This is a genomic window from Pedobacter paludis (genome assembly GCF_003173575.1).
Classification (GTDB): Bacteria; Bacteroidota; Bacteroidia; order Sphingobacteriales; family Sphingobacteriaceae; genus Pedobacter; species Pedobacter paludis.
Genome location: NZ_QGNY01000011.1, coordinates 1 through 81,369, shown reverse-complemented (window position 1 = coordinate 81,369; position 81,369 = coordinate 1). Strand labels below are relative to the sequence as shown.

Annotated in this window: 76 protein-coding genes, 1 pseudogene and 1 riboswitch; of the genes and pseudogenes, 45 read left to right on the top strand and 32 right to left on the bottom strand. The window is 43.2% G+C overall.

The window, feature by feature from the left end:
- Window positions 1-1,231: 1,231 nt before the first annotated feature.
- The gene (locus DF947_RS21630; protein WP_109932833.1) at window positions 1,232-2,128 is read right to left on the bottom strand and encodes a helix-turn-helix domain-containing protein; all 897 of its coding nucleotides are present in this window, start codon (window positions 2,126-2,128) and stop codon (window positions 1,232-1,234) included.
- Between the two features lie 159 nt (window positions 2,129-2,287).
- On the opposite strand from DF947_RS21630, the gene DF947_RS21625 reads away from it, so the two are divergent.
- The 8 genes from DF947_RS21625 to DF947_RS21590 all read left to right on the top strand — a co-directional run bounded on the left by DF947_RS21625 (window position 2,288) and on the right by DF947_RS21590 (window position 8,622).
- The gene (locus DF947_RS21625; RefSeq protein ID WP_109932823.1) at window positions 2,288-3,046 is read left to right on the top strand and encodes an SDR family NAD(P)-dependent oxidoreductase; all 759 of its coding nucleotides are present in this window, start codon (window positions 2,288-2,290) and stop codon (window positions 3,044-3,046) included.
- A gap of 130 nt (window positions 3,047-3,176) precedes the next feature.
- On the top strand, window positions 3,177-3,650 hold the full coding sequence (locus DF947_RS21620; protein ID WP_109932820.1) for a (R)-mandelonitrile lyase: 474 nt from the start codon (window positions 3,177-3,179) through the stop codon (window positions 3,648-3,650).
- A 5-nt stretch (window positions 3,651-3,655) separates the two neighbouring features.
- Window positions 3,656-4,384 carry a carboxymuconolactone decarboxylase family protein gene (locus DF947_RS21615; RefSeq protein WP_205940833.1) on the top strand — a complete coding sequence of 243 codons (729 nt, stop codon included), beginning with the start codon at window positions 3,656-3,658 and terminating at the stop codon, window positions 4,382-4,384.
- 12 nt (window positions 4,385-4,396) lie between these two features.
- A complete protein-coding gene (locus DF947_RS21610; protein ID WP_205940832.1) occupies window positions 4,397-6,370 on the top strand; it encodes a pyrroloquinoline quinone-dependent dehydrogenase in 1,974 nt (657 codons plus the stop codon).
- Window positions 6,371-6,381: 11 nt separating this feature from the next.
- The gene (locus tag DF947_RS21605) at window positions 6,382-6,789 is read left to right on the top strand and encodes a putative quinol monooxygenase (protein WP_109932818.1); all 408 of its coding nucleotides are present in this window, start codon (window positions 6,382-6,384) and stop codon (window positions 6,787-6,789) included.
- The gene (locus DF947_RS21600) at window positions 6,786-7,958 is read left to right on the top strand and encodes an NAD(P)-dependent alcohol dehydrogenase (protein ID WP_109932816.1); all 1,173 of its coding nucleotides are present in this window, start codon (window positions 6,786-6,788) and stop codon (window positions 7,956-7,958) included. Before DF947_RS21605 ends, DF947_RS21600 begins: the two co-directional genes overlap by 4 nt.
- A 20-nt stretch (window positions 7,959-7,978) precedes the next feature.
- Complete coding sequence (locus DF947_RS21595) at window positions 7,979-8,389, top strand: cupin domain-containing protein (RefSeq protein ID WP_109932814.1); 411 nt, start codon at window positions 7,979-7,981, stop codon at window positions 8,387-8,389.
- 2 nt (window positions 8,390-8,391) lie between these two features.
- Complete coding sequence (locus DF947_RS21590; RefSeq protein WP_109932812.1) at window positions 8,392-8,622, top strand: tautomerase family protein; 231 nt, start codon at window positions 8,392-8,394, stop codon at window positions 8,620-8,622.
- Between the two features lie 929 nt (window positions 8,623-9,551).
- Here DF947_RS21590 and DF947_RS21575 read toward each other — a convergent pair.
- From DF947_RS21575 to nhaA, 7 genes and pseudogenes are all read right to left on the bottom strand, one after another.
- Window positions 9,552-9,854, bottom strand: coding sequence for an ArsR/SmtB family transcription factor (locus DF947_RS21575; RefSeq protein WP_088300346.1), 303 nt, complete (start codon window positions 9,852-9,854; stop codon window positions 9,552-9,554).
- A 10-nt stretch (window positions 9,855-9,864) separates the two neighbouring features.
- Complete coding sequence (locus DF947_RS21570) at window positions 9,865-10,602, bottom strand: metallophosphoesterase family protein (protein ID WP_088300345.1); 738 nt, start codon at window positions 10,600-10,602, stop codon at window positions 9,865-9,867.
- Between the two features lie 3 nt (window positions 10,603-10,605).
- Window positions 10,606-11,376, bottom strand: a complete 771-nt coding sequence (locus tag DF947_RS21565) for a metallophosphoesterase family protein (protein WP_088300344.1) — start codon at window positions 11,374-11,376, stop codon at window positions 10,606-10,608.
- A complete protein-coding gene (gene arsB, locus DF947_RS21560; protein ID WP_088300343.1) occupies window positions 11,376-12,461 on the bottom strand; it encodes an ACR3 family arsenite efflux transporter in 1,086 nt (361 codons plus the stop codon). Before arsB ends, DF947_RS21565 begins: the two co-directional genes overlap by 1 nt.
- A gap of 17 nt (window positions 12,462-12,478) precedes the next feature.
- The gene (locus DF947_RS21555) at window positions 12,479-12,949 is read right to left on the bottom strand and encodes a DUF6428 family protein (protein WP_088300342.1); all 471 of its coding nucleotides are present in this window, start codon (window positions 12,947-12,949) and stop codon (window positions 12,479-12,481) included.
- A gap of 58 nt (window positions 12,950-13,007) precedes the next feature.
- Window positions 13,008-13,337 carry an ArsR/SmtB family transcription factor gene (locus tag DF947_RS21550; RefSeq protein WP_088300341.1) on the bottom strand — a complete coding sequence of 110 codons (330 nt, stop codon included), beginning with the start codon at window positions 13,335-13,337 and terminating at the stop codon, window positions 13,008-13,010.
- 58 nt (window positions 13,338-13,395) lie between these two features.
- Window positions 13,396-14,569, bottom strand: a pseudogene (gene nhaA / locus DF947_RS21545) (Na+/H+ antiporter NhaA).
- A 270-nt stretch (window positions 14,570-14,839) separates the two neighbouring features.
- Here nhaA and DF947_RS21540 point away from each other — a divergent pair.
- The 4 genes from DF947_RS21540 to DF947_RS21525 all read left to right on the top strand — a co-directional run bounded on the left by DF947_RS21540 (window position 14,840) and on the right by DF947_RS21525 (window position 19,954).
- Complete coding sequence (locus DF947_RS21540; protein WP_088300340.1) at window positions 14,840-16,378, top strand: SulP family inorganic anion transporter; 1,539 nt, start codon at window positions 14,840-14,842, stop codon at window positions 16,376-16,378.
- 295 nt (window positions 16,379-16,673) lie between these two features.
- Window positions 16,674-17,870 carry a sulfite oxidase gene (locus DF947_RS21535; RefSeq protein ID WP_008245487.1) on the top strand — a complete coding sequence of 399 codons (1,197 nt, stop codon included), beginning with the start codon at window positions 16,674-16,676 and terminating at the stop codon, window positions 17,868-17,870.
- A gap of 92 nt (window positions 17,871-17,962) precedes the next feature.
- On the top strand, window positions 17,963-18,559 hold the full coding sequence (locus tag DF947_RS21530; protein WP_082489588.1) for a DUF305 domain-containing protein: 597 nt from the start codon (window positions 17,963-17,965) through the stop codon (window positions 18,557-18,559).
- A 3-nt stretch (window positions 18,560-18,562) separates the two neighbouring features.
- Window positions 18,563-19,954, top strand: a complete 1,392-nt coding sequence (locus DF947_RS21525) for a beta-propeller fold lactonase family protein (protein WP_056095402.1) — start codon at window positions 18,563-18,565, stop codon at window positions 19,952-19,954.
- A gap of 6 nt (window positions 19,955-19,960) precedes the next feature.
- Here the strand turns inward: DF947_RS21525 and DF947_RS21520 are convergent, their stop codons facing one another.
- The 5 genes from DF947_RS21520 to DF947_RS21500 form a co-directional block, all read right to left on the bottom strand.
- On the bottom strand, window positions 19,961-20,947 hold the full coding sequence (locus DF947_RS21520) for a YeiH family protein (protein ID WP_008245480.1): 987 nt from the start codon (window positions 20,945-20,947) through the stop codon (window positions 19,961-19,963).
- 117 nt (window positions 20,948-21,064) lie between these two features.
- The gene (locus DF947_RS21515) at window positions 21,065-21,814 is read right to left on the bottom strand and encodes a substrate-binding domain-containing protein (protein ID WP_008245473.1); all 750 of its coding nucleotides are present in this window, start codon (window positions 21,812-21,814) and stop codon (window positions 21,065-21,067) included.
- An 11-nt stretch (window positions 21,815-21,825) separates the two neighbouring features.
- Window positions 21,826-22,746 (bottom strand): molybdate ABC transporter substrate-binding protein, encoded by a 921-nt coding sequence (locus tag DF947_RS21510; RefSeq protein WP_056870676.1) that lies wholly within the window; start codon window positions 22,744-22,746, stop codon window positions 21,826-21,828.
- A gap of 19 nt (window positions 22,747-22,765) precedes the next feature.
- Complete coding sequence (locus DF947_RS21505) at window positions 22,766-23,221, bottom strand: DsrE family protein (RefSeq protein ID WP_008245470.1); 456 nt, start codon at window positions 23,219-23,221, stop codon at window positions 22,766-22,768.
- A gap of 19 nt (window positions 23,222-23,240) precedes the next feature.
- Window positions 23,241-24,326, bottom strand: a complete 1,086-nt coding sequence (locus DF947_RS21500; RefSeq protein WP_082491480.1) for a c-type cytochrome — start codon at window positions 24,324-24,326, stop codon at window positions 23,241-23,243.
- A gap of 144 nt (window positions 24,327-24,470) precedes the next feature.
- Here DF947_RS21500 and DF947_RS21495 point away from each other — a divergent pair, with 144 nt between their 5' ends.
- Genes DF947_RS21495 through DF947_RS21485 form a run of 3 tightly spaced genes read left to right on the top strand, consistent with a single transcriptional unit; the run spans window position 24,471 to window position 26,299 of the window.
- Window positions 24,471-25,370, top strand: coding sequence for a LysR family transcriptional regulator (locus tag DF947_RS21495; RefSeq protein ID WP_056095397.1), 900 nt, complete (start codon window positions 24,471-24,473; stop codon window positions 25,368-25,370).
- A complete protein-coding gene (locus DF947_RS21490; protein WP_056095394.1) occupies window positions 25,363-25,869 on the top strand; it encodes a hypothetical protein in 507 nt (168 codons plus the stop codon). The genes DF947_RS21495 and DF947_RS21490 overlap by 8 nt, the downstream gene beginning before the upstream one ends.
- A gap of 40 nt (window positions 25,870-25,909) precedes the next feature.
- Complete coding sequence (locus DF947_RS21485) at window positions 25,910-26,299, top strand: YidH family protein (RefSeq protein ID WP_008245456.1); 390 nt, start codon at window positions 25,910-25,912, stop codon at window positions 26,297-26,299.
- Between the two features lie 160 nt (window positions 26,300-26,459).
- Here the strand turns inward: DF947_RS21485 and DF947_RS21480 are convergent, their stop codons facing one another.
- Genes DF947_RS21480 through DF947_RS21465 form a run of 4 tightly spaced genes read right to left on the bottom strand, consistent with a single transcriptional unit; the run spans window position 26,460 to window position 30,082 of the window.
- On the bottom strand, window positions 26,460-27,752 hold the full coding sequence (locus DF947_RS21480) for a voltage-gated chloride channel family protein (RefSeq protein WP_008245455.1): 1,293 nt from the start codon (window positions 27,750-27,752) through the stop codon (window positions 26,460-26,462).
- An 18-nt stretch (window positions 27,753-27,770) separates the two neighbouring features.
- Window positions 27,771-29,051, bottom strand: a complete 1,281-nt coding sequence (eno, locus tag DF947_RS21475; RefSeq protein ID WP_008245454.1) for a phosphopyruvate hydratase — start codon at window positions 29,049-29,051, stop codon at window positions 27,771-27,773.
- A 58-nt stretch (window positions 29,052-29,109) separates the two neighbouring features.
- Window positions 29,110-29,523, bottom strand: coding sequence for an EamA family transporter (locus tag DF947_RS21470; RefSeq protein WP_008245453.1), 414 nt, complete (start codon window positions 29,521-29,523; stop codon window positions 29,110-29,112).
- A 4-nt stretch (window positions 29,524-29,527) separates the two neighbouring features.
- On the bottom strand, window positions 29,528-30,082 hold the full coding sequence (locus DF947_RS21465; RefSeq protein WP_124910972.1) for a phosphatase PAP2 family protein: 555 nt from the start codon (window positions 30,080-30,082) through the stop codon (window positions 29,528-29,530).
- Between the two features lie 42 nt (window positions 30,083-30,124).
- Window positions 30,125-30,193, bottom strand: a riboswitch (Fluoride riboswitch).
- A 329-nt stretch (window positions 30,194-30,522) separates the two neighbouring features.
- On the opposite strand from DF947_RS21465, the gene DF947_RS21460 reads away from it, so the two are divergent.
- From DF947_RS21460 to DF947_RS21425, 8 genes are all read left to right on the top strand, one after another.
- Window positions 30,523-30,759 carry a four-helix bundle copper-binding protein gene (locus DF947_RS21460; protein WP_231459955.1) on the top strand — a complete coding sequence of 79 codons (237 nt, stop codon included), beginning with the start codon at window positions 30,523-30,525 and terminating at the stop codon, window positions 30,757-30,759.
- Window positions 30,760-32,303: 1,544 nt separating this feature from the next.
- The gene (locus DF947_RS21455) at window positions 32,304-33,695 is read left to right on the top strand and encodes a TolC family protein (RefSeq protein WP_056095310.1); all 1,392 of its coding nucleotides are present in this window, start codon (window positions 32,304-32,306) and stop codon (window positions 33,693-33,695) included.
- A 7-nt stretch (window positions 33,696-33,702) separates the two neighbouring features.
- Window positions 33,703-36,924 (top strand): efflux RND transporter permease subunit, encoded by a 3,222-nt coding sequence (locus DF947_RS21450; RefSeq protein ID WP_056095306.1) that lies wholly within the window; start codon window positions 33,703-33,705, stop codon window positions 36,922-36,924.
- A 12-nt stretch (window positions 36,925-36,936) separates the two neighbouring features.
- The gene (locus DF947_RS21445; RefSeq protein ID WP_056095304.1) at window positions 36,937-38,016 is read left to right on the top strand and encodes an efflux RND transporter periplasmic adaptor subunit; all 1,080 of its coding nucleotides are present in this window, start codon (window positions 36,937-36,939) and stop codon (window positions 38,014-38,016) included.
- Window positions 38,017-38,084: 68 nt separating this feature from the next.
- Complete coding sequence (locus tag DF947_RS21440) at window positions 38,085-38,315, top strand: hypothetical protein (RefSeq protein WP_056095301.1); 231 nt, start codon at window positions 38,085-38,087, stop codon at window positions 38,313-38,315.
- On the top strand, window positions 38,312-38,878 hold the full coding sequence (locus tag DF947_RS21435) for a hypothetical protein (RefSeq protein ID WP_056095298.1): 567 nt from the start codon (window positions 38,312-38,314) through the stop codon (window positions 38,876-38,878). Before DF947_RS21440 ends, DF947_RS21435 begins: the two co-directional genes overlap by 4 nt.
- 31 nt (window positions 38,879-38,909) lie before the next feature.
- A complete protein-coding gene (locus DF947_RS21430) occupies window positions 38,910-39,092 on the top strand; it encodes a hypothetical protein (RefSeq protein WP_056095295.1) in 183 nt (60 codons plus the stop codon).
- 87 nt (window positions 39,093-39,179) lie between these two features.
- On the top strand, window positions 39,180-39,536 hold the full coding sequence (locus DF947_RS21425; protein WP_056095291.1) for a response regulator: 357 nt from the start codon (window positions 39,180-39,182) through the stop codon (window positions 39,534-39,536).
- Between the two features lie 73 nt (window positions 39,537-39,609).
- On the opposite strand, the gene DF947_RS21420 is transcribed toward DF947_RS21425, so the two are convergent.
- The 12 genes from DF947_RS21420 to DF947_RS21365 form a co-directional block, all read right to left on the bottom strand.
- Complete coding sequence (locus DF947_RS21420) at window positions 39,610-39,999, bottom strand: YidH family protein (RefSeq protein WP_056095288.1); 390 nt, start codon at window positions 39,997-39,999, stop codon at window positions 39,610-39,612.
- A gap of 340 nt (window positions 40,000-40,339) precedes the next feature.
- Window positions 40,340-40,795, bottom strand: coding sequence for a DsrE family protein (locus DF947_RS21415; RefSeq protein WP_056095285.1), 456 nt, complete (start codon window positions 40,793-40,795; stop codon window positions 40,340-40,342).
- 4 nt (window positions 40,796-40,799) lie between these two features.
- Window positions 40,800-41,879, bottom strand: coding sequence for a c-type cytochrome (locus DF947_RS21410; RefSeq protein ID WP_199562757.1), 1,080 nt, complete (start codon window positions 41,877-41,879; stop codon window positions 40,800-40,802).
- 12 nt (window positions 41,880-41,891) lie between these two features.
- Window positions 41,892-43,232, bottom strand: coding sequence for an MBL fold metallo-hydrolase (locus DF947_RS21405; protein WP_056095282.1), 1,341 nt, complete (start codon window positions 43,230-43,232; stop codon window positions 41,892-41,894).
- A 122-nt stretch (window positions 43,233-43,354) separates the two neighbouring features.
- Entirely contained in the window at window positions 43,355-43,636 is a 282-nt protein-coding gene (locus tag DF947_RS21400; protein WP_146202964.1) for a hypothetical protein, read from the bottom strand.
- A 110-nt stretch (window positions 43,637-43,746) separates the two neighbouring features.
- Window positions 43,747-44,160, bottom strand: a complete 414-nt coding sequence (locus tag DF947_RS21395; RefSeq protein ID WP_056095276.1) for a DUF6691 family protein — start codon at window positions 44,158-44,160, stop codon at window positions 43,747-43,749.
- 11 nt (window positions 44,161-44,171) lie between these two features.
- A complete protein-coding gene (locus DF947_RS21390; protein WP_056095272.1) occupies window positions 44,172-44,729 on the bottom strand; it encodes a YeeE/YedE family protein in 558 nt (185 codons plus the stop codon).
- A gap of 163 nt (window positions 44,730-44,892) precedes the next feature.
- The gene (locus tag DF947_RS21385; RefSeq protein WP_197413310.1) at window positions 44,893-45,231 is read right to left on the bottom strand and encodes a rhodanese-like domain-containing protein; all 339 of its coding nucleotides are present in this window, start codon (window positions 45,229-45,231) and stop codon (window positions 44,893-44,895) included.
- A gap of 16 nt (window positions 45,232-45,247) precedes the next feature.
- Window positions 45,248-45,868, bottom strand: coding sequence for a class I SAM-dependent methyltransferase (locus DF947_RS21380; RefSeq protein ID WP_056095270.1), 621 nt, complete (start codon window positions 45,866-45,868; stop codon window positions 45,248-45,250).
- A gap of 7 nt (window positions 45,869-45,875) precedes the next feature.
- Window positions 45,876-47,294: an MBL fold metallo-hydrolase gene (locus DF947_RS21375; RefSeq protein WP_056095268.1), complete on the bottom strand. Its 1,419-nt coding sequence runs from the start codon at window positions 47,292-47,294 to the stop codon at window positions 45,876-45,878.
- Between the two features lie 85 nt (window positions 47,295-47,379).
- Entirely contained in the window at window positions 47,380-48,177 is a 798-nt protein-coding gene (locus DF947_RS21370) for a sulfite exporter TauE/SafE family protein (protein ID WP_056095265.1), read from the bottom strand.
- A 124-nt stretch (window positions 48,178-48,301) separates the two neighbouring features.
- The gene (locus tag DF947_RS21365) at window positions 48,302-48,943 is read right to left on the bottom strand and encodes a Crp/Fnr family transcriptional regulator (protein ID WP_090985886.1); all 642 of its coding nucleotides are present in this window, start codon (window positions 48,941-48,943) and stop codon (window positions 48,302-48,304) included.
- 505 nt (window positions 48,944-49,448) lie between these two features.
- Here DF947_RS21365 and DF947_RS21360 point away from each other — a divergent pair.
- From DF947_RS21360 to DF947_RS21260, 21 genes are all read left to right on the top strand, one after another.
- Window positions 49,449-50,429 carry an efflux RND transporter periplasmic adaptor subunit gene (locus tag DF947_RS21360; protein WP_056095261.1) on the top strand — a complete coding sequence of 327 codons (981 nt, stop codon included), beginning with the start codon at window positions 49,449-49,451 and terminating at the stop codon, window positions 50,427-50,429.
- Window positions 50,422-51,636: an efflux RND transporter periplasmic adaptor subunit gene (locus DF947_RS21355; protein WP_056095258.1), complete on the top strand. Its 1,215-nt coding sequence runs from the start codon at window positions 50,422-50,424 to the stop codon at window positions 51,634-51,636. Before DF947_RS21360 ends, DF947_RS21355 begins: the two co-directional genes overlap by 8 nt.
- Before the next feature lie 285 nt (window positions 51,637-51,921).
- Entirely contained in the window at window positions 51,922-52,359 is a 438-nt protein-coding gene (locus DF947_RS21350; protein WP_056095255.1) for a hypothetical protein, read from the top strand.
- 108 nt (window positions 52,360-52,467) lie between these two features.
- Window positions 52,468-52,956 (top strand): DUF3347 domain-containing protein, encoded by a 489-nt coding sequence (locus tag DF947_RS21345; protein WP_056095252.1) that lies wholly within the window; start codon window positions 52,468-52,470, stop codon window positions 52,954-52,956.
- 117 nt (window positions 52,957-53,073) lie between these two features.
- Window positions 53,074-53,646, top strand: coding sequence for a DUF3347 domain-containing protein (locus tag DF947_RS21340; RefSeq protein ID WP_056095249.1), 573 nt, complete (start codon window positions 53,074-53,076; stop codon window positions 53,644-53,646).
- 7 nt (window positions 53,647-53,653) lie between these two features.
- Window positions 53,654-54,130: a heme-binding domain-containing protein gene (locus DF947_RS21335; protein ID WP_056095245.1), complete on the top strand. Its 477-nt coding sequence runs from the start codon at window positions 53,654-53,656 to the stop codon at window positions 54,128-54,130.
- 12 nt (window positions 54,131-54,142) lie between these two features.
- Window positions 54,143-56,926: a multicopper oxidase domain-containing protein gene (locus tag DF947_RS21330; RefSeq protein ID WP_082489585.1), complete on the top strand. Its 2,784-nt coding sequence runs from the start codon at window positions 54,143-54,145 to the stop codon at window positions 56,924-56,926.
- A 12-nt stretch (window positions 56,927-56,938) separates the two neighbouring features.
- Complete coding sequence (locus DF947_RS21325) at window positions 56,939-59,476, top strand: heavy metal translocating P-type ATPase (protein WP_090985884.1); 2,538 nt, start codon at window positions 56,939-56,941, stop codon at window positions 59,474-59,476.
- Entirely contained in the window at window positions 59,460-59,783 is a 324-nt protein-coding gene (locus tag DF947_RS21320) for a hypothetical protein (RefSeq protein ID WP_056095240.1), read from the top strand. Before DF947_RS21325 ends, DF947_RS21320 begins: the two co-directional genes overlap by 17 nt.
- A 716-nt stretch (window positions 59,784-60,499) precedes the next feature.
- A complete protein-coding gene (locus DF947_RS21310) occupies window positions 60,500-62,680 on the top strand; it encodes a TonB-dependent receptor (protein WP_056095233.1) in 2,181 nt (726 codons plus the stop codon).
- Window positions 62,681-63,099: 419 nt separating this feature from the next.
- On the top strand, window positions 63,100-63,420 hold the full coding sequence (locus tag DF947_RS21305) for a DUF6660 family protein (RefSeq protein WP_146202963.1): 321 nt from the start codon (window positions 63,100-63,102) through the stop codon (window positions 63,418-63,420).
- A gap of 104 nt (window positions 63,421-63,524) precedes the next feature.
- Window positions 63,525-67,907 (top strand): CusA/CzcA family heavy metal efflux RND transporter, encoded by a 4,383-nt coding sequence (locus DF947_RS21300; protein WP_109932806.1) that lies wholly within the window; start codon window positions 63,525-63,527, stop codon window positions 67,905-67,907.
- Between the two features lie 10 nt (window positions 67,908-67,917).
- Window positions 67,918-69,150: an efflux RND transporter periplasmic adaptor subunit gene (locus DF947_RS21295; RefSeq protein WP_056095224.1), complete on the top strand. Its 1,233-nt coding sequence runs from the start codon at window positions 67,918-67,920 to the stop codon at window positions 69,148-69,150.
- Between the two features lie 148 nt (window positions 69,151-69,298).
- Window positions 69,299-71,491, top strand: coding sequence for a heavy metal translocating P-type ATPase (locus DF947_RS21290; RefSeq protein ID WP_056095221.1), 2,193 nt, complete (start codon window positions 69,299-69,301; stop codon window positions 71,489-71,491).
- 3 nt (window positions 71,492-71,494) lie between these two features.
- Window positions 71,495-72,028, top strand: a complete 534-nt coding sequence (locus DF947_RS21285) for a divalent metal cation transporter (protein WP_197413309.1) — start codon at window positions 71,495-71,497, stop codon at window positions 72,026-72,028.
- The gene (locus tag DF947_RS21280; RefSeq protein WP_056095217.1) at window positions 72,018-72,761 is read left to right on the top strand and encodes a ZIP family metal transporter; all 744 of its coding nucleotides are present in this window, start codon (window positions 72,018-72,020) and stop codon (window positions 72,759-72,761) included. Before DF947_RS21285 ends, DF947_RS21280 begins: the two co-directional genes overlap by 11 nt.
- A 9-nt stretch (window positions 72,762-72,770) precedes the next feature.
- Window positions 72,771-73,457 carry a DUF1345 domain-containing protein gene (locus DF947_RS21275; RefSeq protein WP_056095215.1) on the top strand — a complete coding sequence of 229 codons (687 nt, stop codon included), beginning with the start codon at window positions 72,771-72,773 and terminating at the stop codon, window positions 73,455-73,457.
- Between the two features lie 22 nt (window positions 73,458-73,479).
- Window positions 73,480-73,656 carry a DUF2188 domain-containing protein gene (locus DF947_RS22390; protein ID WP_167398035.1) on the top strand — a complete coding sequence of 59 codons (177 nt, stop codon included), beginning with the start codon at window positions 73,480-73,482 and terminating at the stop codon, window positions 73,654-73,656.
- Between the two features lie 98 nt (window positions 73,657-73,754).
- Complete coding sequence (locus tag DF947_RS21270; RefSeq protein WP_146202962.1) at window positions 73,755-74,009, top strand: hypothetical protein; 255 nt, start codon at window positions 73,755-73,757, stop codon at window positions 74,007-74,009.
- Window positions 74,006-75,955 carry an LTA synthase family protein gene (locus DF947_RS21265; RefSeq protein ID WP_056095210.1) on the top strand — a complete coding sequence of 650 codons (1,950 nt, stop codon included), beginning with the start codon at window positions 74,006-74,008 and terminating at the stop codon, window positions 75,953-75,955. The genes DF947_RS21270 and DF947_RS21265 overlap by 4 nt, the downstream gene beginning before the upstream one ends.
- 7 nt (window positions 75,956-75,962) lie before the next feature.
- The gene (locus tag DF947_RS21260) at window positions 75,963-76,664 is read left to right on the top strand and encodes an HD domain-containing protein (RefSeq protein ID WP_146202961.1); all 702 of its coding nucleotides are present in this window, start codon (window positions 75,963-75,965) and stop codon (window positions 76,662-76,664) included.
- Between the two features lie 66 nt (window positions 76,665-76,730).
- Here DF947_RS21260 and DF947_RS21255 read toward each other — a convergent pair whose 3' ends face one another.
- Genes DF947_RS21255 through DF947_RS21245 form a run of 3 tightly spaced genes read right to left on the bottom strand, consistent with a single transcriptional unit; the run spans window position 76,731 to window position 79,605 of the window.
- Window positions 76,731-77,957 (bottom strand): hypothetical protein, encoded by a 1,227-nt coding sequence (locus DF947_RS21255; protein ID WP_056095202.1) that lies wholly within the window; start codon window positions 77,955-77,957, stop codon window positions 76,731-76,733.
- Window positions 77,954-78,400: a QcrA and Rieske domain-containing protein gene (locus DF947_RS21250; RefSeq protein ID WP_056095200.1), complete on the bottom strand. Its 447-nt coding sequence runs from the start codon at window positions 78,398-78,400 to the stop codon at window positions 77,954-77,956. Before DF947_RS21250 ends, DF947_RS21255 begins: the two co-directional genes overlap by 4 nt.
- 2 nt (window positions 78,401-78,402) lie before the next feature.
- Entirely contained in the window at window positions 78,403-79,605 is a 1,203-nt protein-coding gene (locus tag DF947_RS21245; protein WP_056095197.1) for a di-heme oxidoredictase family protein, read from the bottom strand.
- A 1,036-nt stretch (window positions 79,606-80,641) separates the two neighbouring features.
- Between DF947_RS21245 and DF947_RS21240 the strand changes: the two genes are divergently transcribed.
- The gene (locus DF947_RS21240) at window positions 80,642-81,052 is read left to right on the top strand and encodes a response regulator (RefSeq protein WP_056095195.1); all 411 of its coding nucleotides are present in this window, start codon (window positions 80,642-80,644) and stop codon (window positions 81,050-81,052) included.
- The last annotated feature ends 317 nt before the right edge of the window (window positions 81,053-81,369 follow it).

Here is an 81,369-nt window from a genome sequence, read left to right as displayed (position 1 = left end):
TGTAAAATTGGGGAGAGAAGATTATATTTGACCTCCTTTAAGCTACTTGAATCAAACCCCAGAGGCAAAAAGTCGGCTGCACACTTTGGAATAAAACCGAGTGGATACTATTGCTGAAATCCCCAATCAGAGCAGATTTGACGACATACGGTGCTTTTTCCCACACCATGAATGCCGCCAACAAAAACGATGTTATTAAACATATTGACTAATTTTTTTAAATATAAAATAATTAGTTAAGTTTTTGTTTGCGATCTTCTTTTGGTCTTAAGGACGACGATTGCTGTTTTGAACAAGCCACCTAAGTAATGCGTTAAACTTAATTCTATCCTATTAATTAAAAATTCATAGCCTTTCTATGCAAATGCTAAACATGGCCTTAGCTTTCTGTTAAAGATCCATTTGTTTGTCGCGAGCTATATTTTGTTTCCATGGAAGGGAACTTTTGAAGAAAGATTAACTGAGGGCTATTTTTCATATGGACGTTTGAGTTTAGGTTTATGCAATATATGAAATAGGGTGCAAATATCAAGCTGTATGACATAAGACGGTAGTTATACGTTAAGTAAAGTATGAGAAAGGCCAAAAGAATTTCCGAACGTCCTGTAAAGGGAAAATTTTCTAAGAGCGAGAAGGCGCTATTAAATTTAATTGTTGAGTCAATAGTTGAACTTGTAAACAATTCGAATAAAGAAAATTTGCTCCATACAGATAGCAGCCCCCAATAGATATAAAATGTTTTGCCCCTGGAGCGGAATCGAACACTGTTCTTTTTGTAACTATCTAATAAATAGATGTTTATAAACGCTTATTTTGACGTTGTTTTAGGCTTGTGGAATAAACAGCCGTTTTCGAACACCAATAAGCCCTTAATAATCAGTTTATTAAGGGCTTATTGTTCTCGTTCTGTAGAGTCAATCCGCGGAAGTTCGACCTTATTTGAGCACTGTGTAATTATTGTAAGTTTTTAGAATGTGTTGAAGAGTGAATTCGAAGACCAGTATAGGAAGAAAAAGTATTAGAATCTATGTTTACATTCTAATCTTAAAGAGCGTACAACATGCCGAACTTAAATACTGGAAATATTGACTATTCATAAATGTTACTGAGGTAATCTTCCTATTATGGATTAAAGCAACAACCTAAATTAGTAACACGAAAGTAAGACTCGCAAATGGAAATAAATTTCATGAAAGGGAATAACATTGGCCCATACTTTCCAATAATATCTTTAATTCATTGAGCGATACTCATTCGGAGCATACCCAACCGATTTTTTGAAAGCCCTTGTGAAATGCTGCGGATACTTAAAACCAAGCTCATAGGCAATTTCGCTGATCGACATATTACTGCCCATTATCCGTTCTTTGGCAATATCCATTACTTTTAGCTGTATATACTCCATCGCCGTTTTTCCGGTTTCTTTCTTCACCATGTCACCAAAATAGTTTGGAGAAAGATGCAATTGTTCAGCACACCAGGTTACCGCCGGAATACCTAATAATTGTGGCTTGTCAGACTGGAAATACCCCTTTAATAAACTTTCGAATTTTTCAATGTTGCTCTTGTTGGCCTCATTCCGCGTAATAAACTGGCGGTCGTAAAATCGGACGCAATAATTGAGAAAAAGCTCAATATTGGCCGCTATCAGCATTTTGCTGTGCTTATCGGTTCCCTGCTCAAGCTCATACCTGATCTTTTCAAAACAGTCGAGTACAATTTTTCTTTCTTTTTCAGAAAGATGCAGCGCTTCACGCGTCTCGTAAGAAAAAAAGTTATAGTTATCGATATGCTTGCCCAATGAGGTGCCGTGGATCAGGTCGGGATGAAAAAGCAGCGCATAGCCCGAGGGTTTGTAATCCTCATTGATGTCTACATTGATAATCTGCCCGGGGGCCACAAACACCAAGGTTCTGTCCTGATAGTCATAGGTATCACGGCCATATTTGATATCGCCGCATTGAACATCCTTCAGGTAAACGGCATAAAAGCCAAAGTTCATTTTCGATGCGTAAACCTCGGGAGCCGTACCGTGGAAATCGATAATGCTCACCTGTGGGTGCAGGTTTTGCTGATGATAAAACTTATCATGTTCACTTACGGTATCAATTCTCAATACTTTATCCATAACCTTTATTAAAATCTTCTCCAAATTTACCGCTATTCCCATTCAGAACCAATTTTCTATCCCAAACCTGTAAAAGTGGTAAGTAAACCTGTAACCATGGTAAGAAATTATTGGCCGGTTGGCTAGACCTTTGTATTGTCGAAAAGATAATATAAAGTTATGAATATAATGGAAGGAAAAGTAGCACTGGTTACAGGTGCTGCATCAGGATTAGGCCTTGCAACTGCATGGGAATTTGCAAAGGCAGGTGCATTGGTGGCCATGGCCGATTGGAACCTGGAAGAAGTTACCCTGGCTGCCGAGAAGCTGGCAGCAGAAGGATACAAAACATTACCGATTAAATGCGATGTATCTGACGATGCCCAGGTGCACGATATGGTGAAAAAAACTGTGGCACATTTCGGTAAGCTGGATTATGCCTATAACAATGCGGGTGTACAAAACCTGCTGGCCGAAGCTGCCGACCAAACCATAGAGGATTTTGAGCGTGTAAACAGCATTAACTACCGCGGTATATGGAGCTGCATGAAATACGAATTGCAATACATGAAACAACAGGGAAGCGGTGCAATCGTAAACTGTTCCTCTATAGGCGGAATCCGTGCAGGTGCCCAACGTGGTGTTTACCATGGTGCCAAACACGGTGTAATCGGAATTACCACCAGTGCCGCTGTTGAGTATGCCGGTCGCGGTATCCGAATCAATTGTGTGAGCCCCGGCTTATTTTATACCGGAATGGCAAAAGAAATGATCGCCGGTGGACAGAAGGAGGCGCTCGACGGGATGTTGACCATGGTGCCAATTGGCCGTATGGGCCGCCCTGAAGAAATTGCCGCTGCAGTGCTATTTCTATGCAGTGATGCTGCCAGCATGATTGTTGGCCATAACCTGGTTGTAGACGGCGGACTGACCATTTAACCCGACCTGATCAACTTCACTTAGGTTAAACATAATGTGATCCATGTAGTAATACCTTTTGCAGAGCGGACAAAGGCAATAGTAATACTCAGATTTAATACTCAGGAATTAAAACCAAAATGAATAAGCAATGAAGCTGAAAACCATATTATTTACTGCCCTTATAGCCATGGGGGTAACGAACTGCTGGGCACAGGAGCAGGGCAATGGCGATATTTTTCCGAAGGGAAAGTTAACGCAGGCAAACTTTACAGGAACCGTTTACGTGCAGCCCTTGTTGCCCCGTGATAGTATTTTCAACCTGGTAGCGGGAAGTGTTACATTTTCTCCCGGAGCACGCAGCTATTGGCACACCCATAATGCCGGGCAGATTTTAATGGTCATAAGCGGAACAGGCTATACGCAGCAAAAAGGAAAACCCATTCAGATTATCCATAAGGGGGAGGTTATTACCTGTCCGCCAAATGTAGAGCACTGGCATGGAGCATCACCCGGAAGCAGCATGACACATTTATCGTTAAACCCAAATGCCGATAAAGGTGTGGTAACCTGGTTAAGGCCGGTTACCGACGGGGAGTATAACGGAGAAATAGCAAAACAATAAAATTTATGGGCAAACGCGTTTTTTCAAATTTTTTAATGGTGCTGATCACCTGCTTTACGTTAGCTTCGGCTGCACAGCAAAAAAAGAACAACATGGAACAACTGGATAAAAAAGAACAACAAATTGTCGATATTTCGGCGCTGACAGCCATCGGGGATATACCTAAATTAAAGAAAAGTTTAAACCTGGGCCTTGATGCCGGACTAACGGTTAATGAAATTAAGGAAACACTGGTTCAGCTGTATGCTTACTGCGGGTTTCCCAGAAGCCTTAATGCCATTAACGCCTTCATAGCCGTTCTGGATGAGCGCAAGGCAAAGGGGATTAGTGATGTTGAGGGAAAAACCTCCGGGGATATGGCAATAGCAGACAAATATCAATCGGGCAAAAAAAATCTTCAAACCCTGACCGGGGTAGAAGAAAAGAAACTGAGCGGTGCCAATGCTTTTGCACCGGCCATTGATTCCTTCCTGAAAGAGCATCTTTTTGCCGATATCTTTAATCGCGATGTGCTGAGCTTCAAAACGCGTGAACTTATTACCATTTCTGCCCTGGCAGCAATGACGGGTGTGGCGCCCCAGCTCCAGGCGCATATCGGCATGGGCATGAATACCGGTATTAGTGAAACGGAACTTAAAAGCGCCTTTGAGCTGATCGATAAATCCATAAACACCACCCAGGGCAACCTCGCCAGAGAAACACTGCGCAAAGTATTGGCATCCAGAAAACCATAAAACTTACCAAATATGATGATCGGAAAAAAGAATATCTTTTGTAGCATCCTGGTAGTTTCGCTGTCAATCAGTTTTACCGGCAGTTTTGCCCAAACTACACAAGGTTCGGCAAATGAGTGGAAAAACTACGGCAGTGATAAGGGCAGTTCTCAATATTCATCCCTGAGCCAGATTGATTCGGCAAACTTTAAGGACCTGCATATTGCATGGACCTGGCGGTCGGTTGAGGAAGAAATAACCAAAGCGCACCCGGAAATTAAAAGCTGGGTTTGGGAATCTACCCCATTAATGATCGGGGGCGTTTTGTACATCAGTACCTCACTTTCGCAGGTTGCAGCCATTGATGCGGCGAGTGGAAAAACAAAATGGGTGTATGACCCCGAAACCTGGAAAAACGGAACGCCATCAAACAATGGATTTGTGCACCGGGGAGTAGCCTACTGGAAAGACGGACAGGATGAGCGCATCCTGCTCGGTACCGGCGATGGTTATTTAATCGCAGTAAATGCCAACACGGGCAAACCGGTAGATTCCTTTGGAAATGCCGGGCGTATCGATCTTACGCAGGGCCTCGGCAGAACCGTTAACCGGAAACTCTACGGCGTATCGTCGGCACCCATTATCTGCAGAGATGTTGTGGTGGTGGGTACCAAGGTACATGACGTGCCGGTGAGTGAAACGATGCCCCCCGGTGCCGTTCGTGGCTTCGATGTACGTACGGGAAAGCAGGTATGGAAGTTTAATGCCATTCCTCAAAAAGGTGAATTTGGAAACCATACCTGGGAAGCCGGTTCGTGGAAAACGGTTGGCAGCGCCAATGTATGGGCACCGGTAAGCGCCGACGAGGAGCTAGGATATGTGTACCTGCCCTTTAGTACCCCATCAAATGATAATTATGGTGGCGGAAGGTTAGGCTCGGGACTGTTCGGCGAAAGCCTCGTAGCCCTTGATGCCAGAACAGGAAAGCGTATCTGGCATTTTCAATTGGTGCACCACGGCCTTTGGGATTACGATCCGCCGGCTGCGCCAAACCTGATTGATATCAATGTAAACGGCAAGCCGGTTAAGGCGGTTGCCCAGGTGACCAAACAGGGGTTTGTATATGTATTTGACCGCGTTACAGGTAAGCCGGTTTGGGATATCGTGGAAAAGGCGGTACCGCAATCAACCGTTCCTGGCGAAAAGTCGTCGCATACACAGCCTTTTCCAACCCGGCCGGCTGCAATTGACCGCCAGGGAATCACGCCTGACGACGTAGTGGATTACACCCCGGCACTGCGAGACTCGGCAATGGCTGTTTTAAACAAGTTCAACCACGGCCCTTTGTTTACCCCGCCAACACTGGATAAACCTACCATACTGATGCCGGGTATTGCCGGAGGGGCGAGCTGGGCGGGCGCTGCATTTGATCCGGAAACGGGAATGTTTTACGTTCCTTCAAATACCATCCCTTATGCGGTAACACTGGAAAAATCGGCCATACCACACATCGGTTACGATGGAAAAACCGTAGCTGTAGAAACCATTGATGGTATTCCACTATGGAAACCGCCCTACGGAAGGTTGACCGCAATAGATATGCATACCGGAGATCATAAGTGGATGAAACCTATGGGCGATATGTCTACCACGGTTCCGGCACTTAAACCCTTTGCAAAATCGCCGCTTGGGCGCTCTACCAGAAGTCATATCCTGCTTACCAAAACCTTGCTTTTTGTTGCGCAGGAGGGAAGTACCCAAAGGGAGGAAATGGGTGGCGGAGAAGCCGGCGAAAAAGCCAGATCATCCGGGCCAAAATTTCAGGTCATCGACCCGGCTATTGTTGCTTATGATAAAGTTAGCGGAAAAATGGTCGGAAAGATTGACCTGCCAAGAAATGCAACTGCTGCCCCAATCACCTATATGCTGAATGGTAAACAATATATTGCTGTAGCAACCGGAGGTGCCAATCTTGCCCCCGAGCTTATTGTATTATGTCTAAATTAAATTAAACCACCATGAGAGCAAAACAGTTCCTTTTAATGCTAATAAGCTTAATTGCCATGAACATCACAAATGCAACCGCACAGGCCGATAGCAGGAAGTACCGCATAGCCAGAATAGCCATTTATCCGGAATACCTCAATGAATATAAGGCTGCACTGGCCGAACATGCAGCTGTTGCGGTAAAGGTAGAAGCCAGGGTGGTGGCACTGCAGGCGGTATATGATCAGGCCAATCCAACAGCTGTAACGGTTCTTGAAGTTTATGCGAATGAGGATGCCTATCAATTTCACTTAAAAACGCCCCACTTCCTAAAATATAAGAACGGAACGCTAAAGATGGTGAAGTCGCTTGAGCTAATCGAAGTATCGCCCATTGCTATAGAAATCAAACCTGAGCTTTTAAAAAAATCACAAAAATGAAAGACAGCAGATCAAGAAGAAAATTTATCCGCAGCACAGCTTTGGCCGCCGCGGGATTAATGCTCTCCAAACCGATAAGACTTTTTTCACAGCAAAACCATAACAAGATGAGTAAAAATATAAAAACAAAAGGCTATGCCGGCTTAGATAAGGCAGGGAAGTTACGGGTGTGGGATTTTGAACGTCGCGAGGTTGGTGACAACGACATTCTGATAGACATCAAATTTTCAGGCATTTGCCATTCAGATATCCACACCATTCGCGGGCACTGGGGAAACCAAGTTTATCCGCAGGTGCCGGGGCATGAAATTGCCGGGGTGGTTGCTGCGGTAGGTAAAAACGTAACCAAGTTTAAGGTTGGAGACCAGGCAGGCGTAGGCTGCATGGTAGATAGCTGCATGACTTGCACCAGTTGTAAAAACGGTGAGGAGCACCATTGCGAAACTACTGGCATGGTGGGTACTTATGGTGCACCCGACAAAACCTCACCGTCGGGCATTACACAGGGCGGATATTCAAACAATATTGTGGTAAAAGCGCATTTTGCCATTCATATACCTAAAAACATCAGCCTACAGCATGCAGCACCTTTACTGTGTGCAGGCATTACAACCTATTCGCCGCTAATGAAAGCTAACTTTAATAAAGGCGATAAAGTAGGTGTTGTCGGTATTGGGGGTTTGGGCCATCTGGCAATTAAGCTGGCCGTAAATAAGGGGGCAGAGGTATATGCTTTCACCACCAGTGAAAGCAAGCGTCAGGATATTCTGTCGTTCGGTGCAAAAGAAGTGATCGTAGTGAATTCATTGGATAAGCTAAAGCCATATGCAGGCAAGCTCGATTATATGATTTCAACAATACCTTACGCGTATGAACTTTCTGATTATGCGGTGTGTGTTAAGCCCAATGGTTTTTTTACCCAGGTTGGCCAGCCCATTAATGGTGAGTTTAAGATTGATAATGCTAAATTCTTTTTTAGCCGTGTAAATTTTAATGCCTCTCTGATAGGTGGTATTCCTGAAACTCAGGAAGTGATGAACCTTTGCGCAGAAAATAAGATTTATCCGGAGATTGAAATCATCAAGGCATCGGAGATCAATGATGCATGGGATAAGGTGGTGAACAAGGAAGCCAGATACCGTTACGTAATTGATGCGGCTACACTATAATAATTTTTAATTTTGATATAATGGAAGAGAAAGAACAAAAATACACAGCTCCGGAAGGATTCGGACCAGTGGCTGAACAATATTTTACAGGTACTGCCTGGCTAAAAATGCGTGTCGTAGCTGATGAAGTAACCAATTGTGGAATAGGGGAGGTGATTTTTGAGCCCGGTTGCAGAAATAATTGGCATACTCACCCGAGTAACCAGATACTTATCGTTACGCAAGGTATTGGCTACTACCAGGAAGAAGGTTCGCCAATAAAGGAAATTAAGGTAGGAGACGTGATTAATGTGTTGCCGGGCGTTAAACATTGGCACGGAGCAACGCCAAATAGCCGGTTTACCCATTATGCGGTTGGTATCAATACAGAAAAAGGAGTGGTTGATTGGCTCGAACCCGTAACAGATGAACAATATTTAAGCTTTAAATAATTATGCCACATATTCACGTTAAAATAGTCGGTAAAACCGATGAAGAGAAAAGAAACCTTAGTGAAGCAATCACGGAGGCTGTAAAAGTTTCGGTCGGAGCAGATGAGGCCAATATCACCATCAGCGTTGAAGATGTTGAGAAAGCAGACTGGGTCGAAAAAGTGAATAAGCCCGATATTATCGGGCATTGGGATCAGCTTTATAAAAAGCCGGGTTATGATCATTTGAAGTAGCAGAAAGGGATATTGCAGGATGATGAAACCTATTTTAGATGTTGCGTTACTAATGATGCCGATAATTTCCGGATGAATAAATCTGGATTTAGCAGAAATAATGATGTTACTATGGATGAAGTAAAATCTCTACCGTTATTTGCGCCTTTTTCGGATGCGCAAGCGATCAAGACTATCCAGACAGTCAAGAGGTTTCGCCTCTCTCAATTAAAGGCATGGATTAATAAATGATATCTCGATGTCAACTTATGTATGAGAAAAGCCAAAAGAGTTTCCGAACAACCTGTAAAGCAAAAATTTTTCAGGAGCAAGAAGGCGCTATTAAATTTAATTGTTCCGTCAATAGTTGAACTTGTAAACAATTCGAATGAAGAAAGTTTGCTCCATACAGATAGCAACGCCCAATAGATATAAAATGTTTTGCCCCTGGAGCGGAATCGAACACTGTTCTTTTTTGTAACTATCTAATAAATAGAGGTTTATAAACTCGTGTTTTGACGTTGTTTTAGGCTTGTGAAATAAACAGCCGTTTTCGAACACAAATAAGCCCTTAATAATCAAGTTATTAAGGGCTTGTTGCTCCTGTTCTGTAGAGTCAATCCGCGGAAGTTCGAACTTTTATGAGCATTGCGAAGCGATAGTTGATTTTGAGAATTTGTTAAACAATAAGGTGGAAAGGCAGTATCGTAAAAAGAAATTACTATAAGTTTTACCAAGGAATTTATCATTTTGAAATCTATTCCAATAGCCTCTTCAATGAATTGTTTCGCCCATTTTTGTATTATCAAGAAACGACCGTTTTTTGATAATTGGAAGAAGAGAAATAATGATCGCAATATTTCTCTTGCTCTGCCGTGTATTAGAACCCCTAGCTGAACTATCATAGATAGCTTAAACCTTGGTCTTGCAGCTTTGAATTGGTGCTTGCTCTAAAAAACTGTTAAATAGCAAATTAAATTGTTCAGAGAAATCCAAAAGGCGTACCAGTTAATGCAATAACGTGATCGTAAATTTGAGGTATTCCCTTTTATAAGTCCAGCAACTTCTAAGGCTTTAAGATGCTTTGCAACTGAAGATTCTTCAATTGGCAGATCGTTTATTACTCCTTCAGTACAACTTTCTTTCCTTGCAAGCCGGATCATTATAGCCATCCGGGCTGGGTGTGCCAAGACCCGCATGAACTTTGCAAGCTGCTTTTCTATTGGCGCATAGTCTCTGGTGTTGACCTCCATTTGGTTAGTGTTATTTGGCTAGTCGCAATGCATCTGCAAATTCACTTTGCAACAAACTATTTTCAATAGCTCTTGCTGAGGCTTCTACGTCATATTCAAACCTTATAAACTCTACCTGTATGCTGTTTTTATCTGATAGGGAGCTGTCTGCAGCAATGGTAAGTATCACATAGCAGCCCCTGGGATCTCCGTCTTTAGGCTTTCCTACCGACCCGAGGTTAACTACGTGCTTAAACTTATTATCATTATCCTCTAAAATACGATGGTAAGGCTTGTGAGAATGACCAACAAAGAGCATGTCTGCACCTGCTTCCTGCATCATATCTAAAACATACTTTTCATCCGTATCTATTAAAATATATTCATCTATACTTCTGGTGCTGCCGTGGGCAAAAACAAGATTGAGTGTTTCGGATTGTAGTTTGTATTCCAATTTAATGTGCGCAGGCAGTGTCTTCAGGTAATCTCTATTATCCTGGCTGATTAAATGATACGCATAATTCTTCCCTGGCTCCTGGAGACTATTCGGGGTTGTAATTAATTTTTCAACCTTCTGGTCATGATTACCTTTCAAAGTTCCGATTCCACGCTTACGGATCTCCTGGATAATTTCGTTTGGATAGATGTGGTATCCCACCAGATCACCGAGACAATAAACGGCATCGGGTTTTTGGTCATCCATATCGTCTAACATTGATTTAAATGCAGGTAGATTGGCATGAATATCTGAAAATAGTGCTATTCTCATACCTTATCCTCTACGCAACATGTCTGCATATTCATTCGGAAGAGGACTATCCTCTACGGCTTTAGCTGCCTTTTCTATATCATACTCAAAGCGAATAAATTCGACTTTAACACTGTCCTTATTGTTTACTGTACTATCAGGGTTGATGGTTAAAATAACATAACCACCCCTTGGGTCGCTGTCTTTTGGTTTACCTACTGAGCCAATATTAATGGCATGCCTGAAATGATCCGCACCTTCATTCCCTGAGTTTAAAATTCTATGATAAGGCTTGTGGGTATGGCCAAAACACATAATATCTGCATCTGCCTGTTCCATGATCCGAAGCATGCTTTTTTCATCACGGTCTTCAAAAAGGTATTCATTGACCTTACGGGGGCTACCATGTACAAACAGAATATTGCGTTTATCGTGGTTCAACTGGTATTCTAGTCTAATGTGAGCAGGAAGGGTTCTTAGATAAGCACGCTGTTCGTCCCTTACCACTTCGTTTGTGTAGGAGATAGAAACCTTACCTAATGCTTTTTCTTCTTCTGTTTTATAGGCACAACCGCAATCATCACTAGACCTGCCAATGCCCCAGTCATAATTTCCTGCGATAGTTGGTATGCCTCGTTTGCGAATTTCATCTATTACTTCGTTTGGCCAGATGTTATATCCAACTAAATCTCCAAGGCAATAAATTGCATCAGTGTTTCTGGTTTCAACGTGTTTAAAAAAGGCTTCCAGGGCAGGAAGATTAGCATGGATATCTGAAAAAAGTGCAATTCTCATTAATGTATGGTGTTTAATTTTTTTGACGGATAGTATTTCTTGCGGAAGTAAAAAGCAAGGTTGACCAGGGCAATCAGTGCCGGGACTTCAACCAAAGGGCCAATAACGCCCGCAAATGCTTGTCCCGAATTGATTCCAAAAACACCAATAGCAACTGCTATGGCCAGTTCGAAATTATTTCCTGTGGCCGTAAAAGCAATTGATGTACTTCTTGAATAGTCTGCACCGAAGTAACGGCCAGCAAAAAAGCTGATCACAAACATGATAGAAAAATAAATAACAAGGGGTATAGCAATTCTCACTACATCCATTGGAATTTGTACAATCAGTTCGCCCTTCAGGCTAAACATAATTACGATAGTAAAAAGTAGCGCTATCAAAGTAATTGGGGAAATCAGCGGGATAAACTTGTTTTGAAACCAGTCTTCACCTTTCAGTTTAATAAGGCCGTACCGACTGATTATACCCATTGCAAAGGGAAGCCCCAGGTAGATTCCTACGCTTTTAGCAATCTCGGAAATGGTGATGTTTACTTCAAGGCTCTCCAGACCAAAAAAAGGTGGCAAAACGGTAATAAAGATATAAGCAAACACACTGTAGAGCAATACCTGAAAAATGCTGTTCAGTGCAATCAAGCCTGCTGCATATTCCCTGTTACCCTCTGCAAGCTCGTTCCAGACCACCACCATAGCAATACACCTTGCCAGGCCAATAAGGATCAGCCCAACCATATATTCCGGATAATCTCTTAAAAAAGTGATTGCTAAAAAAAACATTAGAAGTGGACCAATTACCCAATTCAGAACCAGGGATACGCTTAAGACTTTAGTGTCTTTAAAAACTTCTCCCATCTTTTCATATTTCACCTTAGCAAGTGGCGGATACATCATTAAGATCAGTCCGATAGCTAATGGGATGTTTGTGGTTCCACTGGAAAACGAGTTTATAAATCCGGAGGAAGATGGTAGAAAATAGCCGGTAGCTACACCGATACCCATCGCTAGAAAAATCCATAGTGTAAGGTACCGGTCTAAAAAGCTTAATTTTCTTCTTTCGGCAGCAGGTGCACAGTTGTTTGCAGACATAGTTTATGATTGATTATTTAGCAGCAACCGCCACCTGGTGTACACGCTGATCCTGAAGCAGCAAGATTCTGAAATTGTACTTTTTGTTTTACTTCAGGAACACCACATAGTTCCGGAGCAAGGCACGCTGTTGTCTTAGCAATAAGCAGGAAGTTTTTACCATCGTAACCAAGGTCGTATTTACCAATAGTTTGAGCCTGGTATTCTACCTCAATTTCCAGATCTTCCATCGCCAATACTTCTTCAGAAAGAGATATGATGTTTAGCAACTTGCCTGCTTTCAAACGATGCTCAAAATCGTTGGCATCCCAAAGTTGGAAGTTGGCTACTTTTTCATGACGTACCGTACCGCCACAATCAATAAAATCTTTAGTAACAACACCAACTTCGGTCACATGGAAATGTTCAGGAACTGGTGTACCGTTTTCTAATTGAAAGTTTACGCTTTCAGCCTGCGCCAAGTGGGCTTTTATTTCTGATAGTTTCATAATTAAAGATTTAAGTATTTTTATATTGCAATTAAACGATTGATTTGATTAAAAAAAGCTAGCAGCAGCTAGCTTCTAGCTTATATGATCCAAGGAAGGCACCGATTTGGGCTTCCAGTAATTTCCATGTTTCAGGGTTTATGCAATAGCAAACGCTAACCCCTTCGATGGTACCCTGGATAATCCCGACAGACTTTAATTCCCTTAAATGCTGGGAGATTGTAGCTTGGGCAAGACCCAGCTCCTCTACAAGATCTCCACAAATACAAGTATTGAAAACTAGTATTCTTTGCAGAATAGCAATACGTGCAGGGTGAGCCATTGCTTTTAATAGCTGAGCAAGCTGGTTCTGCTCGGAGGTAAACATTTCGGTTTTTGTAAGTCCCATATAATATTGCAATATTACGATTTATTAATGAAACAACAAATTTATCAGAATATTAATTTTAATTCTTCTGATCTCTCTTTTTGCTGCTAAGGTTTAAAATCAAATAACCTAATAGTCCTGATATTACGGAGCCGACAAGAATTGAAAACTTTGCTTCCTGAACAAGCAGCGGGTCAGCGAAGGATAAGATTGATATAAATATGGACATGGTAAACCCGATACCTGCAAGTAGGCCAACACCAAGGATATGAACCCATTTTGCATTTTCAGGTAGCTCACTTAGCTTAAGCTTTACGCTGAGCCATGATATAAATAATATACCCAAAGATTTACCAATAACCAGACCTAGCACAATGCCCATTCCCAGACCTGTAAAAAGCCCTTCTACCATGCCGTTTTCAAAACGGATGTTGGTGTTGGCCAGTGCAAATATTGGAATGATCAGAAAATTAACGGGTTTAGTAAGTGCATGCTCTAGTTTTTCCAGTGGAGACTCTTTATGATCTGCTGTTGTGGGTAGTGTAAGCGCTATCAAAACTCCTGCAATAGTTGCATGAATGCCTGAGTGATGAACAAAGTACCAGATAAAAATACCTGGAATTAGGTAAAAGGCAAGGTTCTTTAACCCGAAGCGATTAAAGAGGAACAGTAGTATCAATATAGCCCCGGAATAAACCATATTCATATAGTGGAGATCCGAAGAGTAAAATACCGCGATTACTAATATTGCAAGCAGATCATCAACAATAGCCAGGGCAGCTAGAAAGATCTTTAGGGAAAGTGGAACCTTTACTCAGGAGCGATAGAATGGCTAGTGCAAAAGCAATGTCTGTAGCCATTGGTATACCCCATCCGCTAGCAGTTGGCGTATCACGGTTAAATATGGTATAGATTATTGCCGGCACAATGGCACCACCAATCGCACATATAATCGGAAGTATTGCCTTTTTAGGTGAGGAAAGTTCACCTTCCACAATTTCCCTTTTAATTTCAAGTCCCACCAAAAGAAAGAAAATGGCCATCAGGCCATCATTGATCCATAGCGCAACAGAATACTTTAAATGTAAACTGGTGGTTTCATATCCAATTTGATTCGCTAAAAAGTTATCAAAGCCTTCACCCAGTGGCGAGTTTGCTATTATTAAAGACAAAATTAAACAGGAAAATAAGATAATCCCACTTGATGTTGTAGAGTTGAAAAAGTCTTTAAAAACCTTTTTGTTGATCGACATTGGCATATTTTTCAAATATAACATTTTCATTTTTACGGTCTAAATCTGCCTCCTGTTAATTCAGACACCAGAGCAAAACCATAGGTAATGACAGATTTTAAAAATATTTTTCTATTTTTGCATCAATCGAAATGAGAAAAGTTAAACAAGTTTCATATAACCCTGTGACAAAGCCCTGAATTCTTTCAGTGACTCTTTTCTCCCTTAGCATAATCCCTTGCTAGGGCAATGCCCCTTATTTTATAATTTTTGACCTTTAATTTTATTGGTATGTTCTTACGTACACGTTTTTTTGACTTATCTCAAAAAGTCAACTACAAAACCGAAATTTTGGCTGGCATCACTGTGGCCATGACCATGATGCCTGAATCGCTCTCCTTCGCTATCCTTGCGGGTTTCCCCCCCTTGGTCGGTCTTTATGCAGCTTTTATTATGGGGCTTGTAACCTCAGTTCTGGGCGGTCGTCCAGGTCTGATCTCAGGCGGTGCAGGAGCAGTCGTAGTTGTGCTGATTGCTTTGATGCAGGCGCATGGAATTGAATATGTATTCGCCGCTGTAGCCCTCGCCGGCGCCTTTCAGATCCTGGTAGGTCTTTTCAAGCTTGGGAAATTTATCAGACTTGTTCCCCAACCGGTAATGTATGGCTTTGTTAATGGACTGGCAGTTATTATATTCATGGCCCAGATTGAACAGTTCAAAACCATCATCAATGGAAAAGAGGCCTGGTTGACCGGTAGCCCACTTTTAATCATGGCCGGGTTGGTTGCGCTTACCATTGCTATCGTACTATTCTTTCCAAAGATAACAAAGGCGGTACCACCATCCCTGGTTGCTATTATTGTTGTTTTTCTTGTCGTCCTCGGGTTCGGTATCGATACTAAAACAGTAAGCGATATTGCCTCTGTCAGCGGAGGGTTTCCACCATTTCACATTCCTCAGATTCCATTGACATTTGAAACCTTTCAAATTATATTGCCCTATGCCGCGATCATGGCAGGAGTTGGGCTTACCGAGGGGCTGTTAACACTTAACCTAGTAGACGAAATTACTGCAACCAGGGGGAATGGTAACCGTGAATCAATAGCTCAGGGTATTGCCAATATTCTGAATGGCTTTTTCTATGGTATGGGAGGATGTCCAATGATTGCTCAGACTTTGGTAAATCTTTCAGCAGGGGCGAGAGCCCGCCTGTCGGGCATAGTGGCAGCACTCACTATTTTGCTTATCATTCTGTTTGGCGCACCGATAATTGGTTTAGTTCCAATGGCTGCCCTTACAGGCGTGATGATCATGGTGGCCGTAGGAACCTTTGAGTGGATCAGTTTACGGATCATCAATAAAATGCCAAAACAAGATATATTTATTGGCATACTGGTGGCTGCGATCACCATTTGGCTTCATAACCTCGCCCTTGCAGTTTTAATTGGTGTAATTATATCGGCACTTGTTTTTGCCTGGGAGAGTGCAAAAAGGATTCGTGCAAGAAAATTCGTGGATGGAAGTGGCACCAAGCACTACGAAATTTATGGGCCATTGTTTTTTGGTTCAGTTACAGCGTTCACTGAAAAGTTCGATGTTAATGAAGACCCATCTGAAGTAATTGTTGATTTTAAGGACAGTCGAGTGTCGGATATGTCTGCTATTGAAGCATTAAACAAGTTAACAGAACGATACCATCTCGCGGGTAAAAAACTTCATTTAAAACATTTAAGCGAAGATTGTAGGCTACTACTTAAAAACGCTGAAAGTGTTATTGATGTTAATATATATGAAGATCCGACATATCGTGTCGCTATTGACAAATCTTAAGTATAAATTAGAAATTTGGATGGAGCTTTTTATATAGCTCCTCCAGTATTTCCGTTATCATTATTCCCTCGTTTTTTGAAAGATGACTGCTAGTCCTATCACTATTCCACCGTTTTTTGATAGAAATTGAGATGAGTATTTGATAAACAGTTATAGAACTATTGTGTCTTTTCTAGCAGGCCAGCGATGAAGTAAAGTCTACAGTTGTTTCCTTTCAACCATCAAGAAAAAGGAAGAATACAAGTTATCCTATGAGAGATTTTTGGCTATATTGTAATCACCTACATTTATTGAAATGAAAAACGACAAAACATCACAAAACTACACGTTAAACAGACGTAATTTTGTTACTGGAATTATCCCGGTGATAGCTGGCGCAACAATACCATCCTGGGCTTCGGCGAAGGAGATTCAACAAACCAGAGAAGACAATGACTTTCCAGGACTTATTACGCGAGAGAAAAAGCCATTAAATATGGAGTTTCCATTTCCTACGTTAAAAAACAGGATTACTCCAAATAACCAGTTCTTCATCAGGAGTCATTTTAATATTCCCAATATTGATGCTACAAATTGGGAATTAGAGATTGGCGGCAACACCAATCATGTCATAAAGATCAATCTGAGCGAACTTAAAAAGCTTCCTGCAAAAAAGGTAATGGCTACTATAGAATGTGCCGGAAACGGACGTGCTAACCTCGCCCCAAAAGTGAAGGGTTTAGGATGGGAACAAGGTGGGATCAGCAATGCTGAATGGACAGGAGTACCTTTATCCGTATTGTTAAAGAAGGCTGGCATAAAGGTGGGTACGGTAGACATTATTTTGGAAGGGAATGATGAGGGGATGATTACAGAAGAGCCGAAATCACCAGGAAAAATCAAATTCGCCCGAAGCATTCCGTTAAATATAGCAATGCAGGATCACATCATCATCGCCTATGAAATGAATGGAAAACCATTGAGTGCTGAACATGGTTTCCCGGCAAGGGCAATTATTCCAGGATGGTATGGTATGGCATCTGTGAAATGGCTGATGAAAATTACTGCATCTGAAAAGCCGTTTGATGGCTATTGGCAGACGATTGAATATGCTTACTGGAAGCGTGTTGAAGGACTACCTACCTTGACGCCCGTAACCACTACATTGGTTAAGTCTGAAATATCAAGGCCGGTATTGTTTGAAGCGGTGCCGGCTGGAAAACCTTATCAAGTAAGGGGTGCAGGATGGTCAGGTGATAGTAACCTATCGAAAGTAGAAATAAGCACGGATAAAGGAAATTCATGGCAACCAGCAAAATTAATTGGTCCTGCTATCCCTTTCGCCTGGCAGCTATTTGAATTTGAATGGGTGGTTCCTGCTAAGACTGGAAGATATAGTTTAATGGCTAGAGCGACAGATCAAAATGGCAAAACGCAACCCATGGAGCATGATTTAGACAGAAGAACTTACATGGTTAATTTTATCTCGCCAATTGATGTAGATGTAATATAGCTCAATAAGAACAAATTTCAGGATCTTGCGGTTATCGCATAAGGCTTGTTTGGCATAAACAGTTTATCACAATTAATATTCTACATCAAACCATGATCAGATTCACGTCTATACTTCTACTATTTGCTAGTTTCTCTGCACGAGCACAACATGAACACATGCAAATGGCAACTAAAAAAAATGTCTTCCTTGGGCAAATGGCTCATATGATGATGAAGATGGATGAAATATCAGCTACCACATCTGCAGACAGAGATTTCATACAAATGATGATCCCACATCACCAGGGTGCTATTGATATGGCAGAAGAAGAGATTAAGACCGGAAAAAATAAAGAAATGATTCAGCTAGCTAAAAGTATCAAAGCTGAGCAACAAACCCAGATTCAGCAAATGCGACTCCTGCTCAGCCATCCTGAAGGATTTATCGCTACAGGCAACCAACATCAAAACGCCAACCAGAAGATGATGAAAGTGATGATGGAACAAATGCCTGAAGAAAAACAATTGTCTGATACTGATCTGTCCTTTGCAAGGATAATGCTTCCTCACCATCAGGCTGCCATCGACATGGCTAAAGTTGAGTTGCGGTATGGAAAAAATAAAAATGTAAAAAGACTGGCCGAGAATATTATCTCAGATGAACAGATAGAAATCCAACAAATGAAGACATTTACAAACTCCCATTAACATATGAAAAAGATATCCTTGTTTACGCTATTAATATTCAGTTTTGCCCTACAATCAAAAGCACAATCAATCTATGCCCAAGACAGGGTTTATACAGGCAATCAGATATCTAATACGGTTTCTGTCTTAGATCCCTCAACACAAACGCTATTAGGAAATATTGTTCTTGGTAAACCCCAACCTGATATCTTAAGTCCTCTATATAAGGGACAGGCCCTGGTTCATGGCCTGGGTTATTCCCCTAAAAGGCAATTACTAGCAGCGGTTTCCATTGGATCAAATTCAGTAACCTTTATTTCAACAGCAAAAAATAAAGTTTTAAAAACTGTTTATATCGGACGTTCACCGCATGAGGCAACCTTTAACCCTTCAGGATCACAGGCATGGATATCGGTAAGAGGAGAATCGTATATCAGCGTAATTGATGCAAATAAACTGATTGAAATCAAGCAAATTCCAGTAGCCGACGGCCCGGGAATGGTTGCTTTTACTCCAGATGGAAAATGGGCTTATATTTGTTCCAGCTTTACTGCAGAAGTGGATGTAGTGAATGCAACTTCTTATGCTATTGTAAAGCGTATTCCAGTAGTTAGTCCATTTTCTCCAAATATATTCTGTAGTCCTGATGGGAAATGGATTGCATTGACACATAAGGATGTAGGGAAGATCACTGTCATCAGCACGGAGACAAATACGATACATACAGTACTAAATACAGGTCCAATTACCAACCATGTCACTTTTACTTTAGTTAATGATTCACCTGTGATGCTGGCAACCATTGGCGGAGAAAACAGCTTAAAAGTATTTAGTGTTTCACAAGATTTCAAGCTTACTGATAGCGTTGCGACAGGATCATTGCCACATGGCGTCTGGACTTCGGCAGATGGTAAATTTGCATATGTCGGATTAGAAAATGATGACCAGGTACAAGTGGTTGATCTGGTAAAAATGGCCGTTGTAAAAACCATTGCTATTGGACAATGTCCGCAAGCATTGTTGTACGCCGCTAATGCCAGCCCTGCAAATGCCTCAAAAGAAAATTTAACCCCGCTTAATCTTGCAGACAAAAGTCAGGTGATTAAATTGATGAATAAGGATAATTCAATGTCATCAGGCATGCTAAACGTAAGAAGCGTAGGCTTGACTGATCTTGTCCAACAGGACTTTAAAAAACTCGAGCCAAATACTTCGTATACTTTAGCGTTAACCAACTCCTCAAATGATACGTTTAACGCAGATTATGTCATCAATTCTTTTAAGACCGATGAAAAAGGAGCTTTTAGCGGTCAATCCTCGGGGATAATTAAGAGTGTAGGAACAGGTGGCGCCGATTATAAACATGTGGTTCTTATTGATGATCTTTCAAAAAAGCTGGTGATGATCAGTAACTAATGTATTTTAAACCAAAGATATAACTGCCCATAATGCAGCACTTGAAATTACTATCCATAAAATTACGCCTTGTAACAGTGGCATTATCCCCACTGCTTTCAAGATAGTAAATGAGAGTCCGCTTCCTATCAGGAACAAGGTTAAAGTTAAGCCTGCTTTTGCTAATGCTACAAAGTAGGGCGCAAAAGGCTTAATAAAAGGTAAGTAGGTGTTGGCGATCATTGCCAGGATAAATAGCCCTATAAAATAGGGTATACTAACTTTGCTATTGTTGCTTTTGAACAGGAAAGATGTACCAAACGCTACGGGAACAATCCATAGTGCTCTGGCTAACTTAACAGTTGTGGCTATCTGTAGTGCTTGTTCACCATATTTACTGGCTGCCCCAACAACAGAACTGGTATCGTGAATAGCAATGGCACACCACATACCAAATTGTGACTGTGACAAGTTAAGCGCATGTCCGATAGCGGGGAAAAGAAATAAGGCCACCGAGTTGAGTATAAAAACAGTACCCATTGCAACGGAGATCTGTTTTTCTTCTGCGTTCATTACAGGCGACAATGCAGCAATAGCACTTCCACCACAGATCGCCGTTCCAGCTGATATCAAAAAAGATGTTTTACGTTCTATTTTAAATACTTTTCCCAGGATAAAACCAATGATAAGCACTCCGAAAATAGAAACTACGGTAAACAGTACGCCTTCTTTTCCTGCTTTCATTGCACTGAATACATTCATTCCAAATCCTAGCCCGACAACAGAAATTTTTAGCAGCAGGTTTGTGGCCTTGTGATTTAAATGCAGATAGGGATGTTCCATTAGTTGCGCCAATACTAATCCTAGCAATAAGGCTAAAGGAGGCGACATAAATGGAAAGAGGCACAGCAAAACTGCCAGGATGAAGATAATTTTACGGGTGTTTAAATTTAAGTTTAGCAGGTTACCCGCCTTTATTTTAGAAGAATTTGAATTGTCTTTGATTTGTGTCATAATTTTGATTGTCTTTATTTTCTAATTCAAAGATCCATAACTAATAAACCCCGATCAAATCATTAAAACTTATCTTCCATAACTTCATGTTATAGAAGATAAGTTTTTAGACATTATTTATTCCCAACCCCATTTTTTGAAAATGAGATGTCCTTTATCGGATTGCATAAACTTGATAAAATCCTCAGTTTCCGACTTATGCGTACCAGTGCTACCCCTCACTACAGGTGTACCTCTATAGACTGTTTGTGTAACAGGAATCCTAACCATTGAGGTGAGGTCTGGTAAACGGTTATGCCAGGAGCCAAATGTTATCCAGGCATCATATTGAGGATCATTTTTCCATGCAGCAATACCCAATGCCGAATTTGCAAATGTACCTGCTATACGCTGCTGTATGTTTGCAATCAGATCTTGTCGACCTGCCAAATCTTCCCAAAGCCCCATTTGCCCAGCCCCATTCACATCAAGAATTTTCACACCTGGTTTACAGAGATCGCCCAGATTTTTGATGTTTTTAGGATTGCCGGGCCGTACCAGGATCGCTGCCGCACGTTTATATAACTCTGTCCGAGAGTTCGCCACTATCATGTTTGGGTGGTCAGACATGAATTTTGAAAGCATGTATTCTGCTCCTCCAAAGAACAGATCTGCATGTTTCATTGCATCCGGCATCCATTCATTATCTGGCCCGGCAGTGACTTTAATTACGATATCATGCTGCTTTCCAAAAACCTTCGCACATTCATTGATCGGTCCGAGCGGCCCACCGGGACCATAGACATATAAAGTATCGTTTGGGATTTGTGCATTCCCAATGGTCACTACAGCAACGACTGACAATATGGTTAAAAATATATTTTTCATTGTGTTTATGTTTAAGGTAAATCAAAACCAAACTTTTTGTAGATGGCAGCAGCCTGCGGACTGATCAAAAAATCCATAAAATCTTTTGCAGCGGCCGGATGTGGCGCATCTTTTAACTGTCCCGCTATATATTGCGCATGGATATTCTCTTTTTCAGGAATTTCAATGAGCTCAACAGGATGGCCAATCATTTTCTGATAGTAGGCCTCAGTATACCATACTGGAGCGGCGTCACTTTCGTTGTATAGGATCCTCATTGGTGATTGGCGATGATGGATCATGGTAAGATAAGTAGTCTTATCTTTAACTTTATCTTCCATGATGGTAGATTTTAATGTTTCCCCTCCAGCTTTCACATAGGCTTCTTCAATACGTTTACCGATCCCTTCATTCTCTGGATTGGGCATACTGATCCTCAGCTCTTTATTTGCTAAATCTTTGAGTGACTTCAATGCCTTCGGATTTCCCTTTTGGACCATGATTGCCAACCTGTTTCTAGCATATAAAGTCGTTTTGCTAAACCATTCAGGGGTCATGTCTATCCGGTTCTTACCAGCTGTATAAACATCCGGCTTTAAGGTAATTCTCATGTTGCCCACCACAATGCTACCGGTTTTTATTTGTTGGGCTAAAATGCCTGGGGGAAGCGTTTCGGCAAATACCCGCTGATAATGTGGATATGACTTTTTAAAGGCTGCAATTAATTCGTCAATGCACATAAACTGGTTACCGGCAAAGAAAACCACCAGTTGGGGATCATTAATGTCTCCAAAAAGATCAGGCACATTGTCTACTCCAGGTACTGTGAACTGAACTTTACTTTCAGGTGGAGTATTCCAGGGCGGATCAAAGCGATGATCCTGGGCCTTAACATTTCCACAAAGCAATAAAAATGCAACTGTGGCTAAAAAGGTGTGATTTATATATTTCATGATTTTCTAATTATTTGGTTTAAGGATGTACAACTGCCCATCCCTGATATTGACGGATGATGATTTCACCATTGCCGCTGGGTACATAACTGATAAAATCAAATAAGGTATTTTTTTCGATTTTCCTTTCTCTGACGGTATTTTCACATTGTGCAAGAATTACTCCTCTGGATTGCAGTTCTAACAATGTTTTTTCAAAAGATCCGTTCTTCTGGTAAACAGCTACGCCATCTCCAAAGGCAATAAGTTCTGCATTGATTTTCCCTTTTAACCTGGGATCGTCGAGTGCATTTTTTAGGTTTCGAAGTGTTCCTGCAATCTTTTTCTCATCACCGTTATTGATTACATACAGTGCCTTATAATTTTTCAGGGTGGCTTTTGCCCCTGTAAAATTAGCAGGTGTAGCTTGGGCAAAAGTGGCCGAGGTTGCTGCGATCAGCAAAAATAATGTACAGATTAAGGTTATTTTTTTCATGATTTTAGATTTTGATGATTTATTTAGTTGTTAGTTTTACTTGTTTTTCGGAGGTTACAATTGGTGCAAATGGACCATACTTATGTTGATTTTCAGAAAATTTGTCGGCATATGGTCCGTATGGCGCATCAAAAGGTTTTTTTAACAAATCAGGGTAATCTTTTCCCTGATCTTTATGTGGTCTTGGCTGTGAGTTCACAAAAGCAGCGAGATCCCAGGCCTCCTCATCACTTAACTGCGCATCTCCATATCTGGCACCATATGGCATATTGTTCTTTACGAACCCCGCAAAGTTACTGAGTCTATACATCCCTGCGCCATCATTGTAGCTGTGTTTGCCCCATAATGGCGGATAAACATAAGTTAGTTTGTCTTCATCGAGTATTCCCTCACCATTTGCACCATGACAACTTTGACATTTACTGGTATATAAAATCGCTCCATGTTTGACATTCGCTGCCCTATCCAGGAATTTTAATTTTTCGGTTCCCGTTCCAAACACTTTCTCCCCTTTTTTTACACCTGTTCCAAGCCATTTCATATAAGCCAGCATTGCCTGTATCTCTTTACTAGATTCGTCTGGTACTTTGCCTGCAAGACTTCGATTGAAGCACTCTGCAATACGTGCCGATGCAGGTTCAACCTTTCCTGATCTGCCACTCATTTTAGGAAAACTGGAAATAAAACCAGCATAATTATTTCCGAACAGTTTGGTTCCACCCTCGAGGTGACAATTCTGACAATTCATACCATTTGTAATACGGGCTATGGATCCATTTGGCCCAAAATATTTGCTCGTATGTGCTATTAATTCTTTGCCATACCTGATCATCTGGCCGTACTTGGTGTCCGCCGGAATCGTATTTTCATCAGGCGCTTTCCAGGCATCAGCAGGTACAACCTGGCTTTTGACGTTAACAGCAGCTATACCGGTTTCCACATCCTGTTTGGTTTTTGCTGTCACTACATCTGGCTGCCCATTAAAAAATAAAGTGCAGATGAAAATGGTTCCACAAGCAACAAATAGAAACGCAATGATAGCCGTTGTCCTGGCTGTATATATAAGTGCTTGTCTGATTTCTTTTTCTGTTGATTCCTTATTCATAACCAATATTTTTCTGTTACAAATGTGCATTTATTCTACTCATCAGAAAAAGCATAAAAAGTTATTGATGATAACGTAAGGTTATGATGTCAGTACCCGTTGAAACAAATTGTTTGTATCTTAGGTTATCTACTAAAACCGTGTATGATAGATTTCCGTTTGCAAGTATTTTATGCTGTCGCTAAAAGGCTGAATTTTACAAAGGCCTCGGCAGAGTTATTTATCAGTCAGCCTGCTGTAACCAAACACATTAAAGAATTAGAGCAGGAGTTCAAAATGTCATTATTTGAACGCAGTGGAAACAAAAAAATCAGCCTCACCCCAGCCGGCGAATTATTGTTGCATTACGCAGAACAGATTTTTGGAACTTACCGGGAACTGGAATATGATATGAATCTACTTACTAAACAGCATAAAGGAATATTGAGGATTGGTGCCAGCAGTACTGTGGCACAATATATCATTCCACCTGTATTGGCACAGTTTCACAATAAGTTTAAGGATATACAAATTCAACTGGTTACCGGAAACACAGAAGATGTAGAGCAGCGTTTGATTGCTAAGGAAATAGATTTTGGAATCATTGAAGGCATCTCCCGGAACCCACAGATTAAATACGAACAATATCTAAAAGACGAGCTGGTGCTGGTGTGTTCTGGTCACAATTATGCCATGAAAAAGGAAATGATCAAACCGAATGAGTTGAAGGATTATGATTTATTACTTCGTGAACCTGGTTCTGGTACACTAGATGTTATTGCATATGCTTTAAAAGCACACCAGATAAAGGTGGGGGACTTAAATATAGAAATGCAGTTAGGTAGTACCGAAAGCATTAAATCCTATTTGATTCACAGCAAATGCCTGGCTTTTTTATCTATCCACTCCATATTGAAAGAGCTCAAGAATAATGAATGCCGCATCATAGATATCAAGGATATGGTTATCGAAAGGCCGTTTCATTTCATTCAGCTTCATGGTCAGCAGGACGCTCTGGCGGAACTATTTATGCGCTTCGCTAAAAGCTACAACTATAATGTATAGTGTTACCGAAATTTCGAGGCAATATCAGCCAGCTAAAGTGCTGCTGCTCTTTGTTTCTGAAGCTCCTGGAGGTGACGATAAACATTTTTACCTGGGAAATACTAATCTGTTTCGAACAATTTATCTTGCATTTAGTGAGGTATTTGGCGATTTTAAATCTGTAGAAGATTTTTTGCAGTTCTTTAAAGGCACGGGATGCTTTTTGGAACATCTAACTTGTACACCTATTGATAAATCGTCAGTTAAAATCAGAAAAAACCAGAGGCAGGGGGGAATAGAGCAATTAGCTCATAAAATCAGAACATATCAACCCCGATTAATCATGATCCTAATGAAAAGCATTGAACAAGAGGTTAAAGAATCTATTGACCTATCAGGCTTATCGTTTATCGAAGAAATTGCAGTTACCTGCTATCCTGCCGGCACTGAATCAAACAGGCTTACTTGCATCCGGGATACCAGGGTTATCATCTCCAAACTGGCATCGATATTGACATAACATGCAAATATATTGCTGTAATATACCGATACAGAACAAGATGAAAATTCAAGATCAGGAAAACACCAAACAGCATGCAGGAGACCATTTGGCTAATGAAAGAACATTTTTGGCCTGGATCAGAACCAGTATTGGTATCATGGGATTTGGCTTCGTGGTGATGAAATTCTCGCTATTTATCAAGCAGATCAGTGCCGCACTGGGGAGTAAAGTGCCCCTGCACCAAACCGGAGATTCCCGCATTATCGGGATTTTTCTAGTTGCCCTGGGAGCAATTACTATCATTTGTTCTTACTTAAGATATAATTCAACGAAAGAACAACTGAATCAGGGGGTGTATTACCATTCAACACTTTTTGTTAAAGTTTTAACCGCTTTAGTTTTCATAGCCAGTATACTTTTACTGCTCTACCTTATTAAAACAACATAGGCAGTTAAATCATCTGTACTTGATGCTTTAGAAAAGAGAGGAAGGAAAGCGGTCGATATAGCGTTGTTTTTTGATATAAATTGCTGATTGCATTGGTCAAGGATCTTATAAAAATTTCACCTCTTTATGATAATCCACAGGAACAGGATAAGTCAATATTTTATGTTCCCGTAAATATTTTGGGTACCGCAATACGCTGTGAAGAATATATACCTGAATGGCCACTGAAAAAATAGGCTGTAAAACAGGCTACCGCAAAAAACATGGTGTATTCACTACCAAAAAGTTCTATACCCATAATCGTACAGGCAAGGGGTGTATTCGTTGCACCAGCAAAAACAGCAATAAATCCAAGGGCAGCAAACAAACTAACTGGAGCATTTAATAAGGTCGAAAGTGCATTGCCTAATGTTGCGCCAATATAAAACAAAGGCGTTACCTCACCACCTTTAAATCCAGTTCCTAATGTTAAAGTTGTGTAAATGGTCTTCCATAACCAGCTCCAAGTATCTGCTCCACCAGGCTGAAAAGCAGAGGGAATTGTAACGGCTCCTTGGTATTCGCTATCCACGCCCAAACTTAAGTAATCCGGTTTCCCGATGGCGTAAGTCAAGCCTATAATAATCAGACCACCGATAACAGGAATAAGCCACTGGATCTTACATACTTTAGAAAAAAAGGCCTTGATCTCATGCACCATTACAGCAAACAGGTAGCTGGCCAGACCAAACAATGTGGATGCTAGAATAACCTTACTAAGCAGGAGTAGGTTTACCGGCAGGTATTCAGATAGAAAGTAGGCACTTTTCTCTATGAGATCGATGTGATAAGCGGTATGATGGATGCCCCAGGCAGAGACAGTAAGATCACCAAGCACGCTGGCAATTAATGCGGGAAGTAAAGCCTTGTACTCTATTCTTCCAATGGCCAGAACTTCCATTGCAAATATGGCACCGGTGAGCGGTGTTCCGAACACCGCCCCAAACCCGGCTGCAATTCCCGCGGTAAGGAGCATCTTGGTGTCTACCTCATTTAGCTTAAACCAGCGGCTAAACATTCCTGCGATGCTTCCTCCGATTTGTACCGCGGTTCCCTCTCTTCCAGCCGATCCGCCAAACAAATGGGTAATCACTGTAGTTATTAAGATTACTGGCGCCATCTGCCTGGGCACTCCACCACCCGGCCTATGGATTTCATCCATGATCAGGTTATTTCCTTTTTCTGAGGACCTACCAACTGACTGATAAATCAGGTGGATCACAATACCTGCTAAAGGTAGCAGAAAAATGAGACAGGTATGCTGAAAGCGAAAGTGAATGGCCCAGCCTAGCAGCCAAAGGAACAAGGCAACCATACTTCCTATTGCAATGGCAACAGGAAGTATAAGCAGCGTCCATCGAACCGCATATTTAAAAACCGAAAGGTGTTCAAATAAAAATTTATTATGTTTCATTGTAGGTTAGCGGCTGATTTATAATTTTTTATAAAAAGTATTGATTCCTGCAAATGATGCCCTATCACCAAGTTCTTCTTCTATCCGAAGCAACTGGTTAAATTTAGATACCCTTTCAGAGCGGCAGCCACTTCCTGTTTTGATGTGCCCCGCACCGGTAGCGACAACCAGATCCGCAATTGTCGTGTCTTCAGTTTCACCACTGCGGTGAGAAATAAAGCAATTGTAACCGTTTTTTTGGGCTAGTTCTACGGCCTTTAGCGTTTCGGAAACTGTACCGATCTGGTTCAATTTAATCAGTACGCTGTTTGCAATGCCCTGGTCGATTCCCTGCTGGATAATACTCGGGTTGGTGCAGAATATATCATCTCCAACCAATTCCACTTTGTCTCCCAAAAGGCTGGTCAGCTTTTTCCATCCCTCCCAATCGTTTTCGCCCAACCCGTCTTCCAACAGGATAATTGGGTACTCTTTTAACCATCCTTCCCAAAAGCCAATCATTTCATCTGTTGTGATCCGTTCTTTAGAACTTTTATAAAATTCATATTTTCCATTATTCCACATTTCGCTGGTCGCTGGGTCAAGACAAAGGGAAATATCCTTGCCTGGAGCAAAACCGGCAATATGTATCGCTTCCATGATGATTTGGACGGCTTCCTCATTAGAACTCAGATTTGGCGCAAACCCACCTTCGTCACCAACTCCGGTATAATAGCCTTTCGCTTTTAGCAGACTTCTCAGGGAATGAAAAACAGCTTCGCCCATACGGATACTTTCCTTAAACGAGGGGGCGTTATGAGGGGCAATCATAAATTCCTGAAAATCGATGTTGTTATCAGAATGCCTTCCCCCATTAATGACATTCATGCACGGTACGGGCATTACGTAACCTTCCCTTTCCACTAGCTGCCTATACAAGGGAATCCCTTTTGCAACGGCCGAAGCCCGGGCGAAGGCGATTGAGGCCGCAAGCATCGCATTTGCGCCGAGCCTTGATTTATTCTCGGTTCCATCCAGACCAATTATATGATCATCGAAGGCCTGCTGACCCTCAAAGGATAAGCCGGTGACTGATTTGCCGACTTCGACGTTAATCCCTTTTACTGCTTTTTCCACGCCTTTACCATTATAGCGCTCTGGATCACCATCTCTAAGCTCTACGGCTTCTTTTTCACCCGTACTTGCCCCGGATGGAGAAATACCCCTTGCTGTTGTTCCGTTAAGAGTGACTTCTACTTCTACTGTCGGATTGCCCCTGGAATCCAAAATTTCACGGGCATGAATTTTAGTTAATTTCATAGTTTTTTGTTTTATATTGATTTTTAGTATTTCGGTTGCTTACAAATAATTGAGTTTCTCAAAAGATCAAAACCAGTGTTCCCCCAATGATCAGCAGGGCACCAAAGAATACTTTCAGGGTAAGAGCTTCTTTCAGGAACACCATTGCAAGTATAATAGTTAGGGCAACACTCAACTTATCAACAGGGGCGACCTGGGACACTTTCCCGATCTGCAAAGCCTTGTAGTAGAATATCCAGGACAAGCCGGTGGCAAGGCCAGATAAAAAAAGAAATAGCAGGTTATGCTTTGACAGTTCCGTAATTCCTTTAAGTTCGCCTCTGGCCATTACGATCCCCCAGGCTACAATCAGTATTACCACCGTTCGTATGGCAGTAGCCAAATCAGAATTGACATTGGTTACGCCGACTTTTGCAAAGATGGCCGTAAGGGAAGCAAAGAAAGCTGATAATAGCGCGTAGATCCACCACATAGTTTTATGTTAATTTTCCGTTATTGAATAATTCCAAAGTAAATGAGTACAAGAACCGTTGCTCCGGCAATGATCCGGTAAATGCCGAACCAGCGGAAAGAATGCTTTTGAAGATAGGTGATGAAAGAGCGGATGGCCATCCATACATCCCACCCGCACCTGCTTTACTTAAATGAATGATCGTAGTTAGATTCGGTTCATGGGAAGGGCGTAGACGCTTAACGGTGTTTTTAATCAGTCCTGAAGCAATCTGATCTGCACTAGCAACTAGTAGCGCAATGGTAATAAGAACCTGCCAAATTTTTTTGCAGAAATTCTGGAAGAGGCAATAAATAATGAAGGCATAAAAAGGAAGCCAAAAACGCTTATCACTGGCCCAGTACATGATCGTATCCCAGAATGCATTATGGTGCTGATTTATCCACAAGAACCATTCAGTTTCAACCGGCAGGACCATTGCTAACACTGATCTCACTTTGGCAGACAGACAAAGTAAGACAAGCGCAATTAAGATAGCTGCCAGCAATAAGAGTTGAGAATTTATTTTTAATTTTTTCACCTACAATACTTTGACCGGCAGATTTTATTACCTGCTGGAATTTCTATTGTAGGCGCCATCAGCTTTTGAAAAAAGCGGTTGAATCGGAAGGACACCATTTCCGTATTGCAAATATAATACTAATAAAATGATGTGCAAAATCTTAAAGTAGGTGTTGAGAATTTAATTTATCACTATTCCTCCTTATTTGAATACGAGAACCAGTTTCTTATTCTTCTACCGTTTAAACAAGCATCATATCACGGGATTAAAGCTTTTCTTAAACAAAATGAAACCGCCTGGAAATAACCATGTTATCTATATAGGAATTTTTTTTATAACCCTAAAAAATTAAAGTTATGGGATACCATGAATGGAAAAACTGTATTGATGCATGCTTAAAGTGTGCTTCAATTTGCAATCATTGTGCAAGTTCATGCACTCAGGAAGAAGACGTGAAAATGATGGCGCGGTGTATTGAGCTTGATATGCAATGTGCAGCCATCTGCTACTCTGCCGCTCAATTGATGAGTATGGGTAGCTCTTTTGCTCAAGACATTTGCCGTATTTGCGCAGATATTTGCCAGCAATGCGGAGATGAGTGTAGTAATCATCATACCCAGCATTGTCAGGAATGTGCAGATGCTTGTAAGGCTTGTGCGGAAGAATGCAGAAGAATGACAGGAGTAGCTGCTTAAGATGCCAATCACCGTGAGCATTAATTGATTAAGGGCAGCATTCTAGTTGCCCTTTCATTTTTATAAATAGGCAAATTTATTCCATTCATTTTATTTTCATTATTCCCTCATTATTTGATATTTACCAAGGTTTGAGGTTGTTCTTGGTATGTCCTTTCTCTAGCCTTAAAAAAATGGGTTTTTTAGGATATGATTCTCATAAACTCATTCCATTATTCAAATAAGAATTTCAGTTTTTGATGATGAGTACTTGATAATTCGAATTCTATGAAAATGAAGGCTAGATGCGAGTTGAGGAATGCATTAAATAATGCATGAACTTTCAATTCCCGCTTCATCAAATTATTTCAAAAAACAAAAAATACAAATTTCATTTCAATGGCGGTGTTAAATCAATCACGTTGTTAAACCGAGGGTATGTACCTTCTAAATTAAATGCAAGCTACATGGCATTTGCGCATAATTGTAAAAAAATTTAGACCAAACGGATTTCCCCCCGTTTATCCTATAATTGAATAATATTCAAGCTGATCGATGTTCGCAATTGAAACTAATCCACATGCTTATTTGGCTAATTAGATAGCAGTTTATGGAGTTCAACACTGATGTCTAGACAATTGGTGTTTTATAAATAGTTGCGGTATATCTTAATTTTAGGGAAAATTCTAAAAAGTTCGAACCGAAAAATTCAATTTAATCTATTGTAAGTGACTTATTTTCAAGTTCTTAATGTTTAAAAAATAAGAGGCATACTTTTTAGATGCCTCATATTGCCACTTAGTAGGGTCAACCCGCGGAAGTTCGACCCTTTTTGAGCATTGTGAAGCTGTGGTTAATTTTGATAAAGTTTTGAACAACAAGATGGAGGGACAGTATAGGAAAAAGAAATTATTCGATGACAATCGAAAGTAGGGTGAGAAATATCGTAACCTAATATTTGTTGATATTTTGTAACGGTTTTGTTGCGGTTTATCCTCTCATCTTTTTAGATTAATGCAGATTTTAGCGCCTATATATTTAGGTTGTTAAATTTGAAGGGTTTGAAAGTTAAGCAGGTACCAAATTGCTCTATAATTGGAGTCGTCTTGCTGTACCTGATTATCTCTTTGGGCAATATCTTTTTTTTATCCAACCTCTCCCTTTTAGAGTCCGCCCGGGGAATAAAATCAGCTGCGCAGTACAAAGGTAGCTTTTCTCCGCTTGGAAAGGATTCAAAAATTACCAGACAATTTAAGTGTATCCTTGATGAACGCAAGAAAACCGTGCTTCCTGTTTTGGAAGCTTTTCTTATCGGCGTCATCTTATTTTTGGGGCTTTCGCTTTTAGCCTCTAACCTAAACAGGTATTTTCTTGAGATCAGATACAGGATTGCCGGATCAGTCCCAATTTATATTTCCAACCAGGTCTTTCGGATCTGAGATTTATCTCAATTTTCTTTTATTGACAGGTCCTTCAAATGATGAAGTGACGACGGCCGGTTAATCACCGTGTTTCCTGTCCAAGACGTCCGTCAAATCTTTTTCCTTAAATTTTAATTTAAAGACATGATCCGTATTAAACAGATTTTCTGTTTGTTCCCACTTTTATATATGGGGCTGGAAAGCCATGCCCAAACCTCCCCAAAGCCCATCGGGATCGTTGATCTGATCGATCACGTGACCGCTTTTTCACCTTCACTGGCCGCTGATTCAGCAACAGTTGATATACGTGCCGCCCAGTTAAGAGAGACCGCGGCGAATGCCCTTCCAAATCTGAAGCTTAATTATCAGGCAGATCTGGGCTCAAACAATAACGTGGCAGGACCTTATATGGCCTTTGGTATAGTTCCCTCCAATTCCAGAGGTGTTAGGACTGAAAGCACTACCAAGGCTACACTTACTAATCTTGGTATTGTCTCCCTTGATTGGGAGGTCTATAATTTTGGTGCCTATAAAGCTCAGAATGCAGTCGCCAAATCAGAACTTGTCGTTGAACGATCCAAGTTTGCCCAGCGCCGATACCAGACAAGGGCCATCGCTATTGATGATTACCTGAGTCTACTAAAGCTTCAGGACATGCTATCCATTCAAGCAAGCAATATCAGTCGCAATGAGCAGATCAACCGTTCGATTTTATCCCTTGCCAGAAGCGGTGTGCGTCCGGGTGTGGATACCAGTATCGCAGGGGCCGAACTCTCCAAATCAAGATTGAACTATATTGAAATGGACAATACCTACAGACAGGTTCAGCTCGACATTGCAGCAATCAGCGGGCTAAATCCGGAAAGTATTGTCGCTGACAGTACGATCCTGGATCGGCTAAAATCGCTTGAGGTAAACCTATCGGTAAAGTTGACCGACAGTTCAAGCCATCCGCTGCTTGATTTCTACAAAAGCAATTATCTAAGCAGCGTTGAGAAGGAAAACCTGGTCAAAAAAGCCTATAATCCAAAGGTAAGCCTGCAAGCTGCTGCCTGGTCAAGGGGATCAAGCATTGATGCCAATGATAATTTCAACAGTCTCTCGAATGGCTTGGAATGGCAACGGGAAAATTACCTCGTGGGCGTAGGGATCAGTTATAACTTATTTGATCTGCGCAGGCGTCAGTTGAAGCTTAGGACCCAAAAGGCCAGTAGCAATTTTTACTTAAAGGAACTACAGCAGGAAAGGTTAATGTTATCAAATGCCGCCCTTCAAGCAGGACTTGAGATCAGTACCGCGCATAAAAGACTCGATGAAATACCAAACCAGCTAAAGGCAGCGGCCGCAGGGTATCGCCAGAAGCTCTCGCTTTATAAGAACGGGCTGACCGACATCATTGAGCTCAATGCAGCCCTGACCATCCTTTACCGTGCAGAAACCGATTTTGTCAACGCAAAATATCTGTACATCCGGGCGCTTTTTCAAAAGGCTATCGCCACCAACCAAGTAGATTCACTGTTAAACACATTAAAATAATAAAGATATGTCAATGGTTACCTCGGCCCTGAAAAAGCCGATTACAACAGTGGTGATCACCGCGAGTTTACTGCTCTTTGCAGTTCTCAGTGCGCTGAAGATCCCAATAGATATTTTCCCCCAGCTTAATTCGCCGACAATATATGTTATTGAATCCTACGGAGGTATGTCTCCACAACAGATGGAGGGCTTCTTCTCCACTCGTCTACAGGATCAGTTTCTTTATGTTAATGGCGTTAAGAATATTACCGCCAAAAACATTCAGGGTTTGACGATGCTAAAGCTGAGTTTTTATGAAAGCACCAATATGGCAGAGGCTTCTGCCCAAGTTGCCTTGCAGGTTAACCGGGCCATGAAGTTCTTCCCTCCAGGCGCTTTGCCTCCGCAGGTGGTCCGCTTTGATGCCTCTTCACTGCCAGTAGGCCAGCTTGTACTCTCGGCCAAATCCCGCAGTCTGAAAGAAATCTATGATATGGCGGCAACGCGTATCAGGCCCATGTTTTCCTCTGTCGCAGGGCTTTCAGCGCCACCGCCATTCGGTGCCAATTCCCGCTCGATTACCATTAGTGTAGATCCGAGCAAATTAAGGAGTTATAATCTGACTCCGGACGAGGTGGTAGGGGCTTTATCCAAGTTCAATGTCATGTCTCCTTCGGGAAATCTAAGGTTGGACAATACCATGATGGTGACCTCTATGAACTCCCTGGTTAAAACGGTCGATGAATTCAACAACATTCCAATAGCTACAAAAAACGGCGTTTCAATATTGGTAAGGGATGTGGCAAGGGTTGCCGATGCAGCGGATGTTACCGTGGATTATGCATTGATCAACGGGAAACGGTCTGTGTATATTCCTGTGGTCAAAACAGCAGACGCCTCGACTTGGTCAGTGGTAAAGTCCTTAAAGGCCAAAATCCCCGAAATGCAGAGCCTCTTGCCGGACGATGTCCACATCTCTTATGAATTTGACCAGTCTGTTGCCGTTATCAACTCGGTAAAAAGCCTGATCACTGAAGGTGGTCTTGGTGCACTATTAACGGGCCTAATGGTGTTGCTATTCCTGCGTGATCTGCGAAGCAGTCTTATCGTGGTGATCACCATTCCGGTATCGATTTTAATTGGGGTGCTTTTACTAGGCATGTTCGGTCAGACCATAAATATCATGACCTTGAGCGGTCTGGCACTTGCAATAGGGATCCTGGTCGATCAGGCAACGGTGACGATCGAAAATATCCATCAGCACCTGGAAATGGGCAAGCCCAAACGCGAAGCCATTTACGATGCCTGTGAAGAAATCGCATTCCCGCTGCTGCTCATCCTGCTGTGTATTCTGGCCGTATTTGCACCATCTTTTATGATGAACGGTATACCAAAGGCGATGTTTTTGCCACTATCCCTTTCGATTGGCTTCACCATGGTTGTCTCTTTCATCGTGGCCCAGACCTTAGTTCCCATTCTATCCAACTGGATGATAAACGAAGAACGTTACCAGCACTATGACCATGGTAAGATCCATGCTCATGCAGGAGAGGCCCTGGACGAGAGGCAAGGAGAGCAGGTAGAAAAGCATCTGCAAAATGAAAAGGATGAACCGGAAAAAAATGATTTCTTTGAAAGGGTGAAGGTGCGGTTTATGGCAATCATCCAGCGGTGGATGCCGATGAAAAAAGGTATTGTCGGGATTTATTTAGTTCTGGTCATTTCTCTTGCAGGACTGGGATTTGTTTTTATTGGAAAGGATATGATGCCAAAGCTCAACAACGGACAGTTCCAGATACGCATCAAAGCGCCGGACGGTACCAGATTAGAGCGCACCGAGGAGAAATTTAAGCAGGTACTTTCCATTATCAATCAGACAGTAGATAACCATATCGCAGTTAGTTCGGGATACGTTGGGCTTATTCCGAGTAGTTACGGAACAAGTAACTTATATATCTTCAATACCGGTACCCATGAGGCTGTGCTTCAGGTGAACCTTGATGAAGATTATAAGGTAAATATGGATGAGCTGAAAGATGCGCTGAGAAAGAACATCGCTTATAAACTTCCTGACCTACGTATCACCTTTGAGCCGATTGACATGACCGAAAAGATTATGAGCCAAGGCGCTGCAACTCCTATTGAGATCAGAGTAGCAGGAAAAGATATGGACCAGATCGAGTCTTACGCTAATAAGGTGCTCTCTAAACTTAAAAAAATAGATTACCTCCGTGATATCCAGATTGCTCAACCCCTGCACATTCCCGTGGTTTCTATTACCCTTGATAGATTAAAGGCGGCGCAGTTTGGGCTGAACGTGGTTGATATCGCAAGGTCAGTTACTGCAAGTACCTCATCCAGCCGATTTACTGAGAAGAACCAATGGCTCGATGAAAAAACCGCCTATACCTACCAGGTACAGGTACAGGTTCCAGAGTATGTCATGAATACAATGGATGAGCTCAAAGAAATTCCTTTGGTTAAAGGGCAGAGCAGTCCGGTACTGGGCGACATCGCTACTTTCAATACCAGTTACCTTCCAGGAGAATATGACCGCTCCGGGCCAAGACGCTTTCTGACCGTGAGCGCAAACATTTATAAAAAGGATCTTGGAACGGCAACTGCTGATGTAGAAAAGGCACTAAAGTCCGTAGGCACGCCTCCTAAGGGACTAACTGCTGAAGTGAAAGGTATGTCGAGCCTGTTGACTGAAACACTATCTTCTCTTCAGGGCGGACTTGCTTTTGCGATATTGGTGATCTTCCTGCTGCTTGCGGCCAATTACCAGTCTTTCAAGCTTTCGCTGACGGTTCTTTCGACCGTTCCTGCTGTAATCCTTGGGTCGCTTACCGCATTATTGCTTACAGGTTCTACGCTTAACCTGCAGAGCTACATGGGGATGATCATGTCCACCGGGGTGTCAGTGGCCAATGCGATACTTATCGTGACCAACGCCGAAAAACTCAGGCTGGATTACAAGGATTCTACCCGGGCGGCAGTGGTGAGTGCCGGGATTCGTTTAAGGCCGATCCTGATGACCAGTTTTGCGATGATAGCCGGGATGATCCCGATGGCCTCTGGGTTGGGCGAATCCGGTGAACAGACCGCGCCGCTCGGCAGGGCTGTTATTGGTGGGCTATTCTTTTCAACCCTTGCCGCGCTCTTCATCCTTCCGCAGGTTTTCGCTTGGGTACAGAAAAAAAGCAGCTTAAAAGAACCAAACCTAATGCCTAGAAAAACAAGAATTTAAAAGATAAACAACATGAAAACCAGATTCATTCCCATCATAATAATTATAAGTACTCTGGCCGCGTGTGGCGGAAACCAGAAGCCCGTGAACATCAGTCCCGAAAAAAACGGCAAGGAAGCCAAATATGAAACCACAAAGGTCGAAGAAGAGGCCCTTTCCAGTTTTACCCGCATTCCCGGGGTGCTCAAGCCTTTCAACCAGGTGAACATTTTTCCCAAGGCCAATGGTTTTGTGAAAGCAATACTGGTCGATTTGGGTTCTAAGGTGACCAAAGGCCAGCTGCTGATGACCCTGGAAGCACCGGAACTCGAATCACAATTGCAATCGGCAAATTCCCGTTACCTGCAGGCACGGGAGACCGCATCGGCGAGCAGTGAGAAATACAGACGTCTGAAAGAAGCAGCAAAAGAGGAAGGTTCGGTATCTCCGCTAGAACTTGATAATGCGCTTTCCAGGATGAAAGGAGATAAGGCCATAGCTGAGGCTGAGCGGTCAAATGTATCCTCCGTACGTACCATGCAGGACTACTTGAAAGTATATGCGCCTTTTGACGGGGTGATCGTTGACAGGAATGTATCACCGGGAGCACTGGTGTCGGCGGGCAAATCTTCGGACCTACCCATGCTGGTATTGCAGGACCTGACCCACATGAGGCTTGAAGTTTCTATACCTGAGGATTATGTAGACAAAGTGGACCTAAGCCAGATGGTCAAGTTCCGCTTCAATGCGCTGCCGGGGGAACAGCGCCAGGCCAAGATCAGCCGGTCTGCAAATTCACTGGGCAACATGCGCCAGGAAATCGTCGAGGTTGACGTGGCCAATAAAGATAACAGGTTGAAGGCCGGCATGTATGCCGAGGTTGAAATCCCGCTTAAATCCGGTGCGACTTCGCTTCTTGTGCCTAATTCTGCTATCGTGCGTTCTACAGAACGGAAGTACGTAGTGGAAATTGCAAATGGTAAAGCCAAGCTCGTTGACATTAAGGAAGGGATGAAGGGAACAGAGATGACCGAGATTTTTGGTTCCATCAAAGCCGGGACAGAGATTATTTCGCCCGCGAACGATGAGATCAAAAGCGGTCAGACGCTATAAAACATTGCCGGGCGGATATTAGCCGCCCGGCAAATCTTTTTATTAGTCAGATAAGAAAAAAGGAAAATATGAAAGATTTAGAATTTAACCATGAGTTTGAAATCGGGGGAAAACACATTTGCATAGATGTCCCAAAGAAAAGATGCAACCAGGTCTACATCGAGGGAGAGCTGGTTGGGACGGTTTGGGAATGTAAAAAACAAGGGGTAATATCCTTTGTATCAAGAGATTTTAAGCTTGCCCCTTACCTGGAAAGCATTGCGGCCGAGTTAAACATTTTTTACAGGACCTCCCTATGAGTGCCTATGCCGGATGGACATTTCAACCTTTTCTGATCTGTTTCCTGTTATTAATGACTGTAAAGGTAAAGGCGCAAGATCAAACTGCCGTCCCCAAGATATCGGTAGGCTTTGTCATGGGCTTTCCGACCGGTAAGACGGCTAAAACTTATGTCAACGGATATGGGGCATCAACAAAGGTGGAATTCAAGGTTTCGGAGCACCTCAACCTAACCGGATCTGCGGGCTATATGACTTTCCGCTACAGGGATGAGGTAAAAAAACGTCTCGATTATTTAGGAGAGCCAACAAGCATGAATGGTGTTGTTCCAATTAAAGTCGGAGCAAAATATTACTTTGAAGGTATCTATTACGCTGCCCTTGAGCTTGGTGCAGCAAATACTCTTGGAGACCGGCTGAATACCTCTTTTGCCTACGGACCGACTTTGGGTGCCAGCATTCCAATTTCGAAGCATTATAGTGCAGATCTCGGCCTTCGTTATGAGGGTTGGAAAAGCAGCGGAGGGCAGGTTTCCTTTTTTGGACTTCGTTTGGCTCTGGCAATTTCAGGAACTAAAAAATAATAGGCAAAATATTTAACCTAAAATTTAAATTATGACAGAGAAAAATATTTCACAACCATTTGAAACTTTTGACCATAATAAATCCTCAGCAAAGGGTGGAGATAACGCATATCACCCCGCAAACCAAGATAGAGAGGTTTTATTGCGTTACCTGCTGGAGCGGTTGAACCTGGAAACCGGCCATCTCAATGAGAAGCGAAAATTGAGGAAGTAGGGGCCTTTTTAGACCTTTAAAAAACATTCGTAGGAATGGCAAATCAGATTTATTATAACCAGGGGCAACCCACAATATGCATGACAAATGGAAAAGATGATATATCTTTTGGAAAATGATGAGGGTATAACCGAAGTATTACAGCTTCTTTTTAACAGTGAGGGGTACGGGGTTTCCGCGTTTTCTTCGGTAAGCTCGTTTATGGCAGGGCTAAGTGATCATGTTGCAGATCTTTTTCTGCTGGATGTTATGCTCCCCGATGGAAACGGCATTGAAGTCTGCAGTTACCTGAAGTCCTTAGAGAAAACCCGGAATGTTCCGATTATCATGATGAGTGCTCATGCGGACCGTTATGACATTAGAAGGGGCTGCGCTGCAGAGAATTTTATTAAAAAGCCTTTCGATATTCACGACCTGCTGCGTTTGGTAGCGAAACATATTTGACCGGTGATAAAGTACGGGTTCTCTCAAGTTTGGTATTCGTGCTCACAATCAGTGTTTCCATGTCAGAGATCCGCTAAGTCGTTCTTACAAGATATATCAACAAAAGCATGCTTGAAATGAAAATAACCACGGTAAGGACTTTGATGAGTGTAGAGGAATGGTAATAACTGCCTTGATTAATAAGTGTATGAGTTTTTTGATAGCGCATAAATGCCAGGATGATGGTCAGTGCGCCTACCCCGACAAGAAGTATTCCTATCCTCTGTGAGTTGCCGGTTTGGTGTACGACGGCTTTGGCCCCAAGAGCGAGAGTGATCTGCTTGATAAAAAGTGAAAACTTTACCACCACAAAACCAAAGCCCATAATTCCTATGCTAGTTCTTATCCAGGCAAGAAAAGTCCGTTCGTTGGCCAGATGGTCACCAGTGTTTGATTTAGGAATGGCTTGTTCTTCTTTTTCCATTATTGATAATATTGGTTGACGGATCACCGCATGCCTGATTAACAAAATTTTATCAATGCTGTTTGGGCGAGTACTGTTTTAATTATGTAGCTTTTCGATAAATTCCCTAGCATTTTTAAATGCGTTACTCCGCACAGCACATACGATGATAGACAATTTTGTCGAACCTTTTGAATTTTAGTGTTGCCGGCATAAGCCATTGATATTTAAACATGACAATAATTTTCGGCGTTTGCGGCCCCGGGTGAAATGGATCCGGCACAACTGATCCTAATCTTTGCATCGTATCGAAATACCAATTTGCACCTTTTAAAGATTCACTGCCGTTTTGGTTTTTACATTAGGGATGAACGATTACCCATCCTTCCGCCGAACGGATGATGATCTCTCCGTTGCCGCTTGGCACATAGCTGATGAAATCGAAGAGATCTGACTTATCGATTTTCCGCTCGCGAACGGTATTCTCGCACTGCGCAAGAATTACGCCCTTTGACTTTAGCAAATTAAGCTGCTCAAGGAACTTTCCATCCTTGCGATAAACCGCCACGCCATCCCCGAAGGCGATAAGCTCAACCTCCAGTTTTCCCTTCAATCTTGGATCCTCCAAAGCATTGTTGATGTTCCTGAGTGTTCCCGAAATATGTTTTTCCTCGGCACTGTTAAGTACATATAGCGCTTTATATGATTTCTTTTTTGCAACAGCACCCGTAAACGGTTTTTTTGTCTCCTGTGCAGATACATTGGTGGTGATGACCATCATGATGACAAGCTGGAGTAAGATCAGTAATTTTTTCATGTTTCTATTTTTTCTGTTTTATAGGTGCGTGCTGTTCAGCCATGTCAATAAAGGGACCATATTTATGCTGCTTTTCGCTAAAGTGATCTGCATATGGCCCGAAGGGATAATCTATTGGCTTTGTGTACAGGTTTTTATAGTCGTTTTTGGAATCCAGGTGCGGTCTGGGCTGCGCATTCACAAATGCAGCTACGTCCCAGGCTTCCGCATCCGTTAAGTTCGGATCTTTGTAGGTGGCGCCATAAGGCATGTTGTTTTTGACAAATCCTGCAAAATTTCCAAGCCTGAACATTCCTGCACCATCGTTATAGCTGTCCCTGCCCCAAAGGGGAGGGTACATATATCCTTTTCCATCAGGTGAGGCAACGCCTTTGCCCGTTTCTCCATGACAGCTGCTGCATTTGGAGGCATATACCATTTTCCCCTTCAGGGGATCTGCAGGCACATCCAGATATGGGATTTTTTTTACCGAATTATCCGCAATGGAATGTGCGGCATCCTGTTTTTTTCCAACCCATTTTAAATAGGCCAACATGGCGACCATTTCCCTGGAATTTCTTCCCGGAGCTTTGCCGTTCATGCTTCGCTCGAAGCACTCATTAATCCGTTCAAAGGCTTCTTCCTTTCTACCGCTTCTTGCGCTCATTTTTGGAAAACCTGCATAAAAGATGGAGAAATTATTCGCAAAGGGCCTGGTTCCTGCATCCAAGTGGCAGTTCTGACAATTCATACCATTAGTCAGCTTTCCTACGATACCCTGCGGCCCTAAATAGTATGCCGTACGGACAATCAAATCCCGGCCATACCTGATCAGATCCGCATCAGCTTTGCCCTGAAGCTGCATCGTATCAGGCGCCTTCCAATATTCGGGTTTAGCAACACGGCGCTCTAAAGGTTTTATTTGATTCTTTTGAATGGATGGATTAGGCTTATCCGCATAGAAACTTTTTGGAAGATGAAATCCGCTGAGTGCTAAAACAAGAGAAAACATGATCACAACGAATAGAAATGACGTCCATACGAGATATTTTCCAAACCGGGCAAATACCTGCAGTTTATCCTCGTTGTTTCTTTCTGTTTTCACACTTTTAAAATATTAATTCTGAAAATCCTTAATGGCCTCACCAATATCAAGCACCTTTTGCTTGCCATCAATAACGGATGCAATCAGTGAGCTTGCAGCCGCACTTCTGTATCCACCGGCGCAGTGTACTGCTACGGGTTGCTCCAGCGGAATTTCGTTTACCCTTTCCCTTAAATTTCCCAGTGGAATATTTATGCTGTTCTCAAAAATACTGTTTTCCATACGCTCTGTCTTGTTCCTCACATCCACAATGGTATATCCATTTTGGTTCTCTTTAAAATTTTGGATATCGATAATCTCATCCGGGACAGTTTCTACTGCGTTTATAAAACCGCCGGCAAGCTGCGTTTCATACCCGATGGATGCGGTCCTCGCGATAAGACTATGCAATGTAGCAAGATTTTCTGCCATAAGATAATAAGGCTCTTCAGGCTTCACAATGCTGCCCAGCCAGGTTTCAAATTTGTTTCCATCCATGATATTTACAGCGCCTTCTATATGTCCCTTCTTAAAAACATCTTCCCTTCGCGTATCGATAATTAGGGCATTTGGTTTTAAGTTTTCACCGGATTCCATGATCTGAACCGCACTTACCGAATCTTCAAACGGTGCTGCGCCTTTCTTGTTCAAGGCCACATCAAAAGGGAAGTAAAATGGAATGAATGGCTGGTTTTCATTTAATGCGCTCACAAAATCGGCCTCAGTCATTTCCTGCAGTGACCAGTTACTTCTTTTTTCAGCACCAATGGTACTGCTATTGGCCTCGCTCAACGCTTTTCCGCAGAGCGTACCTGCCCCGTGTGCCGGATACAGAATCACTTCATCTGAGAGTTTCATCAGTTTGTCCCTTAATGAATGGTACATTTGGGCGGCAAGGAAATTGCGTTCCGCCATTGAATCACCTCCGCTTTCCCTTAAATCCGGCCTTCCGCAGTCACCGATAAAAAGGGTATCTCCGGAAAATAGCGCTTTTTGTTTCCCATCGTGTTCGAGCAAAATACTGATACTATCCGGAGAGTGCCCCGGGGTGTTGATTGCCCTTAAGGTGATCTTTCCCAGGGTTATCGTCTGGTCTTCATCAAATGGGGAAAACAGGTAGGACGGCGTATTGAGTTTGCTGCAATATATTGTTGCGCCGGTCTTATGATGGATTTCAAGATGAGCACTCACAAAATCCGCATGCGGGTGCGTCTCGATAACACCAACTATTTTGGCCTGGTGTTTTTCGGCAAAATGGTAATATGCAGACGGATCCCTGGAGGGATCGATCAATATGATTTCATTCCGGCATTCGCTCAGTACCGCATAGCTGTAATGGGAGAGGTGCTTGTCTTCAAATTGTTCTATTTTCATGTGTTTTTATTTTTGATTAATGTGTTTAACGGTATGATTCCTGCCTTTGCCAGGTTTACATCAAATTTACCCTTTAGCGGTTCTTCGCACTGTAACTTTTGTCACAGCGCCCCAAAATCTTCTCAGCAGTTTCTGCCTGCACTTTCATCATATTTGATCGGAGAGAGGACATGGAGCAAAAGGGTTCTGGCATAGCGGTAGTTGAAGGTGAACAGTAGGATGACCGGCGAAATAGTGGTTGCGATGATTGCCCACTGCTCTTCTTCGCCAAAGATCATGAATGCCGGAATGCCCGCATTGACAAGTTCTGCGACAATGAAAACATAGCTCACATACATCGCTCCGATAAAGAAGCCCGGCTCTATCTCATAGTTCAGGTTGCAGCAGGCAAATTTTTTATTCATCTGATCATATTTCCAATGGAACATGGAATGGGTATATAATTTTCCCTTTCGGCACCTGGGACATCTATGGTCTATTATAGCCCTTAGTTTGCTCATCAGATTCTATTTTATTAATGAGGGAGCTTGCTTTTCATCGCTCCGTATAGATAGGTGCCCAGGAGCGCACCAAGGATGACCACCGCCATACCGGCATATCCGCTCCCAAGGTTGACGAACATGGGGCCGGGACAGGCGCCGGTGAGTGCCCAGCCCAGGCCGAAAATGGTGCCGCCTAGTAGGTATTTTATATAGGCCTTGTCCTTATCGTGGAAGACAATCGGATTTCCGGCCAGATCCTTGGCTTTGAATTTTTTGATCAGCCATACTGCAATTACGCCAAGTACAACGGCCGTACCAATAATTCCATACATATGGAAAGACTGGAAACGGAACATTTCCTGGATCCTGTACCAGGAAACAGCCTCAGACTTGGTCATGATGATTCCGAAAAGTGTTCCTGCAAGAATATATTTTATGAATTTCATTTTTTTTAGATTTAAAAGATAAAAGGCATGATGAGGAAAGTCATGATCAGGCCACCAACAAAGAAACCGATTACGGCTACTAGTGATGGTACTTGCAGATTCGAAAGCCCGGATATGGCGTGACCAGAAGTACAACCGCCTGCATAACGAGATCCAAAACCGACTAATAAACCACCGATGAGTAAAATAGCCAGCGTTTTTAAATCTTTCATTGCTTCCAGTGAAAACAGGCCGGTTGGATTTAACCCACCATCGAACTTAATGCCCAATTGATTTAAATCGGAGATTGTGGCGGATGATAATTTTACGGGAGATGGACTGCTAAGGTAATTTGTAGCAACAAATCCACCTATTACCGAGCCGATAAGGAACATGAGGTTCCAGGTCTGGTCTTTCCATTTAAAATCAAAAAATTTTACTTTCCTGCCTGCTCCGGCTATGCTGCACATCGTTCGCAGGTTTGATGAAAAGCCAAAGGACTTTCCGAAAAAAAGTAGGATGAGCATAATGAGTACGATCATGCTGCCCGAGAAATACCAAGGCCAGGGTTGTTTAATAAAATCAATCATGTTTTTTTAAATGAAATGTTAATATGGGTGTTTTTGTTGTTGTTAAAAGGTAATGCCTGTGGCGGTTTGAGCAAGTAAGTGCTGAATCATTTTAGCAAACTGCCATCCCGAAGAAATCCGGCCGGCAGCGTTGAATAGATCAATATTTCTTGAATATATTTCTTCATTTTGGCCAGGTACCGATACCTCCAACCAGGTTGAATGCTTCCACCCCAAGTTTTCTCATCTCCGATACCGCTGAGGAGGAACGCTTTCCACTTCTGCAATAGAGGAAATACCGCTTGGCCTTATCCAGCTTTGCAAGTTCTAAAGAAAAGGCAGAACCCAGGAAATCGATATATATGGCTGAAGGAAGCGCGCCTGGGGCATATTCAGGCTTTGTCCTTACATCTAAGAGGACTGCGTCACTGCTTTTTGTAAATTCGTTTTTGAAGTGGTAGCCATCGAGGTTGTACGCACCTTTTGAAAAAAAACTGCTGATCATTTGAAGTAGTTTATTCATTGTATTTATTCGTTTCTTATTGCTCTGTATTTTTTTTAAAGCTGCAGAACAGAAAATCCTGCGTGCTTTGCATTGGGGTAGTGTGCTCTTGCGGCCTGCACTCTATTTCGGTAAACCCTTCTCTAAATATCTCGCGCAGCGTTCTTTCACTGTATCTTGAAACGGGCAGGCCACTGCATTTTTCTGGTCCGGTGAGCGAAAAAGTCGCCATGACCAAGTATTCTCCGGTAAACTGACCTGCCGTGTTTGCATAACTATGGATTTCCTCTGATGAATGAAGGAAATGAAAAGTGGCCCGGTCATGCCAGACTGCATAACTTCTTTGCGGCACAAAATCCCTGATGTCTGTCTCGATCCAGTGTATCCTGCCAGACAGTTCTCCAAGCCTTGCCTTTGCCTTTTCCAATGCCCGGGAAGATATATCCACTACGGTAATATCGCTGTAGCCTTCCTGAAGCAAAAAATCCACAAGCAGACTGTCTCCCCCGCCAATATCGATTATCGGAGCAGATTTATCCAGATTGAACCCCGTTATCATCTCCATTGAAACTGTGGGGTAGACCTGCGTCCAGCTGACCTGGTCAGGACTTTTTTCTAAATACACCTTTTCCCAGTGCGATTTTTTCTCATTTTTCATATCCCTTTTATATTAAGGTACTTGGACATACAAATGCTGTAGTCGGAATACATCCGTTTTCCTGTATGGCCTTAAAACCACCAGCCACATCGATGAGGTTGTGGTACCCGCGTGAGCGCATGATGGAATTGAAAATAACAGAACGGTAACCACCTGCACAGTGAACAAAGTAGGTCTTGGTTTTATCGACGGTGCCGAGGTTTTCGTTGATATAATCCAGTGGAAGGTTGACAGCACCCTCGACATGCTCGCTTAAGTATTCCTTTGTTTTTCTGACGTCCAGAATATTTACCTCCGCTTTTTTGCCGATTTCGGCCAGCCGGGCTACACAAACCGATTTTATCTCGTCGGTTTCCTGACCAGCTTTTTTCCAGGCAACGACGCCGCCATCTAGGTAACCTACTGCACCATCAAATCCTACTCTTGATAAACGGGTGAGCACTTCTTCAATTCTACCCTCATCTGTAATAAGTAAAATAGGATGTTTAATGTCCGGGATTAAAGTTCCTACCCAGGGGGCGAAATTTCCATCGATGCCAATATTTACCGAGTTTGGGAGAAAGCCTTTTATAAAATCCTCTGGAGCTCTTGTGTCGAGAATTACCGCTCCTGTTTCATTTGCAACCCGCTCAAAAGCATCGGGGTTAAGGGCTTGCATGCCTCGTTCTATCACTTTGTTAAAACTATCATATCCATGGATGTTCATCATGACGTTTTCAGGAAAATATGCAGGAGGCGGTAAAAGACCATCAGTAACCTCTTTAATGAATTCGTCTTTGGACATGCCTGCCCTTAGCGCATAATTGGTCTTCTTTTGATTTCCCAAAAGATCGGTGGTCTCTTTGCTCATATTTTTTCCGCATGCGCTACCCGCACCATGTGCAGGATAAACCATAATATCATCGCTTAAAGGCATGATCTTATTGCGTAAAGAATCAAAGAGATAACCTGCTAGCATCTCACTTGTAAGCTCACTGACCGGTTTCTGTGCCAGATCGGGTCTTCCCACATCGCCTATAAAAAGCGTATCGCCGGAGAACAGTGCTATTTCCTTTCCTTGCTCATCGCTAACCAGGAAACAGGTGCTTTCCATGGTATGTCCTGGGGTGTGCAACACTTTAATCTTTGCCCCACCAAGTCGCAACACTTCTCCGTCTTTCGCACCGTAAAAATCAAAGTCGGGTTTTGCATTCGGCCCGTAAACGATTTCTGCGCCGCTTTCTTTAGCCAGATCAATGTGTCCGGATACAAAATCGGCATGGAAATGTGTTTCGAGCACGTATTTTATTTTTGCGTTGTTCTTCCGTGCACGTTCCATATACGGACTAACCTCTCGAAGCGGATCGATAATGGCCGCCTCTCCGTTGCTTTCTATATAATAGGCACCTTGTGCCAGACATCCGGTGTAAATTTGTTCTATAATCATGATGATTAAATTAGTATGTCAAAATTAATCCTTAACGATATGGTCGTTGGTGACTTTTGTCACACAAGGAGTTTGTTTCTGAAGGTTACTTAAATATTACCTCTTTTAGAATGATGTAGCAACCCATAACCAGTACAAACCACCCGAAACCTTTCTTCAGTTTTCCTCCATCTATTTTTTTGTTTATCATTCCACCTACCACGATACCGGCAATGGCAACGGTAGTAATTTTGGCGAGAAAGATCCAGTCGATATGGAAATGTCCAAGATCGCCGGTGAAACCGATGAGCGAATTAAGCGCTATGATGAAAAGTGAAGTACCTACGGCCTCTTTCATGGGTAAGCCCACTAAAATAACAAGTGTAGGAATAAGTAGAAAGCCACCACCAGCACCCAAAAAACCAGTAGCGAGGCCGATGGCAATGCCGTATAAAAACAGTTTACCGATGTGAAGTGGGGGTTTTTCTATTCGGGTGCTGCTTTCTGCTCTTGCACCTTTAATCATCGCTGTTGCAGCCGCTACCATCAAAACTGCAAAGAGTACCATCATGAGCATGTTTTCTGTTAACTCAAAATCGCCGATTTTTATTATTATCTTGGGTATAAGGGGGATAATGAATTTGCGGGTTAAGAATACAGTTGAGATGGATGCACTACCAAACAGCAAAGCTGTTTTAATATTCACCAGCCCACGCTTAAAATTCCCGACTGTACCTGCTAAACTTGTAGAGCCAACGATGAACAATGAATAAGAAGTAGCCAATAGCGGATTAACCCCAAATAGGTAAACCAGTACCGGCATGGTGAGGATAGAACCGCCACCGCCGATCAATCCAAGCGAAATTCCAATTAAGGCAGATGCAACGTATGCAATGATTTCCATTTCTGTTATTTTTTAACAAAAATCGAGTTATCATCTACCAATGTTGGTGACTTTTGTCACACTCATTATATTTTCAAGAAGTGATGCCTTTCGCAGTAAAAATAACTTTATTCTTTTTATGGGCTTAGGCTAAATATTCGATGTAATTACGGTACATCTTAATTTCTCCTGCCTGCTCCATTTTCTTAAGCAGCCTTGAAATTACTTCCCGGGAGGTGTTCAAATCAGATGCAATTTCACTGTGGGTAAGGTGCAGTTCTTTTGTGTTTAAATCTCCAGCTTGCTTTTTCAGGTAAAAGGCCAGCCGCTCATCCATTGCCTTAAAGGCGATATTATCGATGACAAAGAGGAGTTCTTCAAAGCGCATACGGTATGTTTCAATGACAAAGTAATACCATGTTCTGTAATCCCGCATCAGCTTATCCATCAGGGCAATCGGAATCATGAGTACCTTGGTCTGTTCAATGGCCTTTGCCATTACCTGACTGGTTTCCTGTTTGGTTGCGCATATCATGGAAAGTGCACACGCATTTCCTGGCTGGAGATAATACATAAAGAATTCCTGTCCATCTTCTCCCTCCCTGTAGAGCTTTACCATGCCTTCTACGATAAGCACCGTGGAGCGCATATTCTGCCCAGTTTGCATGAGCATATCACCTCCCTGAAAATCCCTAAGCGTCGCATTCTCGATAAGGATGGTCTTAAGGGCAGGTTCAAACTGGGGAAAAAGTCTTTCGATGTATTCCGCAATGGTCATATCTTTCATTTTAGCTGTTTTGGATTTTAAAGATAACTATACTGCAGGCCTGCGCCAAAATTCTTTAAAATATTGGAATACATTTTTTGGATATAGAATAAAGGGTATAATAAATTTACAAAGAAACTCTCTATGGTTCCCTAATTAAAACATGCAGCGCGTTTTTTCCAAAGTAAACCTAACACTTCGTCCAGGGATAAAGCTGACAAAAATCACATATTGTTTTTTATTTTTTATCCCTTGTTAATCTTTATGTTTTTTGATCGACCCGGAAAGAAATAGCCCGATCAGTGCGACTTTTTAAAGGTACCACCATAACTATGAATCGTAACAATGAGGTCATAATTAGCTTCTGAGGCGTGGCTTACTAGTCTTTGGGCATTTAATTTTATATATTGAATTAAAGTGGCTCAAACGCTTGCTGGCTTAAGACTTATTGTTATCCAAATAGGATCAGTGGGGATCTGCTTTTTAAAGGGTCCCCACTTTATGGACTACTTGGGGCAATTTCCTGATGGCGGCTAATATATTTTTTTACGTTGCGGTTTTTCAGTTTCTGCCTATGTTCCCAACCCTGACCCATCTTATTGAATACCTATTTGGAATATATATTCCGCTTCCCGTTCAGACTTTCGGTTTCTTTGTGGCCCTGGCATTTATTTCTGGTTACCTGCTGTTTTCTGCTGAGCTTAAAAGAAAGGAGGCTGCAGGACATATAGCACCTGTTGAGATTATTATACAGCCTAAGAAGGAGATTTTGTTATGGGAATGGATAACCAATGGATTTTTAGGTTTTCTTATCGGGTATAAACTGGTTTATGCTGCAGGGAACTATGCTGCTTTTGCTGCTGAACCCGGACAAATCATCCTCTCTCCAAGGGGAAGCTTACCGGGAGGGTTGCTGCTTTGCGCAATTCTTCTTTTTACCGTCTACCTTAAAAAACGCAGGCTTTCTCTGTCGGACCATAGGCCGGTTCATATTTTAAGGCACCCTTACCAGATTATGCCTGAGCTGATCACCTGGGCTGCCCTGTTCCAGGCCATTATCAAGATCGACAGAAATTCACTGGCCAGCTTAGAGTTAAATCAACCGGTTAAGATTACCCTGCCGGATCTGCCAGGTAAAACGTTATATGGGAAAGTAGATTTTATTGAACCTACCCTTCAGCAAGGTGACAAAACGGTTAGCGCAAGGGTTTATCTGGACAATATGGAACATCAGCTGAAGGTAAACAGTCTAATCAATGCCTCAATAGAGACGGGAAAATCCAAAGGGCTTTGGATACCGAGGTCTGCTCTGCAGGATCTTGGGCAGACAAAAATAATCTGGCTAAAAAAAGGCAGCTTATACTATGCACATAGTGTAAATATTGGGACTTTCAAAGGGAACGAAATACAGATAACAAGAGGCCTTTCCGCAACCGATACCCTGGCAGTAGATGCAGGGTATTTAACAGACAGTGAGAGTTTCATCAAAACAAAGGGTCATGAATAACATAAAAAGAATTAACCTGAAAAGGATCTGTGCCTTACTGATTATTGTGCTTTCAGTAAGTATATTTAACAGCTGCAAACAAAAAGCAGAGCCGGCGGCAAAAGCAAAAAGCAAATTTTACTATACCTGTTCCATGCATCCACAGATACATGAAGACCATCCCGGCAACTGTCCGATCTGTGGCATGAAACTGATCAAGGTCGAACTTACTGGATCAGGAAATTCTGCCACGGAAAAAATAACATTGACAGCAAGCCAGATTCAGTTGGCAGGCATAACAGTTGATACGGTAAGGGAAGAAAATACAGGGGGCGAAAAACTTCTGACCGGAACAGTTGCCACGGACGAAAGTAAGGCGGAAGAGATCAGTGCAAGAGTGGCCGGACGCATACAGCGTTTATTTGTTAGGTCCGTTGGAGAAAAAATAACAATAGGTCAGGCAGTGTATTCCATTTATAGCGAAGACCTGTTATCAGCCGAAAAAGAATACCTTTTGGCCAGGCAGCAGCAGAAGGTATTAAATAATCCTGACGTCGATTATGAGGCCATGATCAAGACAGTAGAGCACAAGTTATTGTTATGGGGCCTGAACTCCGCCCAGATCATAAATCTTTCTTCTTTGTCCAAAACTTCGGCCACTGTTACCATATACAGCAAGGTTAACGGAACGGTAAGCGACATAGCCATCCACGAGGGTGATTACGTAACTGAAGGGATGGCTATATTAAAAACGCAAGGGTTAGCCAATCTATGGATAGAGGCGCAGTTATATGCCGGCGAAAGCGGAAACTATAAGGAAAATGACATGGTGAATGTCTCTTTTCCAGATCTGAACGGACAGGTTGTTAAAGGCAAGGTGGAATTTGTAAATCCTGAACTATCAGATGAATCTAAGGTTGTGCTCATCCGGATCGCAGTTCCAAATACGCAGGGGCTGATCAGGCCGGGGATGTTGGCATACATTTCCATTGGTAATGGAAAACAGAATGCTGTTGCTGTGCCCACATCTTCAATACTAGCAGGAGGTAAAGGCAATAAGGTATGGATCAAAAATCGTGATGGAAGTTTTTCTGGAAGAAAGGTCAATACCGGAGCAGGGAACGGGGGCTATGTGCAGGTATTGTCTGGCATTTCACTAGGTGAAATAGTGGTCACCAGTAGAGCCTACCTCTTGGAGAGTGAATCGATATTCAAAAATGGAGGGTAAGGTTATGATTTGGTGCGTCATATCTTATGGATAAATACCCATGGTAAGTAAAATTTGGCATAGTATGTAGCTTGATTGCGCTAATACTGTCTGGACCTTGGTGAAAAGCAAATCCAGCATTTGACAGGTCGGAGTCTGCGAAACGAAATTACTTTTCGAGGGGCCGAAAAATATTGAAACAAGTTCAATGTCAGAAATTTGAGGTGATTTTCTAATATAATTATATAAAAGATATGGGAAATTATATAAATTTAATTTTGCATCTTTATATAGATTTGTAGTCTGATGAAAACCAAAGCCATCTTTCTTTTAGTGATTTTTCTGCTCAACACTGTTGTTGGCCTTGCCTGTGCAGTTGGAATGGAAAGAGATAATCATGGAGAAAGTGATGTACATGTTTCCTCTAAAAAGAATAATCACAAACATGATCATCAGCATAAAGGTGCACATGTGCATAAACACAGTGCTTCAAATGGACCGAATCTTTCAAAAGAAGATCCCTGTTGCAAGACTCTGGTCAACGACCTTGTGGTTCAGGGGAAGCTTGTTCCCCAAAGCGTTAAAAACCAGGTTATCCTACCTGTTCTATTGCTTCCAGATTATAATTACAACTTTTTAATTCCTTCTGTCAAACTGGCTCTCAAAAAGAGCGTTTACGCCGGACAGCGGGAGCGGCCACCCAACAGGGACATCCGGATTTCCATCAATAGCTTTCAGATATAAGATTTCACCAAGAATTACCAATAGAGCCCGTGTTACATTGACATGGTGCCTGGCTTTCGCGCGGCCAAAACTCCTGCGGAAAGAGTGTAAACATTTAATCTTAAAATCATGAAAAAAATATTTTTTCTGGTTGCCCTATTGGCAATCGTTTTCACTGGCCGCGTCCTTGCGCAAAATAGCCAGACACAGTCACTTTTAACTTCTTATTACGATATCAAAAATGCATTGATAAATGCAGATGCGACAGTCGCCGCCTCAAAAGCCACTGAGTTTTCCAGAGCGCTGGGCAGCATGGACATGAAGTCAATGCCAGAAGCCGATATGAATATATTTATAGGTTTACAGGATAAGCTTGCCTTTGATGCCAAGCACATATCGGAGAGTAAGGATATTGCCCATCAGAGAGAATATTTCGCAACTTTTTCTGCCAATCTTTTTAAACTGGCAAAAGCCGTTAAACTCACCAAAGCGCCTGTTTATTATACCTATTGTCCATTGAAAAAGAGCTATTGGCTTTCTGATAACGCTGGTATCAAAAACCCTTATTTCGGTAAGCAGATGCTGACCTGTGGTGCAGTAAAGGAGACTATCAAATAATTCATATTGTTATTGAGCGGACATTTAGCATTGTGATGTTTTGGTCCGTTCAATATAGCTGTATGCATATATTCTACATACAGCTCGAAATAATTTATTCAAGATATATCAAAAACAATGAAAACATTAATATATAGCCTTCTGGGCCCACTATTTTTCCTTGCCGCCTGTACAAATGGTAAAAATGAAAAGCAAGATTCCGCTGTTGCGGATTCCACGACCAAAAATGTTTCTAGGGAAACCAATAATGTAAAAAAATCCCAAACGGCTGCGCTTTTATCCGGCTATCTGAAACTGAAAAATGCCCTGACCACGGACGATGATAAACAAGCTGCCGCCGCAGGCAGTGAAATGGTCGCAGCGTTCGCCAGTTTTGATGAAAAATCATTGACTTCGGAGCAGGCCAGGGCATATAGCGATATTCGGGATGATGCCAAAGAGCACGCAGAGCATATCGGTTCCAATGCAGGCAATATTGCCCATCAACGTGAGCATTTCGATATGCTGAGCAAAGACATGTACGATATGATCAAGCTCCTTGGCACTGACAAGCCCCTGTATGTGGACCGTTGTCCCATGTACAACAATAACAAGGGTGCAATCTGGGTGAGTGAGATAAAGGAGATCAAAAACCCTTACCTTGGAAAAACGATGCCCACCTGTGGCACTGTCAAAGAAGAACTGAAATAGCACAAAAATGACGGGCATAAAAAAAACCTTTCTTGGGCTATTAGTTATCTTCATGCTTATGCAGATCTTACAGCCTGCACGCAATAAAAGCGCGCAGGCTATGCCTCAGGATATATCCACACTTGTTCCTATGCCTGATGATGTGCAGGGGATACTTAAAAAATCATGTTATGACTGTCACAGCAACAACACGGAATATCCATGGTATGCCTATGTTCAGCCGCTTCACTGGTACCTTAACAGTCACATACGATCGGGAAAAGAGGAGCTGAACTTTAATGAATTTGCCGGCTATACCTTGCGGAGGCGTCAGAACAAACTGCGGGCCATAGAAAATAGCTTAAAAGATGGTACAATGCCGCTTTCCTCTTATAGCCTGATCCACAGAAATGCAATATTAGATCCAAGGGAAAAGTCGATACTCATAAAGTGGGTACAGAATTCAAGGGATAGTTTGAACAGAAAGAATCTCACTGCTCTTTAAATTAACAAAGAAATGAAAAATATATTAACAGTCTTTTTATTGATAATTTATTCTGTGGTTTCCGCCCAGGATATGAAGGGAATGAAAACGGACAAGAACGGCAGTGCTGGTCAGTCCAGGGTAATCTATACCTGTGTGATGCACCCGGAAATACAATCGGAAAAACCCGGTAACTGTCCAAAGTGCGGAATGAAGCTTATCCTGCAGAAAGGTAAAGTGGATAAGGCAAAGACAGCTGATCCGGGCAAAAAGAAGCAAGGTACAAAAAAGGGAGCTATGGAAGGCATGAAAATGCTGGCAGAAAAATTGGAAAGTAAGCCAAAAGAGGAATCAGTAACCTATACCTGCCCAATGCACCCTGAGATCCATGACTCCAAACCTGGCAACTGTCCCAAATGCGGGATGAAGCTAATCAGGGAAAAGCCCAGGTCAGCGCCTGAACAGAATGGGGGAACAAAGGAAAGTTCCAAAAAGAGTGAGGATATGGGGGATATGGCGGGCATGGCAATGGATGATAACAGTTCTGACATGGAAAATATCAAAACTGCAAAGGCCAATTTGGGCCCGATTAAGACCGTTGCGAATAAATTTCCACCACGTACCGTGCGTTATGATCTTTACATAGCCGATACAACGGTAAATTATGGGAGAAAATCAAAGCGGGCAATTGCGGTAAACGGTCAGATCCCCATGCCCACACTGACCTTTACGCAGGGCGATACCGCCCTGATCTACGTGCACAATAATCTCGACGAGGAAACCGCGCTGCACTGGCACGGACTTTTTCTTCCGAACAAGATGGATGGTGTTCCTTTTCTGACCCAAATGCCGATCAAACCGCACACTACCTACATCTATAAGTTTCCCATCGTCCAACATGGAACGCACTGGTACCACAGCCACAGCGGCCTTCAGGAACAGATAGGTATGTATGGGGCATTTATCATGAACAAACGTACGGAGTGGGATATTCCAACCCTTCCAGTAGTCATTAGCGAATGGACAGATATGAAGCCCGAGGAGGTTCATAGAAGCCTGAAAAATGCCAACGACTGGTTTGCCATCAAAAAAGGGACTACCCAGAGTTATGCAGAAGCGATCAGGACCGGACATTTTAAAACAAAGGTAGCCAATGAATGGAAGCGCATGAATGCCATGGATGTGAGCGATGTTTATTATGAAGCCTTTCTCATCAATGGGAAAAATCAGAACGAACAGCCGCAGTTCAAGGCTGGGGACAAGGTAAGGCTGCGTATTGCAAACGGTGGAGCCTCAGATTATTTCTGGCTTAAATATGCAGGGGGCAAGATTACCGTTGTCGCTACCGATGGAAATGATGTGGAGCCTGTAGAGGTCGACAGGCTGATTATAGCGGTTTCCGAAACCTATGATGTAGTGGTCACGATTCCGGAAAATAAGAGCTATGAATTTTTGGTCACTCCTGAAGACCGTACGGGATCAGCATCACTATGGCTGGGCAAGGGAGAAAAGGTCCATGCAGAGAAAATGCCCAAACTGAAGTATTTTGCCGGAATGAAAATGATGAACGATATGATGGATATGAGCGGCAATATGGTACAGATGGAAGGCATGAAGATGCAGAACCAGATCATGGATATGAATACGGTGATGTACCCGGAGGTAACCGGTGAAGAAAATTCAAAAACAGAGAAAAAAATGAAGGGGATGCCTGGTATGCAGATGTCTGGTGACAAGAGCATGGCAGGGATGAATATGGAGGCAGAAACCGCCGATATCGTTACTCTGAACTATAATATGCTTCGAGATCCAAAGAAAACAACCCTGCCAAAAGGCCCATGGAAGGAACTTAAGTTTGACCTTACAGGAAATATGAACCGTTACGTCTGGACGCTGGATAACAAAACCGTTTCTGAAAGCGATAAGATACTGATAAAAAAGGGCGAAAATGTTAGGATAATCCTTTACAACAACAGTATGATGCGCCATCCTATGCACCTTCATGGCCATGACTTCAGGGTAATTAACCGGCAGGGAGAATATGCCCCGATGAAGAACATTATCGACATCATGCCCATGGAGCGGGATACCCTTGAATTTGCAGCAACAGAGCCAGGAGGCGACTGGTTCTTCCACTGCCATATTCTCTATCACATGATGAGCGGTATGGGAAGGGTATTCAGTTATGAGAATTCTCCGCCTAATCCCGAAATCCCGGACCCCAAGCTGGCACAGCGAAAACTTTTCAGTGATGACAGGGCATTTCATCCAATGGCACGCATCGGAATCGAAACCAATGGCAGCGACGGAGAGATTATGCTCGCCAATACCCGTTACCGCTTTACCACTGAATGGCGGATTGGGTTTGACAAGGAAATGGGCTATGAAAGTGAAAGTCATTTTGGAAGATATATCGGGAGAAACCAATGGCTATTGCCCTATATCGGATGGGATTTTAGAAAAAGAACGGTTGATCCCTTGGACAAGAATGTTTTCGGGCAATCACTTTCGCCGGGAAACAACCTTTTCGGGCAGGGAAATACCAAAAATTTCAGGCAGGTATTTCATTTGGGAGTTCAATATACCCTACCACTGCTGATCGTTGCAGATGCTTCCCTCGATCACAAGGGGAATGTCAGGTTTCAGCTGATGAGGGAAGATATCCCCGTTTCCAAAAGACTGCGCTTCCAGTTTATGGTCAATACCGATAAGGAATATATGGCCGGATTCAGGTACATCGTTACTAAGTATTTTGGGCTTTCAACACATTATGACAGTGATATGGGCTATGGCGCCGGATTGACATTAAGCTATTAACAAATCAAAAACATGGAACACACCTATAAAATAACCGGAATGAGCTGTCAGGGCTGCCGGAGCAAAGTCGAAAATGTGCTGAATGCGATTGATGGCGTTTCTGCACAGGTGACCCTTGAACCTGCTGAAGCCGTCATAACTATGCAAGAACATATCCCGACGGAAAAGCTGCAGGAGGCTCTTTCTGCCGCCGGACATTACGGTATTGAAATGGCAGTTCAGGGAAAACATGTTCTAAAATCTTCAGAACATCCTAATCATGATCATTCAACCCATGAGCAAAGTCCCAAGGTTGAAAATGATGATAAAAATGAAGCGGGAGGCCTGTTTTATTGTCCTATGCACTGTCAAGGTCAGAAGACTTATGATAAGCCAAGTCATTGCCCTGTATGCGGGATGGACCTGGTAAAACAGCCTGCCAAGAAACAGGCATCTCAATTTACCTGCCCCATGCATCCCGAGATTATCAGGGACAAACCAGGATCATGTCCGCTCTGCGGAATGGACCTGGTACCTACAGGGACAAACCTTGAAGAAGAAGATAAAACTTATGAAACCCTGCTCAAAAAGTTCAAGATTGCAGCAGGTTTTACCATACCCATTTTTGTTATTGCCATGACGGAAATGATTCCCAGCAATCCTTTGTTTGATCTAATGGAACTTAAATACTGGAACTGGGTTCAGTTTTTTCTTTCTATTCCGGTGGTCTTTTATGCAACCTGGATGTTCTTTCAGCGTGCATGGCAATCCATCATTACCTGGAAACTGAACATGTTTACACTGATTGGGATTGGTGCCGGGGTATCCTGGGGCTTCAGTATTGTCGCCCTTCTATTCCCCGGAGTTTTTCCTGATCAGTTTAAAACACATCACGGCACCGTTTTCGTTTATTTTGAGGCGGCAACCGTGATTCTTACGCTGGTACTGCTCGGTCAGCTTTTGGAAGCCCGGGCGCATGGCAAAACCAACAGCGCCATTAAGGAGCTGTTGAAGCTGGCACCTAATTCAGCAACAAAAGTGGTCGGGGATAAGGAAATATCAGTATCTATTGATGATATTCAGAAAGGAGATCTGCTGAGGGTAAAGCCTGGTGAAAAAATTCCGGTGGATGGTAGTATTAAGAACGGGGAAGCTGTAATTGATGAATCCATGATCACAGGAGAACCCCTTCCTGTTGAGAAAAAGATAGGGGATAAAATCAGTTCAGGAACCATCAATGGTAAAAAGACCTTTGTCATGCTTGCCGAAAAGGTAGGCTCAGAAACACTGCTTTCCCAGATCATCGAAATGGTCAATTCCGCCAGCCGCTCAAAAGCGCCCATCCAAAAGATGGCCGATAAAATTTCAGGTTATTTCGTGCCTGTTGTGGTATTGATTTCTATTGTAACGTTCGTGGTATGGGCAGTATACGGCCCCGATCCGGCCTATGTTTATGCTTTTGTAAATGCAATCGCGGTATTGATTATTGCATGCCCATGTGCGCTAGGCCTGGCTACCCCAATGTCGGTAATGGTGGGAGTAGGGAAGGGCGCTCAGTCTGGTATACTGATCAAAAATGCGGAATCTCTTGAGAAAATGAATGCTATTGATGTAGTGGTCATCGATAAAACTGGTACGGTTACAGAGGGAAAGCCCTCGGTTGAAAGTGTGGTTAGCGTAGATAAGGGCTTTACCGAAAAACAGATCCTGGAGAAAATTGTGGCTTTGAACAGCAGCAGCGAACATCCATTGGCACAGGCAACTTTGCGTTATGGGGAGGAAAACGAAATATCCGTTAAGGCTATATCCGACTTTGAGGCCGTTACCGGGAAGGGCGTAACAGGCAGTCTGAATGGGGAAAGACTGGCTTTGGGGAACCAAAAACTGATGGAGCATGTTAAAGCGGCGATTGATCCTAGTCTGTCCGAGCAGGTTAGTGCCGCTCAAAGGCAGGGCAAGACGGTTTCTTATTTGGCCGTTGGAAATAAAGCAGTGGGGTTTGTTGTGATTTCGGATAAGATCAAGCATTCCAGCACAGCTGCTATTCTAAAGCTCCAGCAGGAAGGCATCAAGGTAATCATGTTTACCGGAGACAATGAGGATACAGCGAGGGCAGTAAGCGCAACTTTAAATCTGGATGGGTTCAAAGCTCAGATGTTGCCTGAAGATAAGCTGAATGAAATAAAAAAACTACAGGCCGAAGGCAAAAAGGTAGCCATGGCAGGTGACGGCATCAATGATGCCCCTGCACTTTCCCAGGCTGATATCGGGATTGCCATGGGCACGGGAACAGACGTTGCTATCCAGAGTGCCTCGATTACATTGGTGAAGGGGGATTTAAACGGGATCGCAAAAGCAAGGTTGTTGAGCCATAAAGTAATGGGCAATATCAAAGGAAACCTGTTTTTTGCCCTGGGATACAATGTATTGGGGATTCCGATAGCGGCTGGTATTTTATATCCGTTTTTTGGAGTTTTACTTTCTCCCATGATAGCTGCACTCGCGATGAGTTTTAGCTCGGTTTCCGTTATTTTGAATTCCCTGAGATTGAGAAATGCCAAAATCGACTGATATTTTTTTAGTAGAGGAAAAAGGCAGATGCTGTTACCGATGGCCGTTGCGTGAGGATAACAGGGGATATTTGAAAACGCTTCCGGCGCATATCAGGTTAGAATATAAACTGAGCGGTGAAAAACTAAATCTTGTTTTCGCGCACGGCAGTACCAGTAGTATAGATGAATACATACTGATAGACACAGATGCAGACTATGTTTTGGAAATGCTTAAAGAAGCTGATGCAGATCTGCTTTTTGTGGTGCACTTCCACAAGCCGTATCACAGAATTTGGAAACCCCATATTGAAAGTTCAAACATGTGATCAACCTGGGATCCCTCGGAAAGCCTAACGACGGTGACCCAAGGGGTTGTTACCTTATGTTCACTTAAATGCAGGCTGTTCTACAACCGATGCAAATAGTATTGAAATTGAATTCAAGCGTGTCGAGCACGACGTGGAAGCATCCCCCACAGCTATCATAAACAGTCCCCCTGTCCGGTGAGTTTGCTGATGCCTTGAAGCTTGCGAAATAACCCCAATCAATTGGACAGTCAAATTTGAGGGTGCCAGGCTCTTATTCTTCATTTACAGATCTTGCAATCTATTATATCACATAACAACAACACAGAGTATTAGTAAATTTTATACTTTTACACCGTGAAATTCATTGCCCTGGTTTTATCTCTCATCGTATATACGCTAACCGCGGTACCATGCTGCGCTTTAGCGCGAGAAGATAGCCATGTACTGAAAACCGATAAAGCGGAAAAACATGCTTGCAGTGAACATAACGATAATTGTTGCAAAGGCTGTTCACCGTTTTATGTCTGTGGTACCTGTATCGGCTTTACCATCACTACACGGACAACGATCGTTTTTGCGGCCCAGCTTTTACCTGTACAGCATAATACGGCTTACATCCCACTTCAGCTACAGGCCATTTCAATTTCTATCTGGCAGCCGCCCAAACTTTCGTAGTTTATTTTTCCCTCGTCCTAACCGGACATATTTATCGAAATCATTATTTAAAGATCATTATGAAAAGAACGATTGTGGTTTTGGCTATACTGTTGTTTACAGTTACCGCCTTTGCCCAAAATAGATATAAAGCCGTCATCAAAGACGCAAAGACAAACCAAGTACTTCCAGGAGCTACGTTAAAAGTTCTTGGAACGACCATTGGCGCTAAATCAGATAGTGCAGGTAATGCAAGTATTAATGGTATACCCTCAGGTAAACAGATCATTCAGTTTAGTTATGTAGGCTATCAGACCAAAACTGATACGCTGACCTTTCCCCTTGCTGAAACTAACGTTTTGACTATTTTACTTACTGCAGCTGAAGAAGACCAGGAACTAGAGGATGTAGTGATCTCAGCTACAAGGAGCAGCCGTACCATTGATAATATTCCTACACGGGTTGAGGTCATCGCCGGGGAAGAACTGGACGAAAAAGGTAATATGAAACCTGGCGACATCCGCATGATGCTGGCAGAAAGCACAGGCATCCAGACCCAGCAGACTTCTGCGACCAGCGGAAATTCCAGTATCCGCATACAGGGACTGGACGGAAAATATACCCAGATCATTAGGGACGGTTTTCCATTATACTCTGGTTTCTCGGGTGGATTGGGCCTGCTTCAGATTGCCCCATTGGATTTGCAGCAGGTAGAGGTGATCAAAGGTTCATCGTCCACCCTTTACGGAGGTGGAGCAATTGCTGGACTGGTGAACCTGGTTTCTAAAAAACCGACTGAAGCGCGTCAGCTTAATTTCCTTTTAAACGGTACTTCTGCTTTGGGACTGGATGCCAGTGGTTTTTATGGACAGAAATTTGATAAAATAGGTATCACGGTTTATGGTGCATACAACAAAGGGACTGCCTATGATCCTTCTGATATTGGCTTAACCGCTATCCCCAAGTTTGACCGTTTCACCCTGAACCCCAAACTATATTTTTATTTCAATGATGCGACTACGCTTTTGGCCGGAATCAACGCCACAACTGAAAAACGGATTGGCGGCGACCTGGAATATGTGAAGGGAAATGGCAGTGCTGCCCATTCTTATTTTGAGGAGAATAAAACCGGGCGTTACAGCTCTCAGGTTGAGTTGGATCATAGACTGAGCGAAAAGGAAAAGCTTGTTATCCGCAATTCGGTGAGCTATTACGACCGGAGTATTGGGTTGCCAAATTACCTTTTTTCAGGCGTTCAAGTGTCAACCTACAGTGAGGCCAATTATAGCCGTAACGGAGAAAAAGCAGACTGGGTGTTGGGGGTGAACTTTTTGACCGACAATTTTAAGGAAGACCAGAACAGTGACAATGCACTCAGAAGTTACAATTATAATACCATTGGGGCATTTGCACAGAACACCTGGAACATATCTAAAAAAATTAGTCTTGAATCAGGAGTAAGGGGAGATTACCACAATGAATACGGATTTTTCTTCTTACCAAGAATTTCCGGATTGTGGAAGATCAATGAACATTTTTCTACCCGATTAGGCGGTGGTCTGGGTTATAAGGCACCAACTGTATTTACCGAAGATGCTGAGCGGATCCAGTTCAGAAATGTAGCGCCTTTAGATGTGGCCAATACAAAGGCGGAACGCTCTTATGGCGCCAACTATGATGTTAACTATCGCACCTCATTGTTTGACGGAGCGGTTGGATTCAGCATCAATCAGATGTTTTTTTATACCCGTATCAATAACCCGATATTGCTGACTGCTGCTAATGGAGCCAACCTGACCTATGTTCAGCCTAAAGGTAATTTAGATACCAGGGGAATGGAAACAAATGCCAAAGTAACCTACGGTGATTTTAAACTTTTCATCGGTTATACATTAGCGGATGTGAACCAGCATACAGGAGGCACCAGCACAAATTATCCGCTGGTTTCAAAGCACAGGGTAAATAATGTATTGATGTATGAGCTTGAAGATAAATGGAAGATCGGTGCCGAAGCATACTATTTCAGCAAACAGAAGTTAAACGATGGTGCCACTGGTAAAAGCTATTGGACAGCTGGTCTGATGGCAGAAAAGCTTTGGGAACGGTTTTCAATTTTTGTGAATTTTGAGAATTTAACGGACACCAGGCAGACCAGCTTTGATTCGATCTATACAGGTAGCATTACTAGCCCTGTTTTCAGGGACATCTATGCGCCTGTAGATGGGTTTGTAGTAAACGGAGGGATAAAATTCAAACTTTAAACCTGTAGTAATCGACTTTTCTGGGTAGTGGATTCACATTTTAGCCGGGCCAGGGATTTGATGGCCAAAAAATCCCTGGCTGGCTGAATAATTGAAGCTTTCGGTGCGGTTAAAAGACATTTCCCATCAGAAGAGTCTATGCTGGCCGATAAGGTCTGTTAGTGGAAGATTCAGGCTTACCTCTGGACTTATCTCATCAATAAATGAAAACTTCCTTCCCTTTTTACCCAGATTATATGAAGTTTTTTGATTTGGGCAAAGAAGGTTTCCGTTTGGTTGTTCAAGTGGTGGAACTTTTGAATGATGGGTGAAAACCTATAGGCTATGATTATTTTAATAAAAAAGTATTAAATTTTTTCAAACCAGGACTAAAAAAAAATGTTCCTAAATAAATTTATATATTTGGTAAAATTTTGAAAGTGAAAATATCCAGTTTGTTTCTCTGCTTCATTATCGTAATACTCAGCTGCATTCCATGCGCTGACGTATTGGCTATGGGTAAGTTGCATGGTGGACCATTAACTGAAAAAAGCATAACAACCCATTCTACAGAAAAAGAACGCAGTGATTTCTGTTCACCGTTCTGCGTTTGTTCCTGCTGTAATACCACTTCTGAAGTTATTTCTTCAACACCTCTTGTGGTAATCTCAAAACCAATAAGCTCAGAATATAATGAAGCTTACATGGGTGAGGTTATCTCTTTACCATTATCTGTTTGGCAGCCGCCTAAATTAAGTTAAAAATCGATCTTCATTTCGATGCTATGTTTTTGCCCGTATAATCCATACGAGGCTACGCTGTGCATTGATCTGGTTTTTTTATTTTTTACTTAATTAAACAAATAATGCTGAAAAAAATTATTCAGTTTTCAATAGCGAATAAGCTTGTAATAGCCCTGTTCACTTTGGGGCTGATCGCATGGGGCGTATATTCCCTGAGACAACTTCCCATTGATGCCGTTCCTGATATCACCAATAATCAGGTTCAGGTCATAACCCTTAGCCCATCCCTTGCTACCCAGGAGGTAGAAAGGCTTATTTCCTATCCCGTAGAACAGACCATGTCCACCATACCTGAAATAGAGCAGGTACGCTCCATTTCAAGGTTCGGACTTTCGGTTGTAACTATCGTATTCCATGATGATGTTGACATCTACTGGGCCCGGCAACAGGTAAACGAAAAGCTTGCCGAGGCCAAGAATAACATCCCATCAGGACTTGGTAATCCAGAAATATCACCCATATCAACAGGTCTTGGGGAGATATACCAATACGTGATCCATGCAAAGCCTGGATTCGAAAAGAAATTCAACGCGCGCGAGCTGCGCACCATCCAGGACTGGATTGTAAGGAGACAGCTCCTTGGTACGCCGGGCATTGCAGAGGTCAACAGTTTCGGTGGCCTTTTGAAACAGTATGAGATTGCGCTTGATCCCGATAAGCTGCGGAGCCTTAACCTGAGCATCAGCGATGTTTTCGCAGCCCTTGAACAGAACAACCAGAACACGGGGGGCGCCTATATAGACAAAAAGCCAAATGCCTATTTTATTAGGAGCGAAGGCCTGGTCGGCAATCTTGATGACATCAATAAGATCGTTGTCAAAAACAATGCGAACGGAATCCCGGTGCTTATCCACGATATCGCCACCGTACAGATCGGTAGTTCCATCCGTTATGGCGCACTTACCCGTGCAACAAAGGATGGTGAAGGTGAGGCTGTTGGCGGTATAGTAATGATGCTGAAAGGCGCAAATGCCAATAACGTGGTAAAACAGGTGAAGGCTAAGATAGACAGAATCAGTAAAACTCTACCGAAGGGGGTAACCATTGAGCCGTTCTTAGATAGAAGTGCGCTTGTTGATCGTGCCATGGGCACAGTAGCCAAAAACCTCATCGAGGGCGCCCTGATTGTTATTTTTGTCCTGGTTCTTTTTCTTGGAAATTTTAGGGCCGGGCTGGTTGTTGCCTCAGTGATTCCGCTTGCCATGCTATTTGCGATTTCCCTGATGAACCTTTTTGGCGTATCGGGAAACCTGATGAGTCTTGGCGCGATAGATTTCGGACTTATCGTCGATGGGGCCGTAATTATTGTGGAAGCCACAATGCACATCCTCTCTGGGAATAAGCTTGGCCGCGCTTATACACAGGCCGAAATGGATGAGCAGGTTGAAAAATCTGCCGTGCGGATGATGAGCGCTGCGGCATTTGGACAGATCATTATTCTGATCGTTTATCTTCCCATCCTTGCCCTTGTAGGTATTGAAGGCAAGATGTTCGGTCCTATGGCACAAACCGTTTCCTTTGCCATATTGGGAGCCTTTATTTTGTCCCTTACCTATGTTCCTATGGTTTCCTCGCTGTTCTTAAGCAAAAAAGTTGCCCACAAAAAGAATTTTTCAGATCGGATGATGGATTTTTTTCAGCGCCGTTACACTCCAATGATCAAGGCTGCACTCAATAAAAGAATAATTGTTGTGGCATCATCGGTTGTTCTTCTGGTCATCAGTATTTTTATCTTTACCCGGATGGGGGGAGAATTCATTCCCACGTTGGAGGAAGGTGATTTTGCGGTAGAAACCAGGCTACTTACCGGCAGTTCCCTTTCCCAGACTATTGATAAAGTAAATCAGGCTTCAAAAATCCTTGTAGAAAAATTTCCAGAGGTGAAAGAAGTAATTGGTAAGGTTGGTGCTGCCGAGATTCCTACCGATCCCATGCCAATGGAAGCATGTGATCTGACCATAATACTCAAAGATAAAAAAGACTGGACCACTACCCATGACAGGGAAGAACTGGCAGAGATGATGAGTAAGGCACTTGAAGAAGTTCCCGGCGTGAGCTTCGGTTTTTCACAACCAATCCAATTACGCTCAAATGAACTTATCTCGGGAGTTAGACAGGATATTGGGATCAAAGTTTTCGGAGATGACCTCGAATCCCTCACCAGTATATCCCAAAAGATCGGGAAAATTGTTTCGGGTGTAGAGGGCGCAAAAGATCTCTATCTGGAACAGGCAACCGGTCTGCCGCAGATAGTGGTAAAGATCAACCGTGATAGGATTGCACAATATGGATTGAGCATAGGAACGGTTAACCAGGCACTCAATACTGCTTTTGCAGGACAGTCTGCGGGGCTGGTATACGAGGGAGAGCAGCGTTACGATATCATTGTTCGCCTTTCCCAACAGAACCGCCAGGGTATTGATGATGTTAAAAATGTCTATGTGACTGCCCCGAACGGCAATCAGGTTCCCCTTGACCAACTTGCTGACATAGAGTTTAAGATCGGCCCTAACCAGATTCAACGTGAGGATACCAAACGGCGCATCATAGTGGGGCTGAATGTCCGTGGCCGTGATATCCAGAGTGTGGTAACAGAGATTGAGCAGAAAATAAACGAACAGATCAAAATGCCCGCAGGATATTACATTACCTATGGAGGGCAGTTCGAAAACTTAAAAGAGGCGACACAAAGGCTTTCTATTGCCGTTCCGGTTGCACTTTTACTGATATTGCTATTACTGTATTTCTCATTTGGATCTGTAAAACAGTCGATACTGATTTTTTCTGCTATTCCGATGGCCGCAATCGGGGGAATATTTGCATTAATCCTGAGGGGAATGCCTTTCAGCATTTCCGCCGGTGTTGGATTTATTGCATTATTCGGGGTAGCCGTGCTCAACGGAATCGTACTGATTACCGAATTCAACAGATTGAAAAAAATGGATAAATATAGTATAAGGGACATTGTCCTCAAGGGAACTGCTATCCGTCTGAGACCTGTACTGATGACCGCAACTGTAGCCTCTCTTGGGTTCCTTCCAATGGCAATATCCAGTGCAGCAGGCGCTGAGGTGCAGAAACCGTTAGCAACCGTAGTAATCGGGGGACTGATTACTTCCACCATATTAACCTTAATCGTACTTCCAGTGCTATATACTTATTTTGAAGGTTGGAAAAGCAAAAAAACTGCCCTTCCAACAACTGTAGTTACCCTAGCGGTGTTTTTTGGACTTTTCATTTTATCGGGACAGGCGCAGGCGCAGACGGTTCCCACCAAGGGTATGAGCCTTGAGCAGGCTTTGAGCACAGCATTGAGTAATAACCAGGCTTTGAAATCCTCAACCCTGCAGATTGGCAGGCAACAGGCGCTAAGGGGATCCTCAACAGATCTTGGAAAGACCAGCTTTGAGGTGCAGTACGGACAGATGAATACCATCAAACGCGACAATAACTTTTCGGCCTCTCAGAACATACCCTATCCGGGGCTGTTCAAAAGTCAGCGCAACTTGTATGATGCGCAGATCAGGGGAGCCGAAATCGGCCTTCAGGTAACACAAAGAGAACTTTCCTATCAGGTGAAAAGCGTTTACGCCCAGTTGGGCTATTTCATTGCCCTTCAAAAGCTTTACAAAAGCCAGGACAGTGTTTACAGTAACTTTCTGAAGGCCGCCTCATTGAGGTACCAGGCAGGAGAGACCAATCTGCTTGAAAAAACTACCGCCGAAACTCAGTATAATGAGGTTCGCAACCAGATGAGCAAGAACGAAGCTGATATCCTTGCCTATACCGCCGAACTTAAGCGTTTGCTCAATACCAGGGAACAGATCAGTATCATGAACGCGGACTTTGGCCAGGTAGTCTGGAATGTTAGCCAGGCTGATACCATTACATCAGAAAATCCAATTCTTGCGCTGCAGGCCCAGCAGATAGATATTGCCGACAAGACGGTAAGGCTCGAGCGCTCACGCTCCGGCCCCGATTTCAGTATCGGCTATTTCAACCAGTCCATTATCGGAGCACAGAATGTTGGCGGTCAGGATCTTTATTTTAATGGAGGCAAACGTTTTCAGGGAGTTTCCGCCGGGATCTCCATACCGCTTTTCTTTAAGCCTTTCTCCTCAAGGATAAAAGCCGCAAAGATAGATAAGCAGGTAGCCGAAAGCGATTTTATCCTTTCCCAGACAGATCTTCGTGGAAGGTATGAGCAGGCCTTCCAGGACCTTCAGAAAAATTCCAGAAGTATCGCCTATTATAAGAACAGTGCCCTGCCGAATGCCAACCTGATCCTAAAGCAGTCCCAGATTGCATTTCAGGCAGGGGAGATCGGCTATGTAGAGTATCTGCAGGCCCTGCGTACCTACTCTGATATCCGCTTCAGCTATCTGGAGGCCATCAACCAATACAATCAATCAGTATACACATTACAGTACCTAAAAGGTCAATAACAATATAAAAATGAAAAAAATATTAAAAGCCCTCAGCCGATTATCTTACATTGGGGCACTGGCAGTAGTGCTTTCTTCCTGCGGCAGCAAGGAAAAAGATGGCGCTGGAACAGAAGCCTCTGCAGACAGCACGGCCACCGAGGAAAGCAACTCAGTAGAGCTCAGCCAGTCACAGTTCAAGTCTGTAGGGATAGAGCTGGGAAGTCCCGAGCTCCGTGCACTCAGCGGTATGCTGAAAGTAAATGGCTTTATTGACGTGCCACCACAGAACCTGGTGAGCATTACCACTCAGATGGGCGGTATTGTAAAATCCACTCCGCTTTTACAGGGGACAAAGGTGAGCAAAGGTCAGGTTATTGCCATACTCCAGAATCAGGAATATGTGCAGATGCAACAGGATTACCTGGAGAGCAAAAGCCAGCTTGAACTTTCGGATTCTGAATACAAAAGACAACAGACCCTTGCCCAGCAAAACGTTAATGCTCAAAAAACACTCCAACAGGCCAAAGCAGCTTATCTGGGAAATCTTGCAAGGGAAAATGCATTAAAGCAACGTCTTCAACTGATCAATATCAATCCGTCCTCGCTAAACGCCGGCAATATCCGTAGCCAGATAAATATCTACTCGCCGATCAATGGCTATGTAACCAAGGTTAACGTAAATACGGGCAAATTTGTGGCCCCCAATGATGCAATGTTCGAAATCGTAAACAGTTCGAATCTCCACGTTGAGCTCAACGTTTTCGAGAAAGATGCACAAAAGGTAAAAAAAGGACAGAAGGTGCTTTTTTCACTCACCAATGATTCAACCCAGCGTACTGCTGTCGTACAGCTGGTAGGCGGTGAGATCAATGCCGATAAGACCGTGACCGTTCATGCTATTGCCCAGGGAAGCGCCGGGTTTATCCCTGGTACTTACCTTAAGGCTTTCATCGAAACAGGTGCCGTGCAGGTAATGGCTTTGCCTTCTGCAGCGGTTGTAGACTTTGAGGGCAAAAAATACATTTTCGTCCAGAACTCGGCGGAAAAAAAGGCAAAGGAACCAGCAAAAAACGAGTCGGGAAACAAAGAAAGCGCCACTGAGGCCGGCCATCATTTCGAAATGGTAGAGGTTACAACGGGTATATCCGATGGCGGTTATATAGAGGTAACTATGCCTTCGGGACGGGATTTTACAGGCAAGGTTGTACTTAAAGGTACATATGATCTGCTGTCAAAAATGAAGAACAGCGAAGAAGAGTAAAGTCCCCACAAAGAATTTTTAGTACACACATTGAATAAAAGGTGCCTCGTTAGGGAGGCATCTTTTTAAAAAAAGTGAACCCACACGGGCAGAGAATACAGATAAAGCGGTTGCCCTGAATATTCAACAAAAATCAATTTACCCCGATATGGAAAACAAGAAGAAAAAATCCGACACCAAATCATCTGCCAAAAAGCCTGTAGTCCGGAAGGAAGGCTCAGATTCCAAAGAAACAAAAGCGAAGCCGGTAAAGGAAGAAACCAAAACTTCTTCACAGCCTATTTCTGAAAAACCATCCAGGAAGGGAAAAGAAGCTGAAAAGGAGAAAGAGGCTCATCTTGACCATGCTGAAGAGGAAGGCCATGATCATGAACATGGCGGGATTTTCGGGAAGAACACGGAAATGATCTTCGCCTTTATCTGTGGCGCGGCGCTGGGGATAGGATTTGGAATTTCTTTCATAGACGGTGTTCCCGAATGGGCAAGCCTTGCACTCTACATAACAGCCTATTTCTTTGGCGGTTTCTTTACGGCCAAGGAAGCAGTTGAAACTATATTGAAAGGTGGCTTTGAGATCGACTTTCTGATGCTGGTCGCCGCAATCGGCGCAGCGATCCTGGGCTCCTGGGCCGAAGGCGCATTATTGCTCTTCCTGTTCAGTCTGGGACATGCGATGGAACACTATGCGATGGGCAAGGCAAGAAAATCCATAGCTGCCCTTACCAGTCTGGCTCCCCCGACAGCCCTGGTTGTCCGGGATGGCAAGGAATCTGAAGTGCGCATCGAAGAGCTTCAGCTTGGAGATGTCATTATCATCAAGCCCAACAGCAAGATTCCGGCAGACGGAGTGGTTGTAAAGGGTGAGGGCAGTGTCAATCAGGCCCCTATAACAGGAGAGAGTGTGCCAGTGGACAAATCACCCGTACCGGACGCATCAAAGGACTATTCTGCCGAAAAAACCATCAAGCCCCAGTTCCGTGTATTTGCCGGAACAATCAACGGAGCATCGGTTCTGGAGGTTAAGGTAATCAGGGAAGCCAAGGATTCTACCATCTCACGCCTGATCAAAATGGTAAATGAGGCGGAAAAACAAAAATCCCCAACGCAGCTATTTACCGACAGGTTCGAAAAGTATTTCGTTCCAGTTGTACTGGTTCTTGTGACCGCACTATGTTTTGCATTCCTGGTTATCGATGAGCCTTTTAGCAAAAGTTTCTACCGCGCGATGTCCGTACTGGTTGCTGCCAGCCCGTGCGCTTTGGCGATTTCTACCCCAAGCGCAGTACTTAGCGGTATTGCAAGGGCTGCACGTGGCGGAGTCCTTATAAAGGGAGGGCGGCCACTGGAAGATCTGGGCGAACTCAACGCCATCGCGTTCGACAAGACCGGAACACTTACCGAAGGCAAGCCCCAGCTCACAAACGTGATTCCACTGAACGACATGTCAGAAGAGGAACTAATGGGTATTGCTGTTGCAGTTGAAAAACTCAGCGACCACCCGCTGGCCGAAGCAATTGTAAAAGGCGCACTCGAAAAGATGAAGAAAAAATCCGTTCCTGAGGCACATAACGTGAAAGGCATTACCGGAAGAGGTGTTCAGGCTGAGGTCAACGGTAAAAAAGTATTCATTGGAAACAAGGCCCTTTTTGAAAAGGATGGAATACCCGAAGATATTCTCAAACAGGTTGAAGAGCTGGAAAAGGGCGGACATACTTCAATGCTTGTCAGGGTCGATAAAGATTTCATCGGCATTCTTTCCCTTATGGATGTTCCCCGTGAAGAGGCAAAACATGTGCTTAAAGAACTCGAAGAGCTGGGGATCAAAAAAATGATTATGCTAACCGGGGACAACCAACAGGTTGCAGAAGCGGTAGCTAAACAGATCGGTGTAACCGAGGCATGGGGCAACCTTATGCCGGAAGACAAAGTCAAGGCAGTACAGAAACTCGCCAAATCAGAAAAAATGGTTGCGATGGTGGGAGACGGCGTGAATGATGCCCCGGCCATGGCCAAAAGTACCGTAGGTATCGCTATGGGCGCTGCGGGATCTGATGTTGCTTTGGAAACAGCAGATATTGCCCTGATGGGCGATAAGCTGGAAAGTCTTCCCTTTGCCATCGGGCTTAGCCGTAAAGCCCGGGGCATCATTAAACAGAACCTCTGGATTTCCCTTGGTGTTGTCGCCGCACTTATTCCACTGACCATACTGGGTGTCGCTTCGATCGGACCGGCAGTAATCGCCCACGAGGGATCGACGTTGGTCGTAGTGTTTAATGCGCTGCGCTTACTTGCTTACGACAACGGACATAATAAAAAAGCACCGAAAAAGAGGAAAAAATAAGGCATGTTCAAAAAGGTTAAAAAATTCCTGAAAGCCCTGGGGCCGGGCATCGTTACCGGTGCGAGTGACGATGACCCATCAGGTATTTCCACCTATTCACGGGGCGGTGCAAAATATGGTCTGGCAACGCTTTGGGCAATGATCAATACATTCCCCCTGATGGCTGCAATCCAGGATTGCGACCGTATCAGGCTGACCAAAACGCTTAGGAAACACTATCCAAAATGGGTATTGTACCTGTTGATCATATTCAGCGTGCCGGCAATCGTCCTGAACATTGGTGCCGATATCGCTGATATGGACGCTGTGGAGCATCTCATATTTCCTGCCGTTCATGCAATTGTTTTTAGTGTGCTCTTTACCGGAGTACCTCTATTCTTCATCATCTATCTGCCTTACTCGACACTTGGCTCAGTGCTGAAATATCTGTTCCTGACCCCCATGGAGATTCTTATCGGCACATGCCTCGACCTCAATCTAGGGTACCTTTCCTTTGGTGCCTATAGATTTTATTTAAGAAAGAATTATGCAGGCTAAACAACTTATTTCATTAAACATACTGCTGTTTGCAGCGTTTCCGGTCGTCTTACTTATAGTCGGTGGAATGATCGTAACCTGGAAAAAGCCCACGGCTGCTGTGCAGAGTACGATCCTCCACTTTGCTGCAGGGGTAGTTTTTTCAGTCGTGGCAGTCGAGCTTTTGCCAGATATGATCAGGATCCATGATACAACCGCGATAATTATAGGTTTTACCTTGGGTATTTCGGCCATGCTTCTGATCAAATGGTATACCGCCAGGCTTGAGCTCAAAATGGGCGGAACAAACGACAGCAAGCTGTTGCCTTGGGGAATGCTTATCGCGGTAGGCATTGACCTGCTCTTGGACGGTCTTCTTTTAGGGATAGGATTTGCAGCGGGATCAAAAGAAGGAACCCTGCTTGCACTGGCACTTGCGATGGAATGCCTTTCGCTGGGACTTGCAGTAGGTACCAGGCTGACCAAGCTTGGAAGTTCCAAAAGGAGGCTGATCAGGGTGCTCTCGCTATTTGGCCTGGTTTTTCTATTGGGAACAGGGGGAGGTTTTTTTATGCTGCATTTTACAGGAGAAAAAGTACTGGAACTTGTGCTCTCATTTGGTAGCGCAGCATTACTGTTTTTAGTTACCGAGGAACTTCTTGTCGAAGCCCATGAAGAAAAGGATTCTCCATTTTTTACCGCGGCTTTTTTCTTAGGATTTCTTCTGTTTATGGTTCTGGGGCTCATTATTTAATCTAAACCGATGAATATTATCGCTAAAATCAGTCAGTTCGATGCGCACCATAAACTTTACCTCTCCCTGGGTGTTGCTCTTGCCGTCCTTGGTATTTGCTATGCTACGGAACTGGAAGCCTCTGTCAGGTTGATGGTTGTATGGCTAAGCTATGCAACAACCAGCATAGCGCTTGCATGGACAACCATTAGCTCCTCGCATCCCAGTCAGATAAAACACGATGCCCATGCGCAGGATTCAAGCAGGACGCTCATTTTTCTTTTTGCCATAGCTGCTGCATTCGCCAGTCTTTTTTCCATTATTATCCTTTTGCGTGAAAATTCGGAAAAGACCGATCAGGGCCTTTTTATGACTATCGTTATTCCGTTGCTCTGCGTGGTTAGCTCATGGTGGTTGGTTCATACGGTCTTTACCATGCGATATGCACATTTCTATTACTGTGACATCGAGCATGAGAAGAAAGGAAAAATAGAAAAACCCGGAGGACTGATCTTTCCGGGAGGAGAAGATCCCGATTATATGGATTTTGTCTATTTCGCTTTCGTGGTTGGAATGACTTTTCAGGTATCTGACGTAGAAATCTCCTCCAAACGGATCCGAAGGCTTGCATGGATGCACGGTGTTCTTTCATTTGCCTTTAATACAGTAATAGTTGCCCTGACAATCAATGTGCTCTCGGGCATGATCCAAAAATAATTTAATTTAAAACTAAAAACCTATGGACTGGACACCAGAAAATTTTCCACTTGAGATGAAGGACCTTGACCCAAGGGTAAGGGAAAAAGCGATCGAGATCGCCAACGAGCTTAGAATTACCAAAGAGGTAAGCGAGCTCAATATTGTTGAGGTCGCCATCAACAGGGCCCAGCAATGGTTTATCAGCCTGGAGGGATAATGGCAGTGCAAAGACTATCCCCTGATCACACAAAATATAATCCAAACCGCGGAAAGGTATCCACAAGGCTCCTGACCGATCTTAAAACATTGAATAAAATGCAGATCAAAAGAAACAACAGGCCCAGGCCTGCTGCTGCCAGGGGTGGGGGAACAGCTCCAAAAAAGAAAAAGGCCAAGGGGCCAAAGAAATCGGTTTTCCTGATGGTATTTTATTGGATACTGGCGCTGCTGCTGGCACTCGCCATTTATTTTAAAGCCAAACATTTCTATAATTCACATTGGGACAAGGATACCAACGAAAAAAACAACGATTCTGTTATCAACACCCCCGGATCTAAAAATAAACCATGAAGCAGATTTTTATGAAAAGCCGATATAGTGTACTATATTTCTTTATCTTTTTCTTCATCTGTGTCTCGACCATGCTGAGGATCAGTTTTACTGCGATTTCGCTCGGAAAGGCGGGGCTGGGATTTGGAGAAATCCTCACCGCCTTTGCTAAAGGATTCGTCTTCGATCTTGGGGTGGCCACATATTTCAGTGTAATTTATGCCTTTTATCTGCTCATCCTTCCCCAAAAATGGAACAGGACTGGATTTAACAAGGTGTTTACCCATATCCTTCTTTTTCTGATGGTCTTGATTTCGGTATTTTCTTTTTTCGCAGAATTTACTTTTTGGCGGGAATTTGAGAGCCGTTTTAACTTTATAGCAGTAGATTATCTGGTCTATACTTATGAGGTTGTGCACAACATCAACGAGTCCTATCCGCTGCCGCTTTTGATTTCAGCTGTTGTCATAATCTCCTTTTTATGGAACTATCTTATGAAGGGGGCGTTCAGGAAGAGCTTCGAGTCTGCTACACCTTTTGCCCGTCGATCGGTAAATACAGCCCTGATCATTCTGACAGCAATATTCTATACGATCGAGATAGATAACTCCTGGGGGGATAAAAGCGGTAACCGTTATGCGGCAGAAATTTCCAAAGCAGGGATATATTCTTTCGTAGCGGCCTTCAAGGCGAATGAACTTAGCTACGATCAGTTTTATCCGATGCTCACAAATCAGCTTGCCTTCAATTTGGTAAGAAAAGAACTCTCCTCTTCCTCTAGCAGGTTTATTTTCAAAGGTCCTTCGGTACGTAGATCGGTTCTGGCCGGTAATGGCCAGACGGAACCCAATGTCATCATGGTGGTCATGGAGAGTTTCAGCGCTGATTATATGGGCACTTTTGGCAATACACAAAAACTGACACCTGTTCTGGATTCGCTGGCCAAAGAGAGCATCCTATTTGAGCGCATGTATGCAACAGGCACCCGTACCGTGCGAGGGATGGAGGCGCTTTCCCTCGCCGTTCCGCCAACACCGGGGAATAGTATTGTAAGGAGGAGCAATAATGCAAACCTGAGCACAATAGGCAGTATTTTTTCCAAACGTGGGTATTCCACAGGCTTTTTTTATGGCGGGGACGGTTACTTTGACAATATGAACCAGTTCTTCGGAAGCAATGGCTATGACATAACAGATAGGGGGAGGAAGCTTACAATGGGTGATGCCTATCTGGGAAAGCGGACCATCCTGAGCGATAGCGAAGTGAGCTTTGAAAATGCCTGGGGCGTTTCGGACGGGGATCTTTTCGCTGCGGTAATCCGTGATGCGGATAAAAGGCACTCGTTAAAGAAACCTTTCTACGATTTTGTCATGACCACTTCCAACCATCGGCCCTTTACCTATCCCAAAGGAAAGATAGATATCCCACCAGGCACGGGAAGAGAGGGCGCAGTAAAATATACCGATTATGCCATTGGGGAATTTTTAAGACAGGTCCGGAAAAAGCCATGGTTCAGCAATACCGTGTTTATATTCGTTGCCGATCACTGCGCGGAAAGCGCAGGAAAGAACGAGATTGATATCTCCCGTTACCATATCCCGGCGATGATATACAACCTCAATGGACAGCCCCCTTCAATAATTCCCAGCCTTTGCTCACAGATAGATCTCTATCCAACCTTGTTCGGCCTGTTGAAATGGGACTTTGAGAGCAATAACTTCGGTATGGATGTTAGATCAGCCGGGTACCGCCCAAGGATCTTGCTAGGAACCTATCAAAAGCTCGGTTATCTCCGTAGCGACACCCTTGTGGTACTCAGTCCAAGGAAGCCTCCGCAGAGCTATCATTATGATTTCAAAACCAATACACAGACCTCGGCGAAATCTTCTGAAACACTTGGAAGGGAAGCCATTTCTTATTATCAGAGTGCCTATTATCTCTTTAGGACAGGCGGATTAAAAAAATAAGAATATTATGAATTATTATCAGTTATTATTGATCTGTGTGCTAGCGGGGTCTGTGATCCTGCTAACAGGTAAATACTTTTTTAAGCGCAGGCGCAGAAACATCTTCAGTATGCTTATAGGAGATGTTCAAGCTTATGTAAGCTATCTTTTTGAGGAGCACTGGCAGGCTGACCTGGCATACCACGATCTGGATCATACCAGACTTGTGGTCAAAAGGACCCAGGAAATCGCTTCCAATTTTCGCCTGGATGACCTTCAGGAATTCATACTTTTCTCTGCCGCATGGTTTCATGACACCGGGCAGCTAACTGGGCCTCCTGCCGGCCATGAGCATCGAAGCGTGCGGCTGATGGAAGAGTTTCTTTCAGATAAAGGGATTGCACCGGATATCATTTCCGCCATCGGCCGCTGCATACTCTCCACCTCCATTCCACATAGCCCTAGCAATATCCTTGAAGAAATTATCTGTGATGCGGATACCTATAACCTGGGCAATGAGGAATTTCTCATCACCGATGCAAAGGTTGCGCGCGAAATGCAGAAAAGGGCAGATGTGGACCTAAGCCATTGGGATAAAGAAACACTTGCATTTCTATCAGCCCACCGTTTTTTTACGCCTTATTGCAAGTCTATGCTCTCGCAGGGAAAGCAAAATAATATCCATTTGGTGCGGGAACGCATAAAAAATAAATCAGGCCAAACACCCTAAATGGATTTGGACAATGAATGGGATATACTCTTAGGCTTCTTGTCGCTTTTATCCTGGCTGGTATCATTAAAAATAGGTTGACACCCCGAACTGCACCGCTCCGGTTCTGGCAGGCGGGTTTCCAAGGATATCCTTCTGCCACTGTTTTCGGTAGGAAAACCTCAGCACGGTTTGTTGCCTTGGCCTGAAACTGATGCCGGGCATTACGCTGAAAAGTTCATCACCAATATTCCCGCCGGTCTCCCTGAACTTCCCTACATTCCAGTCCACATACTCTACCCTGCAGGCTAAACTTACAACAGAATGCTGCCAGCCCAGAATCGTTTTTTTGATCACAGGTTGAACAATATCTATATATCCGCCCATCTGACGGCTCCCGAACTGCTGGGAATAGGTGTCGGGAACATCTACCCTGATCCATGCCCACTCAGCGGTGATGAAGGTCTTAAGTTTGGGAAGTGTAGTGTTAAAGTCTATGGCGAAAACATTTAACCTGCGTTTGTCATCGATAACAATTCCGTCCGACTGCCATTTATTGTAAACACCTCCCATATAGGATACGCCGAGTTCGCCTATATTGTTCCTGCGTACCGCAACCTTTCCCGTTAGAAGCGGCTGCCCGCTTGCAATTTCTTCAAACCTTTCCGGATTCCTTTTTGAGGCAGCCAGAGAGGTTCTGTTTTCAGGGTTTGCAATAATGGAATCGTCAAAGCTGCTTGTGGCATATAACTCGTAGCCCAGCATCCAGTCACCGCTATAGTTCTTGCCATAAATCCCGAATCCTGCACTGCTCCAGGTTGCAGGCAGCATCTGTGTCATGGCGATCGGACGGTCGGTGAATTCCCATTTAGGACCGTCATGGTTCTGGTTGAATGCACCAATGGGATTTAATATCATTCCACCCCTTAAATTAAGCAAGGGGTGCAGTTCCAGATCCAGCGCAGCAAATTCAACCGCTATTTCTTTTTCAGCAGGTTCAAATTCGATCTCGGAAAGGAACTTGATGCGCTTGGAAATGGTTGAGGCTACAAATAGCGTCATCCTTCTGAACTGGAACTGCTGTCCTTCAGAGATCCCGTCTGTACCCTGATACTGCCAGTTGGCTTCCATATACCCGCCCACTGATACCGGAAGTTTTCCCACGGCAATAAAAGGCCGTTCATAAACTGCATCCATGTTGAGTGAGTTTTTTGCTGTATCACTGGGTTTGGCCCTTAAAAGTTTCGGGTCGATCTGGGCAAAAGCCATCTGACCGATACCAATAGATATGATAAGCGTAAAGAGTTTTTTCATACTGCCTTCAGTGAAATTTTGATCCTGGTTTTTTCTATGGTAATGGGGAAAGTTCTTAAGTTTGCTTCTGCCGGACCATTTGTCATTCTGCCCTTATTGTCAAATTCACTTCCATGGGCCGGACATTGAAGCCTGTCTCCGAAAGCCTGGAGCTCGGTTCCCTGGTGGGTGCACTGCATCCATAGTGCAGAATAATTCAGTTCATCATGCCGGTAGATACAGATGGGATATCGGAGCAGGTCATTGCTGACTACAATGTATCTTTTGAACTGGACATTTTTTTCCTGTCTGATTTCAAAGTCCTTCATTTCTACGACCAGGTTATCCCCTGCAATCTCGCCCGTCGCCGGCACCAGGCTGCTGCATCCACTGATCAACGTGGTGATCCCAAGGCCTCCAAGGCAGGCCATTCCACAGCCTTTTATAAAATCTTTTCTTTTCATTTCTATAGTGATTCTAAAAATCTCAGCATGGCATTTCTTTCTGCCCCAGACAGCTGGTTGAACCTGTTGCGGCTTGCAGATGCCTCTCCTCCATGAAGGGTTACCGCCTCTTCGATGCTTTTTGCCCTTCCGTCATGCAGCAGATGATAAGATCCACCCTGTGAATTCATCGAAAGTCCCAGTCCCCATAGGGGCGGGGTCCTCCATTCGAAGGTCTTAGCCGATCCTTCCGTATAACCATCGTCCAGCCCAGGTCCCATATCGTGAAGCAGCAGGTCGGTATAGGGATGGAATTCTTTGTTGGATAGAGCAACCACTGGGGAAAAAACTGTTTTTAGGGTAGGCTTGTGACAGCCTGAACAGTTGATCTTTTCGAACAGTTTCCTGCCGGTTTCAACTTCGGCATTTCCGGCATCGCGCTGTATGGGCGCTTTTAGCGTCTGTAGATAAAACACCACGTTATTCACTGTAAGTGTGGAAATTTCAGGATCAATCACCATCCGCGTATAGGCATCCACAGGATCAAAGCTTGAAGTTATCCCGATATCCTGGTTGTAGGCATTAACAGTCTGGTGGAGCAGGTTATATGCTGCCGCCTTTTTTCCAAAACGATGGATATATTTTCCCTTCAGTGCAATAGCGTTGTTAAAGGCCTGAACATATGACGGAAGCACTGCGTAATTTGGGACACCAGAAATGCCGTCATTATCCAGATCCTGGGGGTCAGCCATAGCTAGTATATCTGCATCAGCTACCAGTTCGAGAAAGCCAAGGCCGGTATTGGCAGGCGGTGTAAATTTTGAAAAGCTGGCGTCTGCTGGGATTTGCTCAGGTTTGTACCCGGGAATAGCCCTGTTCTGCAGTTGTGGGCCTCCCTGGTCCAAAAATTTATTGCCTGTCTCATCGGTCTGCCCGAAACGGACCAGCGTAGTAAAGGGATGGCCTTTGCCGTCTCCAGCATGGCAGCTTCCGCAGCTGGTTGCAACAAAGCCAGGACCAAGGCCATTCGCAGGAGTAAATATCTCATTGTTAAAGGCCGCATCTCCCAAAGCGAAACGTCTGAGCTGGTCATAGCTGAGTCCTTCCACCGGGCCATCAAGAATTTCATCCTCTTTTGGAGAAGAAGGGATTATCTTCTCACAGGACACCATTATAGCAACTAGGCTCATAAGTGAAAGCAGGACAATGGGTAATCTTTTCTGCATGTTATCTGATTTTTTGTAAATCTAATAATAAAAACAGAAAAGACTAAAAATAAATTTAGGTTTATCTAAAATATATTTTAGGGCTGCCGTTTTTTTTTGTTTCGTTCTGTAACTGTCCCACGCTTAAGTGTTTAAGCGATGATCATTTCAACCGAACCGGATTAAAGAACATTATATTTTCGCAGTACTTTTACGCCTGGTGCAGAATGCTTCGAATCGTTTCGTTTTGGAAATTAGAAACCGATTTCCATCTGACCGTGTTGGGTGAAAGCGCTATACGAGAAAGGCATTTCTAAAAGATAAAATAGTATTTGTAATTGAAAGCGAAAACGAGGGCTTTTTATTTAATCTGGGAGAAAGGTAACTGGTGCAAAACGGAAAAAAGTTCCAGTCATTTTCTTGTGAACAATTCACGATAGCCGCCATACCGTGGGATTAGCATTTTTCAGAAAAATAGTAATTGAACTAAATGAAACTAGCGTTCACTAAGGCAAGATGTGCAATGAGTTTAGAAATAGACACGGGGACTGAACGGTGTCCATATCCCCGATATCTAAATTAACGCTCTCAAGGCTAAGATAGCATTCCATTATATGGAATCAAAATCCTCATCACCAATGTTATCTCACTTTTTAATTGGTCGACTTCGAAACCTTATCAAAAAGGTGAGACTTACAAACTTTAGAAGCAGGCTTCTTAAAAGTTTCCTTAACTAAAGACTTCTGGTTGAAGATTGGCGTGTAACATCAATATTTTCTTGGCAGGTGGGGGTATTGGAATAGCTATTTTTATCAGAAGTGGTAATAATTTATCCTGATTTTAGTAAAAAGGTTAGACGCAGAGACCGCAGGCGATAATTGTATTTCCTTAACTGCAGAGAACACCAATACTTTTGACGAAAATATTCTGAGAGAAGCTTTGCGCTAGCCAAAATATATTCTTGAGCCAATAAAAGCTTTCTTTTCAACCCTATAATTTTATTTTTGTATATTGAGAAAAGCTTTCCGAGGAAATATAGTGGTAGGAAAATAATGTTATGAGTGCAAATAAAATAACTCTCGCCTATGCGGAAGATGAGCGCTGGTTTCGGGAACCAATGGTAGAAATGTTGGTCGAAAGTGGCTTTGATGTCATTGGCGCTTTTAGTGATGGCAGAGAGCTTCTTACTTTCTCAGAAAATTGCTCGACTTTGCCTGATTTATTTTTAACGGACCTGCGCATGCCCAAATTGAATGGTCTTGAGTTGACAAAAGAAATTTTGAAGAAATGGCCCCACGCGAAAGTGATTGTCCTAACTTCAGAGATAGAAAACTTTTACATAGAGGAGGCAAAGAAAGCTGGCGCTGTATGCTTTTTACATAAAATTATCGACTACAAGAATATCAAACACGCCCTCTTGGAGGTTCACCAAACTGGAGCGACGACCTTCGGGAAACTGAATTTGTAATACCTGGCCCGATTTCCTGTAAGCAGAGGGTTTTAAGGATGAAGGCTTTCTAAATAAGTTATGCACTCTAATTCGGTTAATTTGCGGTGACATTTGCACAGAAATTGCACAAGTTGTTTTTCGGTTCCCAATGTGCACAACTAATATTTGATACCGTTGCACGAATTTTACTTAGTTTTAAGCGTTTTAATTGGGGATTTCAGCAATAGTATCCACTCCGTTTTATTCCAAAGTGTGCAGCCGACTTTTTGCCTCTGGGGTTTGATTCAAGTAGCTTAAAGGAGGTCAAATATAATCTTCTCTCCCCAATTTTACAG

Excerpts from the sequence above, each read along its gene's own strand:
- DF947_RS21260 (WP_146202961.1), top strand. The coding sequence starts at position 75,963 with ATGAATTATTATCAGTTATTATTGATCTGTGTGCTAGCGGGGTCTGTG.
- DF947_RS21570 (WP_088300345.1), bottom strand. The coding sequence starts at position 10,602 with ATGAGAATAGCACTATTTTCAGATATTCATGCCAATCTACCTGCATTT.
- DF947_RS21575 (WP_088300346.1), bottom strand. The coding sequence starts at position 9,854 with ATGGAGGTCAACACCAGAGACTATGCGCCAATAGAAAAGCAGCTTGCA.
- DF947_RS21565 (WP_088300344.1), bottom strand. The coding sequence starts at position 11,376 with ATGAGAATTGCACTTTTTTCAGATATCCATGCTAATCTTCCTGCCCTG.
- DF947_RS21415 (WP_056095285.1), bottom strand. The coding sequence starts at position 40,795 with ATGAAAAAATTACTGATCTTACTCCAGCTTGTCATCATGATGGTCATC.
- DF947_RS21600 (WP_109932816.1), top strand. The coding sequence starts at position 6,786 with ATGAAAGACAGCAGATCAAGAAGAAAATTTATCCGCAGCACAGCTTTG.
- DF947_RS21440 (WP_056095301.1), top strand. The coding sequence starts at position 38,085 with ATGAAAGATTTAGAATTTAACCATGAGTTTGAAATCGGGGGAAAACAC.
- DF947_RS21240 (WP_056095195.1), top strand. The coding sequence starts at position 80,642 with ATGAGTGCAAATAAAATAACTCTCGCCTATGCGGAAGATGAGCGCTGG.
- DF947_RS21385 (WP_197413310.1), bottom strand. The coding sequence starts at position 45,231 with ATGAATAAACTACTTCAAATGATCAGCAGTTTTTTTTCAAAAGGTGCG.
- DF947_RS21300 (WP_109932806.1), top strand. The coding sequence starts at position 63,525 with ATGCTGAAAAAAATTATTCAGTTTTCAATAGCGAATAAGCTTGTAATA.
- DF947_RS21290 (WP_056095221.1), top strand. The coding sequence starts at position 69,299 with ATGGAAAACAAGAAGAAAAAATCCGACACCAAATCATCTGCCAAAAAG.
- DF947_RS21615 (WP_205940833.1), top strand. The coding sequence starts at position 3,656 with ATGGGCAAACGCGTTTTTTCAAATTTTTTAATGGTGCTGATCACCTGC.
- DF947_RS21325 (WP_090985884.1), top strand. The coding sequence starts at position 56,939 with ATGGAACACACCTATAAAATAACCGGAATGAGCTGTCAGGGCTGCCGG.
- DF947_RS21245 (WP_056095197.1), bottom strand. The coding sequence starts at position 79,605 with ATGCAGAAAAGATTACCCATTGTCCTGCTTTCACTTATGAGCCTAGTT.
- DF947_RS21285 (WP_197413309.1), top strand. The coding sequence starts at position 71,495 with ATGTTCAAAAAGGTTAAAAAATTCCTGAAAGCCCTGGGGCCGGGCATC.
- DF947_RS21390 (WP_056095272.1), bottom strand. The coding sequence starts at position 44,729 with ATGATTGATTTTATTAAACAACCCTGGCCTTGGTATTTCTCGGGCAGC.
- DF947_RS21595 (WP_109932814.1), top strand. The coding sequence starts at position 7,979 with ATGGAAGAGAAAGAACAAAAATACACAGCTCCGGAAGGATTCGGACCA.
- DF947_RS21460 (WP_231459955.1), top strand. The coding sequence starts at position 30,523 with ATGATGGCGCGGTGTATTGAGCTTGATATGCAATGTGCAGCCATCTGC.
- DF947_RS21270 (WP_146202962.1), top strand. The coding sequence starts at position 73,755 with ATGCAGATCAAAAGAAACAACAGGCCCAGGCCTGCTGCTGCCAGGGGT.
- DF947_RS21490 (WP_056095394.1), top strand. The coding sequence starts at position 25,363 with ATGTATAGTGTTACCGAAATTTCGAGGCAATATCAGCCAGCTAAAGTG.
- DF947_RS21510 (WP_056870676.1), bottom strand. The coding sequence starts at position 22,746 with ATGAAATATATAAATCACACCTTTTTAGCCACAGTTGCATTTTTATTG.
- DF947_RS21350 (WP_056095255.1), top strand. The coding sequence starts at position 51,922 with ATGAAAACCAAAGCCATCTTTCTTTTAGTGATTTTTCTGCTCAACACT.
- DF947_RS21345 (WP_056095252.1), top strand. The coding sequence starts at position 52,468 with ATGAAAAAAATATTTTTTCTGGTTGCCCTATTGGCAATCGTTTTCACT.
- DF947_RS21450 (WP_056095306.1), top strand. The coding sequence starts at position 33,703 with ATGTCAATGGTTACCTCGGCCCTGAAAAAGCCGATTACAACAGTGGTG.
- DF947_RS21505 (WP_008245470.1), bottom strand. The coding sequence starts at position 23,221 with ATGAAAAAAATAACCTTAATCTGTACATTATTTTTGCTGATCGCAGCA.
- DF947_RS21330 (WP_082489585.1), top strand. The coding sequence starts at position 54,143 with ATGAAAAATATATTAACAGTCTTTTTATTGATAATTTATTCTGTGGTT.
- DF947_RS21420 (WP_056095288.1), bottom strand. The coding sequence starts at position 39,999 with ATGGAAAAAGAAGAACAAGCCATTCCTAAATCAAACACTGGTGACCAT.
- DF947_RS21395 (WP_056095276.1), bottom strand. The coding sequence starts at position 44,160 with ATGAAATTCATAAAATATATTCTTGCAGGAACACTTTTCGGAATCATC.
- DF947_RS21370 (WP_056095265.1), bottom strand. The coding sequence starts at position 48,177 with ATGGAAATCATTGCATACGTTGCATCTGCCTTAATTGGAATTTCGCTT.
- DF947_RS21590 (WP_109932812.1), top strand. The coding sequence starts at position 8,392 with ATGCCACATATTCACGTTAAAATAGTCGGTAAAACCGATGAAGAGAAA.
- DF947_RS21605 (WP_109932818.1), top strand. The coding sequence starts at position 6,382 with ATGAGAGCAAAACAGTTCCTTTTAATGCTAATAAGCTTAATTGCCATG.
- DF947_RS21630 (WP_109932833.1), bottom strand. The coding sequence starts at position 2,128 with ATGGATAAAGTATTGAGAATTGATACCGTAAGTGAACATGATAAGTTT.
- DF947_RS21320 (WP_056095240.1), top strand. The coding sequence starts at position 59,460 with ATGCCAAAATCGACTGATATTTTTTTAGTAGAGGAAAAAGGCAGATGC.
- arsB (WP_088300343.1), bottom strand. The coding sequence starts at position 12,461 with ATGTCTGCAAACAACTGTGCACCTGCTGCCGAAAGAAGAAAATTAAGC.
- DF947_RS21310 (WP_056095233.1), top strand. The coding sequence starts at position 60,500 with ATGAAAAGAACGATTGTGGTTTTGGCTATACTGTTGTTTACAGTTACC.
- DF947_RS21485 (WP_008245456.1), top strand. The coding sequence starts at position 25,910 with ATGAAAATTCAAGATCAGGAAAACACCAAACAGCATGCAGGAGACCAT.
- DF947_RS21265 (WP_056095210.1), top strand. The coding sequence starts at position 74,006 with ATGAAGCAGATTTTTATGAAAAGCCGATATAGTGTACTATATTTCTTT.
- DF947_RS21380 (WP_056095270.1), bottom strand. The coding sequence starts at position 45,868 with ATGAAAAATGAGAAAAAATCGCACTGGGAAAAGGTGTATTTAGAAAAA.
- DF947_RS21455 (WP_056095310.1), top strand. The coding sequence starts at position 32,304 with ATGATCCGTATTAAACAGATTTTCTGTTTGTTCCCACTTTTATATATG.
- DF947_RS21430 (WP_056095295.1), top strand. The coding sequence starts at position 38,910 with ATGACAGAGAAAAATATTTCACAACCATTTGAAACTTTTGACCATAAT.
- DF947_RS21470 (WP_008245453.1), bottom strand. The coding sequence starts at position 29,523 with ATGTGGTGGATCTACGCGCTATTATCAGCTTTCTTTGCTTCCCTTACG.
- DF947_RS21340 (WP_056095249.1), top strand. The coding sequence starts at position 53,074 with ATGAAAACATTAATATATAGCCTTCTGGGCCCACTATTTTTCCTTGCC.
- DF947_RS21480 (WP_008245455.1), bottom strand. The coding sequence starts at position 27,752 with ATGAAACATAATAAATTTTTATTTGAACACCTTTCGGTTTTTAAATAT.
- DF947_RS21400 (WP_146202964.1), bottom strand. The coding sequence starts at position 43,636 with ATGAATAAAAAATTTGCCTGCTGCAACCTGAACTATGAGATAGAGCCG.
- DF947_RS21445 (WP_056095304.1), top strand. The coding sequence starts at position 36,937 with ATGAAAACCAGATTCATTCCCATCATAATAATTATAAGTACTCTGGCC.
- DF947_RS21525 (WP_056095402.1), top strand. The coding sequence starts at position 18,563 with ATGAAAAAGATATCCTTGTTTACGCTATTAATATTCAGTTTTGCCCTA.
- DF947_RS21275 (WP_056095215.1), top strand. The coding sequence starts at position 72,771 with ATGAATATTATCGCTAAAATCAGTCAGTTCGATGCGCACCATAAACTT.
- DF947_RS21625 (WP_109932823.1), top strand. The coding sequence starts at position 2,288 with ATGAATATAATGGAAGGAAAAGTAGCACTGGTTACAGGTGCTGCATCA.
- DF947_RS21425 (WP_056095291.1), top strand. The coding sequence starts at position 39,180 with ATGGAAAAGATGATATATCTTTTGGAAAATGATGAGGGTATAACCGAA.
- DF947_RS21375 (WP_056095268.1), bottom strand. The coding sequence starts at position 47,294 with ATGATTATAGAACAAATTTACACCGGATGTCTGGCACAAGGTGCCTAT.
- DF947_RS21530 (WP_082489588.1), top strand. The coding sequence starts at position 17,963 with ATGATCAGATTCACGTCTATACTTCTACTATTTGCTAGTTTCTCTGCA.
- DF947_RS21540 (WP_088300340.1), top strand. The coding sequence starts at position 14,840 with ATGTTCTTACGTACACGTTTTTTTGACTTATCTCAAAAAGTCAACTAC.
- DF947_RS21250 (WP_056095200.1), bottom strand. The coding sequence starts at position 78,400 with ATGAAAAGAAAAGATTTTATAAAAGGCTGTGGAATGGCCTGCCTTGGA.
- DF947_RS21280 (WP_056095217.1), top strand. The coding sequence starts at position 72,018 with ATGCAGGCTAAACAACTTATTTCATTAAACATACTGCTGTTTGCAGCG.
- DF947_RS21500 (WP_082491480.1), bottom strand. The coding sequence starts at position 24,326 with ATGAATAAGGAATCAACAGAAAAAGAAATCAGACAAGCACTTATATAT.
- DF947_RS21360 (WP_056095261.1), top strand. The coding sequence starts at position 49,449 with ATGGCGGCTAATATATTTTTTTACGTTGCGGTTTTTCAGTTTCTGCCT.
- DF947_RS21550 (WP_088300341.1), bottom strand. The coding sequence starts at position 13,337 with ATGGGACTTACAAAAACCGAAATGTTTACCTCCGAGCAGAACCAGCTT.
- DF947_RS21610 (WP_205940832.1), top strand. The coding sequence starts at position 4,397 with ATGATGATCGGAAAAAAGAATATCTTTTGTAGCATCCTGGTAGTTTCG.
- DF947_RS21555 (WP_088300342.1), bottom strand. The coding sequence starts at position 12,949 with ATGAAACTATCAGAAATAAAAGCCCACTTGGCGCAGGCTGAAAGCGTA.
- DF947_RS21515 (WP_008245473.1), bottom strand. The coding sequence starts at position 21,814 with ATGAAAAATATATTTTTAACCATATTGTCAGTCGTTGCTGTAGTGACC.
- eno (WP_008245454.1), bottom strand. The coding sequence starts at position 29,051 with ATGAAATTAACTAAAATTCATGCCCGTGAAATTTTGGATTCCAGGGGC.
- DF947_RS21495 (WP_056095397.1), top strand. The coding sequence starts at position 24,471 with ATGATAGATTTCCGTTTGCAAGTATTTTATGCTGTCGCTAAAAGGCTG.
- DF947_RS21335 (WP_056095245.1), top strand. The coding sequence starts at position 53,654 with ATGACGGGCATAAAAAAAACCTTTCTTGGGCTATTAGTTATCTTCATG.
- DF947_RS21365 (WP_090985886.1), bottom strand. The coding sequence starts at position 48,943 with ATGAAAGATATGACCATTGCGGAATACATCGAAAGACTTTTTCCCCAG.
- DF947_RS21295 (WP_056095224.1), top strand. The coding sequence starts at position 67,918 with ATGAAAAAAATATTAAAAGCCCTCAGCCGATTATCTTACATTGGGGCA.
- DF947_RS21355 (WP_056095258.1), top strand. The coding sequence starts at position 50,422 with ATGAATAACATAAAAAGAATTAACCTGAAAAGGATCTGTGCCTTACTG.
- DF947_RS21535 (WP_008245487.1), top strand. The coding sequence starts at position 16,674 with ATGAAAAACGACAAAACATCACAAAACTACACGTTAAACAGACGTAAT.
- DF947_RS21255 (WP_056095202.1), bottom strand. The coding sequence starts at position 77,957 with ATGAAAAAACTCTTTACGCTTATCATATCTATTGGTATCGGTCAGATG.
- DF947_RS21435 (WP_056095298.1), top strand. The coding sequence starts at position 38,312 with ATGAGTGCCTATGCCGGATGGACATTTCAACCTTTTCTGATCTGTTTC.
- DF947_RS21405 (WP_056095282.1), bottom strand. The coding sequence starts at position 43,232 with ATGAAAATAGAACAATTTGAAGACAAGCACCTCTCCCATTACAGCTAT.
- DF947_RS22390 (WP_167398035.1), top strand. The coding sequence starts at position 73,480 with ATGGACTGGACACCAGAAAATTTTCCACTTGAGATGAAGGACCTTGAC.
- DF947_RS21520 (WP_008245480.1), bottom strand. The coding sequence starts at position 20,947 with ATGACACAAATCAAAGACAATTCAAATTCTTCTAAAATAAAGGCGGGT.
- DF947_RS21620 (WP_109932820.1), top strand. The coding sequence starts at position 3,177 with ATGAAGCTGAAAACCATATTATTTACTGCCCTTATAGCCATGGGGGTA.